The organism is Streptomyces chengmaiensis, from assembly GCF_029846775.1.
GTDB classification, from domain to species: Bacteria; Actinomycetota; Actinomycetes; order Streptomycetales; family Streptomycetaceae; genus Streptomyces; species Streptomyces chengmaiensis.
The window spans coordinates 56,376-149,540 of sequence record NZ_JARWBG010000014.1 but is presented as its reverse complement, the minus strand read 5'-3'; the positions used below and the strand labels follow the sequence as shown (position 1 = coordinate 149,540).

75 protein-coding genes, 1 tRNA gene and 5 pseudogenes (1 of these 81 cut by a window edge) are annotated in these 93,165 nt (G+C 71.4%); 32 read left to right on the top strand and 49 right to left on the bottom strand.

The features are described from left to right. From QCN29_RS14775 to QCN29_RS14760, 4 genes are all read right to left on the bottom strand, one after another. Positions 1-731: TerD family protein (locus tag QCN29_RS14775; RefSeq protein WP_279928408.1), on the bottom strand; the 731-nt coding region annotated here is incomplete at its 3' end. A 152-nt stretch (positions 732-883) separates the two neighbouring features. Beyond that, positions 884-1,462: a TerD family protein gene (locus QCN29_RS14770; RefSeq protein ID WP_240139114.1), complete on the bottom strand. Its 579-nt coding sequence runs from the start codon at positions 1,460-1,462 to the stop codon at positions 884-886. A 131-nt stretch (positions 1,463-1,593) separates the two neighbouring features. Continuing rightward, positions 1,594-3,741 (bottom strand): excinuclease ABC subunit UvrB, encoded by a 2,148-nt coding sequence (gene uvrB, locus QCN29_RS14765; RefSeq protein ID WP_279928406.1) that lies wholly within the window; start codon positions 3,739-3,741, stop codon positions 1,594-1,596. Between the two features lie 61 nt (positions 3,742-3,802). After that, positions 3,803-4,675, bottom strand: a complete 873-nt coding sequence (locus tag QCN29_RS14760) for an MHYT domain-containing protein (RefSeq protein ID WP_279928404.1) — start codon at positions 4,673-4,675, stop codon at positions 3,803-3,805. 450 nt (positions 4,676-5,125) lie between these two features. On the opposite strand from QCN29_RS14760, the gene QCN29_RS14755 reads away from it, so the two are divergent. The 3 genes from QCN29_RS14755 to QCN29_RS14745 all read left to right on the top strand — a co-directional run bounded on the left by QCN29_RS14755 (position 5,126) and on the right by QCN29_RS14745 (position 8,087). Then, positions 5,126-5,950: a glycerophosphodiester phosphodiesterase gene (locus QCN29_RS14755; protein WP_279928427.1), complete on the top strand. Its 825-nt coding sequence runs from the start codon at positions 5,126-5,128 to the stop codon at positions 5,948-5,950. A gap of 49 nt (positions 5,951-5,999) precedes the next feature. After that, positions 6,000-6,554, top strand: coding sequence for a methylated-DNA--[protein]-cysteine S-methyltransferase (locus QCN29_RS14750; RefSeq protein WP_279928402.1), 555 nt, complete (start codon positions 6,000-6,002; stop codon positions 6,552-6,554). 231 nt (positions 6,555-6,785) lie between these two features. Continuing rightward, complete coding sequence (locus tag QCN29_RS14745; protein WP_279928425.1) at positions 6,786-8,087, top strand: MFS transporter; 1,302 nt, start codon at positions 6,786-6,788, stop codon at positions 8,085-8,087. Between the two features lie 12 nt (positions 8,088-8,099). Here QCN29_RS14745 and QCN29_RS14740 read toward each other — a convergent pair whose 3' ends face one another. Beyond that, complete coding sequence (locus QCN29_RS14740; protein ID WP_240139110.1) at positions 8,100-8,462, bottom strand: cupin domain-containing protein; 363 nt, start codon at positions 8,460-8,462, stop codon at positions 8,100-8,102. A gap of 96 nt (positions 8,463-8,558) precedes the next feature. Here QCN29_RS14740 and QCN29_RS14735 point away from each other — a divergent pair, with 96 nt between their 5' ends. After that, positions 8,559-9,452 (top strand): pseudouridine-5'-phosphate glycosidase, encoded by an 894-nt coding sequence (locus QCN29_RS14735; RefSeq protein WP_279928400.1) that lies wholly within the window; start codon positions 8,559-8,561, stop codon positions 9,450-9,452. A gap of 38 nt (positions 9,453-9,490) precedes the next feature. Next, positions 9,491-10,489: a carbohydrate kinase family protein gene (locus QCN29_RS14730; protein WP_279928424.1), complete on the top strand. Its 999-nt coding sequence runs from the start codon at positions 9,491-9,493 to the stop codon at positions 10,487-10,489. Between the two features lie 261 nt (positions 10,490-10,750). Here QCN29_RS14730 and QCN29_RS14725 read toward each other — a convergent pair. Together QCN29_RS14725 and QCN29_RS14720 are read right to left on the bottom strand one after the other, a co-directional pair. After that, positions 10,751-10,836, bottom strand: a pseudogene (locus QCN29_RS14725). A gap of 30 nt (positions 10,837-10,866) precedes the next feature. Then, the gene (locus QCN29_RS14720; RefSeq protein WP_279928399.1) at positions 10,867-11,598 is read right to left on the bottom strand and encodes a DUF7873 family protein; all 732 of its coding nucleotides are present in this window, start codon (positions 11,596-11,598) and stop codon (positions 10,867-10,869) included. Between the two features lie 87 nt (positions 11,599-11,685). Between QCN29_RS14720 and QCN29_RS14715 the strand changes: the two genes are divergently transcribed. After that, complete coding sequence (locus QCN29_RS14715; protein WP_279928398.1) at positions 11,686-12,351, top strand: DUF2293 domain-containing protein; 666 nt, start codon at positions 11,686-11,688, stop codon at positions 12,349-12,351. 66 nt (positions 12,352-12,417) lie between these two features. Here QCN29_RS14715 and QCN29_RS14710 read toward each other — a convergent pair whose 3' ends face one another. The 3 genes and pseudogenes from QCN29_RS14710 to QCN29_RS14700 form a co-directional block, all read right to left on the bottom strand. Beyond that, the gene (locus tag QCN29_RS14710) at positions 12,418-13,065 is read right to left on the bottom strand and encodes a chaplin (RefSeq protein WP_279928396.1); all 648 of its coding nucleotides are present in this window, start codon (positions 13,063-13,065) and stop codon (positions 12,418-12,420) included. A 130-nt stretch (positions 13,066-13,195) separates the two neighbouring features. After that, a pseudogene (locus QCN29_RS14705) lies at positions 13,196-13,450 on the bottom strand (amidohydrolase); the annotation flags it as partial. A 1-nt stretch (position 13,451) separates the two neighbouring features. After that, positions 13,452-13,793: pseudogene (locus QCN29_RS14700) on the bottom strand (cytochrome P450); the annotation flags it as partial. A gap of 131 nt (positions 13,794-13,924) precedes the next feature. Between QCN29_RS14700 and QCN29_RS14695 the strand changes: the two are divergent. Next, positions 13,925-16,144: an NADP-dependent isocitrate dehydrogenase gene (locus tag QCN29_RS14695; protein WP_279928395.1), complete on the top strand. Its 2,220-nt coding sequence runs from the start codon at positions 13,925-13,927 to the stop codon at positions 16,142-16,144. 114 nt (positions 16,145-16,258) lie between these two features. Here QCN29_RS14695 and QCN29_RS14690 read toward each other — a convergent pair whose 3' ends face one another. The 4 genes from QCN29_RS14690 to QCN29_RS14675 all read right to left on the bottom strand — a co-directional run bounded on the left by QCN29_RS14690 (position 16,259) and on the right by QCN29_RS14675 (position 22,341). Further along, positions 16,259-17,548 carry an SWIM zinc finger family protein gene (locus QCN29_RS14690; RefSeq protein WP_279928394.1) on the bottom strand — a complete coding sequence of 430 codons (1,290 nt, stop codon included), beginning with the start codon at positions 17,546-17,548 and terminating at the stop codon, positions 16,259-16,261. Between the two features lie 19 nt (positions 17,549-17,567). After that, on the bottom strand, positions 17,568-20,381 hold the full coding sequence (locus QCN29_RS14685; protein ID WP_279928393.1) for a DEAD/DEAH box helicase: 2,814 nt from the start codon (positions 20,379-20,381) through the stop codon (positions 17,568-17,570). 111 nt (positions 20,382-20,492) lie between these two features. Next, positions 20,493-21,476: a slipin family protein gene (locus tag QCN29_RS14680; RefSeq protein ID WP_279928392.1), complete on the bottom strand. Its 984-nt coding sequence runs from the start codon at positions 21,474-21,476 to the stop codon at positions 20,493-20,495. A gap of 136 nt (positions 21,477-21,612) precedes the next feature. After that, positions 21,613-22,341, bottom strand: coding sequence for a class I SAM-dependent methyltransferase (locus tag QCN29_RS14675; RefSeq protein WP_279928391.1), 729 nt, complete (start codon positions 22,339-22,341; stop codon positions 21,613-21,615). Between the two features lie 101 nt (positions 22,342-22,442). On the opposite strand from QCN29_RS14675, the pseudogene QCN29_RS14670 reads away from it, so the two are divergent. Continuing rightward, a pseudogene (locus QCN29_RS14670) lies at positions 22,443-22,706 on the top strand (DUF6343 family protein); the annotation flags it as partial. A gap of 167 nt (positions 22,707-22,873) precedes the next feature. On the opposite strand, the gene QCN29_RS14665 reads toward QCN29_RS14670, so the two are convergent. The 4 genes from QCN29_RS14665 to rpsA form a co-directional block, all read right to left on the bottom strand. Further along, on the bottom strand, positions 22,874-23,296 hold the full coding sequence (locus tag QCN29_RS14665) for a tetratricopeptide repeat protein (RefSeq protein ID WP_279928389.1): 423 nt from the start codon (positions 23,294-23,296) through the stop codon (positions 22,874-22,876). Positions 23,297-23,346: 50 nt separating this feature from the next. Beyond that, on the bottom strand, positions 23,347-23,970 hold the full coding sequence (gene coaE, locus QCN29_RS14660) for a dephospho-CoA kinase (RefSeq protein ID WP_279928387.1): 624 nt from the start codon (positions 23,968-23,970) through the stop codon (positions 23,347-23,349). A 171-nt stretch (positions 23,971-24,141) separates the two neighbouring features. Next, entirely contained in the window at positions 24,142-25,080 is a 939-nt protein-coding gene (locus tag QCN29_RS14655) for a PAC2 family protein (RefSeq protein ID WP_279928386.1), read from the bottom strand. 222 nt (positions 25,081-25,302) lie between these two features. Next, a complete protein-coding gene (gene rpsA, locus QCN29_RS14650; protein ID WP_279928384.1) occupies positions 25,303-26,802 on the bottom strand; it encodes a 30S ribosomal protein S1 in 1,500 nt (499 codons plus the stop codon). Positions 26,803-27,164: 362 nt separating this feature from the next. Between rpsA and QCN29_RS14645 the strand changes: the two genes are divergently transcribed. Both QCN29_RS14645 and QCN29_RS14640 read left to right on the top strand, forming a co-directional pair. Next, positions 27,165-27,971, top strand: coding sequence for a class I SAM-dependent methyltransferase (locus tag QCN29_RS14645; RefSeq protein ID WP_279928423.1), 807 nt, complete (start codon positions 27,165-27,167; stop codon positions 27,969-27,971). Position 27,972: 1 nt separating this feature from the next. Then, positions 27,973-30,723, top strand: coding sequence for an ATP-dependent RNA helicase (locus QCN29_RS14640; protein WP_279928381.1), 2,751 nt, complete (start codon positions 27,973-27,975; stop codon positions 30,721-30,723). On the opposite strand, the gene QCN29_RS14635 is transcribed toward QCN29_RS14640, so the two are convergent. The 4 genes from QCN29_RS14635 to polA all read right to left on the bottom strand — a co-directional run bounded on the left by QCN29_RS14635 (position 30,713) and on the right by polA (position 36,914). Continuing rightward, positions 30,713-31,666, bottom strand: coding sequence for a DUF3068 domain-containing protein (locus tag QCN29_RS14635; protein WP_279928379.1), 954 nt, complete (start codon positions 31,664-31,666; stop codon positions 30,713-30,715). The two genes, QCN29_RS14640 and QCN29_RS14635, sit on opposite strands and share 11 nt — an antisense overlap. A gap of 14 nt (positions 31,667-31,680) precedes the next feature. Next, complete coding sequence (locus QCN29_RS14630; protein ID WP_240139091.1) at positions 31,681-31,818, bottom strand: SPW_0924 family protein; 138 nt, start codon at positions 31,816-31,818, stop codon at positions 31,681-31,683. 136 nt (positions 31,819-31,954) lie between these two features. Continuing rightward, positions 31,955-33,850 (bottom strand): lytic transglycosylase domain-containing protein, encoded by a 1,896-nt coding sequence (locus tag QCN29_RS14625; RefSeq protein WP_279928422.1) that lies wholly within the window; start codon positions 33,848-33,850, stop codon positions 31,955-31,957. 352 nt (positions 33,851-34,202) lie between these two features. Beyond that, positions 34,203-36,914 (bottom strand): DNA polymerase I, encoded by a 2,712-nt coding sequence (gene polA / locus QCN29_RS14620; protein WP_279928377.1) that lies wholly within the window; start codon positions 36,912-36,914, stop codon positions 34,203-34,205. Positions 36,915-37,085: 171 nt separating this feature from the next. Here polA and QCN29_RS14615 point away from each other — a divergent pair, with 171 nt between their 5' ends. The 4 genes from QCN29_RS14615 (at position 37,086) to QCN29_RS14600 (ending at position 41,061) form a co-directional block, all read left to right on the top strand. Further along, positions 37,086-39,380: an FdhF/YdeP family oxidoreductase gene (locus tag QCN29_RS14615; protein ID WP_279928376.1), complete on the top strand. Its 2,295-nt coding sequence runs from the start codon at positions 37,086-37,088 to the stop codon at positions 39,378-39,380. Positions 39,381-39,451: 71 nt separating this feature from the next. After that, complete coding sequence (locus QCN29_RS14610) at positions 39,452-39,925, top strand: PaaI family thioesterase (protein WP_279928374.1); 474 nt, start codon at positions 39,452-39,454, stop codon at positions 39,923-39,925. A 93-nt stretch (positions 39,926-40,018) separates the two neighbouring features. Further along, positions 40,019-40,222, top strand: coding sequence for a hypothetical protein (locus tag QCN29_RS14605; RefSeq protein ID WP_279928372.1), 204 nt, complete (start codon positions 40,019-40,021; stop codon positions 40,220-40,222). Positions 40,223-40,395: 173 nt separating this feature from the next. Further along, on the top strand, positions 40,396-41,061 hold the full coding sequence (locus QCN29_RS14600) for a class I SAM-dependent methyltransferase (protein ID WP_279928370.1): 666 nt from the start codon (positions 40,396-40,398) through the stop codon (positions 41,059-41,061). A gap of 95 nt (positions 41,062-41,156) precedes the next feature. Here the strand turns inward: QCN29_RS14600 and QCN29_RS14595 are convergent, their stop codons facing one another. The 6 genes from QCN29_RS14595 to QCN29_RS14570 form a co-directional block, all read right to left on the bottom strand. After that, positions 41,157-41,846 (bottom strand): ABC transporter ATP-binding protein, encoded by a 690-nt coding sequence (locus QCN29_RS14595; protein ID WP_279928421.1) that lies wholly within the window; start codon positions 41,844-41,846, stop codon positions 41,157-41,159. Positions 41,847-41,926: 80 nt separating this feature from the next. Further along, positions 41,927-43,291, bottom strand: coding sequence for an ABC transporter ATP-binding protein (locus QCN29_RS14590; protein ID WP_279928369.1), 1,365 nt, complete (start codon positions 43,289-43,291; stop codon positions 41,927-41,929). After that, a complete protein-coding gene (locus QCN29_RS14585) occupies positions 43,291-44,682 on the bottom strand; it encodes a branched-chain amino acid ABC transporter permease (protein WP_279928368.1) in 1,392 nt (463 codons plus the stop codon). Before QCN29_RS14585 ends, QCN29_RS14590 begins: the two co-directional genes overlap by 1 nt. Next, entirely contained in the window at positions 44,679-45,602 is a 924-nt protein-coding gene (locus QCN29_RS14580; RefSeq protein WP_279928367.1) for a branched-chain amino acid ABC transporter permease, read from the bottom strand. Before QCN29_RS14580 ends, QCN29_RS14585 begins: the two co-directional genes overlap by 4 nt. A gap of 258 nt (positions 45,603-45,860) precedes the next feature. Further along, complete coding sequence (locus QCN29_RS14575) at positions 45,861-47,021, bottom strand: branched-chain amino acid ABC transporter substrate-binding protein (protein WP_240139082.1); 1,161 nt, start codon at positions 47,019-47,021, stop codon at positions 45,861-45,863. A 390-nt stretch (positions 47,022-47,411) separates the two neighbouring features. Continuing rightward, the gene (locus QCN29_RS14570; RefSeq protein WP_279928364.1) at positions 47,412-48,077 is read right to left on the bottom strand and encodes an ANTAR domain-containing response regulator; all 666 of its coding nucleotides are present in this window, start codon (positions 48,075-48,077) and stop codon (positions 47,412-47,414) included. Positions 48,078-48,179: 102 nt separating this feature from the next. Between QCN29_RS14570 and QCN29_RS14565 the strand changes: the two genes are divergently transcribed. After that, positions 48,180-48,252: transfer RNA gene (locus QCN29_RS14565), tRNA-Leu, on the top strand. A 160-nt stretch (positions 48,253-48,412) separates the two neighbouring features. On the opposite strand, the gene pyk is transcribed toward QCN29_RS14565, so the two are convergent. From pyk to QCN29_RS14545, 4 genes are all read right to left on the bottom strand, one after another. Next, the gene (pyk, locus tag QCN29_RS14560; RefSeq protein WP_279928362.1) at positions 48,413-49,837 is read right to left on the bottom strand and encodes a pyruvate kinase; all 1,425 of its coding nucleotides are present in this window, start codon (positions 49,835-49,837) and stop codon (positions 48,413-48,415) included. Between the two features lie 156 nt (positions 49,838-49,993). Next, complete coding sequence (locus QCN29_RS14555; RefSeq protein ID WP_279928360.1) at positions 49,994-50,752, bottom strand: SIMPL domain-containing protein; 759 nt, start codon at positions 50,750-50,752, stop codon at positions 49,994-49,996. Between the two features lie 265 nt (positions 50,753-51,017). Then, positions 51,018-52,457 (bottom strand): lysine N(6)-hydroxylase/L-ornithine N(5)-oxygenase family protein, encoded by a 1,440-nt coding sequence (locus QCN29_RS14550; RefSeq protein ID WP_279928358.1) that lies wholly within the window; start codon positions 52,455-52,457, stop codon positions 51,018-51,020. Beyond that, positions 52,454-53,830, bottom strand: a complete 1,377-nt coding sequence (locus tag QCN29_RS14545) for a pyridoxal phosphate-dependent decarboxylase family protein (protein WP_279928355.1) — start codon at positions 53,828-53,830, stop codon at positions 52,454-52,456. The genes QCN29_RS14550 and QCN29_RS14545 overlap by 4 nt, the downstream gene beginning before the upstream one ends. A gap of 354 nt (positions 53,831-54,184) precedes the next feature. Here QCN29_RS14545 and QCN29_RS14540 point away from each other — a divergent pair, with 354 nt between their 5' ends. Together QCN29_RS14540 and QCN29_RS14535 are read left to right on the top strand one after the other, a co-directional pair. Beyond that, positions 54,185-54,760 (top strand): IS607 family transposase, encoded by a 576-nt coding sequence (locus tag QCN29_RS14540; protein ID WP_279928354.1) that lies wholly within the window; start codon positions 54,185-54,187, stop codon positions 54,758-54,760. Next, complete coding sequence (locus QCN29_RS14535; protein ID WP_279928353.1) at positions 54,753-56,384, top strand: IS200/IS605 family accessory protein TnpB-related protein; 1,632 nt, start codon at positions 54,753-54,755, stop codon at positions 56,382-56,384. The genes QCN29_RS14540 and QCN29_RS14535 overlap by 8 nt, the downstream gene beginning before the upstream one ends. 6 nt (positions 56,385-56,390) lie before the next feature. Here the strand turns inward: QCN29_RS14535 and pepN are convergent, their stop codons facing one another. Further along, the gene (gene pepN / locus QCN29_RS14530) at positions 56,391-58,910 is read right to left on the bottom strand and encodes an aminopeptidase N (RefSeq protein WP_279928351.1); all 2,520 of its coding nucleotides are present in this window, start codon (positions 58,908-58,910) and stop codon (positions 56,391-56,393) included. Between the two features lie 200 nt (positions 58,911-59,110). Between pepN and QCN29_RS14525 the strand changes: the two are divergent. Next, positions 59,111-59,224, top strand: a pseudogene (locus QCN29_RS14525) (transcriptional regulator); the annotation flags it as partial. On the opposite strand, the gene QCN29_RS14520 reads toward QCN29_RS14525, so the two are convergent. Next, complete coding sequence (locus QCN29_RS14520) at positions 59,205-59,867, bottom strand: HAD family hydrolase (protein ID WP_279928350.1); 663 nt, start codon at positions 59,865-59,867, stop codon at positions 59,205-59,207. The pseudogene QCN29_RS14525 and the gene QCN29_RS14520 overlap by 20 nt on opposite strands. A 523-nt stretch (positions 59,868-60,390) precedes the next feature. Here QCN29_RS14520 and QCN29_RS14515 point away from each other — a divergent pair. Both QCN29_RS14515 and QCN29_RS14510 read left to right on the top strand, forming a co-directional pair. Next, positions 60,391-60,630: a hypothetical protein gene (locus QCN29_RS14515; protein WP_279928348.1), complete on the top strand. Its 240-nt coding sequence runs from the start codon at positions 60,391-60,393 to the stop codon at positions 60,628-60,630. Between the two features lie 52 nt (positions 60,631-60,682). Further along, positions 60,683-60,946, top strand: coding sequence for a hypothetical protein (locus QCN29_RS14510; protein WP_279928347.1), 264 nt, complete (start codon positions 60,683-60,685; stop codon positions 60,944-60,946). Positions 60,947-61,523: 577 nt separating this feature from the next. Here the strand turns inward: QCN29_RS14510 and QCN29_RS14505 are convergent. The 3 genes from QCN29_RS14505 to QCN29_RS14495 form a co-directional block, all read right to left on the bottom strand. Beyond that, on the bottom strand, positions 61,524-62,789 hold the full coding sequence (locus tag QCN29_RS14505; protein ID WP_279928346.1) for a VanZ family protein: 1,266 nt from the start codon (positions 62,787-62,789) through the stop codon (positions 61,524-61,526). Positions 62,790-62,802: 13 nt separating this feature from the next. Next, a complete protein-coding gene (locus QCN29_RS14500) occupies positions 62,803-63,171 on the bottom strand; it encodes a hypothetical protein (protein WP_279928345.1) in 369 nt (122 codons plus the stop codon). Between the two features lie 216 nt (positions 63,172-63,387). After that, positions 63,388-63,882 (bottom strand): hypothetical protein, encoded by a 495-nt coding sequence (locus tag QCN29_RS14495; protein WP_279928343.1) that lies wholly within the window; start codon positions 63,880-63,882, stop codon positions 63,388-63,390. Positions 63,883-64,149: 267 nt separating this feature from the next. Between QCN29_RS14495 and QCN29_RS14490 the strand changes: the two genes are divergently transcribed. Beyond that, the gene (locus QCN29_RS14490) at positions 64,150-64,590 is read left to right on the top strand and encodes a hypothetical protein (protein WP_279928340.1); all 441 of its coding nucleotides are present in this window, start codon (positions 64,150-64,152) and stop codon (positions 64,588-64,590) included. 48 nt (positions 64,591-64,638) lie between these two features. On the opposite strand, the gene QCN29_RS14485 is transcribed toward QCN29_RS14490, so the two are convergent. Together QCN29_RS14485 and QCN29_RS14480 are read right to left on the bottom strand one after the other, a co-directional pair. After that, positions 64,639-64,974: a chorismate mutase gene (locus QCN29_RS14485; RefSeq protein WP_240139963.1), complete on the bottom strand. Its 336-nt coding sequence runs from the start codon at positions 64,972-64,974 to the stop codon at positions 64,639-64,641. Between the two features lie 242 nt (positions 64,975-65,216). Next, entirely contained in the window at positions 65,217-66,047 is an 831-nt protein-coding gene (locus QCN29_RS14480; RefSeq protein ID WP_279928337.1) for a S1 family peptidase, read from the bottom strand. Positions 66,048-66,288: 241 nt separating this feature from the next. Between QCN29_RS14480 and QCN29_RS14475 the strand changes: the two genes are divergently transcribed. Next, on the top strand, positions 66,289-67,188 hold the full coding sequence (locus QCN29_RS14475; RefSeq protein ID WP_279928334.1) for a hypothetical protein: 900 nt from the start codon (positions 66,289-66,291) through the stop codon (positions 67,186-67,188). Positions 67,189-67,259: 71 nt separating this feature from the next. On the opposite strand, the gene QCN29_RS14470 is transcribed toward QCN29_RS14475, so the two are convergent. Both QCN29_RS14470 and QCN29_RS14465 read right to left on the bottom strand, forming a co-directional pair. Further along, positions 67,260-68,216, bottom strand: a complete 957-nt coding sequence (locus QCN29_RS14470) for an SDR family oxidoreductase (protein WP_279928331.1) — start codon at positions 68,214-68,216, stop codon at positions 67,260-67,262. Beyond that, entirely contained in the window at positions 68,213-69,109 is an 897-nt protein-coding gene (locus QCN29_RS14465) for an SDR family oxidoreductase (RefSeq protein WP_279928330.1), read from the bottom strand. Before QCN29_RS14465 ends, QCN29_RS14470 begins: the two co-directional genes overlap by 4 nt. Before the next feature lie 57 nt (positions 69,110-69,166). Between QCN29_RS14465 and QCN29_RS14460 the strand changes: the two genes are divergently transcribed. The 4 genes from QCN29_RS14460 to QCN29_RS14445 are packed head-to-tail and all read left to right on the top strand — an operon-like array spanning position 69,167 to position 72,658. Beyond that, a complete protein-coding gene (locus QCN29_RS14460; RefSeq protein WP_240139968.1) occupies positions 69,167-69,931 on the top strand; it encodes an enoyl-CoA hydratase family protein in 765 nt (254 codons plus the stop codon). Next, entirely contained in the window at positions 69,928-70,800 is an 873-nt protein-coding gene (locus QCN29_RS14455) for a CoA transferase subunit A (RefSeq protein ID WP_279928328.1), read from the top strand. The genes QCN29_RS14460 and QCN29_RS14455 overlap by 4 nt, the downstream gene beginning before the upstream one ends. Further along, positions 70,797-71,591, top strand: a complete 795-nt coding sequence (locus tag QCN29_RS14450) for a CoA-transferase subunit beta (RefSeq protein ID WP_279928326.1) — start codon at positions 70,797-70,799, stop codon at positions 71,589-71,591. Before QCN29_RS14455 ends, QCN29_RS14450 begins: the two co-directional genes overlap by 4 nt. Next, positions 71,588-72,658: an NAD(P)H-dependent flavin oxidoreductase gene (locus tag QCN29_RS14445; protein ID WP_279928323.1), complete on the top strand. Its 1,071-nt coding sequence runs from the start codon at positions 71,588-71,590 to the stop codon at positions 72,656-72,658. Before QCN29_RS14450 ends, QCN29_RS14445 begins: the two co-directional genes overlap by 4 nt. A 22-nt stretch (positions 72,659-72,680) precedes the next feature. Here QCN29_RS14445 and QCN29_RS14440 read toward each other — a convergent pair whose 3' ends face one another. Genes QCN29_RS14440 through QCN29_RS14430 form a run of 3 tightly spaced genes read right to left on the bottom strand, consistent with a single transcriptional unit; the run spans position 72,681 to position 75,326 of the window. After that, positions 72,681-73,838, bottom strand: coding sequence for an acetyl-CoA C-acetyltransferase (locus tag QCN29_RS14440; RefSeq protein ID WP_279928322.1), 1,158 nt, complete (start codon positions 73,836-73,838; stop codon positions 72,681-72,683). A gap of 40 nt (positions 73,839-73,878) precedes the next feature. Continuing rightward, positions 73,879-74,490 carry a TetR/AcrR family transcriptional regulator gene (locus QCN29_RS14435; RefSeq protein ID WP_279928419.1) on the bottom strand — a complete coding sequence of 204 codons (612 nt, stop codon included), beginning with the start codon at positions 74,488-74,490 and terminating at the stop codon, positions 73,879-73,881. A gap of 38 nt (positions 74,491-74,528) precedes the next feature. Further along, on the bottom strand, positions 74,529-75,326 hold the full coding sequence (locus QCN29_RS14430) for an SDR family oxidoreductase (protein WP_279928321.1): 798 nt from the start codon (positions 75,324-75,326) through the stop codon (positions 74,529-74,531). A gap of 49 nt (positions 75,327-75,375) precedes the next feature. Here QCN29_RS14430 and QCN29_RS14425 point away from each other — a divergent pair, with 49 nt between their 5' ends. Continuing rightward, a complete protein-coding gene (locus tag QCN29_RS14425) occupies positions 75,376-76,515 on the top strand; it encodes an acyl-CoA dehydrogenase family protein (RefSeq protein WP_279928318.1) in 1,140 nt (379 codons plus the stop codon). Further along, a complete protein-coding gene (locus QCN29_RS14420) occupies positions 76,515-77,558 on the top strand; it encodes an acyl-CoA/acyl-ACP dehydrogenase (RefSeq protein WP_279928317.1) in 1,044 nt (347 codons plus the stop codon). The genes QCN29_RS14425 and QCN29_RS14420 overlap by 1 nt, the downstream gene beginning before the upstream one ends. Positions 77,559-77,694: 136 nt before the next feature. On the opposite strand, the gene QCN29_RS14415 is transcribed toward QCN29_RS14420, so the two are convergent. The 5 genes from QCN29_RS14415 to QCN29_RS14395 form a co-directional block, all read right to left on the bottom strand. Further along, complete coding sequence (locus tag QCN29_RS14415) at positions 77,695-78,102, bottom strand: DUF5955 family protein (protein WP_279928316.1); 408 nt, start codon at positions 78,100-78,102, stop codon at positions 77,695-77,697. A 9-nt stretch (positions 78,103-78,111) separates the two neighbouring features. Further along, a complete protein-coding gene (locus tag QCN29_RS14410; RefSeq protein WP_279928315.1) occupies positions 78,112-80,478 on the bottom strand; it encodes a hypothetical protein in 2,367 nt (788 codons plus the stop codon). Between the two features lie 208 nt (positions 80,479-80,686). Continuing rightward, positions 80,687-82,147 carry a glutamate synthase subunit beta gene (locus QCN29_RS14405; protein ID WP_279928314.1) on the bottom strand — a complete coding sequence of 487 codons (1,461 nt, stop codon included), beginning with the start codon at positions 82,145-82,147 and terminating at the stop codon, positions 80,687-80,689. Next, on the bottom strand, positions 82,140-86,732 hold the full coding sequence (gene gltB, locus QCN29_RS14400) for a glutamate synthase large subunit (RefSeq protein ID WP_279928312.1): 4,593 nt from the start codon (positions 86,730-86,732) through the stop codon (positions 82,140-82,142). Before gltB ends, QCN29_RS14405 begins: the two co-directional genes overlap by 8 nt. A gap of 537 nt (positions 86,733-87,269) precedes the next feature. After that, positions 87,270-87,998: a VIT1/CCC1 transporter family protein gene (locus QCN29_RS14395; protein ID WP_279928311.1), complete on the bottom strand. Its 729-nt coding sequence runs from the start codon at positions 87,996-87,998 to the stop codon at positions 87,270-87,272. Positions 87,999-88,231: 233 nt separating this feature from the next. Between QCN29_RS14395 and QCN29_RS14390 the strand changes: the two genes are divergently transcribed. From QCN29_RS14390 to QCN29_RS14375, 4 genes are all read left to right on the top strand, one after another. Then, a complete protein-coding gene (locus QCN29_RS14390) occupies positions 88,232-89,254 on the top strand; it encodes an ADP-ribosylglycohydrolase family protein (protein ID WP_279928310.1) in 1,023 nt (340 codons plus the stop codon). A 539-nt stretch (positions 89,255-89,793) separates the two neighbouring features. Then, positions 89,794-90,984 carry an ADP-ribosylglycohydrolase family protein gene (locus QCN29_RS14385; RefSeq protein ID WP_398859207.1) on the top strand — a complete coding sequence of 397 codons (1,191 nt, stop codon included), beginning with the start codon at positions 89,794-89,796 and terminating at the stop codon, positions 90,982-90,984. After that, positions 90,968-92,122, top strand: coding sequence for an ADP-ribosylglycohydrolase family protein (locus tag QCN29_RS14380; RefSeq protein WP_279928309.1), 1,155 nt, complete (start codon positions 90,968-90,970; stop codon positions 92,120-92,122). Before QCN29_RS14385 ends, QCN29_RS14380 begins: the two co-directional genes overlap by 17 nt. A gap of 32 nt (positions 92,123-92,154) precedes the next feature. Beyond that, positions 92,155-93,165 carry the 5' portion of an ADP-ribosylglycohydrolase family protein gene (locus QCN29_RS14375; protein ID WP_279928307.1) on the top strand. It continues 591 nt past the right edge of the window, so the window shows 1,011 of its 1,602 coding nt (coding positions 1-1,011); its start codon is at positions 92,155-92,157; the stop codon falls past the right edge of the window.

Genomic DNA, 93,165 nt, shown 5'->3' with positions numbered 1-93,165 from the left:
GGCGCGGGCTGCCCCGCGTCCGTCTCCCCGCCCGGCGCACCCGACGTCGCCGCCCCGGACGGGGCGGCGGGCTCCTGACGGGCCGCCGGCGGCGACTGCCGGCCGGGGCCGGGCGGTGCGGGGCGGTCGTACGGGCTGTCACCGCGGGTGCGCACCTGGGCCGGTTCCGCGCGGGGCGCGGGCGCCGCCGACTCCCGCAGCGCCGCGGCGATCGCTGCCGCCTTCTCCGGGGCCCGGAGGACGCCCTGGTCGTCCAGCAGCTCGGCGAGCCCTCCCGCGTAGCCCTGGCCGACCGCTCGGACCTTCCAGGCGCTCTGACGGCGGTAGAGCTCCACGGCGACGAGCGCCGTCTCCGCGCCCAGGCCGGTGATGGTGAAGCTGGCGATGTCGACGCCGTCCTGGCCGGTGACAGCCACGAACGGGGCCGCGCCCGCTCCGAAGGCGCCCGGGCGGCAGTCCTCGGGGAGCGCGAGCAGCACGTTCACCTGCTGCGCCGGTGCGGGCACGGCGTCCAGGTCGACGGTGAACTGCGGCGCCTGCGCGGCCGGGCTCGAGATGTCGAGGCCCGGCAGCGTGGGCGACGCGGGATGGGCGATCCATTCGTCGCGCACCGTCAGCCGGTCGTCGGCGTAGGTGGCCAGGGCCACGACCGGGCGGCCGGCCGATACCCGTATCTGCAGGCGGGTGTGGTGCAAGGGGTGGTTCTGCCCCCGGACCAGCTCGGCCGTCATCGGTTCCGTCCCCTCCTCGACGCGCTCGGGGTGCCCCCTGGCGCTCGGCGGCGCCGCGGTCAGGCTGCGCGGCGTTGGTGGCAAGCGGGGCAGCTCCCGGCGGCCGATGCCTCCGGGAGCTGCGGGTTCACGCGGTGTGCGTCCGGCCGCCGCTACAGGAGCGGCAGGATCGCCGGCATCAGGTCCTGGAAGGTGCGTCCGTTGGCGGGGTTGCCCAGGGCGGTCATCTGCCAGCCGCCGCCGGAGCGGTGGACCTTGGCCATGATCTGCGCGGTGAACTGGCCCCCGCCGTCGAGGGTGTAGCGGGCGAGCTCCTGGCCGTTGGTCTCGTCGACCAGGCGGCAGAAGGCGTTCTGCACTTCCTGGAACGTCTGGCCGGTGAAGGAGTTCACCGTGAAGACGATCTGGTCGATGTGGACCGGCACCCGCTGGAGGTCGACCAGGACGGCCTCGTCGTCGCCGCCGGAGCCCGCTCCGCCGACCAGGTTGTCGCCCGTGTGGCGCACGGAGCCGTCGTCGCTGACGAGATGGCGGAAGAAGACCACGTCCACCGGCTGCTTGTCGGCGAACAGGACCGCCGAGGCGTCCAGGTCGATCTCCCGGGTACGCGAGCCGAACAGACCGCGGCGCGGCGCCGCCTGCCAGCCGAGCCCCATCCGCACGGCGGTCAGGGTTCCCCCGTCGCTCTTCTGCAGGCTGATGGCCTGACCCTTGGTCATGTTGACCGTCACGCGCTGTCCCCTTCTCCCGAATTGCCGCCGCCCGTGTGTGCGGTTGTCTGGCACCCTACGCAGTCGGACGAATCACACAGCATGTGCGGCACGGTTTTGTGTCGGTCTTGCAACACACGGACGTGCCGATCTCAGGCGAGGCCCGCCTCCTTCATCTGCCTGAGCTCCTTCTTCAACTCGCTCACCTCGTCGCGCAGCCGGGCCGCCACCTCGAACTGCAGCTCGGCGGCGGCCGCGCGCATACGCTCGGTCATCTCCTCGATGATCCCGGCCAGTTCGGTCGCGGGCCGGTCGGTGAGCGCGGCGCCGGCCGTCTTGGCCTTGGTGGAACCGGCCGCGCCCGTGCCGGGTGCGCCGAGGGCCGGAACCGGCGCTTTGACGCCCTTGCCGGCCTTGCCTTCCTTGACCTGCCGGTAGCCGGTGCCGAGCAGTTCCTCGGTGTCGACCTCTTCGCGGGCGATGGTGGCGACGATGTCGTTGATCTTCTTGCGCAGCGGCTGCGGGTCGATTCCCCGCTCGGTGTTGTACGCGATCTGCTTGGCGCGGCGGCGGTTGGTCTCCTCGATGGCCTTCTCCATCGCCGGGGTGACCTTGTCGGCGTACATATGGACCTGGCCGGAGACATTGCGCGCCGCGCGGCCGATGGTCTGGATCAGCGAAGTGCCGGAGCGCAGAAAACCTTCCTTGTCGGCGTCGAGGATGGCGACCAGCGACACCTCGGGGAGGTCGAGGCCCTCGCGGAGGAGGTTGATGCCGACGAGGACGTCGAACTCGCCGGCGCGCAGCTCGCGCAGCAGTTCCACCCGGCGCAGGGTGTCGACGTCGCTGTGCAGATAGCGGACCTGGACGCCCAGCTCGAGGAAGTAGTCCGTGAGGTCCTCGGCCATCTTCTTGGTCAGCGTGGTGACCAGTACGCGCTCGTCCTTCTCGGTGCGCTCCCGGATCTCGTGCACCAGGTCGTCGATCTGGCCCTCGGTGGGCTTGACGACGACCTCCGGGTCCACCAGGCCGGTCGGACGGATGATCTGCTCGACGAAGCCGTCGGAGCGGGAGAGCTCATAAGGGCCGGGCGTGGCGGACAGATAGACGGTCTGACCGATGCGCTCCTGGAACTCCTCCCACTTCAGCGGACGGTTGTCGAGGGCGGACGGCAGCCGGAAGCCATGGTCGACCAGCGTCCGCTTGCGGGAGGCGTCGCCCTCGTACATCGCGCCGATCTGGGGCACGGTGACATGCGACTCGTCGACGACGAGGAGGAAGTCCTCGGGGAAGTAGTCGAGGAGGGTGTTGGGCGGGGAGCCGGGCGAGCGGTCGTCGAAGTGCATGGAGTAGTTCTCGATGCCGGAGCAGGAGCCGATCTGGCGCATCATCTCGATGTCGTAAGAGGTGCGCATGCGCAGCCGCTGGGACTCCAGCAGCTTGCCCTGTTTGTCGAGCTCCGCGAGGCGCTCCTCGAGCTCCCGCTCGATGCCGTTGATCGCCCTCTCCATGCGCTCCGGGCCCGCGACGTAGTGGCTGGCCGGGAAGACGTAGAGCGACTGGTCGTCGCTGAGGATCTCGCCGGTGAGCGGATGGAGGGTGGACAGCGCCTCGATCTCGTCGCCGAACATCTCGATGCGGACGGCGAGTTCCTCGTAGACCGGGAAGATCTCGATGGTGTCGCCGCGGACGCGGAAGGTGCCGCGGGTGAACGCGGTGTCGTTGCGCGTGTACTGGATGTCGACGAAGCGCCGCAGCAGCTGGTCCCGGTCGATCTCGTCCCCGATCTTGAGCGGAACCATCCGGTCCACGTACTCCTGCGGAGTGCCCAGGCCGTAGATGCAGGAGACGGAGGCGACCACGACCACGTCCCGGCGGGTGAGCAGGGAGTTCGTCGCCGAGTGCCGCAGCCGCTCCACCTCTTCGTTGATCGAGGAGTCCTTCTCGATATAGGTGTCCGACTGCGGGACGTACGCCTCGGGCTGGTAGTAGTCGTAGTAGGAGACGAAGTACTCGACGGCGTTGTTGGGCAGGAGCTCGCGGAACTCGTTCGCCAGCTGGGCGGCCAGGGTCTTGTTGGGCGCCATCACCAGGGTGGGGCGCTGAAGCCGCTCGATCATCCAGGCGGTCGTCGCCGACTTGCCCGTGCCGGTCGCGCCGAGCAGGACCACGTCCTCCTCACCGGCGCGGATACGCCGCTCGAGGTCGGCGATGGCCGTCGGCTGGTCGCCGCTGGGCCGGTAGGGGCTGACGACCTCGAAGGGCGCCACCGTACGTTCGATCTGGGTAACGGGCCGCATGGAACCACCGTACGACCCACCACTGACAACCGGGGCCGCGGACGGCGCGCACGGCAGTGGATCAGCGGCCCCCGCGGCCCTGGCGCGGGCCTCGGCCGACGGCCCGGCCGGCCGGTTCCCGACCCCTCTGCCGGGGCTGCCGGGAGGCGGCGGGCACCCCTGGGCGGGAGTCCCCGGCGACGCCCGTACGCCGTTCCGGCTCCCCCGTCACCAGCAGCGGGTCGAACATCACCACCACGCCGGCGAGCAGCAGAAAGACCGCGGGACCGATGAGCATCGGAGCCAGCAGGGCGGCGGCCGAGTCGCCGGGCGGCGCGGGGCCGGGTGCGGTGTGCAGATGGACGCTGACGGCCGCCATGCCGGTGTAGTGCATGCCGCTGGCCGCCACGCCCATCACCAGGCTGGCCCCGAGGCTGGCCGGGAAGCCGTGGATCGACACGGCGGCCCACAGCGCGGTGGTGGCGGCCACGACGGCGATCACCACGGACAGAGCGACGATCAAGGTGTTGTATTCGACGCGGCCGTCCAGCCGCATCGCCGCCATGCCGAGGTAGTGCATGGTGGCCACCCCGAGGCCGGTGATCGTGCCTCCGGTGACCAGGGCCATCCGGGTCGCGCCGCGGTAGCCGACGATGAAGATCCCGATGCCGGTCATCACGATGGCGACGGCGAGGCTGGCGAAGGTCGTCGGCCTGTCGTAGTTGACCTGCGTCTCGGCGACGGAGAACCCCATCATCGCGATGAAGTGCATGGTCCAGATGCCGGAGCCGATCGACGCAGCGCCCAGGGCCAGCCAGCCGGGCTTGAAGGAGCGCCCGGTGCGCACGGAGCGGGTGGTGCAGCGCAGGCCGAGGGCCCCGCCGAGGCAGGCCATCACATACCCCGCCACGGGCGTGACCAGCCCATAGCTGAATCCGTCAACAGTGCCCTGCATCCCCTCGCCCTTCGCCCCTGGTGGTCCCCCCGCGATCCAGCCCGACCCGGTCCCCGGCCGGATCCCCTGACGGGATGTCTGGTTCGGGGCGAGGGTATGACTCTCCGCCCGGCTGGCAAACATTTGAGCGGAGATTTGTCGATACAGAAACGGACACGTGATCCCGATGGGGTGAATCCGTTCACCTTGCGGCCATACTCCGCCTGTCCGCCGTTGACGCCCTGCTGCCAAGCTGTACGGGAGTGTGACGACACGACCTGGCCACAGCCGTATCGGCAGACCGCCGTAGCGACAACGCGAGGAGTCCCCGTGCCCTTACGCCCTGCCGCTGCCGCGGCTGTGACCGCCGCCGGCCTCACCGCACTGGTGCTGCCCGGCTGCGCCCCGGTCGGCTCCCTGTCCACCGCGGCGGCCGCGCGCGCGGCGGCCGCAGCGACGGGCTCCCCCGCCGTGGCGCACGCCTCCGCCACCCCGCTCGCCCGGGAGGGCTACGGACGCCGACCCGTCGTGATCGCCCATCGCGGAGCGTCCGCCTATGCCCCGGAGAACACCCTCGCCGCCGTCGACGCCGCTGCCTTCATGGGGTTCGACTGGGTCGAGAACGATGTGCAGCGCACCAAGGACGGCGTGCTGGTGGTGATCCATGACGACTCGCTGGCCAGGACCACGGATGCGGAGCAGCGCTTCCCGGAACGCTCGCCCTGGAAGGTCGGGGACTTCACGGCGGCGGAGATCGCGACTCTGGACGCCGGAAGCTGGTTCGGCGAGGAGTGGACGGGCCAGCGCGTGCCCACGCTGACGCAGTATCTGGACCGGGTCGAGTACAACGGCCAGAAGCTGCTGCTGGAGATCAAGAAGCCGGAGCTCTACCCGGGCATCGAGCACGACGCCCTGCGCGTGCTCGGCGAGGAAGGCTGGCTGGACCGCGGCCATGTACGGCACCGGCTGGTGGTGCAGAGCTTTGGGGTGGACACCGTGCGGGCCGTTCACCGTGCGAGGCCGGACGTCGTCACCGGCTTCCTGGGCAAGCCCCCGGTCTCGGAACTGCCCGCGTACGCGGAGTTCACCGATCAGATCAATCCCAGCCACACCTCTCTAACGGCCGACTACGTGGCCGCGGTCCACCGGCTCAAGGGCCCCCACCACAAGCCGCTGCGGGTCAGCACCTGGACGGTGAACGACGCGGAGGGCGCGGTCAGGGTGCGGGACTTCGGCGTGGACGGCGTCATCACCAACAAGCCGGACGTGGTCCGCGACGCGATCGAGGGGCGCTGACGCCGCCTGCGCGGCCTCGTTGTCAGTGGCGGGCCGTACGGTGGTTCGCATGATCTCCCAGGAGAGTCCCGACCCGACCGTCTTCGAGTGGTCGGTGCTGCATACGGACATCGGGCCGCTGCTGCTCGCCGCGACGGGCACCGGCCTGGCCAGCGTCGTCTTCCACGCCCGTGGGCGGGTGCACGAGGAGGCGCTCGGCCGACTGGCGCGGCGGCTGGCCGCCGACCCGGTGGAGCGGGCGTCGGGACGGCTGGCGGAGCCGATACGTCAGCTCCGGTCGTATTTCGCGGGAGAGCTGAGGTCGTTCGGACTGGCGCTCGACTGGTCGCTGTCCACCGGTTTCAACCGCCAGGTGCTGCAGAGGCTGGCGGCGGATGTGCCGTACGGAGCGGTGGTGGGCTACGGGGACCTGGCGACGCGGGTCGGGGAGCCCGGGGCGGCCCAGGCCGTGGGCGCGGCGATGGGCTCCAATCCCCTTCCGGTGGTGGTGCCGTGTCATCGGGTGGTGGAGACGGACGGCGGACTGGGCGGCTTCGGGGGCGGGCTGGAGACCAAGAGGAAGCTGCTGGCGCTGGAGGGGGTGCTGCCCCAGCCGCTGTTCTGAGGCGCGGGGAGGGCGGGACCGGAAACAGACCGGGGAACGGGGCCGGGAAACCGGCCGGAGGGGGGTGGAAGTGCGACGGAACACAGTGCCGTGCATGAGACGGGGCTGGCACACTGCGTCAGTGACCATAACCGTTGACGCGCCTTACATACCCGCCCGCGACCGCACTCCGGAACCGGTCCGATGAGCACGGCAGAGGACGCCCGGCCCCCCGGGGACGCTTCGTCGGGGATGTCGCAGACCGCCGAGGACGCCCGTCGCGTTGCCGACGGCGCGCTGCCCGCGCTGCGCCGACGCATCACGGCCGTGCTCATCGCCAGTCAGATACTCGGCGGACTCGGCGTGGCGATCGGCATCGCGCTCGCGGCGGTGCTGGCGCAGGATGTGAGCGGCTCGGAGGCGATGTCCGGGCTCGCGCCCACCGCCATGGTGGCGGGGACCGCGCTGCTGTCCATGCCGCTGGCCGCGGTGATGACCGCACGGGGGCGGCGGCCGGGGCTGGTTCTCGCCTATCTGATCGGAGCGCTCGGCGCGGGCGTGGTGGTCCTCGCCTCCCTCATCGGCAGCTTCCCTCTGTTGCTGATCGGCATGGCGGCGTTCGGGGCGGGCTCGTCGGCGAATCTGCAGGCCCGCTTCGCGGCGGCGGACCTCGCGGAGCCCGAGCGACGCGGCCGGGCGATCTCGACCGTCGTATGGGCGACGACGATCGGCGCCGTTCTCGGTCCCAATGTCGCAGCGCCCGCGGGCCGCAGTGTGTCGGGGCTCGGCATACCCATGGCCGCGGGGCCTTTCGTATGGGCCGCGGGGGTGTTCATCGTCTCCGCCGTGCTGGTTCTGGCGCTGCTGCGCCCGGACCCGCTGCTGACGGCGCGCGCGATGGCTCCGGCGGCCGACCAGTCCCCGGCCGGCCGTTCCCTGAAGGCCGGGCTGCGGGCGGTGCGCGAGTCCCCGCTCGCCCGGCTCGCGCTGGTCACCGTCGCCGCGTCGCACACGGCCATGGTGTCGATCATGTCGATGACTCCGGTCGCCCTGAGCCACCACGGAGCGGGGATCGAGCTGATCGGCCTGGTGATCAGCGGACATATCGCGGGCATGTACGCCTTCTCCCCGCTGATGGGCTGGCTCGCCGACCGCATCGGGCGGCTCTCGGTGATCGGGCTGGCGGTTGCGCTGCTGTCCATGGCGGCACTGTTCTCCGGCACCGCGGGGGCGAGCCACGGGCAGACCGCGACGGGCCTGTTCCTTCTTGGGCTGGGCTGGTCGGCGGGGCTGGTTGCCGGTTCCACACTGCTGACCGACTCGGTGCCGCAACCGGCCCGAGCCGCCGTGCAGGGACTCTCGGATCTGACGATGAACACCACCGCGGGCATCGGCGGCGCGGCGGCCGGGCTGATCGTCTCCCAGGCGGGCTACGGCTGGCTCAATCTGATCGGCGCCTGCCTGCTGCTGCCGATGGCGGCACTGGCGGTGCCGCGCGCGCTCGGCGCCGCACCCTCGGCCGCGGACAAGTCCGGCGAACCGGCCGGCCCCTGAGCCGGCCGGTGCTCAGAGGCTGATGTGGTACGCCTTGCGCAGCGTCTCGTGCACCGTCCACGTCGTGCGATCGCCCTCGCGCAGCACGCACGCGTCGCCGGGCCCGACGTCGAGCGTCTCGCCGCCCTCCACCTCGATCGTGGCGCGCCCGCTCACCACGACGAACAGCTCGTCGGCCTCCGTGTCCGTCACCACGCCCGGGGTGATCTGCCAGATGCCCCGCAGCTGGGTTCCGTCGGCGGACTCCCACAGCACCTTGCCGCTCACCACCGGCTCCCCGGAGAGGATCTGTACGGGGTCGAGGGGCTCGGGCTCCAGTTCCACATCCGCAATATGGACAACGAAGGACGGCGCCGTCGGATCAAAAGTCGTCATGGCGGGTCACCTTAACCGGACGCCCGGGATGCACCGCCGCACCCATGGCGGCCGGACAGACGTTTGAGCAGCCGGTCGCCGTGCCAGGGATGGGACATGCTGCTCACCGAGGAAGTACAGGAAGCGCTGGCCGACAGGCGTCCCGTCGTCGCCCTTGAGTCGACGATCATCGCCCACGGGCTGCCGCGGCCGCGCAATCTGACCGTCGCCGAGGAACTGGAGGCGCTCGTACGGGCCGGAGGGGCGGTTCCCGCCACCATCGCCGTACTGGACGGACAGGTACGCGTGGGGCTGGACAAGGACCAGTTGGAGCGGGTTGCCGCGGACGACTCCGTACGCAAGCTCGGCCACCGTGACCTGGCGCCCGCGCTGGCTGCCCGGGCGAGCGGGGCGACGACCGTCTCGGCGACGGCCTTCCTGGCCGCGCGGGCGGGGATCCGGGTCTTCGCCACCGGTGGCCTGGGCGGCGTGCACCGCGAGTGGACGGAGACCCATGACGAGTCGGCCGATCTGCGGCTGCTCGCGCAGACCGGGATCACCGTCGTATGCGCGGGGGTGAAGTCCGTCCTCGACGTGCCGGCGACGTTGCAGCGGCTTGAGACGCTGGGCGTGACCGTTCTCGGCTACGGGGTCGACCGGTTCCCCGGCTTCTATCTGCGGTCCTCGGGAGAGCCCGTCGACTGGACGGTCCGGTCCCCGGCGGAGGTGGCGGCGGTGATGCACGCTCAGGAGAGGCTCGACGGACCCGAATCGGCGCTGATTGTCGCGCAGCCGGTCCCGGAGGACGAACAGCTCGATCCCCAACTGCACGACACGGTGCTGGCGGAGGCGCTCGACGAGTGCCGGGAGCGGGGGATCAGCGGACAGGCCGTCACCCCTTTCCTGCTGGACCATCTGATGCGCCGCACCGAGGGCGCGTCGCTGGAGGCCAATCTGGCGGCCGTTCGCGGAAACGCACGGCTGGCCGCGCATATCGCGGCCGCCCTGTGAGCGACGCGCGCGAGGCAGCCGGGCGGCAGACAGCAACGATCCCCGGCACTCCGCCGAGCGAGCGGAGAAGCGAACAGGAGAGCACCGGCGGCGGGTTGCTGGTGGCGGGGGACGTCGTCACGGACGTCGTCGCCGTCCACCGGGCACCGCTGGCCCGCGGGACCGACACGGAGGCGGTCATCAGGATCCTGCCGGGCGGTGCGGGCGCGAACGCGGCCTGCTGGGCGGCTCGCTGGGGCCTGACCGATGTGCGCGTCCTCGCGCAGGTGGGGGCCGGCGACGCGGCCTGGCACGAGGGGCAGCTGCTGGCAGCGGGGGTGCGGCCGCTCCTGGTCGCCGACCGGGACGCACCCACTGCCACGGTGATCGCGCTTGTGGACGCGACCGCGGAGCGGACGTTCCTCACGGACAACGGCGCAGCGCTGCGCCTGGCGCCGGCAGACTGGTCGCCCTCGCTGCTGGAGGGGATCGGGCATCTCCATGTGTCGGGCTATCTGCTGTTCTCCGATGCAGGCCGCGGGCTGGTCCGGCTCGCCCTGGAGACGGCACGCAGCCGGGGTGTGACGACGAGCGTGGATCCGGCTTCCACCGGGTTCATCGCGGCGCTCGGGGTGGACCGCATGCTGGCCGCGATCGACGGCGTGGACGTCCTGCTCCCGAACGCCGACGAGGCCCGGCTGCTCACCGGCCTTCCGGACGCGGCAGACGCCGCGGCGAAGCTCAGCCGGATCGTCCCGTTGACCGTGGTCACTTTGGGCGCGCGGGGCGCGCTGGTGGCGCAGTCCGGCGCGGTCACGGCCCGAGTCCCCGGCATCCGGGCGCAGGCGGTGGATTCCACGGGCGCGGGTGATGCCTTCACCGGCGCTTTTCTGGCGGCCTGGCTGACCGGCGGGGACGCGGCACGGGCGGCGGCGGACGGCTGCCGGGCAGGCGCGGAGGCGGTCACGGCACTCGGCGGCCGTCCGTGGAAGGCGTCGGACGCGCAGCCTCCGGCGGTCGCGCCGGAAGCGGACGCAGGAGCGGGCCCGGGGGCGTAGCCAACCCCCGAGCCCTGTAGATGCCGCTCACGATCACACGCCGGCACGCTTGAGAGACCGGGTCAGTCATCATGTCGCCGCGTCCTGCCTTTGGACCACCGCGCATCGAGCTGCGCGGGCCGGAGTTGAACCGGCATTTCGACGTCCCAGGGCCCGGCCCCGGTCGATCCGGCGATGAGCGGCGAATGCTGAGTCTGGAGCAATAGTCTGAGATTGACGGCGGTCTGCCTCTGCCAGGTTGGGCTACCCCGGCCCGTCGAGTGCCGGGAGGAGGACTCGAACCTCCACTGGAACCGCACGATCACGACAAGCTTCAGCGTCAGCTTGCGCTCCTCGCGCACCCCGGCCGCACACAGGCGGCCGGGGAGTCTGCAAGGCTACCCGAACAGGTAGCCGAACACGGCGTCGCCCACCCGCTGGTCGACGACCTCCGTGCCGTTCGCCTCCTCTCGGGCGAACTTCACGGCCTGCTGGAGCTTCTCCACACGGTCCAGCAGTTCGTTGACCCGGCGGGCCGGGAGGGCCCCGGAGAACTTCACCGTCGTCCAGTAGCCGACGGGTATGTCCTCGTAGTACACCTCCACCTGGGCCGGGTGCTTGTCGGTGGCCTCCGCCTTGACATGGTTGCGCGGCACCTTCTTCGTGCGGACCGTGCGCACGGCCTCCGTCTTCCACGCGTCGGTCGACGGGTCCTGGGTCCAGGACTCCGAGGCGTCGAGGACGGGGAGTTTGCGCACGAACGTGTTGAGGTCCGCAAGCTGCTTCTCCAGGAAGAGGAGATAGGCCACCGGCACTTCGCCGAGCAGCACCCGCCCGTCCACCGTCACATCCGCGCGGGCGGCGCAGTTGGCCCAGTCCTTGGTGGCGGTCACATCGAACAGCCGGGTCAGCGTCTTCGCGGTGTCGCGCAGCACGTCCTCCGCCTTGACCTGGACCCTGGTGGACTCGGGCGGCAACTGCTCGCCCTCCTCGTCCTTGGGCTGGTACGTACGGGAGATGCCGACGAGCAGCGCGGGCTTCTGGAGGCCGTGGTGGGCCGCCGTCAGGTCCTGGTGCGCCTTGGACTTGACGCCCTTCTCCACTGCGATGATCTGATTGAGTTTCGCCACGTCGGCCAACCTAGCAATCCGCACCGACAACCTCGAACGATTAATCGACCACCCGTAGGCGTCGGGTGGCCTGGGTACGTTCCCGGCATGGATCTGGTGGTGATCGAGCCGCGGAGGCGGCCGCACTGCGCGGAGTGCCGCCAGGGGCCGCTGCCGCTCCATGTGCTGGAGTTCAACGCTCCGGTGTGCCTGGACTGCGCGGACCTCGCCCATCTGGTCTATCTGCCGCGGGGCAGCGCCGCCCTCACCCGACGGGCCCGTGAGGCGAGTTCGCTGTACGCGGTCGTCGTCCGCTTCAACCGCCGCCGCGGTCGCTATGAGCGTCAGGGCCTGCTCGTCGAGGAGGCGGCGCTGACCACGGCGGAGGCGTCGTGCCTCGCGGACGCGGAGGCCCGGGCCCGCCGCAGGGAGCGGGACGCCCTGCGGCGGGCGGCCGAGGATGTGCGGTTCGCCGGGGCGCTCCTCCGCGAGATCCTGCGGCTCTTTCCGCGCTGCCCTCAGGAGCGCGCCCACGAGATCGCCAGGCACACCTCGGTGCGCGGAAGCGGCCGGGTGGGCCGTACCGCCGAGGGCCGTTCCCTGGAGGAAGGCGCGGTGACGGCGGCGGTGCGGGCTTCCGTGCGGCATCTCGACACCGAGTACGACGCACTGCTGACGGCGGGGGTCTCCCGTCGGGCGGCACGGTCGCAGGTGGCGTCGGCGATCGACGCGGTGCTGACGTCCTGGCGCGCCGGGGGAGGGACGCCACCGTAGCGGCGTCCAGGTTGCGGAGCCGTCGCGACCGCCGTCCGGGGCCTTGAGGACGGGCCGGGCGGCGTCTCAGCGCTGCCGCGACACCCGTACGGCAGCCGCCGCGGGACGGGAGCGGCGGTAGAGCACCAGGCCGCCGAGGAGAAGCGCGGCACCCGTCGGCAGGGCCAGAGCGGCAGTCGAGCCCACGCCGCTCTCGGCGAGCGCGGACGGCTTCGGGGACTCGGGCCGGGGCTCCGCCGCCTTCGGCGGGGTGGCCGGCCGCGGTCGTACCGGAGGCTCGTCCGTGCCGTTGGACGAGGAGTTGCCCATGGCTGCATTGCCGTTGCCGACGACATTCACGGTGTTGCCGCTGACATTGACGGGCAGATCGACCGGCAGCTGCACGCCATTGCCGGAGACGACTCCCGGGGAACCCGTTCTGCTGCCTTCGACGGCGGCGCCGGTTCCGCTGCCCCGCGCGGCGCGGTCCTTGTTGACGCAGGCGTTTCCGGCTGTCGGGTTGAGCAGTCCGACGACATTGGCGGTGTTTCCGCAGACGATGAGCGGGACGTTCACCGGAAGCTGGACCGTGTTGCCCGCCAGCACGCCGGGCGAACCGGCCGCGCCGCCCTCGGCGTGGGAGTCGGCGTACGCCGACCCCGCCACGGCGAGTGCACCGCCGGTGAGCGCTGCGACCGCCAGTTGCCTGCGAGCCTTTCGGTGAGCTTTCCTCATGGGTTTTCCTGCCTTCAGAAGAAGTTCACGGGCAGCAACTGCCCACACCCGGATAACGCCACGAGGTGCCGAGCGGGTTTGTCAAATACGCCTTTCACTCCATTGAGTGGGCGGTCTTTCGAACTGGCCGTCACCCTTCGTGGTCCTGGATGCGGCGGCCTGCGACGCGCCGGGTCAGCGCCGGGAGCAGTTCGGCGAGTTCGGTCGCCACGGCGGGCACGTCCACGGTGAGAAGCCGCCGGTACCGCATCAGGACGCGGCCGTCGACGACCGTGGTGCGCACATCGGCTGAGCGTGCGCTGTGCACAAGGGCAGCCGCAACGTCATGCAGCGGCTGGACGTGCGGGCCGGTGAGGTCGACCCGGATGAGATCGGCACGCCGCCCGCTCCATGCGGGCTGCCGTGAGCGTCTGGGTCACCAGCCGGCGGATGCGGGTGTGGTGCGGCGGGTCCATGTTGAGGAGATTGGCGTCCAGCGCGGGCGGCAGGACGAAACCCCGGCATCCGCCGGGCGCGGCATGGCGCTTGTCGAGGCAGAGACGCGGGTCGGCGAGCGCCCCGCGCACATCGGCATACCGGGTGACGAGCCACGCGGGGGTTCCGTCCGGGCCGGACACACGGACCACGGGGCCGGTCTCGCGCAGCCGGGCGCAGACCGCGTAGCGGTCGGCGAGCAGCTCACCGGTGAGGTCGTCGAGGGGCGCGGAACCGGGTGCGGCGGTTGCCATGCGTACACCCTGGACAACAGTCCGTGCTCGGCCCGAGAGGGGGCCAGGGCACCTGTCGAGCAACAGCGGCCCACGGGATATCTTGATGTCGAGCAATGTTGCAGATGCGGAGACGTGGAGCGGAGCACCCGGTGACTGACTCGACCATCATCTATACGCACACCGACGAGGCGCCGGCCCTGGCGACGCATTCGTTCCTGCCGGTGATCCAGGCGTACGCCTCGACGGCCGGGGTCCGTGTGGAGACCCGTGACATCTCCCTCGCGGGCCGGATCATCGCCGGCTTCCCGGAGCGTCTGGAGGAGGACCAGCGGATCGATGACGCGCTCGCCGAGCTCGGCGAGCTGGCCAGGACTCCCGGCGCCAACATCATCAAGCTGCCGAACATCTCGGCCTCGATTCCGCAGCTGAAGGCGGCCGTCGCCGAGCTGCAGCAGCAGGGCTACGCGCTGCCGGACTACCCGGACGACCCGAAGACCGACGAGGAGCGGGAGATCCGCGCCCGTTACGACAAGGTCAAGGGCAGCGCCGTGAACCCGGTGCTGCGCGAGGGCAACTCCGACCGCCGGGCTCCGGCATCGGTGAAGAACTACGCCAGGTCCCACCCGCACCGCATGGGCGCGTGGACGGCGGACTCCAAGACCAATGTCGTGCATATGACGGCCGACGACTTCCGCTCGACCGAGAAGTCCGCGGTCGTCGCCAAGGCGGGTTCGCTGCGCATCGAGCTGGCGGGCGACGACGGCAGCACGACCGTGCTGCGCGAGTCCGTGCCGGTGCTGCCGGGCGAGGTCGTGGACGCCTCCGTGATGCGCGTGGCGGTGCTGCGTGAGTTCCTCGCGGCGCAGGTGGCGCGTGCCAAGGCCGAGGGCGTGCTGTTCTCCGTGCACCTGAAGGCCACGATGATGAAGGTCTCCGACCCGATCATCTTCGGTCATGTGGTGCGGGCCTTCTTCCCGAAGACCTTCGCCGAGCACGGCGAGGCGCTCGCCGCGGCCGGCCTGAGCCCGAACGACGGCCTCGGCGGCATCTTCAAGGGCCTTGAGTCGCTGCCGAACGGTGCGGAGATCAAGGCGTCCTTCGACGCCGAGCTCGCCGAGGGCCCGGCCCTGGCGATGGTCGACTCCGACCGCGGCATCACCAATCTGCATGTGCCGAGCGACGTGATCGTCGACGCCTCCATGCCGGCCATGATCCGCACCTCCGGCCACATGTGGGGGCCGGACGGCCAGGAGGCCGACACCCTCGCCGTCCTGCCCGACAGCAGCTACGCGGGCGTCTACCAGGTCGTCATCGACGACTGCAGGGCGAACGGCGCCTTCGACCCGGCGACGATGGGCTCGGTGCCGAACGTCGGCCTGATGGCGCAGAAGGCCGAGGAGTACGGCAGCCACGACAAGACCTTCGAGATCCCGGCCACCGGCACGGTGCGGGTCGTCGACGAGTCCGGCGACGTGGTGCTGAAGCAGACGGTGAGCGCGGGCGACATCTTCCGCATGTGCCAGACCAAGGACGCGCCGATCAAGGACTGGGTGAAGCTCGCCGTCACCCGCGCCCGTGCGACCGGCGACCCGGCCGTCTTCTGGCTGGACGAGGGCCGCGCCCATGACGCCCAGCTGATCAAGAAGGTCAGGGCGTACCTGCCCGAGCACGACACCCAGGGCCTGCAGATCGAGATCCTGTCGCCGGTCGAGGCGACGAAGTTCTCGCTGGAGCGGATCCGCCGCGGCGAGGACACGATCTCCGTCACCGGCAATGTGCTGCGTGACTATCTGACCGACCTGTTCCCGATCCTGGAGCTGGGCACCAGCGCCAAAATGCTCTCGGTCGTCCCGCTGATGAACGGCGGCGGGCTGTTCGAGACCGGCGCCGGCGGCTCCGCGCCCAAGCACGTCCAGCAGCTGGTCAAGGAGAACTACCTGCGCTGGGACAGCCTCGGCGAGTTCCTGGCGCTCGCGGTCAGCTTCGAGCACCTGGCGCAGACCACGGGCAACGCGCGCGCCCAGGTGCTCGCGGACACCCTGGACCGTGCCACGGCGACGTTCCTCAACGAGGACAAGTCGCCGAGCCGCCGCCTGGGCGGCATCGACAACCGCGGCAGCCACTTCTACCTGGCGCTGTACTGGGCGCAGGAGCTGGCGAAGCAGACGGACGACGCACAGCTCGCCGAGGCGTTCGCCCCGCTCGCCAAGACGCTGACCGAGCAGGAGCAGACCATCGTCGACGAGTTGCTCGCGGTGCAGGGCTCACCGGCCGACATCGGCGGCTACTACCAGCCCGAGGTCGCCAAGGCATCGGCCGTCATGCGTCCGTCGCAGACCTTCAACCAGGCTCTGGCCTCGCTCGCCTGACGGGACGGCTCCCGTCTGACGAGGCGGCCGACGCCCCGGCCGTCTTGCTCCGCCCCGGTCGGCACATGCCGACCGGGGCGGAGGTGTTCTCCCGGCGGAGGCGCTTTCCCGCTCTCATCTCTCCAGCAGGGTGGAGAGCGCTCCGACGGGGTCCGCGTCGGGCGTCCCGCGGGGCCACCAGTCCTCGCGGTCCCGGTCCGACTCATAGCCGTACCAGAGGCCGTCGCGGCCGAAACGGAGCTGGACGGCATCGGCGGACAGATGGTTGCGCCAGGGGCGGAAGGACGGCAGGCCGGCGGCCGCCAGGGCGGGGCGGGCCCGGTCGAAGGCCCCGGCGGGCGGGTCCCATGGTTCTTCGAGCACCGCGAGGGCGGCGAGGCCGCCCTGCCGCCAGGCGGCCACCGCTCGGGCCAGCTCGGTCGGCGTGCGGTCGGCGGCGGCCGCGAGGTCGCGGTAGAGCGCGCGGGTGGAGGCGGTCAGCCCCGATCCCGGGTGCGCAGCGGCCAGCCGCACCGCGTCCTGCCACGGAGTGAGGTCTCCGGCGGGGTCGTCGCCGGTCGTCAGCAGGGCGTGGGCGCGGGCCGCGGCCTCCGTGGCCAGCTGGTCGAGGGCGAGGGGGTCGGGCGTGAAGCCGCCGGGCGCCGCGGGTCCCTGCGGATAGACGGGCGGCCGGCCCGGCCGGACGGGCGGCGGGAAGGGCGGGGGAAGCGGAGGCAGCCCGGACGGGTCCTTCGCCACGGCGTCGCGGGCCGGAACGGTCGGCAGTGCGGGGGCGGCGTCCGCCGGGGCGCGCTCTGCCGCCGATCGCGTCGCATTGCGGCGGGCGAGGTCGGAGAGGATCTCGCGCTCTCCCCTGCCGCGCATCAGGAACAGCACGAAGGGGTCTTCGTCCAGCAGCCGGGCCGTCTGGTAGCACAGCGCGGCCGCGTGCTTGCACGGGTATCCGTCGTCGGGGCAGGAGCAGTCGGGCACCAGGTCGCCGGGGGCCGGCAGCAGCTCGGCGGCGGCCGCGAGGGTGTGCGGCACGTCCTTGTCGAGCAGGGCGGCGATATGGTCGGGACGGGCCGCCGCTGCGGCCAGGACGTCTCCCCACTCGTCGTCGGACAGGGGGCGCACCCGGATCTCCGCACGGTACGGCCGCGGCCGGCTGCCGTGCACATACGCCGTCACCCGGCCCGGAGTGACCGTGATCGCGTCGACGTGGCCGCGGGCCGCGTAGTCCCGGCCCCGGGCCAGCCGCGCCGGGTCGAGCGCGGTGTACTCCAGCGCCTCCGCCCAGGCGTTGCCCCACCAGCTGGCGGCCGGCTCCGCGCCGCTGAGCGGCTCCAGCGCGGGAAAGGTCCGCCGGCGGTCGTCGTGCCGCAGCGGGGACGGCGTGCCGCCGCGCCGGCCCCGCGGGCTCATGACGCCCTCCTCGGACAGCTCATGGGGACCTCCTGAGGGAGACGAGATCGGCCAGCTCACGGTCGGTCAGCTCGGTCAGGGCCGCCTCCCCCGATCCGAGGACCGCGTCCGCCAGCGCCCGCTTGGAGGTGAGCAGTTCGGCGATCCTGTCCTCGACCGTGCCCTCCGCGATCAGCCGGTGCACCTGGACCGGCTGGGTCTGGCCGATGCGGTACGCCCGGTCGGTGGCCTGCTCTTCGACGGCCGGGTTCCACCACCGGTCGTAGTGGATCACATGCCCTGCGCGGGTGAGGTTCAGCCCGGTGCCGGCGGCCTTGAGGGAGAGGATGAACACCGGTGTCCGCCCGGACTGGAAGCGGTCGACCATACGCTCGCGTTCGGCGACCGGGGTGCCGCCGTGGAGCAGCTGGGACGGGACGGCGCGGGACTCCAGATGCGCCGAGAGGATCCGGGCCATGGCCACGTACTGCGTGAACACCAGGGCGGAGCCCTCCTCGGACAGGATCGTCTCCAGCAGTTCGTCGAGCAGCGCCAGCTTGCCGGAACGGCCCGCCAGTCGGGCGCGGTCCTCCTTGAGGAACTGGGCCGGGTGGTTGCAGATCTGCTTGAGGGCGGTGAACAGTTTCATCACCAGCCCGCGGCGCGCGATGCCTTCCGCACCCTCGATCGCGGCCATCGCCTCGCGCACGGTCGCCTCGTACAGCGAGGCCTGCTCCCGGGTGAGCGCGACGGGGTGATCGGACTCCGTCTTCGGCGGGAGTTCGGGGACGATGCCCGGGTCGGACTTCTTGCGGCGCAACAGGAACGGGCGGACCAGCCGCGCCAGACGGCCGGCGGCCTCGTCGTCCTCGCCGCTCTCGACCAGACGCGCGTGGCGGGCCCGGAACGCCTTCAGCGGGCCGAGCAGCCCGGGCGTGGTCCAGTCGAGCAGCGCCCACAGCTCCGAGAGGTTGTTCTCCACAGGGGTGCCGGTCAGGGCGATGCGCGCGGGCGTCGGGATGGTGCGCAGCGCTCTGGCGCCAGCCGAGAACGGGTTCTTCACATGCTGCGCCTCGTCCGCGACGACCATGCTCCAGGAGTGTGCGGCCAGCTGCTCCGCGCTGGTGCGCATGGTGCCGTAGGTGGTGAGCACGAATCCGCCGTCGTCTGATCCGGGCAGGGTGCGGCTCGTGCCGTGGAAGCGGCGCACGGGCACACCGGGGGCGAAGCGGGCGATCTCGCGCTGCCAGTTGCCGAGCAGCGAGGCGGGGCAGACGACGAGCGTGGGGGCTGTGCGGGCGCGTCTGAGATGGAGGGCGATCACCGTGACCGTCTTGCCGAGGCCCATGTCGTCGGCGAGGCAGCCGCCGAGCCCGAGCGATGTCATCCGGTCCAGCCAGGCCAGACCGCGCAGCTGGTAGTCGCGCAGCGTGGCGGTCAGTTCTTCGGGAGGGGCGACCGGGTCCGAAGGCCCGGCGATCCGGTCGCGCAGCGCCGCAAGCGTCCCGGTCGGCACGGCCTCCACCGTCTCGCCGTCCACCTCGGCCGTCCCAGTCAGGGCCATGGCGAGCGCGTCGACCGGCCGGAGCAGCCCCAGCTCGCGTTTGCGCGCCTTGCGTACGAGACCGGGGTCCACGACGGCCCACCTGTCGCGCAGCCGGACGATCGGGCGGTGGGCCTCCGCCAGCGCGTCCATCTCGCCCTCGGTCAGCGGGTCGCCGTCCAGCGCGAGCTGCCAGTCGAACCTCAGCAGTTCGTCGCTGTCGAAGAACGGTGTGCCGTCGGTGGCAGAGCCGGGCGCCGCGGTGGCCCGGACCACGGCGGACGCGGTGAGCGTGCGGGCCAGCTCCTTCGGCCAGTGGACGGCGACGCCGCAGTCGCCGAGCCGGTCCGCTCCGGGCCCGAGCAGCTCGTACAGCTCGTCCTCGGTGAGCGGGAGCACATCGGGGACCTCCCGCTCGAGCAGGCGGGCGAGCGGCGGCCAGGCCCGTGCGGCGCGGCGCAGGGCCAGCAGGGCGTCGATCGTGGCGCGCGGGCCGAAGTGTTCCCCTCCCCCGCCGGCCCACAGCCGGGCGGCGTCCGTGACGAGCGTGGGGTCGGCCAGGCTGTGCACCTGGACGAGCGCCGCTGCCGCCCGGCGCTCGTCGCCTCCGTCCTCCGAGGTGTCGAAGAGCTCAAACGCGGAGAGGTCCAGTCGCAGCGAGACCCGGACTCCGGCGTCCATGCCGACGGCGGCTTCCGCGGCCCACTCGCGTGCCCCGGGCAGATGCTGGGCCGCGGACGAGGCGAAGGGAGCGCCGTACGCGTGCGCGGCGGCCGGGGTGCGGGGCAGGCTGTCGGCCACCGCGTCGAAGAACGCCCGCACCAGGCCCTCGGGCTCGGGCAGCCGCAGGGGACGCAGATGCGGGACGGGGACTGCATGCGCCTCGTACGGCATGGCGGCGGCGATGGCGCGCAGCTGGGCGATGTCGTCCGCGTCGAGCGGGCCGGCCCGCCAGGCGTCGTGATCGCCCGCGGTCAGTCCGGGCAGAAGCCTGCCGCGGGCGGCGAGATGCAGGGCGTGCTGGGCCGCCGCGCCCCAGCAGACGGCGGACGGGTGTGCCTCGCGGGCGTGCCTGGCCCGCACGAGCAGGGGGATCGCTTCGGAGACGGGCATCAGCGCGGCGGGAACGGCCCGCGTGCGGACACCGCGGCTGTGCGGCCGGACCAAGGTCACCTGTCCGGTCGCGGCGGGGAGCCGGTCGCCGTCCGCACTCCAGAAGGCGACCCGGCCGTCTCTCGGAGGCTCGGCCGGCAGGAACACCGCCGCACAGGCGTGCAGGGGGTGCGCACCGTCCCTCGGTGTCTTGGTCACAGGGTCGCCTCCCCTGGGTCGCAGCTGCCCCGAGCATCCTCGGGCTTCGGACCCACGACCTTACGGGCAGGGACTGACAATCCCCTCTGACCTGCGATGCAGCCCGGTCGGCTAGCCGCCGCGGGGCTCGTCGTCGGGGATGTGGGGCGCCGGAAGCCTCTCTGCCGTCGGCTCGGGCCCGGGCTCGAGGCCGGGCGCAGGCTCCGGCAGCGGCGGCGACTGTTCCGGTTCGGGTCCGGGTTCCGGTTCCGGACCCCGTTCCTGCTGCGTCGCGGGGGAAGGGCCCGGTGTCGGCGTGGACACGGCCGGCTGTGCCGGAGCCGACTGGTCAGCCGGCTGGTGCGCACGCTCCAGGAACCTCAGCAACTCCACCGGGAACGGCAGCACCAGAGTCGAGTTCTTCTCGGCGGCCACGGCCACAACGGTCTGCAGCAGCCGGAGCTGCAGCGCCGCAGGCTGCTCCGACATCTCGTGAGCCGCCTGCCGCAGCTTCTTGGACGCCTGGAGCTCCGCGTCCGCGTTGATGACCCGGGCCCGCCGCTCTCGGTCGGCCTCCGCCTGCCGCGCCATCGAACGCTTCATGGTCTCGGGCAGCGACACATCCTTGATCTCCACACGGTCGATCTGCACACCCCAGCCCACGGCCGGGCTGTCGATCATCAACTCCAGCCCCTGGTTGAGTTTTTCACGGTTCGACAGCAGATCGTCCAGATCACTCTTGCCGATGATGGAGCGCAGGGAGGTCTGCGCCATCTGCGAGACGGCGAACCGGTAGTCCTCGACCCGGATGATGGCGTCCGCGGCGTCCACGACACGGAAGTAGACGACGGCGTCGACGCGGACGGTGACGTTGTCGCGGGTGATGCCCTCCTGGGCGGGCACGGGCATCGTCACGATCTGCATGTTCACCTTGTGCATCCGGTCCACCAACGGAACGATCAAGGTGAATCCGGGCGATCGCACGTTCCTGTGCAGCCGCCCGAGGCGCAGCACCACGCCCCGCTCGTACTGCTTGACCACCTTGGCAGCCGCCATGAGGTACACGGCGCATGCGGAAACGGCCGCGACGCCCGCCGCCACCAGTTCCTCGACCATCGGGGGCACCCCCTGCCGTACGAGCCCGACGCCTCTTGGCGCTCTTCGCACTCTTCGCGAGGATTAATGCCAAGATATGTCCGGTATACCCGCCTGGTCGAGCCTTCACCCCGTGGGCTCTGCGACACAGGTGCGCTCAGCCGCCGTTTCCTCCTGATGCGACGGCGCCCGGAACCGACGGCCGCGCCCGCACACAGGTGCCCTCGTCCGTGAGATACGCGTCCACCGCCAGTCCCGCCGCCCAAAGGTGTGCTTCGAAGTCCTCCGTGCTCAGCGGCCGGGACCGGAACGTCTGCGTCCAGCGCGCGTCAGGGAAGGCGTACTCGATATGGAGCGAGTGGGTGCCGTCCCCCAGCGGTTCCGAGGAGACGAACCGCACCGTGTATCCGGCCGGATCGACACGCTCCTTCGGCAGCCCGGTGTGCGCGTCGCGCGGCTCCCGCTGGATCAGCACACAGCCGTCGTCCTTCACATGGCGGCGGCAGGTCCGCAGCAGCCCCTCACGCACCCGGTCGTCACCCGTGTGCACCAGATGAGACGCCAGCACGACGACGTCGAACTTCTCCCCCAGCTCAAGGCTTTCGATCGGGCTGCGCACGGTGCGGCGCGCGCCCCGCACGTGCTCCAGCATCTCCGCGGACTCGTCCACCGCCGTCACGGCGAAGCCGCGCTCCACGAGCGGATGCGTCATCCGTCCCGTGCCGCTGCCCAGTTCGAGCAGGGACGCGCCTGCGGGCGCCGCGGCCTCGATGATGTCCGGCTCCGCGCCCGCCGGCAGCCGCCGGTACAGCTCGACCGCACAGCCGTCCGGCGTGATCGCGCCCGGCCCCGTCCCCTGATGCCCCTCGCGTGTCAGTCCGCCCATACCTCTCGGAACGCCCAATGGACCGTCTCCGTTCCACGCCGGGCGAGGCCTCCCTTCGGCCGGTCGTCCGGGTGCATGCTGGAAGAGGAGATGCGGATGCCATGCGCACGGGAAGTGAACCGATTACCGCACGCAGTCCCCTGCGGATGCGATTCTGGCTGAGCGTATGGGGCCTGATCTGGGCTGTCGGCGGCACGACGGCCTTCGCCCTCGCCGGACGCACGGGCTGGGCGGCGTTCTGCGGGGCGCTGGCGCTCATCGTCGCCGTCGACATGATCATGATCGTGCGTCATATCCGCCAGGGCCCGCACTTCCAGCCGGGCCGGGACGTCCCGCCGTACGAGCCGGATCACGGCGGCACGGGCGGGTACCGGCCGCCGCCGCGGAAACCGGACGAGGGAGGAGGCGGGCTCGACGGCCTGCGGCGGCCCGGGGACTCTGACACCTCCCAGGGGCCCGGCGGCGGCCCGGAGCGAGGACCGTGACCCGGACCCGCGAGCGGACCAGTGCCTCGGTCTTGGATCTCCCGGTCCTAGCCCCCGTCCCCGGAGCGGTCGTCCCCGGAGCGGTCGGCGCGGCTGTCGGCGCGGCTGTCGGGGTCAAAGCGCGCCGCCTTCAGATACTCCGGCTTCGGGTCGAGCGCCGCGGCCAGCCGGAAGTGGCGCTGGGCAGGTCCGGGGCGACCGGCGCGCTCGAAGGTGCGGGCCAGGGCGAAGTGCGCGAAGGCGTTGTCCGGTTCGCGCTCCAGGACAAGCTCGAACTCCAGCTCGGCGGAGCGGAGTTGGGCCGCGGCGAAGAACGCTCGGGCACGCAGCAGCCGTGCGGCCGTGTTCTCGGGGTGGACGGCGATCACCGAGTCCAGTAGCTTCACGGCCCCACGCGGGTCCCTCGCGTCGAGCAACTGCTCGGCCGCGCGGAAGTCGATGACGTGCGTCTCCGGGTTGCTCTTGGGCACAGCTGCTTCCTTCCCCTTGTCGCCCCGTTCCAACACCGGGACGGACAGGGCTATTCCGGAGCGGGCCGGCCACCCGGGGCGGCCGCGCGGGCTGCGAGTACGGCCCACACCTCGCGGACCTGAGGCTCCAACTCCTCAAGCGGCCCGTCGTTGTCGATGACGAGATCGGCGACGGCCAGCCGCTGTTCCCGTGTGGCTTGTGCCTTCATGCGCGCGCGAGCCTCGGACTGGGACATTCCGCGCAGCCGTACGAGGCGGTCGAGCTGTGTCTCGGGCGAGGCGTCCACCACGACCACGACGTCATAGAGCGACTCGAGACCGTTCTCGGCGAGCAGCGGCACATCGTGGACGACGACCGCGTCGGGTGCAGCCGTGTTCTCCAGTTCCTTCGAACGGGCGCCGACCAGGGGGTGGACGATGCCGTTGAGCACACTGAGGCGCTCGGGGTCGGAAAAGACAATCGAACCGAGCCTGGGCCGGTCCAGCGCCCCCTCCGGGGTCAGCACCTCGGGCCCGAAGGCCTCGACGACGGCTTCGAGCCCGGGCGTCCCGGGCTCGACGACCTCACGGGCGATCTTGTCTGCGTCGATCAGCACGGCCCCGTACGAGACGAGCAGCCGTGACACCTCACTCTTGCCGGCTCCGATTCCACCGGTCAGCCCCACCGTCAGCATGGTCGGCAGCCTACGTGTTCGCTGCCGCGTGGTTCCCGTCGGGCAGGCCGCACCCGGTGATCTGCTCGCCCCCCGCGAGCCGCACCCGAGGGCCACGCGGTCCACGCACACCACGCGGACCACGCGGACCACGCGGACCACGCGGACCACGCGGACCACGCAGGCTGAGGGTCAGGCGTCTCCCTCGCGCTCTGCCAGGAACCGCTCGAACTCCCTGCCGATCTCGTCCGCGGACGGCAGATCCACCGGCTCCGCCACCAGGCTGCCCCGGGTCTCCGCCCCCGCCATCGCGTCGTACTGGTGCTCAAGCCCTCGTACGAGTGCGACCAGTTCCTCGTCGCCCTCTCCGATCTGCCGCTCGATCTCGGTCTGGGTGCGGTGCGCCTCGGTGCGCAGCGAATGCGCGACCCCCGGCAGCACCAGGCCCGTGGCGGCGGTGATCGCCTCAAGGGCGGTAAGCGCGGCGTCCGGATAGGAGGAGCGCGCCACATAGTGCGGCACATGGGCGGCGACGCCCAGGACCTCATGGCCCGCTTCCATCAGCCGGTACTCGACCAGGGCCTCCGCACTGCCGGGGACCTGCGCCTCGTCGAACGGGCTGCGGTGGCCCGGCATCAGATCCGTGCGGTTGCCGTGCGGGGTGAGGCCGACGGGCCGGGTGTGCGGGACGCCCATCGGAATGCCGTGGAAGTTGACCGAGAGCCGGACCCCGAGGCGCTTGACGATCTGCGCCACGGCGGCGGCGAAGCGCTCCCACTCCACATCCGGCTCGGGCCCGGACAGCAGCAGGAACGGCGCGCCCGTGGTGTCCTGGACCAGCCGGACCTCGATGGCCGGGACCTCGTATCCGCTCCAGCGGTCGCGCCGGAAGGTCAGCAGCGGGCGGCGCGCCCGGTAGTCCACCAGCCTGTCGTGGTCGAAACGGGCCACGACTTGGTGCGGCAGCGTGCCCAGCAGGTTCTCGACGATCTGCTCACCGGTCTCCCCCGCATCGATGTATCCGTCGAAGTGGTACAGCATGACCAAGCCGGCGGACTCCTGCGCGAGCGCCATGTCGACGACCGCGAGGCCCTTCGGCTCCCATTCGTACAAACCCTGCGGATCAAGCACGATTACCGCTCCTCCTCGTATTCGTAGGGAAGAACGCGCGGTGTGACGGGGGCATTCCCGGCGGCACCTACGCCGCGCTCATTTTCGATCAAGAAGAATACGGGTGGATGCGGCCGAACACCGGCTGATTCGGGTGAATGCGGGCATGTGTAAGGCCCGCTCCCCGTGGGGGAGCGGGCCTTACAGTCAGACCTTCAGCGGGTCACCCGCCGGGGCAGAGCGTCAGCTCTGGCCGCCGGCCAGCTTCTCACGCAGGGCGGCCAGGGCCTCGTCCGACGCCAGGGCGCCGGAGTTGTCGTCCGACTCCGAGGAGTAGGAGCCGCCGGAGGCAGCCGGAGCGCCGCCGGCCTGGGTGGCGGCACCCTCGGCGGCAGCGGCCTCGTCGGCCTCGCGGGACTTGATGACCTGGGCCTGGTGCTGCTCGAAGCGCTGGTGGGCCTCCGCGTACTGGGCCTCCCACTCCTCGCGCTGCTTCTCGTAGCCCGGCAGCCAGTCGTTGGTCTCCGGGTCGAAGCCCTCGGGGTAGATGTAGTTGCCCTGGTCGTCGTAGGACGCGGCCATGCCGTACAGGGTCGGGTCGAACTCGACCGAGGCCGGGTCGGCGCCGAAGGACTCGTTGGCCTGCTTGAGGGACAGCGAGATCCGGCGACGCTCCAGGTCGATGTCGATGACCTTGACGAAGATCTCGTCGTTGACCTGGACGACCTGCTCCGGGATCTCCACGTGGCGCTCGGCCAGCTCGGAGATGTGGACCAGACCCTCGATGCCCTCGTCGACACGGACGAACGCACCGAACGGAACCAGCTTGGTGACCTTGCCCGGGACGACCTGACCGATCTGGTGGGTGCGGGCGAACTGCTGCCACGGGTCTTCCTGGGTCGCCTTCAGCGACAGGGAGACGCGCTCGCGGTCCATGTCGACGTCGAGGACCTCGACGGTGACCTCCTGGCCGACCTCGACGACCTCGGACGGGTGGTCGATGTGCTTCCAGGACAGCTCGGAGACGTGGACCAGACCGTCGACGCCGCCGAGGTCCACGAAGGCGCCGAAGTTGACGATCGAGGAGACGACGCCGGAGCGGACCTGACCCTTCTGCAGGGTGGTGAGGAACGTCTGGCGGACCTCGGACTGGGTCTGCTCCAGCCAGGCACGGCGGGACAGGACCACGTTGTTGCGGTTCTTGTCCAGCTCGATGATCTTGGCCTCGAGCTCCTTGCCGACGTACGGCTGGAGGTCGCGGACGCGGCGCATCTCGACGAGGGAGGCCGGCAGGAAGCCGCGGAGGCCGATGTCGAGGATGAGACCACCCTTGACGACCTCGATGACGGTACCGGTGACGATGCCGTCCTCTTCCTTGATCTTCTCGATGGTGCCCCAGGCGCGCTCGTACTGGGCGCGCTTCTTCGAGAGGATCAGGCGGCCTTCCTTGTCCTCCTTCTGGAGAACCAGGGCCTCGATCTCGTCGCCGACCTTGACGACCTCGTTCGGGTCGACGTCGTGCTTGATCGAGAGCTCGCGGCTCGGGATGACACCTTCGGTCTTGTAACCGATGTCGAGCAGGACCTCGTCCCGGTCGACCTTCACGATGACGCCGTCGACGATGTCGCCGTCGTTGAAGTACTTGATCGTCTCGTCGATCGCGGCGAGGAAGGCTTCCTCGTTACCGATGTCGTTGACCGCTACCTGCGGGGTGGTGGCGGTGGTCTCGGTGCTGCTCGTCATGTGGGAAAGGGCTCCGGTACGGACATTGAAGTCGTAGGTACTGCTACGCCGAGAGCCCGTATCGCAGCTGCAGAAGCCGGACAGCCTAGGAAGCGCCACCCCAGCCTTCTGGCGGCGCCTCGTGAACCGAGGGGACATACATACAGATGCGAGCGCGGCCTGCTCCGTCTGAGGCGCGCAGGCCCGCAGCGCAACTTGTAGCATACGGGGGCAGCCGGACACGGTCAATGCACGAAGGCGCACACCGAGGGCGGAATGCCGCAAACCCGGCACAACTTGTGTTTGCCGAGGCCACTATGGCGGACCGACTGCACCGCTGAGGGCTGCCGGCGCGCCGAACGCAAAGTACAACGACGGTGACGATGATCCAAGATTTCGAGCCAGAAGCGACGCGCCGTAGCGCGGGGGACGCGGAGAGCAGTCGGGCCAGCAGGGGCTGGTGGGACCGCAACGCGGACGAGTACCAGACCGAGCACGGTGCGTTCCTGGGGGACGACCGTTTCGTCTGGGGGCCGGAGGGGCTGGACGAGGCGGAGGCTGGGCTGCTGGGGCCGGCGTCCTTGCTCAAGGGGGCGGACGTCCTCGAGATCGGCGCGGGCGCGGCGCAGTGCTCACGCTGGCTGGCGGCCCAGGGGGCGCGCCCCGTGGCACTCGACCTCTCCCACCGGCAGCTCCAGCATGCGCTGCGCATCGGCGGCGGCATCCCCCTGGTCGAGGCGGACGCGGGATCCCTCCCGTTCAGGGACGAGTCCTTCGACCTCGCCTGCTCCGCGTATGGGGCGGTGCCCTTCGTGGCGGACCCCGTGAAGGTGTTCCGGGAGGTCCGGCGCGTGCTGCGGCCCGGGGGACGGTGGGTCTTCTCCGTGACCCACCCGCTCCGCTGGGCGTTCCCCGACGAGCCGGGGCCCGAGGGGCTGAGCGTGTCGGCCTCGTACTTCGACCGCACCCCCTATGTGGAGCAGGACGAGCGGGGACGTGCCGTGTATGTGGAGCACCACCGGACGATCGGCGACCGGGTACGGGACGTGGTGGCCGGCGGCTTCCGGCTGATCGATCTGGTCGAGCCGGAATGGCCCGCCTGGAACAGCCAGGAGTGGGGCGGCTGGTCCCCGCTGCGCGGAAACCTGATCCCCGGGACGGCCGTTTTCGTCTGCGTACGGGACGAGTGACGTGGGACGAGTGGGCGCGATACGCCAGGGGGCGCTGGACCGGCTTCCCGTGCGCACTGCCCTGCCCGCCCTGGAGCAGGCGCTGGACGAGCACGGGGCGGCGGTGCTGTGCGCACCTCCCGGGACCGGCAAGACGACGCTCGTGCCCCTGGCCCTGGCCGAGCGTGGAGCCCGTGTGCTGGTCGCGGAGCCACGGCGCATCGCGGCGCGCGCCGCGGCCCGGCGGATGGCCTGGCTGCTCGGTGAGAAACCCGGTGGGACGGTCGGTTTCACGGTCCGCGGGGAGCGGGCCGTGTCGAACCGCACCGTGGTCGAGGTGGTCACCACCGGTGTGCTGGTGCAGCGGCTGCAGCGGGACCAGGAGCTTGCCGGGGTCGACGTGGTGATCCTGGACGAGTGCCATGAGCGCCACCTGGACGCGGATACGGCGGCGGCGTTCGTTCTGGACGTGCGGGCCGCACTGCGGCCCGAGCTGAAGCTGGTGGCGGCGTCGGCGACCACGGACGCGGCGGGGTGGGCGCGCCTGCTGGGCGGTGCGCCCGTGGTCGAGGCGGAGGGGGCGTTGCACCCCGTGGAGGAGGTGTGGGCGCCGCCTGCGCGCCCGGTTCGGCCGCCGCACGGGATGCGGGTGGACCCGGTGCTGCTGGCGCATACGGCGTCCACGGTGCGCAGGGCGCTGCGCGAGCGCGACGGCGACGTGCTCTGCTTTCTCCCCGGGGTGGGCGAGATCGCCCGCGTGGCCGGGCGGCTGGCCGATGTGGACGCGGAGGTCCTCCAGGTCCACGGACGCGCTCCGGCCGCCGTGCAGGACGCCGTGCTGTCGGGCTCCGGGGCGCGTCGCCGGGTGGTGCTGGCCACCTCGGTCGCCGAGTCGTCGCTCACCGTGCCGGGAGTGCGGGTGGTGGTCGACGCCGGTCTGGCGCGTGAGCCCCGGATGGATCACGCTCGTGGGCTGAGCGCGCTGACGACGGTGCGGGTGTCACGGGCGGCGGCCCGCCAGCGCGCCGGCCGCGCGGGCCGCGAGGGCCCGGGCGCCGTGTACCGCTGCTGGTCCCAGGCGGAGGACGCCCGGCTGACCGCGTTCCCCTCGCCCGAGATCAAGGTGGCCGATCTGACGGCCTTCGCGCTCCAGGCGGCCTGCTGGGGCGATGCGTCGGCGGCGGGGCTCGCGCTCCTCGACGCGCCGCCTCCGGGGGCGCTGGCGGCCGCGCGTTCCGTGCTGGCGGCGATCGGCGCGGTCGACGCCGCAGGCCGCGTGACCGAACGCGGCATCCGCATGTCCCGGCTGGGTGTCCACCCCCGGCTGGCCCGCGCCCTTCTGGACGGCGCCCCCGAGGTGGGCGTCCGCCGCGCGGCGGAGGTGATCGCCCTGTTGAGCGAGGAGCCTCCGCGGGAGTACGGCGACGACCTGTCCTCCGCCTGGCGAGCCGCCCGGCGCGGCGGCGACGCCTACGCGACCCGCTGGCGAACGGAGGCGGCCCGCCTGGCGGCAGGCCTGTCCCCGGCACGTCCGGGCTCGGCAGGCAGCGCACCCCAGGACTCCACTGAGCAGCGCCCACACCCCGCCGCGGGCGCGCCCCACGACAGCGGGCTGCGACTGCCGGACGGTGCGGGGAGCGGCGCACGCCGCGGGGCGAAGCTGCCGCGTTCGGGGGGCGGGGCGTCAGCGCCGGATCAGCCGTCCCCTGAGAGGGGGTCCGGGGGCGGAGCCCCCGGTTTCGGGAAGGGGCGGGGCGGGGGAAACGCCCTTCCCCCGCACACCGACGACGCCGTCGCCGGACTCGTCACCGCCCTCGCCTTCCCCGAGCGCGTCGCCGGGGCCCGCGGCCGGGGGGCATTCCTCATGGCCTCGGGCACGGCCGCGGAGACCGCGGACGGGTCGGGGCTGCGGGACGCCGGATGGCTGGCAGTCGCCGTGGCGGACCGCTCGGGGGCGGCCGCCTCCGCACGCGTGCGGCTCGCGGCCGTGATCGACGAGGACACGGCGCGGACGGCCGCAGCGCATCTGCTGACCGAGGGCGAGGAAGTGCACTGGCAGGACGGGGACGTCGTGGCCCGGGACGTACGGCGACTGGGGGCCGTCGAGTTGTCGGCGCGCGGTCTGCGCGATCCGGACCCCGCCCGCGTACGCGACGCGCTGCTCGACGGGCTGCGCCGCGAAGGCCCCGGCCTGCTGCGCTGGACGCGGGAGGGGCAGGCCCTGCGCGAGCGGCTGGCGTTCCTGCACCGCGCGGTGGGCGGGCCGTGGCCCGATGTGGGGGACGAGGCGCTGCTGGACCGCGCCGGGGACTGGCTGGAGCCGGAGTTGTCCCGCGCCCGCCGCAGGGCGGACCTCGGGCGGCTCGACGCGGCGCAGGCGTTGACCCGGCTGCTGCCGTGGGCGACGGGCGACGCGGTGCGGCTGGACGAGCTCGCGCCGGAGCGGATCGAGGTGCCCAGCGGTTCCCGGATCAGGGTGGAGTACGGCGGGGAGCAGCCGGTGCTGGCGGTGAAGCTCCAGGAGATGTTCGGGCTCGCCGAGACGCCGTTGGTCGCGGGTGTGCCGGTGCTGGTGCATCTGCTGTCTCCCGCAGGACGCCCCGCCGCGGTCACCGCGGACCTGGGGTCCTTCTGGAAGGACGGCTACCGGGCGGTGCGGGCGGAACTGCGCGGCCGGTATCCCAGGCACCCGTGGCCCGAGGACCCTTCGACGGCGGCGCCGACGCGCCATACGAAGGCCCGTCAGGCCCGCGCCCCCGGCGTCACGCGCTGACGCGGCGGCTGCGCGCCTCCAGGACCAGCGCCAGGGCCAGCAGCGCTCCCCCGAACGCCAGGAAGCCCCTCGGCAGATGGGACGTCATCAGCAGCACCAGCCGCCGCTGGGAGGTGACCAGTTCGACGGTGTGGTCCACATAGTCGGGGCGTACCTTCACATGGCCCGCGAAGGCGGTCACCTTGTCCCGGCCGCCCAGCAGGGTGCCGCCGCGGAGTTCTTCTCTGTGGATCTCCTCGCCGTTGACGGGCGCCCCGGTGACGGGTTCCACCCAGAACATCCGCTTGGTGGTGTACCAGCGGGTCGTTCCGGTCTGCTGCTCCAGGGTCGTGGCGTCGATCCCCGGGATGGGCATCTTCTTCGGATACCGGACTTTCGTCCAGGGGACGGTCTGTTCGAAGTAGTAGACCTCAAGCCCCCGGAACGTTTGAGTCCCCTTGTAGTGGATGGGCGCGGAGGTCCGGGTCTGGGCGTCAAAGTACTCGTAGTCGCGCTTCTCGGTGAGGAACGGCCATTTGAACTCGATGCCGTCGCGCCGTACGGCCTCCCCGTCCACCGACTCTCCCGTGGCATGGACGGGCGCCTGGCTGTGGGCGTCGAAGACATAGCGCTCCGGGATCTGGGAGACCATCGCGCCGTCGGGGCCCTCGACATAGGAGAGGCAGTCCCAGACGACGACGTCCCGGCCGGCGCCGCGCTCGATCCGCTCCGACTCCTCCACGTTCCCCTTGAGGGTCTGCACGATGGTGACCTTCTCCACCTCCTCGGCGCGCAGGGTGCCGTAGTCCAGCAGGGTTGCGGGCTTGGCTTCGAGGACCATCTCCTGGTACTGGCCTGGCGGGATCTTCACCAGCCGCGGAAAGGCGTACCAGCGCAGCAGGGGCGAGAGCGCGGCGAAGAAGACCGCGAGGGCAAGGAGTACGAGGCTCGCTCGACGGCGCACGACCTTGCCCTCCGCTACTTCCTGGGACCGGGAACGGTGGTCAGCAGCGGCTTGGGCGAGGTCTCGCCCGGGGGCTGGCCGATCGCCGACACGGTGAGGACGAGGGCGAGGGCGGCGACCAGTCCCACGGCTGCGGCGGCGAGGGCGCGCATGCTCGGCCTCCCGTGGGGCTCGGGACGCAGCTGACCTGATGCCGCGTCAGGTCGGAGCACCGTAGCAATGACGCTCTGAGATGAGAACACCCCTCCGTCCTGCGGGACGGAGGGGCGGGGGCGGTTGCCCGTGGGATCAAGCGGCGTCGCCGTCCGCCGGCGACGCCACGACCTTCAGTTCGATGGTCACGGTCGCGCCCCCTTCAGCGGTCAGGCGCAGCAGGAACGTGCCCGTGGTGTCGTCCGCGAAGATCTCCGGGAGTGCGAGGAGGCCGTCGGCGTCGGTGGTCAACTCCGTGAGCGTACGGACGGGCTTGCCCTCCGCGTCCTTGAAGTACGGCCCCTTCTCACTGTCGGCCGGCTGGTCGGCGCTCTCGTCACCCGGGGTTTCGGACGGCTCACGGGCCTGGTCGTCGGCCTGGGCGCCGGCCTCGCCCTCGGTGGGCTCGTCCGGCGACTCGCCCTCGGCGGGCTCCGCCTCGACGGGTGCGAGGATGGCGGCCTTGACCGCCACGCCTGCCGCGATCTCGCCCTCAAGGGTGGCCCTGACCTCGATGCGGTCTGCGAACTCGCCCCCTGGGGCGGCCGTGAGCGGCGTGTCGCCGGTGCGGGCGAGGGCGTCGGCGGCGCGGGGCGTCACGGTGGCGGTGAAGTCGGCGAAGACCGCGGTCTTGTTCGCCGCGACCGCCCGTACGGTGAACACGCCGGTCTGCTCACCGGCCTCGATCACGGGTGCGACGGCCGTGCCGTCGGCACGGGTCTCGACGGTGACCTCGCTCTCGCCGTCGGCGAAGCGGGCGTCGACGTCGCCGACGATCTCGAACCGCACGGGACAGCCCGCCACGGTCATGCCGTCGGCGTCCTTCACCCTCACCGTCGGCCGCGCGGCGAAGGCGCGCCCGGCCATGGCCGTGAGTTCGCCGGTGCCCGCGTCCTCGATCCGGGCGACCGGCGCCGGTGTCGGGGTCGGCGTCGGCGTCGGCGTCGGCTTGGGTGTGGGCTGCACCTCGGGGGCGACGGGCGGAGTGGGCTTGGGGGTCGGCGTGGGGGTCGGCGTGGGGGTCGGCTTCGGATCCGGGGTGGGCTTGGGACCGGGGGTGCCGCCGGACTCCGAGGGGGCCGGCTCGGGCTCGGGCTTGGGCTTGGACGGCGCGGTCGGCTTGGGGATGGGGGTGGTGAGGGGCGTCGGCGGGACGACGGGGCCGCTGTCGGGCTTGTCCTCGACGGGCAGCACGCCCGTGCCGTCGGGGACCTCGTGCGTGCCGCGCTTGTAGTACTCGAACCAGGACAGCACCGTGCGCAGGTACGCCCGCGAGTGGTTGTAGCCGAGGATGGCCTTCTCGAGGTCTTCCCCGCCGGACAGGTCCCGCTCACCCGCGCACAGGTAGCGGCCGGCGGCGAGCGCGGCGTCGTAGATGTTGTTGGGGTCCTTGCGCCCGTCGCCGTTGGCGTCCTGGCCCCATGTCTCCCACGTGGACGGGATGAACTGCATCGGCCCGACGGCTCGGTCGTGGGTGGTGTCGCCGTCGTACGCGCCGTTGTCCGTGTCGGAGATGTTGGCGAAGCCGACGCCGTTGAGCACGGGGCCGAGGATCGGGGTGAAGGTGGTGCCTTCGGCGTCCACCTTGCCGCCGCGCGCCTGCCCCGACTCCACCTTGCCGATGGCGGCGAGAAGCTGCCAGGGCACGTGGCAGCCGGGGTCCGAGGCCGCGATGGTCTGCTCGGCCTGCTTGTACGCGGCGAGGACGGTCGCCGGTATACCCGCTTCCGTCTCCCCCGCAGCGGGGCGGCCATGGGACGGATCGACCGGTTTGCCCGAAGTGTTCAGCGGCGGCAGGTCCGTGTAGTACGGGGAGTTGCCGGAGACCGGTGTACCGGGCGGCAGGTCGGCGTCGGCCGCCTCCTGGCTGCCGCCCGACGGAGCCGGCGTCACCGAGGGGGCCTGCGAAGCGGAGAGTGCCGCCACGGCAGCCGCTGCCACGGCGGTCGTGGTCGCCCCCTTGCGCATACGGCGGCCGAACAGCGGTGCCATCACGTCGATTCCCTCCCCGTCGGCGCGTATCGCGCTCCCCACCGCGAGATCTCCCGCGACCCTACGACAACTCACACCACGACACATCGGCTCCTGACCGGTTTTCACCAATTCGCCATCTGCGACTTCCCCTCATCCCGGGGATGGAACCTGATGCATGCTGAGCGCCGTTGCGCGTCGCTGATCATAACGGTCGATTCCGCAAGCCCCCGGGGAGCCCCGGCCATGTCCTTCACGGTCAGCCCTGCCCCCGCGGCGCCGCCGCATGCACCGCGGCGGCCCCCGCCCGGATCTCTCCCTTCAGGAGGCCGGCTGACGACCGGCCTCCTGGCGTATCGGCCGCTTCCCTCGGTCAGTGAGCCGCGGACTCCCAGTCCGTGCCGACGCCGACCGACACGTCCAGCGGTGCGCGCAGCGAGACGGCCGAGGACATCTCCCTGCGGACCAGGGCCTCGACCTGTTCACGCTCGCCCGGGGAGATCTCCAGCACGATTTCATCGTGGACCTGCAGCAGCAGCCGGGAGTGGAGCCGCGCCTCGCGCAGTGCGTCGTCCACCCTCAGCATCGCCATTTTGACGATGTCCGCAGCCGTGCCCTGGATCGGGGCGTTGAGCGCCATCCGCTCGGCGGCCTCGCGGCGCTGCCGGTTGTCGCTGTTGAGGTCCGGGAGATAGCGGCGGCGGCCCAGCATGGTCGCCGTGTAGCCGGTGGACCTCGCCTCGTCCACGACGCGCCGCAGATAGTCGCGGACCCCGCCGAAGCGCTCGAAGTAGGTGTCCATGAGCACCCGGGCCTCGGCCGGCTCGATGTTCAGCTGCTGGGACAGCCCGAACGCCGACAGACCGTAGGCCAGTCCGTACGACATCGCCTTGATCTTGCGGCGCATCTCCGCGTCGACCGCGGACCGCTCGACGCCGAAGACCTGGGAGGCGACGGTGGTGTGCAGGTCCTCCCCGGAGGTGAACGCCTCGATCAGACCCTCGTCCTCCGACAGATGGGCCATCACCCGCAGCTCGATCTGGCTGTAGTCGGCGGTCATCAGGGATTCGAAGCCCTCGCCGACGACGAAGCCCCGGCGGATGGCGCGGCCCTCGTCCGTCCGCACCGGCACATTCTGCAGATTCGGATCGGTCGAGGACAGCCGGCCCGTCGCCGCGACGGTCTGGCTGAAGGTGGTGTGGATCCGGCCGTCCGGGGCGATCGTCTTGATCAGGCCCTCGACGGTGGAGCGCAGCCGAGCCTGTTCACGGTGGCGCAGCATGATCACCGGCAGCTCGTGCTCGGTCTGCGCGGCCAGCCAGGCCAGCGCGTCCGCGTCCGTCGTGTAGCCGGTCTTGGTCTTCTTCGTCTTGGGGAGGTTCAACTCGCCGAAGAACACCTCCTGGAGCTGCTTGGGCGAGCCGAGGTTGAACTCGTGGCCCACCGATGCGTGCGCCTCCTTCACCGCCTGCTGCACGGCGCCGGCGAACTGCTGCTCCATCGCCTCGAGATGGGCGCGGTCCGCGGGAATGCCGTGCCGCTCCATCCGGGCCAGCAGAGCGGACACGGGAAGCTCCACGTCGTGCAGCAGCTCGGCCGCGCCGACATCCTTGAGCCTCCCGCCGAACGCCTCGCCCAGATCGAGCACGGCCCGGGCCTGCGCCATCAGGGCATCGGCCTCGGCCTGCTCGTCGGCGCCGAAGGCCAGCTGGCCCTCGGCTGCGGCCGGGGCGAGCTCGCGGTGGAGGTACTCCACGGACAGCGCGTCCAGCGCGAAGGAACGCCGCCCCGGCTTGACCAGATAGGCGGCCAGAGCGGTGTCCATGGCGATACCCGCGATGTCCCAGCCGTGCTCGGGGAAGACCCGCAGGGCCTCCTTGGCATTGTGCAGGACCTTGGGGCGGGCCGGGTCGGCGAGCCAGGCGGCGAAGACCCGCTCGTCGGCCTCGTCGAGCTGGGTGGTGTCGAACCACGCCGCCTTGCCGTCTGCCGCCGCCAGGGCGATCTCACTGACGCTGCCGACCCCCAGGGCCCAGGTGGAGACCGTGGCCACGCCGAGCGGCCGGCCGCCGTGCTGCTCCAGCCAGGAGACCAGCTCGCCCGCGCCCAGAACGCTGCCGTCGATCTCGACGCCGGCCTCCGGGGCGGGCGGCTCGGCCTCCTCCGCGCCCGGGTCGACGGCGAGCAGCCGCTCGCGCAGGCTCGGATTGCGGATCTCGAGGACCTCCAGGAAGCCCTTCAGCGCCGTCCTGTCGTACGGTGCGCGCTCCAGGTCGGCGACGGCCTTGGGCAGCTCCACGTCGCGCACCAGCTCCGTGAGGTGGCGGTTGAGCTTGACGGCCTCCAGGTGGTCGCGCAGCGCCTGGCCGACCTTGCCCTTGACCTCGTCGGCGCGCTCGACCAGCTCTGCGAACGAACCGAACTGGTTGATCCACTTGGTGGCGGTCTTCTCGCCGACCCCCGGAATGCCGGGCAGGTTGTCGGACGGGTCGCCGCGCAGGGCGGCGAAGTCCGGGTACTGCGAGGGGGTCAGCCCGTACTTCTCCTCGACCTTCTCCGGGGTGAAGCGGGTCAGCTCGGAGACGCCCTTGGTGGGGTACAGCACGGTCACATGGTCGGAGACCAGCTGGAAGGAGTCCCGGTCGCCGGTGACGATCAGGACCTCGAAGCCGGCGGCCTCCGCCTGGGTGGCGAGGGTGGCGATCACGTCGTCCGCCTCGAAGCCGTCCACCGCGAACCGCACCGCGTTCATGGTGTCCAGCAGCTCGCCGATCAGCTCGACCTGGCCCTTGAACTCGTCGGGGGTCGAGGAGCGGTTCGCCTTGTACTCCGGGAAGTCCTGCGAGCGCCAGGTCTTGCGGGACACGTCGAAGGCCACGGCGAAATGCGTGGGCGCTTCGTCGCGCAGGGTGTTCGCCAGCATCGACGCGAAGCCGTAGATGGCGTTGGTCGTCTGGCCGCTCGCGGTGGTGAAGTTCTCCGCGGGCAGCGCGAAGAACGCCCGGTACGCCAGGGAGTGCCCGTCCATGAGGAGCAGGCGCGGACGGTTGTCGTCAGGGGTCTTCTTCGATGCTGTCTCAGCCACGTCCCCGATCCTGCCACGGACCACTGACAATCCCGCCCGCGGCAGCCGGGCCGCCGCCGCTGTCGGCAGTGCGTGACAGGATCGTATGTACAACACTCACCGGCCTCACACACCGGCGCCGCGAAGCGACACCGCGCACCGGCGTCTTTTCCGCGCTCAGAGGGGAGCACGATGGCCAGCAAGCCGCCCCAAGGCGACCCGGTCCAGGACGCGCCGCAGGTCAGTGCACCTCAGCACGCCGCCGCCGGGCTGCCCGCGATCGGGCACACGCTCAGGGCCGCCCAGCGGCAGATGGGGGTGCGCCGCACCGCCCGGACGCTGCTCAAGGTCAACCAGAAGGACGGCTTCGACTGTCCGGGCTGCGCCTGGCCGGAGGGCGACAAGCGCCATGTGGCGGAGTTCTGCGAGAACGGTGCGAAGGCGGTCGCCGAGGAGGCGACCCTGCGCCGGGTGACGCCGGCGTTCTTCGCGGCCCACCCGCCGGCCGACCTGGCGTCCCGCAGCGGGTACTGGCTGGGGCAGCAGGGCCGGATCACCCAGCCCATGCTCCTGGACAAGGGCGATGCCGCGGCCGGAGAGGCCCGGTACGAGCCGGTGAGCTGGGAGCGCGCCTTCGGGATCATCGCCGAGGAACTCCGGGCGCTGGACTCCCCCGACGAGGCGGTCTTCTACACCTCGGGCCGTACCAGCAACGAGGCGGCGTTCCTGCTCCAGCTCTTCGCGCGGGAGTTCGGCACCAACAACCTCCCCGACTGCTCCAACATGTGTCACGAGTCGTCCGGCTCCGCGCTGACCCAGACGCTCGGCGTCGGCAAGGGCAGCGTCTCTCTGGAGGATCTGCACCAGGCCGATCTGATCATCGTCGCCGGCCAGAATCCGGGCACGAACCACCCGCGGATGCTGTCCGCCCTGGAACGGGCCAAGGCCGCGGGCGCAAAGATCGTTTCAGTGAATCCGCTGCCCGAGGCGGGTCTGGAGCGGTTCAAGAACCCGCAGACCGCGCGCGGTCTGGTGAAGGGCGCCGCGCTCAACGACCTCTTCCTGCAGATCCGCATCGGGGGCGACCAGGCCCTGTTCCGGATGCTGAACAAGCTTGTCCTCGAAACGCCGGGGGCCGTCGACGAGGCCTTCGTACAGGAGCACACTCACGGCTTCGAGGCGTTTGCGGCGGCCGCAGGGGCCGCGGACTGGGCCGAGACCCTCGCCGCGACCGGCCTGGACCGCTCCGGGATCGAGCGGGCGCTGGAGATGATCCTCGCGTCACGGCGGACCGTGGTCTGCTGGGCGATGGGGCTGACGCAGCACAAGCACGCGGTGGCGACCATCCGCGAAGTGGTCAACCTGCTGCTGCTGCGCGGGGCGATCGGGCGCCCCGGAGCGGGAGTCTGCCCGGTCCGCGGACACTCGAACGTGCAGGGCGACCGCACCATGGGCATCTTCGAGCGGCCCGCCCCGGCGTTCCTGGACGCCCTGGAGAAGGAGTTCGGCTTCGCTCCGCCCCGGCATCACGGCCTCGACGTCGTACGGTCCATCCGGGCCCTGCGCGACGGCGAGGCGAAGGTGTTCTTCGCGATGGGCGGCAACTTCGTCGCGGCCACCCCGGACACCGAGGTCACCGAGGCCGCGATGCGCCGGGCCCGGCTGACCGTCCAGGTGTCGACCAAACTGAACCGCTCGCATGCCGTCACCGGGGCACGGGCGCTGATCCTGCCGACGCTGGGGCGAACCGACAAGGACGTGCAGGCGGCCGGGCGGCAGTTCGTGACGGTCGAGGACTCGATGGGGATGGTGCACGCCTCCCGGGGCAATCTCACCCCCGCGAGCCCGCATCTGCTCTCCGAGCCGGCCATCGTCGCCAGGATGGCGCGCGCCGTGCTCGGCGAGTCCTCGGCCACCCCGTGGGAGGAGTTCGAGAACGACTACGCCGTGATCCGGGACCGGATCTCCCGGGTCGTGCCCGGCTTCGAGGACTTCAACGCCAGGATCGCCCGCCCCGGGGGCTTCACCCTCCCCCATGCGCCGCGCGACGAGCGGCGCTTCCCCACGACGACCGGCAAGGCCAACTTCACGGCCGCGCCCGTCGAGTGTCCGCAGGTGCCCGAGGGACGGCTGCTGCTCCAGACGCTGCGCTCGCACGACCAGTACAACACCACGGTCTACGGCCTGGACGACCGCTACCGGGGCATCAGAAGCGGCCGCAGGGTCGTCCTGGTCCACCCTGAGGACGCGCGTGAGAGAGGGCTGGCCGACGGAGCGTACGCCGACCTGGTCAGCGAGTGGCGCGACGGCACGGAGCGGCGCGCTCCGGGCTTCCGGGTGGTGCACTACCCGACGGCGCGCGGCTGCGCCGCCGCGTACTATCCGGAGACGAATGTGCTGGTGCCCCTGGACTCCACGGCGGACACCAGCAACACCCCCGCCAGCAAGTCCGTGGTGATCCGTCTGGAACAATCAGCCTCCGCCTAAGCGACTGCTCAGGCGCAGGCACGTCACTGGCATTTTCCTTCTGGACGGTACGACGATCGGAGCCGGACCCCATGGGCGAGCAGACCACCGTGAAGTTCCCGCAAGAGGTCATCGACGAGTACGCCGCGCTGGGCATCGACCTGCCCTCGCTGTTCTCCGCCGGGACGCTCGGCACGCGCATGGGCGTCCAGATCCTCGAGGCCTCCGCCGAGCGGGTCGTCGGCACGATGCCCGTCGAGGGCAACACCCAGCCGTACGGTCTGCTGCACGGCGGCGCGTCGGCCGTCCTCGCCGAGACGCTGGGCTCCGTGGGCTCGATGCTCCACGGCGGCAGCTCCAGGATCGCCGTGGGCGTCGACCTCAACTGCACACATCACCGCGGTGTGCGCTCCGGCCAGGTCACCGGTGTGGCCACGCCCGTTCACCGCGGGCGCTCGACCGCCACGTACGAGATCGTCATCACCGACGACGAGGACAAGCGGGTCTGCACGGCCCGGCTGACATGTCTGCTCCGGGACGCGCCGCAGGGGCCGGCGAGGGCCTGAGGGCAGCGGAGGGCGCACCACGCGGTCGCGCCGATCGGACCGCGAGCAGTTCACACGGACGCTCGGCCGGGACTTCCCAGCCGAGCGTTTTCCATGGGCCGTGGCGGAGACCGGCACCCGCGAATCATCGACGACATCGTCGGGCTGCCCGCCGGCCGGCGTCCGCACCGCGTCACCGTCCACCCGGTCGACGACGGTTCCGGAGAGGTCTCGAACGTCGCCTACCGCATCCGGCGGGAGTTCCTCACCCGCGTCGGACTCGCCGATCTGCTCACAGTGCACCCCGGGAACAACTGACGCACACCCATCTGACGCACACGCGGACTTATTGCCGAAACTGCAAGTTTCCTTGCGGTGGGAGAGGCGCCGGGCGATGGTGCCCGCATGGCTCGGATCGCGATCGCCCCCCGGTGACGCCGGCGCCGGGCCACCCGCTTCAAGCCGTGACCTCCAGAAGGGGCAGCAGATCCATGACCGACAGCCATGCCGACCTCGACCGGACCGCCGACGAGGCCGCACACTTCTGGGAGGACGTCTACGCCCGCCGGGGAGACCGAGTCTGGTCGGGCCGCCCCAATCCGATCCTGGCCGAGACCGCACGGACCATGCCGCCCGGCACCGCACTCGACCTGGGCTGCGGCGAGGGCGGGGACTCCGTGTGGCTCGCCGCCCAGGGCTGGCAGGTCACCGCCGTCGACATCTCCACGACCGCCCTGTCCCGAGCCACCGCGCACGCGGCCGCCGCCGGGAGCGCCGTCGCGCGGCGGCTGACCGTCGAGCGGCACGATCTCGCCCGCACCTTCCCCGCCGGCGCGTTCGACCTCGTCAATGCGCAGTACATGCAGACTCCGTTCGCCCTGCCGCGGGCCCGCGTCTTCCGCCAGGCCGCGCATGCACTGGTCCCCGGCGGACTCCTCCTCATCGTCGACCACGGATCCGTGCGGCCCTGGGCCTGGGACCCCGACCCGAACACGCACTTCCCCACCCCGGAGGAGATCTTCGAAGCGCTCGACCTCGACTGCGCCGTCTGGCGACCCGAACGCCTCGACACCCCCAGGCGCGAGGCCACAGGCCCCGACGGGCAGACCGCCACCGTCACCGACACGGTCATCGCGGTTCGACGGCTGGCAGCCTGACCCGGCGGACACTTGCCACGGCAGCCGGATGCCCCTCCGTACGAGTGCGGAGGGGCATCCGACGTCCGTGCAGTGTGCGGTTCTCGCGGGGTGGGTCAGCCCGCACCCTCGCCGAGGTAGGCGGCGCGGATGCGGCTGTCGGCGAGCAGTTCGCCGGCCACGCCGGACATCGCCACCGAACCGGTCTCCAGCACATAGCCGCGGTCGGCGAGAGCAAGCGCCTGGGTGGCGTTCTGCTCGACCAGCAGAACCGTCGTGCCCTGCTCGTTGATCTCCTGAACGATCTCGAAGATCTGCTGCACGATCAGCGGGGCGAGACCCATCGACGGCTCGTCGAGCAACAGCAGTTCCGGCCTGCCCATCAGCGCCCGGCCGATGGCCAGCATCTGCTGTTCACCGCCCGAGAGTGTTCCCGCGAGCTGCGAGCGCCGCTCGGCCAGCCGGGGGAAGAGGGTGAACACCCGGTCGACGTCGGCTGAATCCACCGCGCTGAACTTGTACGCACCCATCTCCAGGTTCTCGCGCACCGACATCGTCGCGAACACCCGTCGGCCTTCCGGCACATGCCCGATCCCAAAGCGCACCAGCTCATGCGACTTGATGCCGTCGATGCGCTCACCGCGCAGCAGGACCTGGCCGTGGCGCGGCTGCAGCATGCCGGAGACCGTGCGGAGCGTCGTGGTCTTGCCCGCGCCGTTGCCGCCGAGCAGTGCCACGATCTCGCCCTTGGCCACGGTCAGATCGATGCCCTTCAGCGCCTCGATGGCGCCGTAGAACACCCGCATGCCCTTCAGTTCGAGCAGGGTCTCGCCCGGCTCCGGGGCTCCGGCCGCGTCGGAGTCCTTGCGCAGCTGTGTCGTCGCGCTCACTCGCCGCTCTCCTTGCTGTCGCGCACCGCGTCACGCGCGGCGTCGCCCTTCGTCCCCTCGCCGGTCTCGGCGTCGGTCGACTCGGCGGCGTCGGGACCCGGGCCGTCCGGCACTGAGTCGGCCGCCGCCGCTGTGTCCCCGTCGCCGGATCCGTCCGGCTCCGGAGCAGGCTCGGCCGTGTCCTCGGAGTCCGGCTCCGTGACCGGGTCCCGCCCCGAGGCCGGTTCCTGATCCTGACCCGCGGCCGGGTCCGGGTCCGGGTCCGCAGCAGGTTCCTGATCCCGGTCGTCACCCGAGGCCGCGTCCGGGTCCGAGTCCGGGTCCACGGCAGCGGCCGGGCCCGGGGCCGCGTCCGAGGTCGGGTCCGGGTCGGCGTCCGAAGCCGGGTCCGGGTCCGGGTCCGCGGCAGCGGCCGGGTCCGGAGAGGCATCGGCACCGCGGGGCTCGCCCGCATCCGGAGCCGCCACCGCGTCCTGCGCATGGTCGTGTTCGGCGATCGCGCTGCGCACCGCCTCCGCGTCCTCCGCCGACGCCCCCAGATACGCCTCGATCACAGCGGGATGCTGCTGGACCTCGCTCGGCGTCCCCTCGGCGATCTTCTTGCCAAAGTTCAGCACCATCACCCGGTGCGCCACCGACATCACCAGTCGCATGTCGTGCTCGATGAGCAGCACGCTGACGCCCAGTTCATCGTTGATGCGGCGGATCAGCTGCTCAAGTTCCAGCTTCTCCGTCGGGTTGGTGCCGGCGGCCGGCTCGTCGAGCAGCAGCACCTGAGGATCGGTGGCCAGCGCCCGTGCGATCTCCAGACTGCGCTGGTCGCCGTAGCTGAGGCTGCCCGCGATCTCGTTGAGCTTGTCCTCCAGGCCGACGAACTTCAGCAGCCTGTGGGCCTGCTCGTCGCTCGCCCGCTCCGCGCGGCGCGCCTTCGGCAGCCCCAGCATGATCGATACCGGACCGGCCTTCTGCCGGGTCTCCGCCGCGATCTTGACATTCTCCAGCGCGGTCAGCGCGGAGAAGAGCCGGATGTTCTGGAACGTACGCGCCAGACCGAGCCGGTTCACGAGGTGCGGCTTGCTGCCCAGCAGGGACTTCTCCCCACCCTCTCTGGGCAGGAAGACGATCCGGCCCTCCTGCGGGGTGTACGCGCCGGTGAGGGAGTTGAACAGCGATGTCTTTCCGGCCCCGTTGGGGCCGATCACCGCGAGGATCTCCCCGCGGCGCATCGACAGGTTCACCGCGTCCAGACAGGTCAGGCCGCCGAACCTCAGCGTCACATCGGTGGCCCGCAGCACCAGTTCTGCGCCGTTCGCCGCGGGCTCTGCGGCCGCGGTCGCGTCGGTCGTCACTTCGGCAGTCATCACGCCTTGCCTCCCGCCGGCTCGGACATGGCGTCTGCGTCGCCGACGCCCTCCCCCGCCATCGTCAGCTCTCGCTGCCTGCGGCGGGAAGGCCAGATGCCCTGGGGCCGGTAAATCATCATGATCACAAGCAGCGCGCCCAGGTACATATACCGGTCGGCCGGGTCCACATAGTCCTTGAGCGCCTCCGGCAGCCACACCAGCAGGGCCGCGCCCATCAGCACGCCCGGGATCGACCCCATGCCGCCGAAGATCACATAGGCGAGGATCAGGATCGACTGGAGCAGCGGGAAGACCTCGGGGTTGATGTACCCGTACTTGCTGGTGAAGATCACGCCCGCGACGCCGGAGGTGGAGGCTCCGATGGCAAAGGCCATCAGCTTGAACTTCACGGTGTCCACGCCGTTGGCGGCGGCGGCGATCTCGTCTTCCCGGATCGCGGTCCAGGCCCGGCCGACCCGCGAGTGCTCAAGGCGGGAGAACAGCACGATCACCAGGACGATGAAGAAGACCAGCAGATACCAGTACGGCAGCGGGTCGATCGACCACTCGTACTCGATCCCGCCGAAGCTGAACGAGAAATCCGGGATGAGCCGGGCGCCCTGGGGGCCGCCGGTCAGTCCGTCCGCGTTCTTGGCGACCAGATAGATGATCTCGTGGAAGCCGAGGGTGACGATCGCCAGATAGTCGCCGCGCAGCCGCAGCGTCGGCGCGCCCAGCAGCACTCCGGTGATCAGGCAGGTCACCACCGCGATCGGGATCACCCAGAAGTTGTTCAGCACGACCGGGGGCTCGACCGGCAGCCGGCCCGTCCAGTACGCCGTCGAGTACGCGCCGACGGCGAAGAAGGCGAAGAAGCCGAGGTCCAGCAGACCCGCCCAGCCGATCACCACATTGAGGCCGATGGCCAGCAGCGCGAAGATCGCGATCTGGTCCACCAGCACCGTCTGCCAGGTGCGGGCGAGGGTCGACGGGAGCCACAGCGCAAGCACCAGACCGCCGACGATCAGACCCCAGCGCAGCCGGGCATCGGCCCGCAGCCGGTCCTGCACCGTCCCCGCCGGGCCGCTCACACTCGACTTCACCGCGGCCACGCTGCTCTTGATCGGCTCGGCCGCGAACTCCCGCAGCGCCCAGATGCCGATGGTGACGGCCAGGCAGATCCACAGGTTGAGGCCGGTCAGGGAGCCTTTGACCGAGAAGAAGATGTCCCGTGTCGTGCCCTGTTCCCCGGTCACCAGGGCGAGCAGCACGCCGAGCGCCACCATCGCCCACAGCCGGGTGAACCGCGGCTGCTGATACCAGGCCGTACGACGCAGCCTGCTCGCTGCGGAGGCGATGTTCTCGCCCGCGTCCTTGCCCGTGTCCTTGGAGGACTCCACCACGCTCATGCCGCCCTCCCCACTCGCTCACCGAGGATGCCCATCGGACGGAACATCAGCACCAGAATCAGGACCACCATTGCGGAAACGCTTCGCCACTCGTCGCCGAGCAGCGGCACCGTCATCGTCTCGACGATGCCGATCAGAATGCCGCCGGCCATCGCGCCGCGGATGTTGCCGATGCCGCCGACCACGGCCGCGGCGAAGGCGGTGATGCCGGGAATGAAGCCCATCGTGTACGACGCCTGGTTGAGGTTGGCGAACAGGAAGCCCGCCACTCCGCCCATGACGCCGCCGATGACGAACGTCCGGGAGATCACCCTGTCGATGTCCACGCCCATCAGGCTGGCCACCTCGGCGTCCTGGGCCACCGCACGGATGCCCTTGCCGAGCTTCGTACGGTTCACCAGCAGGTCGAGGCAGATCATCATCACCACGGCCGTGGCGAACTGCAGCAGCTGAGTGACGTTCACACCCGCGCCGAAGATCGTGAGCACGTTGTGGTTGTCGTACATCTCGGGCAGCGTCATCGGGTCGCGGCCGAACAGCTTCCCCGCGAGGTTGTAGAGGAAGAACGAGGCGCCGATCGCGGTGATCAGGAAGATCAGCCGTGGCGCGCCGCGTCTGCGCAGCGGCCGGTACGCGACCTTCTCCAGGCCGTAGGCCGTCACTCCGCCGAACAGCGCCGAGCCGGCCATCGCCAGTGCGACGTATCCGATCGACGCGAGAGCCGAGGGGTTGTCCGCCGGGCTGACGAGCTGGAGGACGATGAGACTGCCGTAGGCGCCCAGCATGAACACCTCGCTGTGCGCGAAGTTGAGGAGCTGGAGAACGCCGTAGACAAGGGTGTAGCCGATGGCGATGACGGCGTACAGAGAGCCGAGCATCACCCCCAGGACGAGATAGTCCCAGAATTCCTGAAGGGACATGGAACAGACTTCCTTGTGGGAGCAGGGCGAGTCGCAGGTGCTCGTGGTGACGAGGGCGACCCGCGGCGGAACAAGCGGGGCCGGGGGAATCCGCGGAACCCGTGGGGCGCATCGCCCCCTGGCACTCATGGAACCCGCGGAACCTGCGGATCAGTAGCGGTTGACGGCCATGGGCCGAAGACGGGGGCCGGGAGCACCGCTGCCTCCCGACCCCCGCTCGACGGCTGTCAGCCGCTGGCGCCTCTTCGGCCTCGGCTCTTAGCCGACCAGCTCGTTGACGTTGCCCTGGTAGGCGATCTTGCCGCCCTTGACCTGGTACAGGTACACGTCCGTGCCCTTGAACTCACCGTTCTCATCGAAGGAGAAGGTCTTCGTCAGGCCCTTGTACGAGGCCTTCGCCAGTGCGTCGCGCAGCGCCTCGCGCTGGACGTCGCCCTTCATCGTCTTGATCTGCTCGATGATCATGTTGGTGATGTCGTAGGCCTCGGCGGAGTACGTGCCGGGCGCCCGGTTGAACGCCTTCTGGTAATCGGCGGAGAAGGCCTTGGTGCCGGCCTCGACCGTGGCGTCGGTGCACGGGCAGGTCAGGAGCCAGTTCTCGGACGCGTCACCGGACAGCTCGATGAACTTCGCGTCGTTGACGCCGTCGCCGGAGATGGCCGCGCCCTTGTAGCCGGCTTCCTTGAGCTTCTTGGCGAGCGGCGCGGCGTCCTGGTAGTAGCCGGCGTAGATCAGGGCGTCGGCCTTGGAGTTGACGACGTCCTTGGCGGTCGCGCTGTAGTCCGGGGTCTTCTGGGGGACGGACTTCTTGACGACCTCGATGCCGGCGGCCTTCAGGCCCTCCTCGGCGACACCGGCCAGGCCCGCGCCGTAGTCGGTCTTGTCGTCGAGCAGATAGACCTTCTTGGCGTTGAGCTTCTTGGCGAAGTACGTCGCCATGGCCGCGCCCTGCTGGTTGTCGTTGGGGACGCCGCGCAGCAGGCTGGTGAACTTGTTCTTGGGGTCGGTCAGCGTCGGGTTGGTGGCCGACGGGGAGACCGTGACCAGCCCGGACTCCGCGTACAGCGGCGACGCGGTGTTGGTGGCGCCGGAGAAGGCGGGGCCGACGACCGCGACGATGCCCGGGTCGTCGATCAGCTTCTGGGCGGCGGCGGTCGCCTTGTCCGGCAGACCCTGGTCGTCGCCCGCGACGTACTCGAGCTTGACGTCCAGCTCGCCCTTGGCGTTCGCCTGGTCGATGGCCAGTTTCACGCCGTTCTGCATGTTCTCGCCGAGGGCGACGTTGTCACCGGAGAGCGGGCCCTGGAAAGCGATCTTCAGCGTGTCGCCGTCACTGCCCGAGCCGCCACCGCATCCGGTCAGCGCCAGCGCGCCCACGGCCAGCGGAATTGCCAGCTTGACGATGGTTTTGTTCAGCACAACGTACTCCCTGGAGCCGCCCGAACGATCTTGTGTGTGTGGGAAGTTGGGAGACTTCCTCACAGGACACCGCTTGTCCGTGCGGTGTGCGGGGAATGTAATCGTCTGTTCGGTTGCTCGGATAGACGGCCAGCTGATGTGTGATCGCCCTGTGACCTGAGTCATGCGCCGGTAACAGAACAGTCCTTACCGGCGAGCGGACATCCGGGCTCTGACCGACAAGATCCAGACAACGTGCGCGCGACCGCGTCCTGATGTGCGGCGACAGCCGAAAGACCAGGTCAGGGGGTTCGCCGACACATGGGAGAGCCCCCGGTCAACGACCGGGGGCTCCTGGGTCACGCCGAGCCGGAGGCGAGTCCGGCAGTCGAGACGCGAAAAGCTACGGAGTCACTGCCCGTCGGCCTTCCTCTTCTCTGCCGCCTTCTTCTCCTCGGCGTCCTCGATGACCGCCTCGGCGACCTGCTGCATCGACAGACGGCGGTCCATCGACGTCTTCTGGATCCAGCGGAAGGCGGCCGGCTCCGTCAGGCCGTACTGCGTCTGCAGGATGCTCTTGGCCCGGTCCACCAGCTTGCGGGTCTCCAGCCGCTGGGAGAGGTCCGCGACCTCCTTCTCCAGGGCCTTGAGCTCGGCGAACCGGGACACCGCCATCTCGATCGCGGGCACGACGTCGCTCTTGCTGAACGGCTTGACGAGATAGGCCATCGCTCCGGCGTCCCTCGCCCGCTCCACCAGGTCGCGCTGCGAGAAGGCGGTCAGCATCAGCACCGGGGCGATCGCCTCCTCGGCGATCTTCTCAGCGGCCGAGATGCCGTCCAGCACGGGCATCTTCACATCGAGGATGACCAGGTCGGGGCGGTGCTCCCGGGCCAGCTCCACGGCCCGCTGCCCGTCGCCGGCCTCGCCGACGACCGCATACCCCTCCTCCTCCAGCATCTCCTTCAGGTCGAGCCGGATGAGGGCCTCGTCCTCGGCGATCACGACGCGGGTCGTCAACGGCGGAATGTGCGCCTTGTCGTCGTCGACGGGCTGGGGCGACTCGGGGGCGGTCACTCAGGGCTCCTCGGTGCGGGGCTGGTACTGCTCCCCATGAGCCTACCCAGCTCCTGTATGGTTAGGTCACGAAGGGTCACCGCCTCCCTTCGTTTCTAAGGGGCCCCGGTAGCCCAGCGGTAGAGGCAATGGTCTCAAACACCATCCAGCGTGGGTTCGAATCCCACCCGGGGTACGTTCTCTGTATTTCCAAGGTCACGCTTTAGAGCGTGGCCTTCTGTCGTTCGCCCAGTCTCCGCAGGTCGAACACCCGGGCGGACGGCAGGTCGAACACCCGGGCCGGCGGGTCGAACGCCTGGCGCAGGCGGCTCATCCGCCCGCACACCGGCGGGAGGTCACACGGCCTCGCCGATGCGGTGGACGCGGACCAGGTTGGTGGAGCCCGGGACACCCGGCGGGGAGCCCGCGGTGATCACGACGATGTCGCCCCTCTCACATCGGCCGATCCTCAGCAGCTCCTCGTCCACCTGGGCGACCATCGCGTCCGTGGAGTCCACCCGCGGGCCGAGGAACGCCTCGACACCCCAGGTGAGGCTCAGCTGGGCGCGGGTGGCCGCGTCCGGGGTGAAGGCGAGGAGAGGGATGGGCGAGCGATAGCGGGAGAGCCGCTTGACGGTGTCTCCGGACTGGGTGAACGCCACCAGGAACTTCGCGCCCAGGAAGTCGCCCATCTCCGCGGCCGCCCGTGCCACCGCGCCGCCCTGGGTGCGGGGCTTGTTCCGTTCGGTCAGCGGCGGGAGCCCCTTGGCGAGGATGTCCTCCTCCGCGGCCGCGACGATACGGCCCATGGTGCGGACGGTTTCGACGGGGTACTTGCCGACGCTCGTCTCCCCGGAGAGCATCACCGCGTCGGTGCCGTCGATGACCGCGTTGGCGACGTCGGAGGCCTCGGCCCGGGTGGGCCGGGAGCTGTCGATCATCGAGTCCAGCATCTGCGTGGCGACGATGACCGGCTTGGCGTTCCGCTTGGCAAGCTTGACGGCGCGCTTCTGGACCATCGGAACCTGCTCGAGGGGCAGCTCCACCCCGAGGTCGCCGCGCGCGACCATGATCCCGTCGAAGGCGGCGACGATGCCGTCGATGTCCTCGACCGCCTGCGGCTTCTCGACCTTGGCGATCACGGGAAGCCGACGGCCTTCCTCCGCCATGATCCGGTGGACGTCCTCCACATCGCGGCCGGAGCGGACGAAGGAGAGCGCAACGACGTCCACGCCCGTGCGCAGGGCCCACCGGAGGTCCTCGATGTCCTTGTCGGACAGGGCGGGGACGGAGACGGCGACCCCGGGAAGATTGAGTCCCTTGTGGTCGGAGACCATGCCGCCTTCGACGACGACGGTGCGGACGCGGGGGCCGTCGACCTCGACCACGTCGAGGGCGACCTTGCCGTCGTCCACGAGGATGCGCTCGCCGCGGGTGACGTCGGCGGCGAGCCCCGCGTAGGTGGTGCCGCAGCCGTGACGGTCGCCCTCCGTCTCCTCGACGGTGATCGTAAATTCATCGCCGCGTTCAAGCAGTACGGGCCCTTCGCGGAATCGTCCCAGTCGGATCTTCGGGCCTTGAAGGTCCGCAAGGACCCCGACACTGCGGCCCGCCTCCTCCGCCGCCTTGCGCACGTGCCGGTAGCGCTCCTCGTGGTCGGCGTGGACACCGTGGCTGAGGTTAAGGCGGGCGACATCCATTCCGGCTTCGACCAGTGCCTTGATCTGGTCGTATGTGTCAGTGGCCGGTCCCAGAGTACAAACGATCTTTGCTCGGCGCATATCTCGAGCCTATGGCTTACCAACCGGTAGCGAATTGGCCGTGCATGACGACTCAACAACCTTTACATGAAACGTTATTGACAAGTGTTGAATTGTGCATGGGGGTGCTCTGATGAGCATGCACACCCCCCCGTACCGCTGCGCCGGGCCTTCGGCTCACAGCTGCGGCGGGGTCATGGTGAAGCGGGCATTGACCTGGGCGTAGACGGTCTGGCGCTGCGGTTCGAGATCGAGGGCGGGCGCAGCCTCCGCCGCCGCGGCGACGGGCGCGGACCGGAAGGCGCCGCCGAACGCCGGAGACTCCCCGTACGGCGCCGCGTTCTCCGCGCCGAGATCGGCGAGCTCGACGAGCGCCGCGAGTCGCGCACCGAGCGCGTCGGCGTACTCGCGGGCGCGCTGCACGGCTTCCCGGACGGCCTGGCGGCGCGCTTCCCCATGAGCGGGCGAGTCGGGGCGCAGCGCCCACCAGGGGCCGTCGACATGGGTGAGTTCGAGATCGGCGAGCCGGGTGGCCAGCTCGCCGACGACGGTGAGGTCGCGGAGCTCGGCGGTGATGTGAACTCGGCCGAGGTAGGCGCGTACACGGTCCTCGCGACCGTGCCGGGTGAGTTCGGGGGTGACGCTGAAGGCCCCGGTCTCCAGTTTCTCGACGGCCTCGCCATAGCTCTTGATCAACTCAAGGGCGGCGGCGTTGCGGCGGGTGAGGTCTTCCAGGGCGGTGCGGCGGTCCCTCCCGCGGGCTTTGACGGTGACGGCGAGCCGGGCGATCTCCGGATCGAACTCCAGTCGGGCCTCCCCGCGCACGGAGACGCGTGGCGCTTCGGGCGTTCCGTACGGCGCGGGCGCGGGACCGCCCGGCCGCCCTGCGCCGGCTGCGGTCGCGGACTCGGATGACGGTGTGTCGTGGCTGGTCATGGGCGGGGCTCCCGTGGTCTGCGCTGGCCTGGTCCGTGCCGTGGGCGGCAGTTGTCCACAAGCCTTACGCAGCTCTTGCCGCCTGCGTCAGAATCTACGCGAGCACGAGCTCTGGTGACGCATCAGGCGATGCTCGCCCGGTCGACCGCGCTGCCTGTCGCTCCTCGGCGGCGTGGCGGTTCCGCCGGTCGGCACAGCGGGGATCTCCTCGGGGAACCCGCTGCGGGGCGAAGGTCGCCTGATGCGCCGCTGGCCAGTGCCGCGACTAGTGCCGGTCCAGAGGGGTGAGCGGGGTCTTCTGTCCGGGGACGGTCGCCGTCTGCTGCTGTTGGAGACCGAAGGTGGTGAAGGCGGTGCGCCGGGGCAGCGGATAGGGCTCCTTGCCGGTGAGGGAGTTGAGGATGCTGGCGCTGCGCCAGGCGGCGAGACCGAGGTCCGGTGCGCCGACGCCATGGGTGTGGCGTTCGGCGTTCTGCACATAGATCGAGCCGCTGACGGACGGGTCGAGGACGAGGCGGTACTGGTCGTCGATGCGGGGGCGTCCGGAGGCGTCGCGGCGCATATAGGAGTCGACGCCGGCGAGCATGCGGTCGAGGGGCCGTTCGCGGTATCCGGTGGCGAGGACGACTGCGTCGGTGGTGAGGCGGGAGCGGACGCCCTGCTGGAGGTGCTCGAGGTGCAGTTCGACCTTGGTGGTGGCGACGCGGCCCGCGGTGCGGACGGTGACGCCGGGGGTGAGGACGGCGTCGGGCCAGCCGCCGTGCAGGGATCGGCGGTAGAGCTCGTCGTGGATGGCCGCGACGGTGCCGGCGTCGATGCCCTTGTGGAGCTGCCACTGGCGGGGCACGAGGTCGTCGCGGACCTGTTCGGGGAGGGCGTGGAAATAGCGGCTGTAGTCGGGGGTGAAGTGTTCCAGGCCGAGCTTGGAGTACTCCATGGGGGCGAAGGCGTCGGTGCGGGCGAGCCAGTGCATCTTCTCCGCGCCGACGGGACGGGAGCGGAGCAGATCGAGGAAGACCTCGGCGCCTGACTGTCCCGAGCCGATGACGGTGACGTGTTCGGCGGAGAGGAGCTTTTGACGGTGGTCGAGATAGTCGGCGGAGTGGAGGACGGGGACGGCGGGCGACTCGGCGAGCAGCTTGAGGGGTTCGGGTACGAACGGCTCGGTGCCGACGCCGAGCGCGATGTTGCGGGTGTAGGTGCGGCCGAGGGCTTCGGCTTCCCCCTGGGTGTCGAGCTGGGTGTAGTCGACTTCGAAAAGGGCGCGTTCGGGGTTCCAGCGCACGGCGTCGATCTGGTGGCCGAAGTGGAGTCCGGGGAGGTGGCCGCTGACCCAGCGGCAGTACGCGTCGTACTCGGCGCGCTGCATGGGGAAGCGCTCGGCGAAATAGAAGGGGAAGAGGCGGTCGAGGGAGCGGAGGTAGTTCAGGAAGGTCCAGGGGCTCGTCGGGTCGGCGAGGGTCACCAGGTCGGCGAGGAAGGGCACTTGGAGCGTGGTGCCGTCGATCAGCAGCCCGGGATGCCAGTGGAAGGAGGGCCGTTGTTCGTAGAAGGCTGTGGCGAGGCCGCCGGGGACGCCGTGGGCCAGGGCCGCCAGGGAGAGGTTGAAGGGGCCGATGCCGATGCCCACGAGGTCGTGGGGCTGGGTGTCCCCGCCCGCGCCGGGGGTGTGGTCGGAGGGTTCGCTTGCGGGGGTGCCGGTCATCGGGGGGTGCTGCCTTCCACGAGTTCGATAAGGGTTTCCAGATCGCGGGCGGTGACATGGGGGTTCAGGAGTGTCGCCTTGAGCCAGAGGCGTCCTGACGCCCGGGCGCGTCCGAGGACGGCGCGGCCCTCGGTGAGGAGGGAGCGGCGGATGGCTGCGGTCTGGCCGTCGTCGGCCGCGATGGGGCGGAAGAGCACGGTGGAGATGGCGGGCCGCTCGTAGAGCTCCAGCAGCGTGCTCTTCTCGACGAGGTCGGCGAGGTGTGCGGCTGCGGCGCAGGTCCGGTCGACGAGGTCGCCGAGGCCGGTGCGGCCGAGTGCCCTGAGGGTGACGGCGACTTTGAGGACGTCGGGCCGGCGGGTGGTGCGCAGCGACCGGCCGAGGAGATCGGGGAGACCGGCGTTGGTGTCGTCCTCGGCGTTGAGGTAGTCGGCGGTGTGGGCGAGAGGGGTGAGCTGCTCTGCGTCGGGTACGGCGAGCAGCCCGGCGGCGACCGGCTGCCAGCCCAGCTTGTGCAGGTCGAGGGCGACGGTGTGGGCGCGTTCGAGTCCATGGAGGCGGCTGCGGCGCTGTTCGCTGAAGAGCAGCGCGCCGCCGTAGGCGGCGTCGATGTGGAGTTGTGCGCCGTGTCCGGCGCAGATGTCGGCGATGTCGCAGAGGGGGTCGATGCGGCCGGTGTCGGTGGCGCCGGCGGTGGCTGTGACGAGATGGGGGCCGGGCAGCGAGGTCAGGACGGTGTCGAGCGCCGCCGGGTCGAGGAGGCCGGCGGAGGTTGCGGGGACGGTGACGGGCCGGGGCAGGCCGAGGAGCCAGGCCGCGCGGTGGACGGAGTGGTGGGCGTCGGGGCCGCAGATGACGCGGACCGGGCCGTGGCGTTCCCGGGCGAGGAGCAGGGCGAGCTGGTTGGCCTCGGTGCTGCCGGTGGTGACCAGGGCGTCGGGACTCTGACCGGCGGGGTACACCTCGGCGGCGAGTGTGCGGGCGACCGCGGCTTCGAGTTCCGATGCGGCGGGCGCCTGGTCCCAGGAGTCCAGGGAGGGGTTGAGCGCGGAGGCGGCGAGGTCGGCGGCGACGGCGAGGGCGAGCGGCGGGGTGTGCAGATGTGCCGCACACAGCGGGTCGGCGGGGTCGGCGGCGCCGTGGGCGACGGCTTGGACGAGGTCGTGGAGGGCTTCCGGCGCTCCGACGCCGCGGTCCGGGAGGACGGGGTGCGCGGCCCGGCGGACTCGGGTGGCGACTGCGTCGGGGCCGCCTGCCGGGAGCGGTCCGCCGCGGGCCACGGCGCCGTTGCGGAGCGCGTCGAGCACGGTGGCGAGCAGCGGCCGCAGGGCGTCGGGTCCGTTGATGCCTCCGGCGAGGGGCGGCGTGCTCATGGGGGTCCTCGGGTCCTTCTCGTCCTTCTCGAAGCGCGGGTCTCCCACCAGGGTGGACGTCGGCCGACGGCGTTGGCCGGAGAGGCGGTTGATCTCAACCCGAAAGGGGTACTGCCGTGCGATGCGGGGGCGTTCGGGGTGGGCCGCCTGGTAAGGGGCAGGCCCGGTGGGCACGGCGGACGGGGCGGGGGCGGAGAACGAGGGCCGGGGTGGGGGCGGGGGGCGGGGCCCCAGGTGATGGCAAAGGGCCCCGGAGCGGTGCTCCGGGGCCCTAGACGGAGGGGTAGGGAACTGTCCTCGACTGAGTGTGTATAAGCGTGCATGGCCTGCCTTTAGTTGCGCTATGATCGTGGCGTGAATCTGACTGAGTGGGCACGAGCGCAGGGGGTGAGTCCCCACACCGCGTACCGATGGTTTAAGAACGGGACGCTTCCCGTGCCTGCTCAGCGGGTTGGGCCGCGCACGATCCTGGTGAACATCGACGCTGCCGCGACTTCTGAGACAATCGGCGGTCTGGGCCTGTATGCCCGCGTCTCCTCCCACGATCAGAAGGCCGACCTGGAACGCCAGATTGCCCGGTTGTCGGAGTGGGCGGCCAAGGCCGGTCACCGCGTCGTCCGCGTAGAGGCGGAGATCGCGTCCGGCATGAACGGATGCCGGTCGAAGGCAAAGCGACTGCTGGCCGACCCGCAGGTGACCACCGTGGTGGTGGAGCACAAAGACCGTCTCGGCCGGATGAACGTCGAACTCGTTGAGGCCGCCCTGTCCGCACACGGTCGCCGTCTCGTCGTCCTGGACGACGGTGAGGTCGAAGACGACCTGGTGCGCGATGTGGTGGAGGTGCTCACCTCGTTCTGTACCCGCCTGTACGGCCGACAGTCGGCGAAGAACCGTGCCCACAAGGCGCTGGAGGCCGCCAAGCATGGCTGAGCCGACCAGGAAACCGCTCCGGAAGATCTCCCGCCCGTTCGTCGCCGACGGGCCGACGGGTGTGTCGGTACGCGACCGGCTCAAGGGCGTCACTCCAGAGGACGAGAAAGTCCTGCGCGCCGTGGGCGAGCACATGGGCCGACTCGCCTCCGCTGATCTGGTCCGGCGTTGCCGTGACGGTCTGGAGCACTCCACCGGCACGTGGGCCGCCCGTAAGCGGGACCTGACGGCCGCTTCGTCGTCGCGGTGGGCCGGGTCGGTCACCTCCAGCACCCACGACCAGTGGGGCCTTTCCCGTCGCGCCCAGCACCAGCACCTCCAGTCTCTGGAAGCTGGTATCCGCACGCTGAGGCACCGCCTGTCCCTGCCGATCGGGGAGAAAGGCAGCCGGGGCAAGCCCGGTGGCTACCGCAGTAAGGGCGAGTGGTTCCAGAAGACTCGGCGTCTGGCAATCCTCGAAGAGCGGTACGCGCACGTGCGCGCTGAGCGGGAGACCGGCAAGGTCTCCGTCGTACGCGGTGGCCGTCGCCTGCTCCACCAGCGGCACAACCTCACTGCCGCCGAGAAGACGCCCGAGCAGTGGCGTGCGGAGTGGGAGGCAGCCCGCTGGTTCCTGACCGCTGATGGCGAGTCCGCCAAGCGCTTCGGCAACGAGACGATCCGCGTCACCCCCGACGGCGAGGTCTCCCTCAAGTTGCCCGCTCCGCTCGCGTACCTGGCCAACGCCAAGCACGGCCGGTACGTCCTGGCCTCGAAGGTGAGTTTCCCTCACCGGGGTGACGAGTGGCGGGACCGCGTCGCCGCGAACCGGGCCGTGGCCTACCGCATCCACCTCGACGTGACCCGTGGCCGCTGGTACCTCGATGCGTCCTGGACCCGCAAAGACCTGCCCGTGATCCCGCTGGACGCCCTGCGGGCCGGTGGCGTGATCGGCGTGGACACCAACGCGGACCACCTGGCCGCGTGGCTGCTGGATGAATACGGCAACCCGATCGGCACACCGCGCCGCTTCGACTACGACCTCAGCGGTTCGGCCGGACACCGTGACGCACAACTCCGCCACGCCCTCACCCGCCTCCTGCACTGGGCCAAGGCTACGGGCGTGCAGGCCATCGCGATCGAAGACCTCGACTTCACCGACTCCAAGACCCGCGAGAAGCACGGCCGGAAGAAGAAGTTCCGGCAGCTCATCTCCGGTATCCCCACCAGCAGACTCCGCGCACGCCTCCTGTCGATGTGCGCGGAGTCCGGTATCAGCGTGATCGCTGTCGATCCCGCCTATACCTCGATGTGGGGCGCGGAGCATTGGCAGAAGCCGCTTACCACCAAGCGACGCCCCGCAACACGGCACTACGCCGCAGCGGTGGCGATCGGACGGCGTTCCCTCGGTCACCGGATCAGGCGACGGACGGCACCGCCCCGCCAGCACCAGAGCGATGCTGGCGGGCATCGGACCGCCCAGGCCCGACCCGGCGACCGGGGGCGCGAGGGAAACCGCCCCCGCGTACCCGGACCACGCCTGCAAGGCGAAGGGACCGGACGCGGCAGGAACGCGGTGGACCAGAACACCCAAGACCGTTCGGGGAGTTCGGCTGAGCACGTGCAACTCATGCTCAGTCTTTAGGAACGGTCAGTTCTTGCGGTCGGGACCGTTCTCCCGGTCGGCCTCTTGCACGGCCAGGGCGCGGCGCAGGTCGTCGATCTGGTCGGCGAGCTTGCGGTGCAGGGCGGGGGTCATCTCGTCGTCGCGCAGGCACTTCTCGCCCAGTCGCAGCGCCTCGGCGTCGACGTGGTGGGCGGGGAAGGCGTGCCGTCCGGCCGCTTCGGCCATGGCGGGGCCCCGGCGGGCGGCGAGGGCGACGGAGTCGGGGTAGTAGCGGTGGACGTAGTCGCGTACGAGACCGGCCTGTTCGGGCTGCCAGAAGCCCTGCGCGGTGGCGATGAAGAGATAGTTGGAGAGGCTGTCGGAGCGGAACATCCGCTCCCAGGCGGCCTCCTTGCTCTCCGGGTCGGGCAGGGCTGCGCGGCAGCGGGCGGCGCCTTCCTGGCCGGCGGCGCTGGGGTCGCGGTCGAGTTCGGCGGCGATGGCAGCCTCGTCGGTGGCGCCGAGGACGGAGAGGCGGCACAGGACGCGCCAGCGCAGTTCCGGGTCGAGTTCGGGACCGCCGGGCACGCTGCCGTCGTTGATCCACTCCTGGAGGTTCTCGGGCCGGGCGGCCGCGTCGATGAAGTGGCGTACGGCGGTGAGGCGGAGTCCGGGGTCGCGGCCGTCCTCGGTGTGCCGCATCAGGTCGCGGCAGACGGCGGTGACGGAGGACAGCGCGGCGGGGCGGCGGCCGGGCGGGAGGTAGCAGTCGGCGAGCTGCCCGGAGGCGAAGGCGAGGACGCCCTGGACGACGGCCAGGTCGCTTTCGCGGGGCAGGTGGGCGCGGGCCGCGTCGAGGTAGGCGGCGGGGGCGAGTTCGCCGTCGCGGACCATGTCGCGTGCGGCGTTCCACACGACGGCGCGGGTGAGCGGGTCGGGGATGCCGGAGAGGGAGCGCAGCGCGGTGTCCCAGGAGGCGGCGTCGAGGCGGACCTTGGCGTAGCTGAGGTCGCCGTCGTTGAGGACGACGAGGGCGGGGCGGCGGCCGGCGGCGGTACGGGTCTCGCGTTGCGGGACGTCGAGTTCGAACCGTTCGCGCAGTACGAGACGGCCGGTCTCCACCGGGTCCTGGTCGTAGGCGGCTACGGCGACGCGGTGGGGCCTGCTGCCTTCGCGGGCCACGGTCAGCGACCAGCCGCCGCCGGCCTCGGCGGTCTGCGGGGTGAGGGTGTCCACTCCAGTGGTGCCCAGCCATCGCTCTGCCCAGGCGTGCACATCGCGGTCGGTGGTCTGGGAGAGGGAGTCGATGAAGTCGGCGAGGGTGGCGTTGGCGAACTTGTGGCGGGTGAAGTGGAGGTTGATCCCGGCGAGGAAGTCCTTCTCCCCGAGCCAGGCGACCAGCTGGCGCAGTGCGGAGGCGCCCTTGGCGTAGGAGATGCCGTCGAAGTTGAGCAGCGCGGAGGCGGTGTCGGGGACGGCTTCCGGGGCGGGGGCCACGGGATGGGTGGAGGGCCGCTGGTCTGCGTCGTAGCCCCAGGCCTTGCGGGTGATGCCGAAGTCGACCCAGGTGTCGGTGAAGCGGGTGGCCTCGGTGAGCGTCTGGTAGCCCATGTACTCCGCGAAGGACTCGTTCAGCCAGATGTCGTCCCACCAGGCGAGGGTGACGAGGTCGCCGAACCACATATGGGCCATCTCGTGGGCGATGACCATGGCGCGGGTCTGGCGCTGGGTGTCGGTGACCGCGGAGCGGTAGACGAACTCGTCGCGGAAGGTGACCAGTCCGGGGTTCTCCATGGCTCCGGAGTTGAACTCCGGTACGAAGGCCTGGTCGTAGGAGTCGAAGGGGTAGGGCTCCTCGAACTTCTCGTGGTAGCGGTCGTAGCACTGCCGGGTGATCTCGAAGAGTTCCTCGGCGTCCGCGTCGAGATGGGGGGCGAGGGAGCGGCGGCAGTGCAGGCCGAAGGGCTGTCCGGCGTGTTCGGTGCGTACGGAGTGCCAGGGGCCTGCGGCGACGGCGACGAAGTAGGTGGCGAGCGGCGGGGTGGGGGCGCAGTGCCAGCGGCCGCCTCCGGTGTGCGTGGCGATGCCGTTGCCGAGGACGGTCCAGTCTTCGGGGGCGGTGACGGCCACTTCGAAGACGGCTTTGAGGTCGGGCTGGTCGAAGGCGGCGAAGACGCGCTGGACGTCGTCGAGGAAGAGCTGGGTGTAGACGTACACCTCGCCGTCGCTGGGGTCGGTGAACCGGTGCATGCCTTCGCCGGTGCGTGAGTAGCGCATGTCCGCGTCGATGCGCAGTTCGTGCCCGCCCGGGGTGAGGCCGGTAAGGGGAAGCCGGTTCTCCTGGAGCGTCTCGGGGTCGAGGGGCCGGCCGTCGAGGGTGGCGGAGCGCAGGACCGCGGGCTTCACTTCGACGAAGGTGTCTCCGGCAGCGCGCGCGGTGAAGTGGATGACCGTGCGGGAGTCGAAGGTGTCCTCGCCTGTGGTGAGGTCGAGCTCGACGGTGTACCGGTGGACGTCGAGGAGCTGGGCTCGGGTCTGCGCTTCGTCGCGCGTCAGTACGGACATGGGTGACATGCTGCCCGATCGGCCGGGCCCGGCACACGGGGTTCCCGTTGCGCTGAGAGCGCACGCGGAAGCGGGTTGCCGGAGGCGGGGGCGCACATGGCGGGGCCCGTGCCCCGGGACGGGGGCGCGGGCGGGGGCGTCCTGGTTGCCGGCAGCCGGGGCGGGCTGCAGCCGGGGGCGGCGGCGGAGCCTGAAGGTGTCGGGTGCGGGAGGTGCGCAGGGCGCTCACGCCGTGGCAGCACGAGCGCTGTGTGCGCGACCTGGATGACCGCTTGTACGGGTGGTCTACGACCGTCAGCGCACTGACACGTTGAGGTTGGAGATCTGCTCGGGGAGATCCATGAGGCTGTCGACCCTCATCGTCGGCAGCTTCTGCGCTTCGTCGCTGCGCCATTGGATCGTGGCCCAGGGGCCGCGGTGGATGAGCGCCGCGTGCATGCCTGCGGAGAGGGCGGGCTTGATGTCGTTGTCGACGCGGTCGCCGACATAGAGGATCTCGTCGATGCGAAACGGGACGGCGGCGGCGACCTTGACGAAGAACTCGGGGTCGGGCTTGCTGGCACCCCAGTCATCTGACGTGCCGATGAGGTCGACATCCTTCGTGAACAGATCGCGCAGAATTCGGCCGGCCCGGACAGTCTGGTTGCCAGCGATGCCGAGCCACAGCCCATCTGCTCGGAGGCGGGCGAGGGTGGGCCGCACGTCGGAGTAGAGATCTTCTTCACCGAAGTGTTCCGGTTGGCCTGCTTCGGCTCGCTTGTCGCGCTCGGCGTAGAGGTCGAACCCAGGGCGGAACTCCTGGAAGATGTCGCGGTAGTCGCGGCCCTGGGCGATCACGGCCCCGAACATGGCGGCGAAGGTGTGCCGGGGGACCCCCAGCCAGTCGGCCCAGGTGCCGTACTCGCGAGTCTCGTCTACCAGGCACTCGCCGACGTCGAAGACCACGGCTCGAATCATGGGTGCATCGTATTGCCATGCTGAAGTTTCCCCAAGGCCGGGTAGTTAGCGTTTCCGCAGGTCACGCTAACTACCCGGCCTTGGGGAAGCTTCATCTACCAGGGGTCCCGTCCTCTCGTTCAGGAACTTGGCAAGACGCCGAACGGCATAACGCAACGGTGTTGCACGCCAAGGGACACGACCGACACGCCTCGCCCGCCGTACTCCTTGCGAAGCATCACAACGCCTACATAGCTTGACCGCACACAGCCAGAAGAACATCATCAAGTGGCCGCGAGAGGACCGTTAGTGACAGTCAGATCTCGCACAGCACGCCTCTACGCAGCAACCACACCACCGGCGAAACGTGGAATACCGAACCCGGTCAGCGCCTTCCTCGCCTTATCAGCAGCCCTCTGCTGCAACAGGAGCGCTTCTGATCGGCACCGCCTCGGTAAACGCGTCCGCGAAGTCCGACCAGACCCCCACGACCGACCGGCGGTCAGCACCGCCCACTCCCGAGTGGGTCAACCCCGACGGCACGGTGGACGAGAGCAAGATGCCCGAGGAAATGCCGCTCATCGGCCCTGACGGCAAGATCGTCAAGAACGCGGACGGCAAGCCGCTCATGGTTAAGACACGCGACTTCATCAAGCCGTCCGGACCTTCTTTGGCCCCCGCGCCGGGCCTCAGGTCCGGGGAACGCCGCTCCAACGAAATAGACGAGGATGGCCGGATGGTTGAGAAGGTCGAGATCAAGCCGTCCGTACCACCCGCGAACTGACGGACTACACGGCCGAGAAGGCGAAGACAGGCACTTGAGTGGGGGCTAGGTCTTGTTGCGTCTGCTGGAAACTGCGTGCGCGATCGCAGCGATCCTCCTCGCCGCGCTCCTCGTCCTGGCCACCGACCACGCAACCCTGCTGGCCACCTACCACAACGGCGCCCTCACCCGCGCACTCACACTCTTGACCGCGGTGTGCGCGGCCTGGTTGCTCCTGCGCCGCAAACGCACCGGCCGACCCGTGCCCGCCTGCCTCGCCGTCCCGCTCCTGGTCCTCGGAGCATGCACACTCACCCTCGCCGCCAGGACGCTGTAACGGTCGGCCTTGTAGTTGAGGCCCCACAGTTCCGTGGACGGGTCGTTGATGACGTTGACCATGTGTGCGAGGGAGGTGTACGCGGCGAGCAGCGGGTGGATTCGGTAGCGGCCGGGTGTGGTGCGCGGGTGGAGGATGCCGAAGTCTCGGAGTCAGTCACAAGATCTCCGGCTGTAGTACTGGTCTCACGGATGCCGAGCAGCTACTCGACGATCCCCAGTGGGTCGAATGGCAAGGTGGGCGGGGCGCATGAGTACGAGGCAGCGTGACGACCCTCCCGTGGGGAGGGTCGGGAGGGACGCGCGGGGCCCCGCCGCAGACACGGCAGGGCCCAATGGGGAGGGTCCGCCTGGAGGGGGCCAGACCACCACCGCGCACAGCATGCACACACGTTCGGCCAGCACGGTAGAGGTGTGGCGGAAACTCTTCGACCTCGGCGCTATGGGGCAGGCTCGGCAGCGACGGTGGCTCCGGGGCAGGCGTCGGCGAGCGGGGCGAGTCTTTCTTGCTCGAGTTCGTGTCCACGGTCAGGCCCCAGCGCAGCTTGGTGGCGGTCTACTCGAGGCGTTTGTCAGTCCTACGCGTCAGGCGCGACCAGGTCCCCGGTGACGGCGTCAATGAACACGTCAGACTCGTCTGCGCCTTGCACACCGACCATCCATACCGGGCGCCACTGGCCACTGACCTTCTGGGCAAGGAGCACGGAGGCAACCGGGGCGCTGCCTGTCTCTTTGCGGACGACGTCCCCCAGGCCGGCCTTCGTGATTTTCGGGCGAGGCATTTCGGGGTCTGCCACTGGGTCGGCCGTGAAGCCGAGCAGTCGTCCGGCCGAGGTCACGGTCAGGTCGAGACGCATCGGCATCATCACGCCGTCCACGTAACGCCGGTAGGTAAGGTGGTGCATGGCGCGGTTTCCCGCGTCGGCGGCCAGGACATCGGTAGTCAGCTTCGCCCCCTGAATCTGCTTGGGGAACCACCGCTCGGCGAACCGCTTGCCGACCTGAACGGCCTGCCCGTGCGTGAGATCGCCCGGTTCGGCTTCGTTGTCGTTCACCGCAGCGGAGATCAGCGTCTCGTCCGGCCACCGTCCCGTGATCTCGCCCAGCGATGTGGTGGCAGTGATGAGGCCCTCGGCCTTGTTGTACTCGGACCCTTCGTACTCGGCGTTGGGTCCGAAAGTTTCGCGGGCCGCTTCCGTGATCCATGCGTCGGCACTGTCGGCTTGGGCTTCCACAGCCCTTTGGTGGGCTTGTTGCGCTGGCTCGTCATAGGAGCCCAGGTCGGCTGAACGGATCCACATGGTGAGCACGACGGCTGAGACGCCGAGGACGGCGGCCGATGTGGCGAGGTCCTTCCACACCGGCCGCCTCCAGGTGCGGACCAGAGCCCAGCCAGCCGCGGTGCCGATCAGCGCGCCTGCCGTGTTCATCACCGAATCGGTGACCGAGCAGGACCGTCCTGCGACCACCGTGGCCTGGGCCATCTCGATCATCCCGCACGCGGCGACCGAGCATCCTGCGACGGTCAGCGGCCGCTTGAACAGCATCGTCAACAGCAGCGGCGCGGGGATGAACAGCGCAACGTTCAGCCACGCAGACGACGAGCCAGCAGCCTGCGCCATGGACCATCCCGCGTCGCATACCGACTCGCCGGCCGTCCCCGCCATACCGGGCATCAAAGTGACGGTGACGATCCCGCACACTGCCCCAGCCGCGAGGACAGGAAGGAGTACGGGCCGTTCGCGGCTACGGGAAACGAGTGCCACCACAGCAGCGGACATCGCCCACAGCACAGCGAAGGCGGCCAGCAGCCCGGGGACAGCGCCGATGGATGCTTCAATCACGTGCGGGACCGTTTCAGCAGAACTTGACCGACGGAGTCCAGTAGGGGCCGCCGTTGCTGGCGTTCATCAGCCCGGAGGCACGGCAGTCCGGCGCGTACCTGGCTTTACTCAGTCCGCCGAATGAGTGTCCGACCGTCTGCCCCTTAGAAACGGACTTCTTGGGACCCGCCTTAACAATTTCGGAGGTTTGCAGCTTCAATATGACGTCGACGCGGCTGCCTCCTGTCTTGGTGTAGGTGGTTGCCGAGTAGAACAGGCTGGAGTTGCCGCTTACGTGCCCTCCGTCGTTCGCTTCGAACTTCAGCACACCGTTGGTCAGCTTGGTCTGAGTCGTCTTGGCGTGCGCCACAGTCCCCGTCGTCACAGCCAGGGCCGCGGTCATGATTGCTGCCGCGACGGGCCGTATGAGTCTCACGATTTTCCTCCCGTATCGTCTAATGCAGACGAGTTACAAGGGAATCATTTTTCGAGGTGTGCGCCTAGAAGTGATCACGCCAAGATCAGTAGGTCATCTGGCCGACTTCGTTTGCTGGCTCTGTATTCACGTCGGGAGCGCATGAGGTCGCGACGGGCGGCCGAGTCCAGCCAGGACATCAGGTTACTCTGTCGCTGCGCGTCGGCGAGGTCGACCCTTGCTGGAGCAGATGGTCTCACTCCAGGTCGCCTGGAGGTCACGGCAGACGAGGGTGAGTGTGCCGTCCCAGCAGGCGATCTCGTGGCTGCAGCCATCCCTGTGCGGCAGGATCTCGTCGAGAATCACAGTCCCGAGGTTCGTTCCCCGGCCCTCGTCGACGGGATCGACGATGAAGTCGGACACCCCTGTGTAGCGGATCAGCAGGTCTTGGTCGTGCTTCCAGCAGTTGTGCTGGAACTCGACCTCCATCTCCTCACCGTCGGCACCCCGGATGGCTCGGAGCGTCAGATCCTTCACACATCGCCTGCTGCGGAAGTCGTAGTGGTCCGTGTCAGTGGCGAAAGCCCAGGCTCCTGGCGGCAGATCACCGGAAATCGAGGGTAGGTGGCTCAGGTAGCGAGCCGGGCCCAGGACCCCTGACACGTTGCCGACCTCCGCATCGGGATTGACGTACTCCATCGACCTTCGCTCCCCGTTCATGGCGTCCCACTGGCCAACGAATCGTCACACAGACTCACCAAATGAGATGACGTCTTATGAGGAACTCGTGGGCCTGCATCGCCGCAACGCGCTGCTGGAGCGCAGGCAGCGCCATGACGGCGGAATCTTCACGTGCCCGGTCATCCGGGTGGATGAGGATGAGGGCGCGCTGGCCCAGTACTACGTGCGCGACGAGGAAGGCGGGCGTCGCTGTCACCGGGCGCAGGAGCCGCCGAAGAACGAGAAGTGGCCCGCGACATCGACGTCCCGCCGTTCCTGGCCGGGCTGCTGGAGAAGCACCTTGCCGACTGGCCGCACGACTTCGCGTTCACGACCCTGAAGGGCAAGTGGTGGTGGCGGAGCTACTGGCACACGGTGCTGCGACCGGCGGCGGGCGGCCGTGATGCGCGCCCGAAGGCGCGCGGTACGGCAGTCGAGGAAGGGTGGGAGCCGATCATGCCGGGGTTGACGATGCGGGACCTCAGGCACACTCACGACATGTGGCAGGAGGAGATCGGCGTCCGCCCGGTGCTGGGGTACGAGCAGATGGGGCACAAGTACCCTGGGATCAAAGGCACGTACCGGCACCCGACTCCGCCGATGCGGCAGGAGCGGCTCGACGGCCTGCAGCGGCTGTACGAGCGGGCAATGTCGAATCTGGGGTGGCAGAGCGTCTGGGAGAGTTAAATCTCCAAAATATCCCCATCTAAGTGATCAGTTGTGCAGCATCGAAGATCACTCCCCCGATGCTCCGTCGCTGGTCAGGGGCTTTTCGGCGATCTGCTCGTGGTGTCTGATCACTTCAGCGATGATGAAGTTCAGCAGCTTCTCGGCGAAGGCAGGATCCAGCTTGGCGCTCTCGGCGAGCTGGCGCAGGCGTTCGATCTGGCGGGCTTCGCGGGCGGGGTCGGCGGGCGGCAGGTTGTGCCGGGCCTTGAGGTGCCCTACCTGCTGGGTGCATTTGAAGCGTTCGGCGAGCATGTGCACGACTGCCGCGTCGATGTTGTCGATGCTCTCGCGGAGCCGTTCGAGCTGGGCCTGTACGGACTCGTCGATGTCCCTCGTGGTCATGGTCCCGGAGCTTACGTCGCCGTGGTCGGAAGGTCGGCGGGTGTTCAGTGTCTGGGATGCGACGCCCTCGCTCCGGCTGACGGCCCTGGGACGGGAGGTGGCGGCCGGCCGGGGCCGGGGGCCGGCCGGCCGCCTGTGCTGTCCGGTTCTATCCCGGTGCCGGTTCTACCCCGGTGCCGATGTGCCCGCGGTACCGGTGCGCCCGGCGTCCCGCGGTACCGGTGTGCCCGGTGGGTGTGCGGCTACAGATTCGCCGCCGCGCTCCTGATCGCCGAGGCGAAGGTGGAGACCTCGGCGTACACGCCGGGGTAGCCGGGACGGGCGCAGCCGTAACCCCAGCTCACGATGCCGACCTGGATCCAGGAGCCGGAGTCGTCCTTGCGGAACATCGGGCCGCCGGAGTCGCCCTGGCAGGTGTCGACGCCGCCCTGGTTGTATCCGGCGCAGATCTCCTCGGCCGGGATGAGTGCGCTGCCGTACGCCTGTCGGCAGTCGGCGTCGGAGACATACGGGACCTGGGCCTTGAGCAGATAGCGCTGCTGCGGTCCGCCTTCGCGGGCGGCGCCCCAGCCCGCGACGGTGAAGGCGCCGTTGTTGTACGCCGTGGTGTCGGCGATCTTGAGGGTGGGCAGGTCGATGGGCTTGGAGAGCTTGATCAGCGCCCAGTCCTTGCCGTCGCCGTTGTAGCCGGGGGCTTGGACGACCTTGGTGGAGCGGACTTTGATCGCGCTGGGGCTGCGCAGATCGACGACGCCCGCGGTGGCGGTGATGCTGGTGTCGTTGCCCGATCCGTCCACGCAGTGTGCGGCGGTCAGCACGATGTCCGGGGCGTAGAGCGATCCGCCGCAGCCCATGGAGAGCCGGACCATGAAGGGGAACTCGCCCTGGGCGGCGCGGGTTCCGCCGACGACGGGCGGCACGGCGGTGGGGGTCTGCTCAGCGGTGGGGGTCTGCCGAGCGGGCGGCGCGGCGGAGGGGGCAGCGGAGGCGGAGGCGGGCTGGAGGCTGATCACGGCGAGGGCGACCGCCCCTGCCGCGGCGCATCTTTTGGCTGCACGCAGAAGCTGCTTCAACGGACTGCCTTTCGTGGGGGGTTGAGATACGCCCGCCGGTCCTCCGGGAAGTCCTCGGGAAGTCCTCGGAGCGCCGTCCGGCACCCCACAGAACATGCATGACATGGGCCCGACAAGCGTGCTCGGATTATCGAGAGTGGATCACGGCCCTCACAAGACAGCCTTTTCGGCCACCGGGGCAGCCCGATGGCGGGCCCCGTAGAGTTGAGTCCGGCCGACCGTCGCGCATGGGGGTACGGACGTGGTGAACGGCAGCGAGGTCGTACACGGCTTTCCGCACCTCGACACGGTGCGGGAGGCGATCACCGCCCTGTACCGGCGGCTCTCGCCGGACGGGATCCTCTCCTACGGCGCCAGCGTGCTGCCCGCCGACGTGGCCTTCTCCGACCAGGACGACCTGCATCTGGGCACACAGCGCGTCGCCCGCGCCCTGGTGCAGCAGCTGCGGCTGCCGGACGCCAGGATGATCGTGAGCTTCCGGGAGATGGAGCATGCCGCTTCCGTCGAACTGACCGCGGGCCCGGAGTACTTCATCGAACTGAACGACCGGTTCCGCAGACACCGCCGGGACATCGGGGCGGCCCTGGCCCACGAGATCATGCATGTGCTGCTGCACCGGCTGGATCTGTCGTTCGCCGGGACCCGGGACAACGAGATCCTCACGGACACGGCGACCACCTATCTGGGGGCGGGCTGGCTGCTGCTCGACGCGTTCCGGGAGGACCGGCTCTCCAGCCAGAAGCTGGGCTATCTCACCCCGGAGGAGTTCGGCTATGTGCTGGCCAAGCGGTCGGAGATGTTCGGCGAGGACCCCTCGCCGTGGTTCACCAGTCCGCAGGCGTACACGGCGTTCGCCAGAGGCAGGGCGCAGGCGCAGCAAGACCGCCGGCAGCCGCCGCTGACGGCGGCCGGGTGGGCGGGCCGCCGCCGGTACGCCAAGGAGCGACGGCGCGCCCAGGAGCATCCGCAGGCCGCAGCGGGAAACGGCTCCCCGTACGCGTTCGAGGGCGGCGGGCCCGACGGCGGGCTGAAGGTCTCCTTCCCCTGCCCCACCTGCCGGCAGCGCATCCGGCTGCCGGTCCGCGGGCGGGTGCGGGCCCGCTGCGGCCTGTGCCGCACGGTTCTCGAATGCGACACCTGAGCGTCGACGGCGCATGAGCGTCGACGGCGCATGAGCGTCGACGGCGGCGGGCGCGCCGGCCCCGGCCGGGATCACCCCTTCCGGTGTACGGGTCGGGGTGGCCCCGACCCGTACACCGGAAGGGGCGGCTCGGCCCCGGCCAGCAGCCCCCGGGCCGCCTCCCCCGCCTCCGCCGGGGTCCAGCGCGCCGCCCTGTCCGCGGTGGGGCCGCGCCGCCAGCCCTCCATGACGGTGATGCGGCCCGCCTCCGCCTCGAAGACCCGCCCGGTGACGCCCGCGCTGGGCGGGCCGGAGCAGAGCCAGACGACGAGCGGCGAGACGTTCGACGGGGACATCGCGTCGAACGCGCCCGGCGCCCCCGGGGCCGCCATCGCCTCGGGGAAGGCTCGCTCGGTCATCCGGGTGCGGGCGGCCGGGGCGACTGCGTTGACCTGGACTCCGTAGCGCCCGAGTTCCGCCGCGGCGACCAGTGTCAGGGCGACGATCCCGGCCTTGGCGGCGGAGTAGCCGCCCTGTCCGACGCTGCCGAGCAGGCCCGCCCCGGAGGTGGTGCCGACGACCCTGGCGGCCGTCTCCCGGCCCGCCTTCGCCTCGCCGCGCCAGTACGCCGCCGCGTGCTTCAGCGGCAGGAAGTGACCCTTGAGGTGGACGCGTACGACGGCGTCCCAGTCCTCCTCGTCGAGGTTGACGAGCATCCGGTCACGCAGGAAGCCGGCGTTGTTGACGAGGGCGTCCAGCCGGCCGAAGCCGTCGACGGCGGCGGCGATCAGCGACCGCGCGCCCTCGGGTGCGGCCACGTCCCCGCCGTGCGCCAGCGCCTCTCCGCCCGCCGCGCGGATCTCGTCGACGACCTGCCGTGCGTGACCGCCCGGGCCCGGGGGCTCGCCGGGGAGCCCGTCGGGGCCGACGCCGAGGTCGTTCACGACGACGCGCGCGCCCTCGGCGGCCAGCGCCAGGGCATGGGCGCGGCCGAGTCCTCTTCCTCCTCCGGTGACGATGACGACGCGCCCGTCGCAGATGCCGCTCATCCGGTGCTCCCCTCCTGACGGTTGACGGTCTCGTTCCGGCGGACGGCCGGCGCGCCGGCGGTCTCGTTCCGGCGGACGGCCGGCGCGCCGGCGGTCTCGTTCCGGCGGACGGCCGGCGCGCCGGCGGTCTCCTGCCGCCGGCCGGCGGTCGCAGCGTCGAGGAAGGCGGGCCGCTCGCCGCCCCCGTGCACCAGCAGCGACGCCCCGCTGATGTAGGTGGCGCGGTCCGAGGCGAGGAAGAGCGCCGCGTCGCCGATCTCGTCCGGCTCCGCGAGCCGGCCCAGCGGCACCGTGCGTTCCACCGCCGTCACCCCGTCCGCGTCCCCGTAGTGCAGCGCGGACAGCTCCGTGCGGACCATGCCGAGGACGAGGGTGTTCACCCGCACCTCCGGGGCCCACTCCACCGCCATGGACCGGGCCAGGCTCTCCAGGCCCGCCTTGGCCGCCCCGTAGGCCGCCGTGCCCGGCGACGGGCGGGTCCCGCTCACGCTGCCGGTCATCACCACCGAGCCGCGCGCCGCGCGCAGTTGCTCGTACGCGGCGAGCGAGGCCGTGAGCGGAGCGAGGAGGTTGAGCTCCACCACCCGGGCGTGGCGCTCGGGCCCGCCTTCGCCGAGCGGGCGGCGGGGGGTTCCGCCGGCGTTGTTGACGAGCGTGTCCAGCCGTCCGCACCGGTCGGCCACCTGGTCGAAGAAGCGGCGTACCGCGGCCGTGTCGCGCAGATCGACGGGCAGGAAGCGCGCCTGCCTGCCGCCGTGCGCGACCGGCCGCTCCGGCGGTCGGCGGGCGCAGACCAGGACCTCGGCCCCGGCCCGCAGAAAGGCCCGGGCGATGCCCGCGCCCACCCCCCGGGTGCCGCCGGTGACGACCGCGACCCTCCCCTCCCACTCCATGGGCTGCTACCTTCCCTCACCTAACAAACGTTTGGTGGAAAGGTAGCTGATCCATCCATGGGTGTCTCCACCGCACGTCCCGGAAACGGCGTCCGTCTCGTCACGGTCGACTTCCCACCCGTCAACGCCCTGCCCGTGCGCGGCTGGTACGACCTCGCGGACGCGGTGCGCGCCGCGGGCCGTGACCCGGCCGTGCGCTGCGTCGTGCTGGCCGCCGAGGGCCGCGGCTTCAACGCGGGCGTCGACCTGAAGGAACTGCAGCGGGACGACGCGGCGCGCACGGCGCTCATCGGCGTCAACCGCGCCTGCGCCGAGGCGTTCGCCGCCGTGTACGGGTGCGAGGTCCCCGTCGTCGCGGCGGTGCAGGGCCACTGCCTGGGCGGCGGCGTCGGCCTGGCGGGCAACGCGGACGCGCTCGTCGCCTCCGACGACGCCCGCTTCGGCCTCCCGGAGCTGGACCGGGGGGCCCTGGGCGCGGCCACCCACCTCGCCCGGCTGGTCCCCCAGCATCTGATGCGCACGCTGTACTTCACCTCACGGACCGTCACCGCCCGGGAACTGCACGCCCACGGCGCGGTGTGGCGCGTCACCCCGCGCGACCGGCTGCGCGAGGCCGCGCTGGAGCTGGCCCGGGAGGTCGCGGCGAAGGACGGCGAACTGCTGCGGCTGGCCAAGGCCGCGATCAACGGGATCGATCCGGTCGACGTACACCGCAGCTACCGCTTCGAGCAGGGCTTCACCTTCGAGGCGGGGCTCAGCGGACTCGCCGACCGCGTCCGCGGCGCCTTCGGCGCCGCCCCGGCCGAGGAGGCCGGGCGGTGACCGACAAGACCATGACGCCCGAGGACGTCGTCGACAGGCTGCGCAGCGGGATGACGCTCGGCATCGGCGGCTGGGGCTCGCGCCGCAAGCCGATGGCGCTGGTCAGGGCGGTGCTCAGGGCCGGCCTCACGGATCTCACCGTGGTGTCGTACGGGGGCCCCGACGTGGGGCTGCTCGCTGCGGCGGGCCGTGTCCGCCGGCTTGTCGCCCCCTTCGCCACCCTTGACTCGATCCCGCTCGAACCGCACTTCCGCGCCGCCCGCCAGTGCGCCGCCTTCGAACTGACGGAGCTCGACGAGGCGATGTTCATGTGGGGGCTCACCGCGGCCGCCCACCGCCTGCCGTTCCTGCCTGTGCGCACCGCGCTGGGCTCCGACGTCATGCGGGTCAACCCCGGTCTGCGCACGGTGGTCTCGCCGTACGGCGACGGCGAGGAGTTCGTCGCCGCGCCCGCGCTGCGCCTGGACGCCGCGCTGGTGCACATGAACCGCGCGGACCGGTCGGGCAACGGCCAGTACCTGGGCCCGGACCCGTACTTCGACGATCTGTTCTGCGAGGCCGCCGACGCCGCGTATGTCTCCTGCGAACGACTCGTCGGGACGGCAGACCTCGCCAAGGAGGCCGCGCCGCAGACCCTGCTGCTCAAGCGCCATGCCGTCACCGGTGTCGTCGAGGCTCCGAACGGCGCGCACTTCACCTCGTGCGCCCCCGACTACGACCGCGACGAGAACTTCCAGAAGCTGTACGCCGCCACCGGCTGGCCCGAGTTCGCGGACCGCTTCCTCGCGGGCTCCGACGAGGGGGCCTATCAGTCGGCGGTGCGGACCTGGCACGAGGAGCAGACGGGCGAGCGGGAGGCAGAGCGATGACGGACACGGTCAGCCGGGCCGAGTACTGCGTGGTCGCCTGCGCCGAGGCATGGCGCGGCGACGGGGAGGTCCTGGCCAGTCCGATGGGCCTGATCCCGTCCCTCGGCGCGCGCCTCGCCAAGCACACCTTCTCCCCCGATCTGCTGCTCACCGACGGGGAGGCGATGCTGGTCGGCCTCGACGGGACGGTGGAGGGCTGGCTGCCGTACCGGCAGCATCTGGCGCTGGTCACCGGGGGCAGGCGGCACGTCATGATGGGCGCGAGCCAGCTCGACCGGCACGGCAACCAGAACATCTCCTGCATCGGCGACTGGCGCCGGCCCGACCGCCAGCTGCTGGGCGTGCGCGGCGCGCCGGCGAACACCCTCAACCACCCGGTCAGCTACTGGGTGCCCCGGCATACGCGGAGGGTGTTCGTCGAGCGGGTCGACATGGTGTGCGGAGTCGGCTACGCGCGGGCGGCGGGAGCGGGCCCGTCGGCGAGCCGGTTCCACCGCATCCCGCGGGTCGTCTCCGACCTGGGCGTGTTCGATTTCGAGACCCCCGACCGGACGATGCGCCTGGCATCCCTGCATCCGGGGGTCGCGCTCGACCGGGTCAGGGAGGCGACCGGCTTTGACCTGGCCGTGCCCGGGGCCGGAGCCGGAGCCGGAGCCGGAGCCGGGGCCGGGGCCGGGGCCGGGGAGGTTCCGTACACCCGTGAGCCGACGGCGGCCGAACTGCGGCTGATCCGCGAGGTCATCGACCCGGCGGGACGCCGCGAGCACGAGGTCGGGGCGGCGGGCCGATGAAGACTCCGCTCACCGAGCTTGTCGGAGTTCGGCATCCGGTCGTGCAGACCGGGATGGGGTGGGTGGCCGGGCCACGGCTGGTCTCCGCCGCCGCTAACGCCGGGGCGCTGGGCATCCTCGCGTCCGCGACCATGACGCCCGGCGGGCTGCGCGCCGCGGTACGGGAGGTGGCCGCCCGCACGGACGCCCCCTTCGGGGTCAATCTGCGGGCCGACGCCCCCGACGCCCGCGAGCGGGTCCGGATCATCGTCGAGGAGGGCGTGAGAGTGGCGTCGTTCGCGCTCGCGCCCTCGCGCGAGCTGATCGCCGAGTTGAGGGACGCGGGCGTGGTCGTGATCCCTTCGGTGGGTGCGCGGCGGCATGCGGAGAAGGTCGCGGCGTGGGGCGCGGACGCGGTGATCGTGCAGGGCGGCGAGGGCGGCGGGCACACCGGCGAGGTGGCGACCGGCGTGCTGCTGCCGCAGGTCGTCGACGCGGTGTCGGTGCCGGTGGTCGCGGCCGGCGGCTTCCGGGACGGGCGCGGGCTGGTGGCGGCGCTGGCGTACGGCGCGGCGGGCGTCGCCATGGGGACCCGCTTTCTGCTCACGTCGGACTCGACGGTGCCGGACGCCGTCAAGGCGCGCTATCTGGCGGCGTCCGTGCGGGACGTCACGGTGACCACGGCGGTCGACGGGCTGCCGCACCGGGTGCTCCGCACGGATCTGGTCGACGCGCTGGAGCGCGCCGGACGTCTCAGGGCGCTGCTGCACGCGCTGCGCAGCGCCGCCCGCTTCCGCCGGATCTCGGGGCTGTCCTGGGCCGCGCTGGTCCACGACGGCCGTGCGCTGAAGCACGGCAGGGAGCTGTCCCTCAGCCAGGTGCTGCTCGCCGCGAACACACCCATGCTGCTGAAGGCCGCCATGGTCGACGGCCGTACGGACCTGGGGGTGATGTCGTCCGGTCAGGTCGCGGGTGTGATCGAGGACCTGCCGAGCTGCGCGGAGCTGGTGGAGCGGGTGATGCGGGAGGCGGAGGAGGTGCTCGACGGGCTGGGGTCCCTCGGCCGGGCCGGCCGGGGCAGCCGCTGAGCCCGGCGGCGCTCGGTGAGGCCTACAGGCGTTCGATGACCGTGACGTTCGCCTGGCCGCCGCCCTCGCACATCGTCTGGAGGCCGAACCGGCCGCCCGTCCGTTCCAGTTCGTGCAGCAGCGTCGTCATCAGCCGTGCGCCGGTCGCGCCCAGCGGATGGCCCAGGGCGATCGCGCCGCCGTTGGCGTTCACCCGTTCCGGGTCCGCGCCCGTCTCCTGCAGCCAGGCGAGCACGACCGGGGCGAACGCCTCGTTGATCTCGACCAGGTCCATGTCGTCAATGGACATGCCGGTCTTCTTCAGCGCGTGGGCGGTGGCCGGGATGGGTGCGGTCAGCATGCGGATCGGGTCCTCGCCGCGCACCGACAGATGATGCACGCGGGCGCGGGGCGTCAGGCCGTGGTCGCGGACCGCCCGTTCGCTTGCCAGCAGCAGCGCCGCCGCGCCGTCCGAGACCTGGGAGGAGCACGCCGCGGTGATCGTTCCGCCGTCGAGGACCGGCTTCAGGGCCGCCATCAGCTCCAAGGTGGTGTCACGGCGCGGGCCCTCGTCCGCCGTCATGTCCCCGTACGGCACGATCTCCTTCTCAAAACGGCCCTCGTCGGCCGCCCGGACCGCGCGACGGTGGGAGGTGAGGGCGAACTCCTCCATGGCACGCCGCGAGATGCCCCATTTGCGGGCGATCAGCTCCGCACCGTGGAACTGGCTGACCGGGGCCCGGCCGTAGCGCGCCCGCCAGCCCGAGCTGCCCGCGAAGGGGCCCTCGGTGAGCCCGAGCGGCTCGGCGGCCTGCCGGGAGGCGAAGGCGATCGGCACCTGGGACATGTTCTGCACGCCGCCCGCGACGACGAGGTCCTGAGTGCCGGAGAGCACGCCCTGCGCGGCGAAGTGCACGGCCTGCTGCGAGGAGCCGCACTGCCGGTCGACGGTGACGCCCGGCACCTCCTCGGGCAGCCCGGCCGCCAGCCAGCAGGTGCGGGCGATGTCGCCGGCCTGCGGGCCGACCGTGTCCAGGCAGCCGAAGACCACGTCCTCCACGGCGGCGGGGTCGATGGAGGAGCGTTCGACCAGCGCGGTCAGCACATGGGCGCCGAGGTCGGCGGGGTGGACCGCGGCGAGGCCGCCCCTGCGCCGCCCCACCGGGGTGCGTACCGCTTCGACGATGTATGCCTCGGCCATGGCTGACGCTCCTTCGCTGCCAGGTGCTGGGTGCTGGGTGTCAGGTGTCCCGTACGGCGATGCCGTCCAGCACCATCGACAGGTACTGGCGGGCGATCTCCTCGGGGCTGTGCTGTCCGCCCGGCCGGTACCAGGAGGCGGCGACCCACACGGTGTCGCGCAGGAACCGGTAGGCGAGCCGGACGTCCAGATCGGCGCGGAACGCCTTCTCGGCCACCCCGCGCTGAAGCGTGCCGAGCCATGCCTGCTCGAACTTCCGCTGGGACTCGGTGAGATAGGCGAAGCGCGGCTGGGCGGCCAGGTGGCGGGACTCCTTCTGGTAGATGGCGACGGCCGCGCGGTGCCGGTCGATCTCCCGGAAGGACTCGGTGACCAGGGCCTCGATGGTCTCCCGCGGGCCGAGTCCGGCGCCGAGGACGGCGTCGTACCCCTGCCACAGCTCGTCGAGGAAGGTGGAAAGGATCTCATCGACCATCGACTCCTTGGAGTCGAAGTGGTAGTAGAGGCTGCCCGCGAGCATCCCGGCCGTGTCCGCGATCCGCCGGACGGTGGTGGCGTTGTAGCCGTGCGCGGCGAACACCTCGGCCGCCGTGTCGAGTAGTTCCCTGCGTCGGTCGGGCACGGAGGCCGCGGCCACCTGTGTCTTCTTCATCTTGGGCACATGACCATTGTCGTCCCCGGGCGGCGGACCTAGGCACGCTGGCTGCTCACGGCGACGACCTCGCCGGTCATATACGAGGAATAGCCGCTGGCCAGGAAGACGATCACGTTGGCGACCTCCCAGGGTTCGGCGCAGCGCCCGAAGGCCTCCCGCGCGGTCAGCTCGTCGAGCAGCTCGGGTGAGGTGACCCTGGCCAGATGCGGGTGCATGGCCAGGCTCGGCGCGACCGCGTTGACCCGCACTCCGTACTGAGCGGCCTCGATGGCGGCGCACCGGGTCAGGGCCATGACGCCCGCCTTGGCGGCGGCGTAGTGGGCCTGGCCGGACTGGGCCCGCCAGCCGAGGACGGAGGCGTTGTTGACGACGCAGCCGCCGGGGCGGCGCTCAGGGGTGTCCCGGAAGCGGCGCAGGGCGGCGCGGGTGCAGCGGAAGGTGCCGGTCAGGGTGGTGTCGAGGACCGCGGACCACTGCTCGTCGGCCATCTCGGCGAGGGGCGCGGATCCGCCGAGCCCGGCGTTGTTGACGACGATGTCCAGTCGGCCGTGCAGCCGCACCGCGGTGTCGAACAGCGCCTGGACCTGGCGCTCCCGGGTGACGTCGCAGGGCAGTGCGGCGACCGCGCCGACGCCGAACTCCTCGGCGAGCGCCGCCTCCGCCTCCTTCAGCCGACGGGCGTGCCGGTCGCCGAGGAGGACGCGCGCACCCTCCTCGAGGAGTCTGCGGGCGGTCGCGCCGCCGATCCCCGCGCCGGCCGCGGCCGTGACGACGGCGGTGCGGCCGGTGAGCAGGCCGTGCCCCGGAACGTACTGCGCCTTGTTGTCCGTCACGGCGGCACGTTAACCTACCAAACACTTGTTAGGGAAGGTTGGCAACCGCATGGACCTGGACAGCTCCCCCGGCGACGACGCCTTCCGCGCCGAGGCCCGCGCCTGGCTCGCCGCGCATGTGCCCGCCGAGCCGCTTCCCTCCCTGGAGACGCGCGAGGGCTTCGCGGCCCATCGCGCCTGGGAGGCCGTGCTGTACGCGGACCGCTGGTCGGCACTCTCCTGGCCGCGGGAGTACGGCGGCCGGGGCGCGGACGTCTTCCGGTGGCTGGCCTTCGAGGAGGAGTACTACGCGGCGGGCGCTCCCGGCCGGGTCTCGCAGAACGGCATCCATCTGCTCGCCCCCACGCTCTTCGACCACGGCACGGCCGAGCAGCGGGCGCGGGTGCTGCCCGCGATGGCCGCCGGCGCGGAGATCTGGGCGCAGGCCTGGTCGGAGCCGGAGGCGGGATCGGATCTGGCCGCGCTGACGTCCCGGGCGGTGCCCACGGACGGCGGCTGGCTGCTGTCGGGCCGGAAGGCCTGGTCCTCGCGGGCGGCCTTCGCGGACCGGGCGTTCGGACTGTTCCGTACGGACCCGGGGGCGGCCAGGCCCCATCAAGGGCTGACGTATCTGATGTTCGACCTGCGGGCGCCGGGGGTCGCGGTGCGGCCCGTCGGGCGGCTGGACGGCAAGCCCGCCTTCGCCGAACTCCTCCTGGACGGGGTTTTCGTGCCGGACGCGGACGTGATCGGGGAGCCCGGGCAGGGCTGGCGGATCGCCATGTCGGCCACGGGCGACGAGCGGGGGCTGACGCTGCGCTCCCCGGGCCGGTTCCTGGCCGCCGCGGACCGGCTGGTGCGGCTGTGGCGCGAGCGGGGGGAGCCGGAGGGGGCGCGCGACCGGGTGGCGGACGCGGTGATCGGCGCACGGGCCTACCAGCTGTTCGCGTGCGCCGCCGCCTCGCGCTCCGCCGCGGGCGCGGCCCTGGGGGCGGAGTCCAGTCTCAACAAGGTGTTCTGGTCGGAGTACGACCTCGCCCTGCACGAGACGGCGCTCGATCTGCTCGGCGACCAGGCGGAGCGGACGGACGGCGACTGGGCGGAGGGGTATGTCTTCGCGCTCGCGGGTCCCGTCTACGCCGGCACGAACGAGATCCAGCGCGACATCATCGCCGAGCGGCTGCTCGGGCTGGAGAAGGGCCGCCGCTGATGCGTTTTCTGCTCACCGGGGAACAGACCGCGTTCGCCCGCTCGCTGGACGCGATGCTCACGGCGGCGGACACGCCGGGGACGGTGCGGGCGTGGGCGGCCGGGGACTTCGCCGCCGGGCGCATGCTGTGGTCCCGGCTGGCCGAGGCGGGCGTCTTCGCGCTGGCCGTGCCCGAGGCGTACGAGGGGCTGGGGCCGCGGCCCGTCGATCTGGCCGTCGCCTTCGTGGAACTGGGCCGCCACGCGGCGCCGGGCCCGTACGTCGAGACGGCCGGTGCGGCGGCGCTGCTGTCCGCGCTGGCGGAACTGGGCGATCCGGCGCCGGCGAAGCGCCTGCTGCCGCCGGTCGCCGCGGGCTCGCTGATGCCGACCCTCACCCTGCACGGTGCGGGCCCGTACGCCCTCGACGCGGACGCGGCGGACTGCGTCCTCGCCGTCGGGCCCGTCGGCTCGGGCGGGGCGGCCACGGTGCGTCTCGCGCCCGCCGGGCGGGAATCACCGCAGGCGTCGGCCGACCCCGCGCGGCGGCTCGGCGCCGCCGGGCCCGGCGGGCCGGTGCTGGCGACCGGTCCGCAGGTGGCGGAGGCGGCACGGCGGGCAGTCGACTGGGCACGGCTCGCCGCCGCCGCGCAGTGCCTCGGCGTCGGCCTCGCTCTGCTGGACCGCACGGTCGCCTACGTCAAACAGCGCACCCAGTTCGGCGCTGCGATCGGGTCGTTCCAGGCGGTCAAGCACCGGCTGTCCGACACCCTGATCGCCCTGGAGTTCGCCCGGCCACTGGTGTACGGGGCGGCCGTCACCATGACCCGGGCGGATGTCTCCGCCGCCAAGGCCGCGGCGGGCGAGGCCGCGTACGCCGCCGCCCGCACCGCCCTCCAACTGCACGGCGCGATCGGCTACACCGACGAGCTGGACCTCTCGCTGTGGCTGCGCAAGGCCCGCCCGCTGCGGGACGCCTGGGGGACGCCGGCGCGGTGCCGCGCGGATGTGCTGTCGACGCCCGACGCGGCCGCACCCGACGCAGGACCGCGGGTCGAGCGGTGATCCCATGTGCGGCAGCGGCGGCGAGCCACTGCGGGCACTCGCCGAGCCCGGTCGGCCAGGGCCCTGCACTTGCACATGGACCGTTCGCTGCGGGACGACTCGGGCCATGACTGCGCGGCCCCCTCGGCAGCAGCGGTCAGAACGACTGCACGGCCTGGGAGAGCTCGCCGACCGCCGCCGCCAGGGGGGCCACCGGCTGGGCGAAGGCCGTCAGCCGGTCGAGGGCGCGGCGGACCACCCCGGGCTGGGGGTCCTCGTCGTCGAGTTCCTCGCGGAGTCTGCGCAGTTCCGCCCGGGGGGCCTCCTGGTCCGGCAGGGCGGCGCGGTGCTCCTCCAGCAGGCGCTCGACCAGGGCGAGCAGATCGCGGATCTGTGTGCGCTGATCGGCGGTGGGGGCCTGGACGAAAACCTGGCCGGCGATGGCCTGGGCGCCGGAGCCCACGGCCTGGTTGCCGACCTGGCTGTGCCCTCCGTACTGCTGCACGCCGAGGTTGTCCCCCTGCGGCAGGCCTTCCGGCGACGACGGGCGGGACTGATGGGTCATCGGGTCCTCCTAACGCTCCACCGCGGCCGCGGAGGCTCCGGCCGCCCCGGCCGTGGCGGTCCGGGCGGTGGCCTGGGCGCCCTGGCCGACCGCCTGGTTGCCCACGACGCTCACCCCGCCGGTCTGCAGGACACCGTGGTTGAGGATGGTCTGGGTCTGGCTGCGGAAGTCTGCCGTGTCGACGCCGTGCTCGTCCAGGAAGTCCCGTACGGCCGCGAGGGTGTGCCGGTCCAGCGCGGCGAGCGTGCGCTCGGCGTCCACCACCTGGAAGTGGTTGAGGTACTGCGGGCTGAGGACCTCCTCGCGGATGCTCAGCCGTGCACCGCGGTCAAAGGCGGGGTCGTCCTGGGCGGCCTGCACCTCGCGGAGCAGCCGGCGGTTTCTGCGAGTCTCGGCGCGCGCGTAGCGGAAGGAGGAGCCCGGTGCGGCGGACAGCGCCCCGCCTGTCCGCCGCAGCGCGTTCAGCAGGAGTGCGCGGTGGCGCTCCGCGGTGAGCGCGGCGGGCAGCAGGTCCACGGTGTGCAGTTCGCGCAGCACGGGCCCGAGGACATGCCGCTCGCAGTGCAGATGGAGCGACCTGCCGACCACGGCCACGTGCAGGAACTGGCTGGGCACCACATCGCCGCCCCACATGGGCAGATGGGCGGCGAGACAGTGCCTCGCCGGGCCCTGTGGGCTCAGTGCGATCCGCCGTACCTCCTCGTCGGGCAGCGAGGTTACCGGCGCGCAGAGCGGTTCGGGCAGCAGTCTGCCGTCCGACGCGATGGCCGTGCCGCTGACGAACACCCGGTCCTCGATGAGGAGACCGGCGAGGCTCGCCCCGCCGGCGGGAAGCCCGCCGGGCGGCGCGACGCCGGCCTGGGCCGGCACGGCGGCGGCGTGCCGTTCCGCCGCGTCCCTGAGCCGGGCGCGCAGGCGCTCGACGACCTCCCATGCGTCGAAGTCCACGACCGCGGGGGCGTCGCCTCCGGCGTCCGACGGGTGCTCGGCGGGCAGCAGGGGCAGCGACAGCGACCACTTCGACTCCCGCCGGGCGTAACCGAGGAACGGCGAGTACCCGCTGTAGACGGTGACATTGCCGCGCTGCGCCTCGGCCACGTCGTCGATCCGGTCGGCGGCCCACGGCTCGACGGGCCCCGGCTGCGGCAGCGCGCCCGGGTCGAACACATCACGGCGCAGCGTCTCGCGCAGCCGGGCGTCGATGTCGAGTTCCTCGTCCGCGAGTGTACGGAACGCCAGGGCGCCCGCCGCGACCGAGGCGAGCAGCGGTGGAATGCCGAGCAGATAGCCGCCGGCCAGCCAGGCGAGCGGCCCCGGCAGGGACATCGCGGACAGGGTCCGGCCCAGCAGCAGTCCGGCGATGAGCAGGGCGGCCGAGGTGAGGGCGAGCCGCCAGACAGCGGCCGCCGGGTCCGGCAGTTCGCGGCCGCGCAGGGAGCGCCGGGGGATGCGGGCGGCGGAGCTCAGTGCTCTGAGCCCTCCGAGGGCGAACACCAGCCACAAGGGGCTGAACACGGCGACGACGCAGCAGACCAGCGTCAGCCGCAGATCCCGCTCCCGGTGCAGTTGGCGGGCGGCAAGGCAGTGCCGGGCGACCGGCACCAGGTCGACGCCGGGCGAGGTGGCGACCGCGCCCAGTTCGTCCCCCAGCACGTCCTCGACCACTCGGCGGGAGAAGGCCGGATCGGTGTAGGCGGCGGCGCACAGATAGCGGGTGACGTCGCCCGGCGCGCTGCCGGTGGCGACGGCGTCGACGACGTCCTGGGAGGAGGTGGCGGCCATGGCTCTTCTCCGTTCGCGGCCACGGGCTGACGAAACGCTGAAGGATCCGCTTGATCCGCCTGCTCTGCCCGGTCTGCCCGGTCCGGCGGATCCGGCGAAGACGGCGGCGACGGCCAGGCCCAGCAGCACGCCGAAGACCAGTCCGTCGACGAGGAAGTAGGCGAACACCTCGGCGCCGTCCCGGCCGAAGAGGGTGACGGCGCCGGGGCCCCTGCTCATGATGACGGCCCATGCGGGGACCGCGGCGACGGCGGAGACGAGGACGCCGACGCCGAGCGCAGCGGTCCAGCGGACACCGCCCGCGGCAGGGGCCCGGGCCATCACCCGGGGTGCCAGGACGAGGACGCCGAGGAGCAGCACGGCCGCCGAGGCGTTCCCGCTCCAGCCGATCGCGGCCGAGAAGCGGTCGGGGCCCGGCGAGGGGTCCCACCCGGGGACGTACAGCGCGCGGTACAGCAGCGACTGGACGGCGTTGTCCGCTTGCAGCCCGCGCAGCGGCTCACGCGCCCAGGGGCTGCCCAGCAGCAGCAGGCCCGCGCATAACAGCGCGACTCTCCCCCGCACCGGCTTCCCCAGGCCGATCATCCGTTCCATGGCACCCCCCGGAACAGCTTCAGGCTCAGCACTCTAGAAGTCCGGGCGGGGTGTGTCAGCGGGTTGTGGAAAACCCCCCGCGGCAGACGGCCGCGGCAAACACCGCGGCGCCTGCCGTGGTCCGGTCGGGGACGAGGCAGGCGCCGCGATCAGTTCCGTACGCCGTTGTACGGGACGTCTATGGGGCGTTTCCGCGGTGCTTCGGCGGTCAGACCGTGAGCGCGCGGTCGGTGGGGCGGATGGGGGCCGGGAGCTCGCTCGCGCCCGTGAGGTAGTGGTCCACGCCGCGTGCGGCGGAGCGGCCTTCGGCGATGGCCCAGACGATCAGGGACTGGCCGCGTCCGGCGTCTCCCGCGACGAACACGCCGTCGACATTGGTGGCGAAGTCGGCGTCGCGCGCGACGTTGCCGCGCTCGTCCAGTTCCAGGCCGAACTGCTCGACCAGGCCGTTGGACCGGTCGGTGCCGGTGAAGCCCATGGCCAGGGTGACCAGCTGAGCGGGGATCCTCCGCTCGGTGCCGGCCTTCTGCTCCAGCTTGCCGTCCTTGAACTCCACCTCGACCAGGTGCAGGTACTGGACGTTGCCGTCCTCGTCGCCCTCGAAGTGGGTCGTGGACACGGAGTAGACCCGCTCGCCGCCCTCTTCGTGCGCCGAGGTGACCTTGTACAGCATGGGGAAGGTCGGCCACGGCTGGTTCGCGTTCCGCTCCTCGCCCGGCCTGGGCATGATCTCCAGTTGGGTGACGGAGGCCGCCCCCTGCCGGTGGGCGGTGCCCACGCAGTCCGCGCCGGTGTCGCCGCCGCCGATGACGACGACGTGCTTGCCCTCGGCGGTGATCGGCGGGGCGACGTAGTCGCCCTCCTGGACCTTGTTGGCGAGGGGCAGGTACTCCATCGCGAAGTGGATGCCCTTGAGGTCCCGGCCGGGAACGGGCAGATCGCGGGAGACGGTCGCGCCCGCGGCGATGACGACCGCGTCATAGCGGCGCCGCAGCTGCGCGGCGTCGACGTCGCGGCCGATCTCGACGCCGGTGCGGAACTTGGTGCCCTCCGCGCGCATCTGCTCGATGCGGCGGTTGATGTGCCGCTTCTCCATCTTGAACTCGGGGATGCCGTAGCGCAGCAGCCCGCCGACGCGGTCGGCCCGCTCGTACACGGCCACGGTGTGGCCCGCGCGGGTGAGCTGCTGGGCGGCGGCCAGGCCCGCCGGGCCGGAGCCGATGACGGCCACGGTCTTGCCGGAGAGCCGCTCCGGCGGCTGCGGCTTGACGTCGTTGGCGTCCCACGCCTTGTCGATGATGGAGACTTCGACGTTCTTGATGGTGACGGCCGGCTGGTTGATGCCGAGGACGCACGCGGCTTCGCAGGGTGCGGGGCACAGCCGCCCGGTGAACTCAGGGAAGTTGTTGGTGGCGTGCAGCCGCTCGCCGGCGGCCGCCCAGTCCTCGCGGTAGGCGTAGTCGTTCCACTCGGGGATCAGGTTCCCCAGCGGACAGCCGTTGTGGCAGAAGGGGATGCCGCAGTCCATGCAGCGTCCCGCCTGCTTGCTGATGACCGGCAGCAGCGAGCCGGGGACGTAGACCTCGTTCCAGTCCTTGACGCGCTCCTGGGCGGGGCGGGTCTGGGCGACTTCGCGCCCGGTGGTCAGGAAGCCCTTGGGGTCAGCCATTGATCGCCGCCTCCATCATCTTCTCGGTGGTCTCGGACTCGGAGAGCCCGGCCCGCTCGGCGGCGTCCTTGGCGGCGAGCACTGCCTTGTACGTGGTCGGAATGATCTTGCTGAAGCGGTCCGCGGAGGCGTCCCAGTCGGCCAGCAGCTTCTCGGCGACGGTGGAGCCGGTCTCCTCGAGGTGGCGGCGCACGACGTCGTGCAGCCACTGCTTGTCGGCGTCCGTCAGCGGCTCGATCGCCTGCAGGTTGCCGGGGTTGACGTTGTCCCGGTCGAGGTCGACCACATAGGCGATGCCGCCGGACATGCCGGCCGCGAAGTTGCGTCCGGTCGCGCCGAGGACGACGGCGTGGCCGCCGGTCATGTACTCGCAGCCGTGGTCTCCCACGCCTTCGGCGACGACCGTCGCGCCGGAGTTGCGGACGCAGAACCGCTCGCCGGTGCGGCCGCGCAGGAAGACCTCGCCGCCGGTCGCGCCGTAGGCGATGGTGTTGCCTGCGATGGTCGAGTACTCGGCGAGGTGGTCGGCCCCGCGGTCGGGACGGACCACGATCCGGCCGCCGGACAGCCCCTTGCCGACGTAGTCGTTGGCGTCGCCTTCCAGGCGCAGGGTGACGCCGCGCGGCACGAACGCGCCGAAGGACTGGCCCGCCGAGCCGGTGAAGGTGATGTCGATGGTGTCGTCGGGCAGGCCCGCGCCGCCGAACCTCTTGGTCACCTCGTGGCCCAGCATGGTGCCGACGGTCCGGTTGATGTTGCGGACGGCGATCTGGGCGCGCACCGGCTGGGCGTCCTCGGCCGTGGCCGCGCCCAGCGCGTCCGCGGCCAGCTTGATCAGCTCGTTGTCGAGGGCCTTCTCCAGTCCGTGGTCCTGCTCGATCAGCTGGTGGCGGACCGCGCCTTCGGGCAGTTCGGGGACGTGGAACAGGGGCGCGAGGTCCAGACCCTGTGCCTTCCAGTGGTTCACCGCGCGGGTGGTGTCCAGCAGCTCGGCGTGGCCGACGGCCTCGTCCAGCGTGCGGAAGCCCAGCTCGGCCAGCAGCTCGCGGACCTCCTCGGCGATGAACTCGAAGAAGTTGACGACGAACTCGGGCTTGCCGGAGAAACGGTCCCGCAGCGTCGGGTTCTGGGTGGCGATGCCGACCGGGCAGGTGTCCAGGTGGCAGACGCGCATCATGACGCAGCCGGAGACGACGAGCGGGGCGGTGGCGAAGCCGAACTCCTCCGCGCCGAGCAGCGCGGCGATGACGACGTCGCGGCCGGTCTTGAGCTGTCCGTCGGTCTGCACCACGATCCGGTCGCGCAGCCCGTTGAGCAGCAGCGTCTGCTGGGTCTCGGCCAGGCCGAGCTCCCAGGGGCCGCCCGCGTGCTTGAGCGAGGTGAGCGGGGAGGCTCCGGTGCCGCCGTCGTGGCCGGAGATCAGGACGACGTCCGCGTGCGCCTTGGAGACGCCCGCGGCGACCGTGCCGACGCCGACCTCGGAGACCAGCTTCACATGGATGCGGGCGGCCGGGTTGGCGTTCTTGAGGTCGTGGATCAGCTGGGCGAGATCCTCGATGGAGTAGATGTCGTGGTGCGGCGGCGGGGAGATCAGGCCCACGCCGGGCGTGGAGTGCCGGGTCTTGGCCACCCACGGGTACACCTTGTGGCCGGGCAACTGGCCGCCCTCGCCGGGCTTGGCGCCCTGCGCCATCTTGATCTGGATGTCGTCGGCGTTGACCAGGTACTCGGAGGTGACGCCGAAGCGGCCGGAGGCGACCTGCTTGATGGAGGAGCGGCGCGCCGGGTCGTACAGGCGCTCCGGGTCCTCCCCGCCCTCGCCGGTGTTGGACTTGCCGCCCAGCTGGTTCATGGCGATGGCGAGCGTCTCGTGCGCCTCCTTGGAGATGGAGCCGTACGACATCGCGCCGGTGGAGAAGCGCTTGACGATCTCCGAGGCGGGCTCGACCTCCTCGACCGGGATCGAGGGACGGTCGGAGGTGAAGGCGAACAGGCCGCGGAGCGTCATCAGCCGCTCGGACTGCTCGTTCACCCGGTCCGTGTACTTCTTGAAGATGTCGTAGCGCTTGGTGCGCGTGGCGTGCTGGAGGCGGAAGACCGTCTCCGGGTCGAACAGGTGGGGCTCGCCCTCCCGCCGCCACTGGTACTCGCCGCCGATCTCCAGGGCACGGTGGGCGGGGGCGATGCCGCTGGCCGGGTACGCCTTGGCGTGGCGGGCGGCGACCTCCTGCGCGATGACGTCCAGGCCCGCACCGCCGATCTTGGTGGCGGTGCCGTCGAAGTACTCGGCGACGAAGGCGTCGTCCAGGCCTACGGCCTCGAAGACCTGCGCGCCGCGGTAGGAGGCGACGGTCGAGATGCCCATCTTGGACATGACCTTCAGCACGCCCTTGCCGAGGGCGTGGATCAGGTTGCGGATGGCCTTCTCGGGCTCGATGCCGTCGATGAAGGCGCCGGCCCGGACGAGGTCCTCGACGGACTCCATCGCCAGGTAGGGGTTGACGGCGGCCGCGCCGTAGCCGATCAGCAGCGCGACATGGTGCACCTCCCGGACGTCGCCGGCCTCGACCAGCAGCCCCACCTGGGTGCGCTGCTTGGTGCGGATGAGGTGGTGGTGGACGGCGGAGGTGAGCAGCAGCGACGGGATCGGGGCGTGCTCGGCGTCCGAGTGGCGGTCGGAGAGCACGATCAGCCGGGCGCCGCCCTCGATCGCGGCGTCGGCCTCCGCGCAGATCTCCTCGATGCGGGCGGCCAGCGCCTCGCCGCCGCCGCTGACCCGGTACAGGCCCGAGAGGGTGGCGGCGGTCATGCCGGGCATGTCGCCGTCCGCGTTGACATGGATCAGCTTGGCCAGCTCATCGTTGTCGATCACCGGGAAGGGCAGGGTGACGCTGCGGCACGACGCGGCGGTCGGCTCCAGCAGATTGCCCTGCGGGCCCAGCGAGGAGTGCAGCGAGGTGACCAGCTCCTCGCGGATGGCGTCCAGCGGCGGGTTGGTGACCTGCGCGAACAGCTGGGTGAAGTAGTCGAACAGCAGCCGGGGGCGCTCGGAGAGCGCGGCGATGGGCGAGTCGGTGCCCATGGAGCCGATCGGCTCGGCGCCGCTGCGTGCCATCGGGGCCAGCAGGACGCGCAGCTCCTCCTCGGTGTAGCCGAAGGTCTGCTGGCGGCGGGTGACCGAGGCGTGGGTGTGGACGATGTGCTCGCGCTCGGGCAGGTCGCCGAGCTCGATGATCCCGCTCTCCAGCCACTCCTCGTACGGGTGCTCCGCGGCGAGGGACGCCTTGATCTCGTCGTCCTCGATGATCCGGTGCTCGGCGGTGTCGACGAGGAACATCCTGCCGGGCTGCAGCCGGCCCTTGCGGACCACCTTGGCGGGGTCGATGTCGAGGACGCCGACCTCGGAGGAGAGCACGACGAGGCCGTCGTCGGTGACCCAGTAGCGGCCGGGGCGCAGGCCGTTGCGGTCGAGCACCGCGCCGACCTGGACGCCGTCGGTGAAGGTGACGCACGCGGGGCCGTCCCAGGGCTCCATCATCGTGGAGTGGTACTGGTAGAAGGCGCGCCGCGCCGGGTCCATCGAGTCGTGGTTCTCCCACGCCTCGGGGACCATCATCAGCACGCTGTGCGGCAGCGAGCGGCCGCCGAGGTGGAGCAGCTCCAGGACCTCGTCGAAGGAGGCGGAGTCGGAGGCGTCGGGGGTGCAGACCGGGAAGATCCGCTCCAGGCGGTCCCGGTCCCCGAAGAGGTCCGAGACGAGCTGCGACTCGCGGGCGCGCATCCAGTTGCGATTGCCCTTGACCGTGTTGATCTCGCCGTTGTGGGCGACGAACCGGTACGGGTGGGCCAGCGGCCAGCTCGGGAAGGTGTTCGTGGAGAACCGCGAATGGACCAGGGCGACCGCGGTGGCGAGACGCCGGTCGGACAGGTCGGGGAAGAAGGGCTCCAGCTGGCCGGTGGTCAGCATGCCCTTGTAGACGATCGTGCGGGCGGAGAGCGACGGGAAGTACACCCCGGCCTCGCGCTCCGCGCGCTTGCGCAGCACGAACGCCTTGCGGTCCAGCGCGATGCCGCTGATCTCGCCTCCTCCGGAGCCTTCGGCCCCGGAGGCGCCCCCGGCGACGAAGAGCTGGCGGAAGGCCGGCATGGTGGCGCGGGCGGAGGCGCCGAGGAGGTCGGGGGCGACGGGGACCTCGCGCCAGCCAAGGACGGTCAGGCCCTCCTCGCCGGCGATCGTCTCGATCTGCGAGACGGCGTCGGCGTTGTCCTCGGCGGGCAGGAAGGCGATGCCCACGGCGTAGGCGCCGGCACGGGGGAGCTCGAAGTCCACGGCTTCGCGCAGGAAGGCGTCCGGGACCTGGAGCAGGATGCCCGCGCCGTCGCCCGAGTCGGGCTCGGAGCCGGTGGCGCCGCGGTGCTCCAGGTTGCGCAGTACGGTCAGCGCCTGCTCGACCAGCTCATGGCTGGCAACACCGGTGAGGGTGGCCACGAACCCGACGCCGCAGGCGTCGTGTTCGTTACGGGGGTCGTACATCCCCTGCGGGGCGGGGCGACCGTCCATGGGCGACCAGGCGTCGGAACGCATCGGCTCTCCCGTCGTCGTCGTGGCATGTTTCCGTGCCGAGGGACGACGTTGGCCCTCCGCGAAATTTCGTGCAGGTTACATGATGGAGCGCTTCTCGCGAAGTGGATAGCGCATTCCAGCATGCGGACACTGCGGACACCGCAGCGGCGGCGGAATTGATGGAGGTCGGGCGGGATCGCATCCGCCGGACCGGCGCAGCGCAGGCTTCATTGCCGGCGCGCTTTCGGCTCATGCCCCGTGCTCAAGGACCTGAAACCGGGAAGTAACGATAATTTATGTGGCTTCCCGCATAGTGTCTCACCTCGAAGGAGGCTCCGAGGGGGACCTTCCTCACAGACGTGCACCGCTGGTGTGTGCCGTTTGCACGGCCGATGCCCGTCGGACCGCTGCCCGTCGAGATCGTCGACATGCGTGACAGACGGCAACCGGGGCCCCTGCGCCCCGGTTGCCCCAGGATGAGCGGGAGCGGGCGATGACGCAACCCCGCGGAGGCGAATATTCCGCCGACCGGGGCCGGAGACGGCCCTCTGCGGCGCGTCAGAGCGCCGCGCCGAACAGGCTCCCCAGCCCGTACGTCACCGCGGCGGCCGCGCCGCCGAGCGCCAGCTGCCGCAGACCGCTGTACCACCAGCTGCGGGCGGTGACACGGGCCACCAGCGCACCGCAGCCGAACAGCCCGGCGAGCGCCAGCAGCACGGCAGGCCACAGACTGCTCGCCCCGAGCAGATACGGCAGCACCGGCAGCAGGGCGCCCAGCGCGAAGGAACCGAACGACGACACCGCGGCCACGAGCGGCGACGGCAGATCGTCCGGATCGATGCCGAGCTCCTCACGGGCGTGGATCTCCAGCGCCTGCTCCGGGTCTGCGGAGAGCTGCAGAGCCACCTCGCGGGCGAGCGCGGGCTCGACGCCGCGTGACACGTACAGCGCGGCCAGCTCCTCCATCTCGTCCACCGGGTGCTTGCGCAACTGCACCCGCTCGACGTCCAGTTCCGCCTGGACCAGATCGCGCTGCGAGGCGACCGAGGTGTACTCGCCCGCGGCCATGGAGAACGCGCCCGCCGCGAGCCCGGCGAGTCCGGTGATCACGACGGTCTGCTGGGAGACGGCGCCGCCCGCCACGCCTGCCATCAGGGCGAAGTTGGAGACGAGACCGTCCATCGCGCCGAACACCGCGGGGCGCAGCCAGCCGCCGTTGACGTCGCGGTGGGTGTGGTTGTCACGGTGGGCCGCGTGCAGCGCCGCCTCGGTCTCGATGATGGACACAGCTCTCCCCTTGCCTTGGAATGCGTCGCTCTGCGATGCGTCGGGTCCGGGCGGGTGGACCCGCTCCCCCTCAACACCTCGAAAATACGCGCGATGTAAGGGGCGCGCCAGCAAGGCAGGGCATACTTACCTGGCGTCAGGCGGGTGACGCCGGGCCCCGGCAAGCGCGTCGGCGCGTCCCGCGTGGCACATATCCGGGAACGGTCCGCGCCTCCCACGGAAGAGACCCGCCCATGGAGTTGATTGCATGCAATCCGCCGACGGCGACGCTCCCGGAACGGGCGCGGGGGGCGCTGCTGGGGCTGGCGGTGGGCGACGCGCTGGGGGCGCCCGCGGAGAATCTCCGGCCGTCCGAGATCCGCCGCCGCTGGGGGCGGATCGAAGGGTTCGTCAGCGACGACCCGGCGGGGACGGACGACACGGAGTACGCCGTCTTCTCAGGCCTGTTGCTGGCCCGGCACGGCTCCGCGCTGTCCGTCGCCCATGTGGAGCGCGCCTGGCACCGCTGGATCGCCGACCTCGACGAAGGGCCGTTCCGAGGGGCGGGGTTCAGCGAGCGCGGCACGCTGGAGAACCTGCGGCGCGGGCTGGCCGCGCCCATCTCCGCCCAGCACCGGCATGCGTGGAGCGACGGGCTGGCGATGCGGGCGGCGCCGTTCGGGGTGTTCGCGGCCGGGCGGCCCGCGGAGGCGGCGCGGCTGGTCGCGATCGACGGGGCGGTCAGCCACGACGGCGAGGGGATCTACGGCGGGCAGGCGGTGGCGGCGGGGGTCGCGGCGGCGATGGCGGGCGCGGACCCGGCGGGAGTCGTCGGCGCGGCGCTGTCCGTGATCCCGACGGACTCCTGGACGGCGCGCTCACTGCGGCGCGCCGTCGCGGCGGCGGGCCGCCGGTACCCGGACCGGCTGTCCATGGAGCGCGGAGTCCGATCCGCTGTGGTGGTCGGCGGCTATCCGTGGACGGATCTGGCCCCCGAGGCGGCAGGCCTGGCGTTCGGCGCGTTCGCCGCGGCCCGCGGCGACTTCCGTACGTCGGTGCTGACCGCGGTCAACATGGGCCGCGACGCGGACACCACGGCGGCGGTGGCGGGCGCGCTCGCCGGTGCGCTCGCGGGGGCCACGGCGATCCCCCCGGAGTGGTCCTCGGCGATCGGCCCGGTCCGCGGCGCCTGCCTGCCCTCGATGCGCGGCTACCACGTCCTGGACGTGGCGTCGCTGCTCACCCCCGGCCCCGACCTCGCGGCGGTCCCGTCATGACCCCGCCCGGAGCCGATGACGGCCGTCGGCCCGTCGGCGGCGCCGACCAGCCAGGGCGTCCGACCCGGCCGGAACGTCAGGCCCGGCCAGGGCGTCAGGTCCCACCAGAACGTCAGGCCCCGACCCCACGCCCCGAAGCGCCAAGCCCGCAGACCCCGGCCGGTCCGCGAGAGTCCGCGCTTCCGGGCGTGGCCCGCCGCCGGGCCCCGGACGAGGCCGCGGACGAGGCCCCGGGCGCGGCGGACGAGCCGCCCGAAGCTCCCCGGAGGACCCGGCGCGGGGAACTGAGCGGACCGCCGACCGAGGAGCGCCGGCCCGAGCCGCGGACCTGCCCCCGTCCGCACGGAGCAGCCCGCGAGCAAGCAGACGGCGAACGCCGTCGGCCGGGGGACGCCGCTGCCCAGCGGCGGGAGAAGGACCGGCGCGGGACATCGGCCCGCGCCTGGGAGACGGAGACCCCTGCACGTCTGCGCGAAGGGCTAGGAGTGGGGCCGTACCGCAAAGGCGGACCGCTACGCGGGCGGCGGGGGACCGGGGGCATTGCCCCGGTTCCGGGCGGGGGCGGGGCGGGGGAAACCACCGGACCGGACCCCAGGGGAAGCCGGATCGAGGGCCTCCTCCTCGGACTCGCCGCAGGCGACGCCGCCGGCTGGCCCGCGGCGAGGCATCGCGCCGCCCGCATGCCCGAGTGGACCCGCCGCCTCACCCGTGAGCTGGACACCTTCGCCGAGCAGAACGCCACCACCACCCTCCCGGTGCCCCTCGCTCTGAACCAGCCCCCCGAACCCCTCCGCCTCGGTCCGTCGGACGACTCCGAGTGGGCCGCCTTCGCGGCCGAGACCGTCCTCGCCGCCGGCAGCGACGTCTTCGACGGCCTCACCCCCGCCGCGCGCGTCCGCACCGCCGTCGACCTCGCCTGGAACTCCCTCGCCGGCGAGATCGCCGCCGCGGCGGCCCGCGCCCCCGAGGTGGAGTCCGCCGTGCCGCCGCTGCGCGCCCGCATCTCCGTACGCGCCGGGCTGGGCAATCTCGCCACCGGGCTGCGCCCGCCCGCCACCGGGCACGACAATCCGCACTACTTCGACGACGCGGCCTGCGTGCGCGCCGCTGTCCTCGCCGTGGTGCACCCCGGAGATCCGGACGCGGCCGCCGCGCTCGCGGAGTTCGACGCCCGTTACACCCAGGACGGCGACGGGGTGCACGGCGCACGCGCACTGGCCGCCGCCGTCGCCGCCGCGCTCGGCGGCGCGGACGTCGCGGCCGCCGTGGACGCCGCCCTCGCCCAGCTCCCCGGCGCCACCGAGATCGGGCGCAACGCCCGCCACGCCGTCAAGCTCGCCCGGAACACCCGGGGCGCGTTCGAGCTCGTCCCGCTCCTCGAGCACCAGATCGTCGACCACGTCTACAGCTACGGCATCGCCGCCGCCGAGACCGTCCCCGTCGCCCTCGCCCTGGCGTCCGCCGCCCGCGGCCGGGTCGCCGAAGCCGTCCCCGCGGCCGCCTGCCTGTCCCGCGTCGCCGACTCCGCCCCCGCCCTGGCCGGCGCGCTGACCGGAGTCGTCGGCGGCGCGAGCGGCATCCCGGACACCTGGCGCGACGCATGCCGTGCCCTCGCGGGCTGTGCGCTCCCCCGGCTCGCCGGCACGGATCTCGTGGAACTCGCCGGACTGCTGGCACACACGGAACTGACCGCTGCGGGGGGACAATTCCGGCATGACATCACTCGATGACCGGATCGTCGGCAGCCTCGTCGGCGCGGCGGTCGGCGACGCCCTCGGCGGCCCGGTCGAGGGCTACACCCCGGAGCAGATCGTCCAGCGGCACGGAGGCCGCATCACCGGCTTCGTCGGCCCCTGGCACGGCGACGGCTGGCGCACCGCCCGCCCGATCGCCCCGTACCACAAGGGCGATGGCCATGTCACCGACGACACCCTGATGACCCATGCCCTGGTTCGCGTCTACACGACGGTGCGGGACCACCTGGACGCCTACGCCGTAGCCGACCACCTCGTCCCCGACCTCATTTCCCACCCCCGGTGGATTCCCGAACTCGAAGCCGAGGCACTGCCCGTCCAGCGTCTCTTCCTCGCCGAGAAATGGCTGGTCGCCCGGCTCCACTACGGTCACGCGGACCCGCGCGAAGCCGGCGCGGGCAACATCGTCAACTGTGGCGCCGCCATGTACACGGCCCCGGTGGGCCTGGTCAACGCGGCCGACCCCGCCGCCGCGTACAGGGAGGCGCTCGACATCGCGGGCGCGCACCAGTCCTCTTACGGCCGTGAGGCTGCGGGCGTGCTCGCCGCGGCCGTGGCCGCAGCCTGCGCCCCGGACGCCACCCCCGAATCAGTGGTCGACGCCTCGCTCGCGCTCGCCAAGGACGGCACGCGCGCCGCGATCGAGGCGGTGTGCGAAACGGCCGCGCGGCACAGCGACACGGAGAGCGCGCTGGGCCCGCTCCGCGAGGCCGTCGCGCCCTTCGACACCGTGGGCCCCGACTACCGCGCCCCGTCCCTGGCCGCCCGCCGCCCCTCCCGGCTGCACGCGGTGGAGGAACTCCCCATCGCCCTGGGGATGCTGCTCGTCGGCGGGGGCGATTTCCGGCGCACGGTGCTGGGCGCGGTCAACTACGGCCGCGACTGCGACTCCATCGCCACCATGGCGGGGGCGATGGCGGGCGCGCTCCACGGCGAGGGCCCGGTACCCGACACATGGGCGAAGACCGTCGCCGAGGCCAGCCGGCTCGATCTGCACACCCCGGCGCGGGAGCTGACCGAGGTGGCGTACGAGATCTTCGCCCGCGACTCGGAGCGCCGCCGCGCCCACGAGACCGCCTTCGCCCGGCTGGCGGAAGACCGGCACGGCCGGTGAGGTCGGTGAGACTAGTGAGGCTGGTGAGGTAGGTGAACTTGCGCCTGACCTGGGTGCAGCCGGAGGACCTGGTCGGCCATGAGCTGCGTCAGGCCGAGGAGGACGGCCGCGATGCCCGCGCTGTACGCCGCCGCTGGCTGAACGCGGGCGGCGCCCCGCCCCCGGCGCGCTCCGGAGCCTCCCCGCACCCCGCGCCCCCGCGGCTGCGCACGCTCGCCGCCGAACTCCTGGACGAACTCGCCCAGCTCCCCTCCCCTCTGGCCGCGGCCGAACCGACCGACCTCCCCTCGATCATGGCGGCCTGCCCCGACTGGCCGGCCCCGCCGGCACGCCCGCGCCCGGGCGCACCCGGTCCAAGCGGCCGGAGCTCCGAACCGGATGCCCGCGCCGGCGCTGCGGTGCGCCCCCCTGGGACAGCCCGCGCCGGCCCGGACGTCCCAAGCCCGGACGTCCCAAAGCCTGACGTCCCAAGGTGCGGCGAGAGCTGCGGGGCGCAGCAGCATGCGCCCGGCCGCGCACTCGCCGAACCGCCCCGCCCGACATCCGCCCCCGGCCGCTCCCACGGGGACATCGCAGCCGCGCTGCACGCCGCCTGGCTCGGCCGCGCCGCGGGCTGTCTGCTCGGCAGGCCCGTGGAGAAGCTCCCGCTCGACGGCATCCGCGCGCTGGCCCGGGCAACCGGAAACTGGCCGCTGACGACCTGGTTCACCGCCCGGGGCGTGCCTGCCGAACTGGCCGCGGCACACCCGTGGAACCGGCGCGGCGCGGACGGTTCACTCGCCGAGAACATCGACGGCATGCCCGAGGACGACGATCTCAACTACCCCCTCCTCCATCTGCTGCTGCTTCAGCGGCACGGCTGCGGCTTCCGCACCGCCGACGTGGGCCGGCTCTGGCTGGAACAGCTGCCCGCCGGGCGCGCCTTCACCGCCGAGCGCGTCGCCTACCGCAACCTGCTCTGCGGACTCGAGCCCCCGCTCACCGCCGTGCACCACAACCCCTTCCGGGAGTGGATCGGGGCTCTGATCCGCGCCGATGCACAT

Excerpts from the sequence above, each read along its gene's own strand:
- uvrB (WP_279928406.1), bottom strand. The coding sequence starts at position 3,741 with ATGCGGCCCGTTACCCAGATCGAACGTACGGTGGCGCCCTTCGAGGTC.
- QCN29_RS14760 (WP_279928404.1), bottom strand. The coding sequence starts at position 4,675 with ATGCAGGGCACTGTTGACGGATTCAGCTATGGGCTGGTCACGCCCGTG.
- QCN29_RS14750 (WP_279928402.1), top strand. The coding sequence starts at position 6,000 with ATGATCTCCCAGGAGAGTCCCGACCCGACCGTCTTCGAGTGGTCGGTG.
- QCN29_RS14745 (WP_279928425.1), top strand. The coding sequence starts at position 6,786 with ATGTCGCAGACCGCCGAGGACGCCCGTCGCGTTGCCGACGGCGCGCTG.
- QCN29_RS14740 (WP_240139110.1), bottom strand. The coding sequence starts at position 8,462 with ATGACGACTTTTGATCCGACGGCGCCGTCCTTCGTTGTCCATATTGCG.
- QCN29_RS14735 (WP_279928400.1), top strand. The coding sequence starts at position 8,559 with ATGCTGCTCACCGAGGAAGTACAGGAAGCGCTGGCCGACAGGCGTCCC.
- QCN29_RS14715 (WP_279928398.1), top strand. The coding sequence starts at position 11,686 with ATGGATCTGGTGGTGATCGAGCCGCGGAGGCGGCCGCACTGCGCGGAG.
- QCN29_RS14710 (WP_279928396.1), bottom strand. The coding sequence starts at position 13,065 with ATGAGGAAAGCTCACCGAAAGGCTCGCAGGCAACTGGCGGTCGCAGCG.
- QCN29_RS14690 (WP_279928394.1), bottom strand. The coding sequence starts at position 17,548 with ATGAGCCCGCGGGGCCGGCGCGGCGGCACGCCGTCCCCGCTGCGGCAC.
- QCN29_RS14680 (WP_279928392.1), bottom strand. The coding sequence starts at position 21,476 with ATGGTCGAGGAACTGGTGGCGGCGGGCGTCGCGGCCGTTTCCGCATGC.
- QCN29_RS14675 (WP_279928391.1), bottom strand. The coding sequence starts at position 22,341 with ATGGGCGGACTGACACGCGAGGGGCATCAGGGGACGGGGCCGGGCGCG.
- coaE (WP_279928387.1), bottom strand. The coding sequence starts at position 23,970 with ATGCTGACGGTGGGGCTGACCGGTGGAATCGGAGCCGGCAAGAGTGAG.
- rpsA (WP_279928384.1), bottom strand. The coding sequence starts at position 26,802 with ATGACGAGCAGCACCGAGACCACCGCCACCACCCCGCAGGTAGCGGTC.
- QCN29_RS14645 (WP_279928423.1), top strand. The coding sequence starts at position 27,165 with ATGATCCAAGATTTCGAGCCAGAAGCGACGCGCCGTAGCGCGGGGGAC.
- QCN29_RS14630 (WP_240139091.1), bottom strand. The coding sequence starts at position 31,818 with ATGCGCGCCCTCGCCGCCGCAGCCGTGGGACTGGTCGCCGCCCTCGCC.
- QCN29_RS14625 (WP_279928422.1), bottom strand. The coding sequence starts at position 33,850 with ATGGCACCGCTGTTCGGCCGCCGTATGCGCAAGGGGGCGACCACGACC.
- QCN29_RS14615 (WP_279928376.1), top strand. The coding sequence starts at position 37,086 with ATGGCCAGCAAGCCGCCCCAAGGCGACCCGGTCCAGGACGCGCCGCAG.
- QCN29_RS14610 (WP_279928374.1), top strand. The coding sequence starts at position 39,452 with ATGGGCGAGCAGACCACCGTGAAGTTCCCGCAAGAGGTCATCGACGAG.
- QCN29_RS14605 (WP_279928372.1), top strand. The coding sequence starts at position 40,019 with ATGGGCCGTGGCGGAGACCGGCACCCGCGAATCATCGACGACATCGTC.
- QCN29_RS14600 (WP_279928370.1), top strand. The coding sequence starts at position 40,396 with ATGACCGACAGCCATGCCGACCTCGACCGGACCGCCGACGAGGCCGCA.
- QCN29_RS14595 (WP_279928421.1), bottom strand. The coding sequence starts at position 41,846 with ATGCGGGTGTTCTACGGCGCCATCGAGGCGCTGAAGGGCATCGATCTG.
- QCN29_RS14590 (WP_279928369.1), bottom strand. The coding sequence starts at position 43,291 with ATGACTGCCGAAGTGACGACCGACGCGACCGCGGCCGCAGAGCCCGCG.
- QCN29_RS14585 (WP_279928368.1), bottom strand. The coding sequence starts at position 44,682 with ATGAGCGTGGTGGAGTCCTCCAAGGACACGGGCAAGGACGCGGGCGAG.
- QCN29_RS14580 (WP_279928367.1), bottom strand. The coding sequence starts at position 45,602 with ATGTCCCTTCAGGAATTCTGGGACTATCTCGTCCTGGGGGTGATGCTC.
- pyk (WP_279928362.1), bottom strand. The coding sequence starts at position 49,837 with ATGCGCCGAGCAAAGATCGTTTGTACTCTGGGACCGGCCACTGACACA.
- QCN29_RS14555 (WP_279928360.1), bottom strand. The coding sequence starts at position 50,752 with ATGACCAGCCACGACACACCGTCATCCGAGTCCGCGACCGCAGCCGGC.
- QCN29_RS14550 (WP_279928358.1), bottom strand. The coding sequence starts at position 52,457 with ATGACCGGCACCCCCGCAAGCGAACCCTCCGACCACACCCCCGGCGCG.
- QCN29_RS14545 (WP_279928355.1), bottom strand. The coding sequence starts at position 53,830 with ATGAGCACGCCGCCCCTCGCCGGAGGCATCAACGGACCCGACGCCCTG.
- QCN29_RS14535 (WP_279928353.1), top strand. The coding sequence starts at position 54,753 with ATGGCTGAGCCGACCAGGAAACCGCTCCGGAAGATCTCCCGCCCGTTC.
- pepN (WP_279928351.1), bottom strand. The coding sequence starts at position 58,910 with ATGTCCGTACTGACGCGCGACGAAGCGCAGACCCGAGCCCAGCTCCTC.
- QCN29_RS14520 (WP_279928350.1), bottom strand. The coding sequence starts at position 59,867 with ATGATTCGAGCCGTGGTCTTCGACGTCGGCGAGTGCCTGGTAGACGAG.
- QCN29_RS14500 (WP_279928345.1), bottom strand. The coding sequence starts at position 63,171 with ATGACCGCGGCCCTGGCTGTGACGACGGGGACTGTGGCGCACGCCAAG.
- QCN29_RS14495 (WP_279928343.1), bottom strand. The coding sequence starts at position 63,882 with ATGGAGTACGTCAATCCCGATGCGGAGGTCGGCAACGTGTCAGGGGTC.
- QCN29_RS14485 (WP_240139963.1), bottom strand. The coding sequence starts at position 64,974 with ATGACCACGAGGGACATCGACGAGTCCGTACAGGCCCAGCTCGAACGG.
- QCN29_RS14470 (WP_279928331.1), bottom strand. The coding sequence starts at position 68,216 with ATGAGCGGCATCTGCGACGGGCGCGTCGTCATCGTCACCGGAGGAGGA.
- QCN29_RS14465 (WP_279928330.1), bottom strand. The coding sequence starts at position 69,109 with ATGGAGTGGGAGGGGAGGGTCGCGGTCGTCACCGGCGGCACCCGGGGG.
- QCN29_RS14460 (WP_240139968.1), top strand. The coding sequence starts at position 69,167 with ATGGGTGTCTCCACCGCACGTCCCGGAAACGGCGTCCGTCTCGTCACG.
- QCN29_RS14450 (WP_279928326.1), top strand. The coding sequence starts at position 70,797 with ATGACGGACACGGTCAGCCGGGCCGAGTACTGCGTGGTCGCCTGCGCC.
- QCN29_RS14445 (WP_279928323.1), top strand. The coding sequence starts at position 71,588 with ATGAAGACTCCGCTCACCGAGCTTGTCGGAGTTCGGCATCCGGTCGTG.
- QCN29_RS14440 (WP_279928322.1), bottom strand. The coding sequence starts at position 73,838 with ATGGCCGAGGCATACATCGTCGAAGCGGTACGCACCCCGGTGGGGCGG.
- QCN29_RS14435 (WP_279928419.1), bottom strand. The coding sequence starts at position 74,490 with ATGAAGAAGACACAGGTGGCCGCGGCCTCCGTGCCCGACCGACGCAGG.
- QCN29_RS14425 (WP_279928318.1), top strand. The coding sequence starts at position 75,376 with ATGGACCTGGACAGCTCCCCCGGCGACGACGCCTTCCGCGCCGAGGCC.
- QCN29_RS14420 (WP_279928317.1), top strand. The coding sequence starts at position 76,515 with ATGCGTTTTCTGCTCACCGGGGAACAGACCGCGTTCGCCCGCTCGCTG.
- QCN29_RS14415 (WP_279928316.1), bottom strand. The coding sequence starts at position 78,102 with ATGACCCATCAGTCCCGCCCGTCGTCGCCGGAAGGCCTGCCGCAGGGG.
- QCN29_RS14410 (WP_279928315.1), bottom strand. The coding sequence starts at position 80,478 with ATGGAACGGATGATCGGCCTGGGGAAGCCGGTGCGGGGGAGAGTCGCG.
- QCN29_RS14405 (WP_279928314.1), bottom strand. The coding sequence starts at position 82,147 with ATGGCTGACCCCAAGGGCTTCCTGACCACCGGGCGCGAAGTCGCCCAG.
- gltB (WP_279928312.1), bottom strand. The coding sequence starts at position 86,732 with ATGCGTTCCGACGCCTGGTCGCCCATGGACGGTCGCCCCGCCCCGCAG.
- QCN29_RS14390 (WP_279928310.1), top strand. The coding sequence starts at position 88,232 with ATGGAGTTGATTGCATGCAATCCGCCGACGGCGACGCTCCCGGAACGG.
- QCN29_RS14380 (WP_279928309.1), top strand. The coding sequence starts at position 90,968 with ATGACATCACTCGATGACCGGATCGTCGGCAGCCTCGTCGGCGCGGCG.